The organism is Sorangiineae bacterium MSr12523 (genome assembly GCA_037157775.1).
GTDB classification, from domain to species: domain Bacteria; phylum Myxococcota_A; class Polyangia; order Polyangiales; family Polyangiaceae; genus Pendulispora; species Pendulispora brunnea.
On record CP089982.1, the window covers coordinates 10887633 to 11002975 of the forward strand.

Genomic DNA, 115343 nt, shown 5'->3' on the forward strand with positions numbered 1-115343 from the left:
GGCGAATTGGCCGCTGGCGGAGAAGCCTTTCCCCTCGAGCCAGGAGAGATAGCCCGGACCCGTGGGGCCGGTGCCCGAGAGGTTGCCCGCTTGGATTTGGCCCTGCACCTCGTCGAGGCGCTCGCGCGGAAGGACCTCCTCGACGTGAAACACGTAGGGCCTGGCCGCGATCGCATCGATTTGCGACGGGGCCACCACGAGTTCCACGTTGTGGAAATCGAGCACGCGGCGCGTCTGCACATGGTCGAGGGCGAACGAGGCGAGGTCGGACAATTCGGCCGCCGCGTCGGGGCCGTCGGGGACTTGCACGAGGACGTGCAGTGGCTTCGCCTCGCTCGAGCGGGCGGCCAGTGCGGTGCGCAGCTCGGTGGAGACACGGTACGCGGGGTGGTAGTCGCCGACGTATTGCACGTGCGGGTACTTGCTCTCGAGGTTCGTGAGCTCGGCCGCGGCGGCACCGCGCGCGCGCACGACGTAGGCGTTCTCCGGAACGTAGGAAACGATTTCGAGCCCGTGGTTCGCGAGCTCGTCGCGCCATGCATCGCGCACCGGGCCGACGAATTGCACGAGGTAGAGCCCCGAACGCGGCGCACGCGATTCGGCGCGGGCGCTACGCAACTCGTCGCGGCGTTGTGCCCAGGGCAGGCGGGCTTCCACGTCGTCGGGGCGGCGCGTGTCGAGTTGCCAGCCCTCCAACGTGATCGCGTCCATGTCGTCGCGGACCTCGAGCCCGCGTGCCGCCAAGGCGGCGCGCCCACCCGACGCCTTTTCATCGACGAGCAGCAAATGGAAGGCCCCGTAATCGACGTCCCCCACCACGCCGCCGAGGGCGCGGACCGCCTCGACATTTTGACTTTGTATAACGATTTTCACCACGCCGGGCGACCGCGCCCGGCTCATGGCCGTATCCGGCGCCTGCTGCGGACCGACCTCTCCGTTCGACGTGCCATCGCTGGCGCCGCTCGCGCAAGCAGCGAGCGCCAGGGCCGCGGAGCCGAGCGCCCCAACGATGCGCGTGCGGCGTCCCGCAAAACGTGCCAGGCCGTACCTACCTAACCGTTCCGTCATGTTGCACCCCTCGTTCGTTAAACTTCGTCTAACTTCGAAAGGCGAACTCTACAATTAATGAGCGCACGAGTGTCAAGCCGAGACTTCGGCTGGCACCATTTGCTCGTTTGCGAGATCGATGAAACGAATCAGCGGCGACGGCGGCGACGCACGAGCGCCAGCGCGATCGCGGAGGCGCCGGCGAGCGAAAGCCCCGACGCAGGCGCGCCTGCACCGGTGGAATGGCACGTGCACCCGTCGTCGGATGTCTCGTACTGGTAAATCGGCTTGCCCGGCCCCGCGTCGCGCTTCCCGCCGTCGTAGCCGCTGTCGGGCCCCGCATCGGGAACGCCGTTGCCGACGAGCAAAGTGATTTCGGATTTGCTGAAAGCGAATGACTCACTCTCTTTGAATTCGGCGCGAATGCTGTACTGACTGTTGAGAAGCCTCATCGAATCGATGGACGCGGTTCCGTTGGGGCCAACGGCGACGGTGCCGAGCAGCGTGCTGTTTTGCCAGAACTGGACGTTGCCCTTCACCGCGGCGCCGCCGGCCGATGCGGTGACCTTCGCCGTGAAGGTGACCCACCCGTTCTGTGGTCCCGGGTTCTTCGACGACGTGAGTGTGATGGCGGTGGGCGCCTTGTTGATCTTGTACACGAAGGTGGTGGATGCACTCTCGAAGACCTTGTCCGGGTCCTCGAACGAAATCCGAATCGAGCGCGCCCCTGCCGCAAGCGCCGACGCTTTCACCAACGCGCGTCCCTGCGCATCGAGCGCGCTCGTTCCGAGCAGCGTAGGCGGCGTCGTGGTTGCATCCTCGAAGGTGAGATTGCCCTTCGGAATCGCGCCGCCCGTGACGATGACCACGGCGTCGAAAGAGACTTCGGTCCCGTAGAATATCGGGTCGGGTGGCGAGACGAGGACGGACACGCGCGTCTGCGTGTACTTCACGTGCTGCACGTGCACGGACGACGTGCTCGCGTTGAACGTTGCATTCCCGGCATACACCGCCGTAAAGGAGTAATCGGCCGCCGCGAGCGGACCGACGGTGAAGCTTGCACGACCGTCTGCGTCGAGTTCGACGGTCCCGAGATCCGTCGTTCCCTGCTTGAAGGTGACGTTGCCGGCGGGCTTGCCCGCCCCGGGTGCCACCGGCGCGACGGTCGCCATGAGCGTGAACGACTCCGCGGGTGACGCGGGATCTTTCGACGATGCGAGCGCCGTCGCAGTATCGGCGCGCACGACCTCATGGTTCAGCGATGCATCTTGCGCCGCGTGGTAGTCGTCACCGGCATAGCGCGCGACAATCGCGTGTTGGCCAACCTCGAGCTCCGCGAGCGATGCCGTGGCATTTCCCTTCGAGTCGAGCGTCGCAGTGCCGAACACGTTTCCATCACGGAGGAACTCGATGGTGCCCGTTGCCAGCTGCGGAGTATCCGGCCCGACGTGCGCCGTGAACGTGACCAATTGGCCAAACCGCGACGGGCTCGCATCCGCGGAGAGCGCAATGGTCGAAGCCTGCGGTTCGTAATAGGTGAACGCACCGGCCTTCGTCGTGGTCGTTGCATCGGTGTTGGTCACCGAGACGTCGACCGCATGCGGCGAAGCGCCACCCCCTGAGTACGCTGGCGTCGTCGCACGCAGAGTAAACTCGTCCTCGACGGTCACATCGGTCGCCGCCACGCCGCCAAAAGCCACCTTGGCATCCGCGCGAAATCCGGCCCCGCGAACGACGACCGCGGTGCCTCCGCGCACGGGCCCATAATTGGGCTCCACCTGACGAACGAGCACATCGCCGCAACCGGCCACCTCGAGCCGATACTGCCCTCCGGCACCGTCCGAAGTCTCATTGACGACGACGGTGAAGTCCGAGAGCACGGGCGCATCGAAGGAGAAACTCTGGGTCGCCACGCCTGCACGCACGGCGTTGCGGGTTCCCCCTGCAAACCCTGCCGTGATGTTCGCCGGATCGAACGCGGGTACATACCCCGCCGCCGAGAGCGTCCCGCTCTCCGACGTGAGCGTGAGCGTCACGCGAATGCACGTTTGCTCCGTGCGATTCTTGAACGTGTGCGCCTCGTAGCCAAACGACCCCGGCGTCGTCGCAGGCGTCGCAACCGACGCCCCACACTGCCCCTCCGGGAATCCTTGCGTAATGCGCCCGGTCTGCCGCGGGTCATTCGGAGGATCGATTTCCCCCGTGATGACGGGCCCACACGTCCTCGGTGGCTCCGCCGCCCCCGCCGCATGCACCACGAGCCACAGACCAAACGCCACGAACGCCGCAACGAGCCACCTAAGCATGGATCCACCTCGCTAAATCAATCCGCCCCCATCCCCAAAGAAGCGCAGCACCGCTGCGCCTAGTGCGAGGGTACCATGAAACGGGGCGCCCCTAACCTTGGGAACAAGGAGCTTCGTTGACGCCGGCGTTGCCAGCCGCTAGCGCTGCCTCGGTGCAAGCGGCACTAGCCGGACACGAGCTCCTTCGCATGCTCAATACGCCATGCACAAGGTGCGAGCCAGTGTGTCCTTCGGTGCTGGGGACTGACTCCAGGCCGTAGGCTGAGCGGCATCGCGAGGGAAATTTTTGGAACCACTGCGAGCGTCAATTAATGACCACGTTTCCCGTCGCCGGACACGTTCCCGGATTGAGGACCCTCCAGTTCTTAGGGTCATAGGGAAAGCTTGGATCGAGCGGGGGACTCGATACTTCCGAGGAACATCCCTCCGACGGAGGAGCCGCAGCCCCCGTCCAGGTATTTCCGGTGATCCTAATCGGCACGGAACCGGGACTCGTTGGGATCCTCTCGTCCATGATCCCGACGTTCATGGTCGTGAACGTGTTCCTGCCTAGATCACTGCTCGTTCCGAGATCAACGGAGCGTCCACCTGCCTCCACCAGACGTACGGAGATGAGTGAGCTTTGCAAGATCGAACTGCGAATCTTGACATCCCAATTGCCAAGCACCTCGAGGCCGTAATAGTCATCTTTGAATATACTATCAGCGACCGTGAACGTAGGCACGATGCCGTAGGAGATGCCCTCGAGCGTTACTCCGTAATAGTTATCGTGACTATTGACGTTACGAATCGTCACCGTCGCAGCTGAGATGGGGTCGGAGCCATCGGCACCGCCGACTCGTCGGCCGTTCGACGGATTCGAGTTGACGTCTACGTTGTTTACTTTGAGTCCAGAGACAACGGAGTAGTTCCTCGAGAGGTACCCGCCGATACCTAAGAAGTTCGCGGTATCGGACAGTGCCATGCCTGGGGCATTCGCCCCCGCGAACGTATCACCGGCAACAACGGGAGTTTGGTGGCGCGTCTCTTTTTCATGCGCGCTCTCTCCGCGAAGCGCCGCATTCTCGACTCGGCTATAGATACCGATGCAGAACTTCGAAACGTTCAGCGTCTCCACACGTGCGTTGGGCCCCAGCACGAGACCGACCTTTGCCGCGGGAGCACCGCAATCGCTCTGGCCGCTACCTACGAGTTTCGTTTCGGTGGCACTTTCGCCCTTCAGCGTGACGCCTGCCCGCACGTTCTCCTTCAAATTACGATTCCAAGGATCCGCTGGAACAAAGTTATCGCCGTGCCACGAATCGTAGATTCCGTTCTTGAGCACTACGGTATCTCCCGCCGCAGCGCACAACAAGGCTTGCTTGACCGTACGAAAGGGATTTTCACCCGTGCCGTCACCCTTATCCACTCCGTAGGGCGAAGCGGTAATCGGCGTGATCGTGACCGCAGCGTCCAACGACCCGGTTCCGCGTTTGTTCGTAACACGAACTGGTTGTGCCCCCAGCGGCGATCCATGAGGAACAAGGACGGTAAATGTCAGGTTTTTGGGCGTGGCGGACTGAATGGCGCCCTCAATGTCGCCAACCATAACCCGTGTGGCACCGTCCAAAGAATCGCCCTCGACGTGAATCTCGGCCGCTAGCTTCGTTGGTTCGCCACCACTTCCCTGTCGAATCTGCGCCGCATCGCTATTGGCAACGCTCACCGACGCAATGTATGGCGGCGGCGGTTCGATCACGCCGCCGTCGGGATTGACTCTCACACCTCCGTCCGGAGTCTTGTCCCCGACTGTGTGTCCGGGCGAATCATCCCCGCATGCGGCTATTGTCGTCAACGCGAGAACCAGTAGGACGAAAGGAAGCGCCATTGCCGGATGCAGGAGAGCAAAGCAAGAGAGTCGTTTTGTCATTGGGTCAACCACGTTGAGTTATCCCATTCGCGCTCCAAATGCGTCCACAGCCACGGGAGCTTTGCTTTCATCCGCTTCAGATCCCTTCCAACCGGACCGGGGTGAACGTCGAGGCGGTAGGATCCGCGGGACCGAGAACGCCTCCGATGTTCGAGCCCCAGCACCAGGCGTGGTCATCCCTTGTAATGGCGCACGTGAATGCGAACCCCGCTACAATGTGTGCGACGTTCGATACGCCTAACACCTGTGTTGGAACTGGTGTGCAGCCGTATCGATCAAGCGCTGGATCGTGACCGAGAGCGCCGGAAGCGTTGTTGCCCCAACAGTAAACCATGTCGTCGGTGAGAACTGCGCACGAGTGCTCATAGCCAACGGCAATCTCCCGGGCCGCACTCAATCCCGATACGACGGTCGGCCGGCCATTACATTTCGTACGCTCGCATGGCGGGTCGAGAGCCCAATCATGTCCAAGCTGACCGGCGAGATTGTCTCCCCAGCATGCAACTTTTCGATCGGAGAGAATTGCACACGAGTGCTGAAACTTGCCAACTGCCAAGGATAGAGTACCCGCGAGGACTTGCCTGGGTTGCGGGTGAGAATCGGTATCCCAATGCGGCGGCGGATCGGCCCCTGCTTCCTGGGCCTTGGCCCGCCCAATCTGGGCGTGGTCCGCTGCCCCCCAACACCAAATGCTCCCATCATGCTTGCGTGCACATGAGAAGTTTTTGCCCGATTGGAGACTCGCAACGCCGTCTAGACCAGGAATGGCATTGGGTGAGGCCGTGCGTTCCCCATTGAAAGGGCCGATACGGCCCTTTGAACTAACGCCCCAACATGAAGTGCCCCGGTCGAAGGCCGCACAACTGAACCCGTCGCCGGTCGACACCTGCAGCGCGCCTCGGGTATTGCTGACGACAGACAGCGCGCGGGTGACGTCACCGCCGTCCACTTCGGGAACACGACCGGTCTCTCCATCGCCGTTTTTGCCCCAACATGATATCTCGTTCCCCGCCGTGATGGCGCAGGCATGAGCGACATAGATGCTTGGCAGCGTTGCCCAGGTGCCCGGCAAGATTTTGCCCGGAGGCGGGTGCGTTGTACCGTCCTCCTCCCCTTGCCCAAGCTGGGCATAGTCATTCGTTCCCCAGCACCGGACCGTATCCCCCCGGGTTACGCATAGATTCCCTCCCCCAGCCGAAAGGTGAATCGAGGGCTCTGGCGGATCCGGAAGCGGACCAATCATGCCGCGATCCATCCCGGCATCCTTGGGCGTCTGGGTGGAGTCAGAGTCGCCACAGGAGAGTGTCACTCCAGTGAGAACAGATGCTCCCAAAAGAGCGAGCCCGAGCATGCGAACCGAGCGAGTCCCTCGTCTGAGCGCGGAAGGCTTAGTGGAGTTCGTCTCGAGCATCACGCTTTCTTTGGCTCAAATTCCGACTCCGCTTTGGAAGAATCGACGCATCGGTGATTTTTTGCTGGCGGCCTCTAGGCGGATGCCCGGCCCGCGAGTGTGAGCACCTGTAGCCATCTGCCAATAAAAAAAAAGCGGGAAAGGTCACGAGACCTTTCCCGCTCCGTGTTGTAGGACGGACGTCGGCTACGCGCGACGGCGACGCACGAGCATCAGTGCGAAGCCGAGGCCACCGAGGAGCGCCATCAGGCCAGAGGCCGGGGTGCCCGTGGTGTTGCAGTCGCAACCGCCGCCTTCGGTGCTGGCGTTGCCGCCACCGCCGGAGCCGGAATCGACACCGCTGGCGTCGGGCTTCACGGTGCCGCTGTCGCCCGCGTCCTTGGTCCCGCTGTCGGTGCCTCCGTCAGTACCACCCGTGGTGCCAACGACCTGGTCGATCGAGGCCGACGGGACGCCCGCGTAATTCGTATCACCGGAGTAGACCGCGGTGATCTTGTGCGTGCCTTGCGCGAGGGTCTTCACGTTCTCGAGCTTGGCGACACCTGCCGTGACTGTGATGGGGCTACCGAGATTCTCGTTGCCGTCCTTGAATTGGACGGTACCCGTGAAGGCAGCACCACCCTGCACCGTGGTCGTGATAGTCGCAGTGAAGGCGACGGCTTCACCAACCGCGCTGGGAGACTTCGAGGACACGACGGTGGTCGTGGTCTGCGCCTTCTTGACTTCGAACGGCAGGCTGCCCGAGCCGTTCTCGTAGTCTCTGGAACCAGTCGTGAAGTTCGCAACGATCGTGTGCTGCCCACCGGTCAATTTCTGAGCAGCCAATACGGCTTCACCGGTGGTCGGATTGATGTCGCCGTTTGGACCGACATTTTGACCATCAACGGTGAACTGCACCTTGCCGATAGGAGCCGGCGCGCCAGGGCGCGTTTGCACCTTCGCAGTAAAGGTCACTTCCGTTCCGTAGGTCGCGGTTTCCGGATTGGCCGTGATGTTGATGTCCGGCGCATTGGCCGTCACACGCTGGGTCAACGTCGCGTTGCCTTCGCGGAAGTTGTCGTCACCACTATAGGTCGCAACAATGGTGTGATTACCGATTGCGATGTACGTTCTAGCCTCGGATGAGGCTCGCCCATTGACGACTGGCACCGGGGAACCAATGGGATTGCCATCTTCCGTGAAGGTCACCGTTCCCGTCGTGTTCTGGGCAAACGTTCCACGGATGATGGCCGTATACGTGACCGCGTCACCCAAACCCGACGGGTTCTGAGAGGAACTCAGCGTCACGCTCGTACGGGACTTGTTCACGATGAGGGTCGCCGCTGCGGAATCGGCGCGGTTGTAGAATGGGTCGCCCGCATAGCTCGCCCTGAACTCGTGGGTACCAACGGAGAGGCCCCCGATGACGATGCGTCCCGTCGAATTGGCCGCATCGATCTGCCCGCGGCCGAGAGCCGTCGTCCCTTCGAAGAACTCGATAACCCCCGTCGGTGCATTCGGATTCTTCGCCGGCGAGATGGTCCCGATGAGCGTGGGGCTGGCGCCGTATTCGACGATGGCCGGGGACGGCGTCAGGGTGAGAACCGTGTTCGCCGGATCGTAGTAGGTGAACCCGCCCCGCTTGATCTCGGGGTCTCCGGGTCCAGCCGTCACGGCAACATCGACCGCGTGCGGAGATGCGCCGCCACCCGTGTACGGAGGCGTCGTCACGTGGATCTCGAACTCGCTGATGTACTGGAAATTCGTGCCGGCAACGCCACCGAAGGTGACGGTCGACTCGGGCTTGAACCCGGCGCCCTTGATGACCACCTCGGTGCCGCCTGCCGTGGGGCCGAAGTTCGGGGTAATCTCGCTGATGAGGATCCTGCCGCAGCCTTCCACCGTGAGGTCGTATGCACCGCCGCCGCCGTCGACGAACTCGTTCACGACGATCACGAAGTCCCTCAGTGCGGGGACGTCGACCGAAAAGTTCCTGGAGGTACTTGCAAGGACCTGGTTGCCGGTCGAGCCGATGTAGTTGGCCGTGATGTTCTGCGGGTCGAATGAATCGACGTACGCGGACGCGAACAAGCCTTGCCCCGACTTCGCATTCAGCGTGACACGGATGCAGGCGGGGTTGCTCGCCGTTCGATTCTTGAAGATGTACCGGTCATACCCGTACTGCCCCGCGATGACTCCAGGCGCCGGCACGGTTTGTCCGCACAGCGTGGGGAGGGACACGCCCGCGTTGATACGACCGTTCTCCTTCGGATCGCCCGGCGAATCGATCTGTCCCGAAATCGTCTGCGGACAAGTTAAGGGCGGGTCAGCCTGTGCCCCGGCGGTCCCGGCAACGAGCCAGAGACCGAAACCCACTATTATACCAATTAACCACCTAAGCATGGGTCACACCTCGCTATTGGAAAGAAGGAGTCCTCTGAATACCATGCGGTTGTACGATTCCGTAGTTTTATGCATGCCTCTGGTAGGCGTTTTTTTACGCATAAAACGTCACCTGAAGCGTTTCAAACCAGCTGTTTCACCGCACTTCGGGTAAGGCAGAGTCGGCGGCGGGATGCGCCGTACCTGCCGGCAGATGGGGGCCTTGACTTCGAGCGCACTCTAACTCCTATCGATGGTGCCCAAGCAACACGAGAAGGAGATGCGAGTCATGGCGAATCAAACCACGAAGACACGGAAGCTGGGCAAGTTCGATGTGTCGGCCCTCGGTTTGGGTTGCATGGGAATGAGCGAATTTTATGGCGCCACCGACGAGGTGGAGTCGATTGCCACGATCCATCGCGCGCTCGAGCTCGGCGTGAGCTTGCTCGATACGGCAGATGCGTATGGGCCGCACACGAACGAGGTGCTCGTTGGCCGCGCCATCAAGGATCGACGCGACAAGGTGTTTCTCGCTACGAAGTGCGGCATCGTTCGCGACCCGAACGATCCCAACGTGCGCGGTGTCAATGGCCGGCCGGAGTACATCAAGGCATCGTGCGATGGGAGCCTGAAGCGGCTCGGCGTCGACGTCATCGATCTGTATCAGCTGCACCGGGTCGATCCGAAGGTGCCCATCGAGGAGAGCGTCGGCGCACTGGCCGATCTCGTGAAGGCCGGCAAGGTGCGTGGCATCGGGCTTTCGGAAGCCAATGCGCAGACCCTTCGGCGCGCGCACGAGACTCATCCCATCACGTCGATTCAGAGTGAGTACTCTCTCTGGACGCGCGATCCGGAGGAGGACGAGGTACTTGCAACCTGCAAGGAACTCGGCATCGGCTTCCTCGCGTATAGCCCGCTGGGCCGCGGCTTTTTGACGGGCCAATTCAAGCGCTTCGAGGACCTCGAGCCCGACGACTACCGCCGGCACAATCCGCGGTTCCAGGGCGAGAATTTCCAGAAGAACCTGGACCTCGTCACCCAGATCGAAGGACTCGCCAAGGAGAAGGGGTGCACGGCGTCGCAGCTCGCGCTCGCCTGGGTGCTTTCGCGCGGCGACTTCGTCGTGCCCATTCCGGGGACGAAGCGGCGCAAATACCTGGAGCAAAACGTGGCGGCGCTCGAGGTCACCGTTACGGCGGAGGACGTGAAGGCCATCGATGCCGTGTTTCCGCCGAGCGCGGCTTCGGGCCAGCGCTATGCTCCGCACATGATGGCCATCCTGCGAGGTTGAAACCGTGAGCTCGCCCCAATCCGAACGAAGAAAGAAGGATACGATGACGATGCCCGGCGAGCCCGAATGGACCATCCGCGAGGTGGCCGAGAAAACCGCGGTGACGGTGCACACGCTCCGCTATTACGAGCGCATCGGGCTGCTCGCCGGCGTACCACGCTCGGCGAGCGGTCACCGTCGCTACGGCGAAGCGGAGGTGCGCTGGGTCGTTTTCTTGCGGAAGATCCACCAGACAGGGATGCCCATCCGCCGCATGCTCGAGTACGCACGCCTCCTGCGCCGCGGGGAGTCCACGGTGCGCGAGCGCAGGCTCCTCTTGGAAGCGCATCGCGAAGAGGTCGAGCAGCGCCTCGCGGAGCTTCAGGCGAACCTCGACATCCTCAAGTGCAAAATCGCGATGTACGAGAAGATGGAGCAAGAGGCGGCGAGCGGACCGTCCCCCTTCGAGCTGCGCGCCAAGGCCGCAAACGGGAGCTAGCCCGCCTCGAGGGTGTCGAGAAGCGCCTTGGCCGCGCTGGCGGTGCGATCGCGGGCGGCGTCGTTCAGGGCGGGTTCGACCTCGAGGCGTAGCTCTTCGTCCCGCACTATGAGTGAGCCCACGGCCTTCGCCTGGAAGAAGGCAAAGAGGGCGCGGTACGCATGGTCCACCTCGGGGCCATGCGTCTCCAAGCGGATGGTGGCGATGCCCAATGCGGGCTTGCCCGCGAGGGCGTCGGGTGGAATCAAATCGACCACCGCTTTGAGGGCGCCGGAGTACGTGGCCTTGTAGACCGGCGTCGATAGAACGATGGCCGCGGCCGACTTCACCGCGTCGACGAAGCTTGCGATTTTGGGCGCATGGGTGCGGCCGTGGAAGACGTCCTCGGCGTCGAAGTCGCCGAGGGAGAAGTGGCGCGCGGTGAAGCCCGCGCGCTCGAGCTCCTTGGCGACGGCACCGGCGACGAAACGCGAACGCGAGGCGGACGACGGACTGCCGCCTACGAAGACGATGTCTCGACTCATGAGATTCTCCTTTTGATTCGGGGACGCTACGAGGCCGTGAAGCCGCCGAAGGCGCGCTTGTAGTGCACGAGCGGCTTGCCGTGCGTGACCTTGGCGTAAAGCACCTTGCCGAGAACGATGGTGTGATCACCCGCGGGGTGGCGCTCGTGGCAGCGGCACTCGAGGTGAACGATGGCGCCGTCGATGAGCGGCACACCGGCGACGGGGCCCTCGTTGAGTGGCACGTCGCGGAAGCGGTCGACCTTGCGCTGGGAGAACTGCGCCGCCACCCACGCTTGCTCCTGCGCGAGGATGCTCACGCCGAAGTGCTCGTGCACGAGGAAGCGATCGTGCAAGCTCGCCTGCTTGCCCACGCACACCAGGATGAGCGGAGGTTCGAGCGACACCGAGGTGAACGCCGAGGCGGTGAAGCCGACGGGACCCTCCGGGGCACGCATGGTGACGATGGTCACGCCGCTGGCAAAATGCGCGAGGCTTTCACGAAATGCCGCGGTCGAGATCGTATCACCCATGGGTTCCTCCCCCTTCTGTATAGGGGCATTCGTCCCCCAAATCACGCGTTTACCCCTTCCGGGACGGCGTGAGCCCGAGATGGAGCGCCTGCACATCGGAAAGGATGCGCGCCGCATCGGCGACAGCGAGCGCCGCCGGGGCCCTCATGCGGCGACCGTTTGGCGCGATCCTTCGAGTTCGCGCACCAAAGGCAGAACGCGTTTTCCGAAATACTCGACCTCCTCCAGGTAATGCAAAAAGCCTCCCAGCACGAGGTTCACGCCGAGGCTCTTCAGCGCCACGATGCGCTGGGCCACTTGCTCGGGGGTGCCGACCAAGCCGGTGCGAAATCCGTCGTTGTATTGAACGAGATCCTCGAAATTCGAATTCTGCCACATGCCCTTGCCGTCCGGCGCGGCCTTGCCGGCCTGCTTCACGGCGGCGCCGAAGCCTTCGACGGCGGCTTTGTCGGCCTGGCGAATGATCTCGTGCAAGACGTCGTGGGCCTCGGCTTCGGTATCTCGCGCCAAGATGAAGCCATTGACACCAAATCGCACTTTGCGACCTGCAGCCACCGCGTGAGCACTGACCTCGTCGATTTGCTCTTTCAAACCGGCGAGTGAATTGCCATTCATGAAGTACCAATCGGAAACGCGGCCTGCCATTTTTCGGGCGGCGGTGGAGTTGCCACCTTGGAAAATCTCCGGGTGCGGAGATTGGAGCGGCTTGGGCTTCAGGCTGAAGTCGCGAATGCGATAGAAGTCGCCGGCCAACGAGAAGTGGTCCTCGGTCCAGATGCCGCGCAGGGCACGGATGAATTCCTCCGAGCGGCGGTAGCGCTCATCGTGCTCGAGCCACGATTCGCCGAGGGCGGTGAATTCTCCTTTGAACCAGCCGCTCACCACGTTGACGGCAAAGCGCCCGCTGGACAGGTGGTCCGCCGTGGCGCCGAGCTTCGCGAACACACCGGGGTGCCAGAGGCCCGGGTGAATGGCCGCAATCACCTTGAGGCGCTGCGTGGCGAGGAGGAGCGCCAGGCTGAAACTCGTCGATTCGTGCTGGTACTCCGCACCGTAGCTCGCCATGTAGCGCACTTGGCTGAGCGCATATTCGAATCCATTGTTTTCGGCGAGGACGGCGAGCTTTCGATTGTAATCGTAGCCCCAATCCGTTCTTTGTTCGATTTTGCTCACCACCAGTCCGCCGCTGACATTGGGCACCCAATAGGCAAACTTGATGGCATCGTCCGAAAGGGTCTCGTTGCTCATGGCATGGTCCTCTCTTCGTCGCGGCGCGTGGCGCGCGGCTAGGTACAGGCCATGGCGGTCATCATGATGTTCCCCTCAAGAGTAAAAGGACGGCGCCGGCAGCGCGTCGGTGAGAAACCAGCGTCCGAGATCGCGCCGTTTGTAGTCGACGGGATCGTGCAAGGTGTGGGTGCGGAGGTTTCGCCAAAAGCGGTCCAGGCCGAGGCGCGCGGTGGTGGCGCGTGCGCCGGCCGTGTCGAACATGCGCGTGGTGACCTCGAGGCCGACGCGTGTGGTGGTGACCTTGGCCGAGGCAACGGCGACAGCCACCGCGCCGCGTTCGTCGGCGCTGAGCGCGTCGCCGCGTGCCCAGGCGCGCTCGAACGCGACACCGGCGGCGTCGGTGACATGCCGCGCCGCCTCGAGCTCGACGTAGAGCTCCCCGAAGATGCCCAGGATGTACGGATCGTCGACCGCACGCTCCACGCCGCTGGCGAACCATGCTTTGCCGCGCTCGCGCGTGATCCGGCGGGCAGCTTCGAGGGCGCCCTCGGCGATTCCCAGGTATACGTTGGCGAGCGTGAGCTGCGCGATGAGCGGCCGCAGGGTCGCAAAGGTGCTACCGAGCGGGCCGGGTTGGGCCAGAAGCTCGTGGGGCTGGATGCGCACGTTCTCGAAGAGCACGGAGCCGCTGTCGGTTTGGCGCTGGCCCATGTTGTCCCAGTCATCGCGCGCGACGATGCCCGTGCGGTTCGCAGGGATGGCCCCCACGAGGAGCTTGCGCGTGCTCGCATCGAGGGCGGAAACGACGAGGATGTCCGCGTCGCGGGCCCCGGAGCAAAAGCTCTTCTCGCCGCGCAGAACGAAGTCGTCACCGTCCCGCGACAGCGTGGCGCGGTCATCGAGCGGGTTGAGGGCGTTGCCCCAGAACAAGTGCCGCTCGGCGGTTTCGCGGGCGAGGGATTCGTATTGTGCAGGCGTGCCGAAGAGGCGAACGGTGGCAAGCAACAGGTGCTGAAAGCCGTACACGTGCGCAAGCGCTCCGTCGGCGCGGGCGATGATGCGCACGCTGCGAAGGATGGTGGGCCAATCGGCACCGGCGCCCCCAAGGGAAGCGGGGATGCTCAGGGCGAGAAGACCGGAGGCGCGAAGGGCATCGCGTTCGGACTTGGGCGTGCCACCTTCGCGATCGCGGGCGACGGCGGTGGTCTCGAAGTCGGCAGCGAGGTTCGAGGCAATCGCAAGCGGATCGGCCATTGACGGGCGTCATGTGCATGCGGCGCGCCATTCGGAAATCGTGCAGGATGCGGGCGGGCGCTGCTTCTGGAGCAACAGCCGACGTGCACTCGGGTGTTGCTGGGGAAGCAAAAGCCTCCTTCATCCAGAGGGAAGCAAGACGGCCCGAAAGTTGCGACGTGGGAACGTGCATGGACATTCTTTGGTTCCTTCCCACCCATGGCGATGGGCGATACCTCGGTACGAGCGAGGGGGCACGCGCCGTGGATTTGTCGTATCTGCGACAGATCGCGCAGGCGGCGGATTCGCTCGGGTATTACGGCGTACTGCTGCCCACGGGTCGCTCTTGCCAAGATGCGTGGATCGCGGCGGCGACCATGATTCCCGTCACGGAGCGACTGCGCTTTCTCGTGGCGCTGCGGCCCGGGGTCACGTCGCCGACGACGGCGGCGCGCATGACGTCGACCTTCGATCGGCTCTCGCAGGGGCGGCTTCTTCTCAACGTGGTCACCGGCGGCGATCCCGGTGAGGCCGAGGGGGACGGCATCTTTCTCTCGCACGACGAGCGCTACGCGGCGACGGCGGAGTTTCTCGCCATCTACAAGCGCGTCCTCGCCAGTGAGACCGTGGACTACGAGGGAAAGCACCTGCGGGTGCGCGGCGCGAAGCTTCTCTTTCCGCCGTTGCAGCGCCCGCATCCTCCCCTCTACATCGGAGGCTCTTCGCCGCCGGCGCATGCCATCGCAGCGCGCGACGTCGACGTCTACCTCACCTGGGGCGAGCCACCGGAGGCGGTCGCGGCCAAGGTGGCCGACGTGCGGCGCCGGGCCCAGGAGCTCGGTCGCACGGTGCGGTTCGGGCTGCGCGTGCACATCATCGTGCGCGAGACCGAACGCGCTGCGTGGGACGCGGCCGAGGATCTCATTCGTCATCTGGACGATGCGTCCATCGCGGCGGCGCAGAATGCTTTCGCCAACTTCGAATCGGAGGGGCAGCGCCGCATGTCGGCCCTTCACGGCGGACGACGCGACAAGCTGGAGGTGAGCCCGAATCTATGGGCCGGTGTCGGATTGGTGCGCGGTGGTGCCGGAACGGCCTTGGTCGGCGATCCCGAAACCGTGGCGAGCCGGCTGCGCGCGTACGCGGCGTTGGGCATCGACACGTTCATTCTCTCGGGCTATCCGCACCTCGAGGAGGCGTACCGCGTGGCGGAGCTGCTCTTCCCCCTCTTGCCCGTGTCCACGGCGGCGAAGCGCAACGGCGCCGTCGATCACAATGTCACGGGGCCGTTTGGCGAGATCATCGGCCAGCGCTATGCGCCGAAGCCGCTCGCCGCCACACCGCGTCCCCCACGTGCACCGGACGCGCAATGAACTTCAGGCGGTGGAACGTATCGGCGATGGACTGCTGCGACTCCATCGTCTCGTCGTCGATGCGCACTGCACTTCCACCCACGGTGCCAACCTGGCCCAAAAAGGCGTCCACCACGTCGGCGTGCGCATCGGCAAATGCGCGCCGTCCAATGTAGAATGCACGATTGGGTGCGAGGCCTCGCGCATCGCGCAGCACGCGCGTGGGCATCTCGCGCTGCAGGCTCGTGAGCAGCGGATTCCAGATGGCCCACGCGTCCACCTCACGCCGCACGAATGCGCCATAGGCATCGCCGGGCGGCAAGGTGCGGATGTCCACATCGCTCCAAGAGAGCCCTGCCTCTTCCAACGCGCGCACCACGAAGTACACGACATTGGCCCCACGGCTCATGGCCAGCGCCTTTCCGCGTAGGTCCGCGAGATTTCCCATGGCCGAGCGCTCGTGGACCACGATGGCCTCGCCCTCGGGCGCCGGCGGCTCGGACGCGAGGTACACGACGGGCGCGCGCGCCGCTTGCGCGAACACGGGGGGTGCCTCACCCGCGACACCTAGATCCATCGTCCCATTGGAGAGCGCATCGACGACATGCATCCCGGTCGCGCACTCGATCCACTCCACCTCCGCGCCATGCGCCGCCAGCGCCTCGTCCAGCGCCCGCGTGTTCTTCAGGGACGCGAGCACCCCGAAGTCCTGGAACCCGATGCGCACGCGCAAGCGCCGCGGGGCGCCGCCGAGCAACCCTTGCTGCATCAACCGCGCACGCACGACGTTTCGGCTAATGCCGAGCAGGCGCGCGGTCCCCAGGTGATTGCCCTCGCTCACCGCGTAGGCCGTGCGAAACACCGTGTCCTCGATCTTCCGATACAGATCCGGCTCGGGGTGCTCGAACAGCGCAACCAGCGCCGCCTCCAGACCGGACTGCGCCGGCTCGCGCGCTTCGCCTTTCCCGTGGTTCTCGGCGTGCGCACGCAGCCGTAGATCCTCTTCGGTCACGCGGCCGTCCGTCGCCATCGCCAACGCGCGCTGGACGGCATTTTCGAGCTCGCGGATGTTGCCCGGCCAAGGGTGCGCCCGCAAATGCGCCATCGCCTCCTTGGTGAACTCCACGTGGTCGATACCGAATCGCTTCGCGTACAGCCCGAGGAAGTGGCGCGCCAGCGGCAAAATATCGCCGATTCGCTCGCGCAGCGGCAGAAGCGGCGCGTGCGCGACGTTGAGCCGGTAGTACAGATCCTCGCGAAAGCGCCCTTGGGCGACCGCCGTTTCCAGCTCCGCGTTGGTCGCAGAGATCACGCGCACGTCGATGGGGATGGGCCGCCGTGCGCCGATGCGCACGACCTCGCGCTCCTGCAGCACGCGCAGAAGCTTCACCTGGGCGGAAAGGGGAAGGTCGCCCACTTCGTCGAGGAAAAGCGTGCCGCCGTGGGCCACCTCGAACCAGCCCGGCTTGCTCGAAAGCGCCCCGGTGAACGAGCCCTTTTCATGCCCAAAGAGCTCACTTTCCATCAGCGTGGGCGACAGCGCACCGCAATTGACCGCGACGAAGGGCCCGCGTGCCCGCCCGCTGCCGTCATGCACGTAGCGCGCGACGATCTCTTTGCCGGTGCCCGTCTCGCCCGTCACCAATACGGGGATGTCGCTCGGTGCGATCCGATCGAGCCGCTTCAGCAGCTCCACCGAGCGCACGTCCTCGAACACGAGCGCTCGCGCCCTCGTCGAGGGTGAATCGACACGCGAAAGCTGAAACACGGCCTTCGACCTGGTCGCGCCCACGCCATGGCTCGTACCACTATAACGAACAGTCGTCCAGTATAACGGACACTCGAGATCGCTCAGTCGGGCATGGCGCGGCGCGGGCCGGTGCCGTCGAGAAGGTCCACGGGGCTGCACTTGTCGATGTGCCCGATGAGCCCGCGGTAGATGCCGTACCCCACGAGCTTGCGCAGCCGCGGCGCAAATCCGCGCGCCACCTCCAGCGGGATGCCGAGCTGCTGATTTTCCTGCTGCCGGATGTAGCCCGCGCAGTAGTTCATCGCGATGCCGACCCGCCGGCTCTTCGTGCGGTTCGCACCACCGCCATGCCAGAGGCTCCCGTTGAACACGAGCACGCTGCCGCGCTTCATCTCGGCCGCGATGGAATCGTCGTAGACGGTGCCCAACTCGGGCGAACGGTCCCTTTTGTGCGAGCCCGGAATGACACGGGTGGCGCCGTTCTCCTCCGTGAAATCCGTGAGCGCCCACATCGAGTTGCAAATGATGGGGCTATGCGGCTTGCCCAATGGAATCAGCTGGTCGTCGCAATGAATCGGCTGCGCGCTTTCGTCCGGCCCGATGGCGATGGAGGACAGCGACGAGACGAGGCACCCGCGATCGAGCACGCCCTCGACGATGGGCAGCACGTTTTCGTGCACCGGAATGAGCTCGTACAGCTTTCCGCGCGCGAGCAAATTGTAGATGCGCACCGTGCGAGTGCCCTCGAAGAGGTTCTGCGCCGGCTGGGCATCGAGCTCCCGTTCGAGCCGCTCGAGATCGGCGAGAAGCGCGTCGACCAGGGAGAGGTCGATCGCGTTCTCGACGATCGTGTACCCATCGCGGTCCATGCGGGCGAGGTGTTCCGCGATGTCGTTCATGGTCAATTCTTGAAGAGAATCGGCTGCCCCAACTGCGGATTCAATTTGCACGCCGTGTCATGCGTATGAAGCATCGACAGGGGGTGCACGACAATGCGAAACAGGTTGAACGCCGAGCCAACGTACCCGAGCACGTAAACACCGGTGAGGCCGCCCAAAATACTGAATAGGATGGGCACGGCCACCATGATGACGAGGTACGCGACGAAGATCTTGATGCCGATGGTCTTCAAATCCGGGCGGGGGAGAAACAGATGCCCCAAGCCTGGGAAGAAGAAGGAAACGAGGGCCCCCGGGATCCACGGATTGGTCAATTGGCCGCTCACCATGCCGGCCAATGGATCCTGGGTTTGTTGATTGGGATATCCCTGCTGCGGATAACCTTGTTGCGGATATCCCTGCTGCTGCTGCGGATAGCCTTGTTGTTGCGGATAGCCCTGTTGCTGCTGGGGATAGCCTTGTTGCGGATATCCCTGCTGCTGCGGATAACCTTGTTGCGGGTATCCCTGCTGCTGCTGCGGATAGCCTTGTTGTTGCGGATATCCACCGGGCGCTGGCTGGCCGTACCCCGGTTGTTGCGGGGGCGGTTGACCATAGCCATAGCCTGGTTGCGGCGGCGGCTGACCGTACCCGGCCCCAGGTGCCGGTTGCGGAGCATACGCCTGTTGCGCGGGCTGCGCGGGCGGCTGGCCGTAGCCGGGCGCCCCAGGTGCTGCCTCCGGACCTCCCTGAGGCTGTCCCTGCTGCGGAGGAGCACCGTAGGGGGGCTGTCCTTGGTAAGGAGGAGAGCCGCCACCGCCCTGGTTGTTGAAATTCGCCATTGTCGAGAGCGTACTCTTCTTGGGACCTCGCGCCAATCCGGCGCGATTCGCAGCAATCGAATTCGAGAGCAAGGGCCGGAGTGTTGCCCTCGGGCGCGAACCTTAGGGTTCGAGCATGATTACGATTTCCATGGTGTCGACCACCCCGAACGACGATTCACGCTGGCAAGCCGTGGTGCGGCGCGACCGCACGGCCGACGGTGAATTCTTCTATTCCGTCCGGACCACGGGCATCTACTGCAGGCCTTCGTGCGCCTCCCGCTTGGCACGCCGCGAAAATGTGGCGTTCCATACGACCCGCGCCGAGGCCGAGCGGGCCGGCTTCCGTGCCTGCAAGCGGTGCCGACCGGACGCGGCCGCGCTCGACGCGCGCCGGGCCGAGGCCGTCGCGAAAGCCTGCCGCCTGATCGAAGAGTCCGACGAAATGCCGAGCCTGGACGACCTTGCGGAGGCGGCCGAAATGAGCCGGTTCCACTTTCACCGCGTGTTCAAGCAGGTGACGGGCGTCACGCCGAAGGCTTATGCGGAGGCCCACCGCGCGGAGCGCGTCCAAGACGAGCTCGGTCGTGCGTCGACCGTGACGGAGGCCATCTACGAATCAGGCTTCCAATCGAACGGGCGATTTTACGCCACCTCGTCTCAAATGCTCGGGATGACGCCCACGGCCTTCCGCAAAGGTGGGCACGGCGCGTCCATTCGATTCGCCGTGGGCGAGTGCTGGCTCGGCTCGATCCTGGTGGCGGCCACCGACAAGGGCGTGTGTGCGATCTTGCTCGGCGACAATCCGGACGAGCTGGTGCGCGACATCCAAGACCGCTTTCCCAAAGCCCAACTCGTGGGCGGCGATCCGGCGTTCGAAGAGCTCGTGGCGCGCGTCGTGGGCCTGGTCGAAGCACCGGAGCAAAGCCTCGATCTGCCGCTGGACGTGCGCGGCAGCGCGTTCCAAAAGCGCGTGTGGCAAGCGTTGCGGACCATCCCCGCGGGATCGACGCTCAGCTACTCGGACATTGCGACGCGCATCGGGCAGCCCAAGGCGGTGCGGGCGGTGGCACGTGCCTGCGCCTCGAACAGCCTGGCAGTGGCCATCCCTTGCCACCGCGTGGTGCGGACCGACGGCTCGCTGTCGGGGTACCGCTGGGGGGTCGATCGAAAGCGCGCGCTTCTCCAGCGCGAGGGGGTCCAGCGCGAGGGGGCGCCTTCATGAAGAAGCGCGTCGGCGCGCTGGATTGGGCGAACATCGCGAAGGACTTGGACGCGCACGGGTACGCCACCACCGGCGCGCTCCTGACCGAGAAAGAGTGCGATGCGCTCACGGGCACCTACGCGCACGAGGAGCTGTTTCGGAGCCGGGTCGTCATGGCACGGCATGGGTTCGGCCGGGGCGAGTACCAGTATTTTTCCTATCCGCTCCTGCCCATCCTGGCCGAATTGCGGGCGGCTTTTTATCCCCTGCTCTCGGACATCGCGAACCGCTGGAACGAGGCGATGGGCATCGACGTGCGCTACCCGCGCGAGCACGCGGAGTTCCTCGCGCGGTGCCACGCCAGCGAACAAACGCGGCCCACGCCCCTGATCCTTCGCTACGGCCCCGGGGACTACAATTGCTTGCACCAGGATCTGTACGGCGAACACGTCTTTCCGTTGCAGGTCGCGTTTCTGCTGTCCGAGCCCGGGGCCGATTTCCAGGGCGGGGAGTTCGTCCTTACGGAGCAGCGCCCGCGCATGCAGTCGCGCGCCGAGGTCGTGCCGCTCGCGCGCGGCGAGGGCGTGATCTTTCCCGTGCACCACCGCCCGGTGCAGGGCACCCGCGGCATCTACCGCGTGAACATGCGCCACGGGGTGAGCCGTTTGCGCTCTGGCGAGCGCTACACCGTCGGAATCATCTTTCACGACGCGAAGTAACGATACCGTATCCGCATTTTTCCTCGTAAATTTCTGGCAATTTTATCTCGTTGCACGATTTCGACGATAGGTTATCGTTGTTCGAGATGGTGCTCGCGATCACCCGCAAGGAGAGCAACGAGCTGACGCGCAAGCGCCTCGTCAATGGGGCGATCGATCTCCTGCGGGAGAAGGGCGTGGCGGCGGCTACCACGGGGCGCATCGCCAAGGCGGCGGGCATCAAGCAATCGAGCTTCTACGCGCACTTCGCCGATCGGGACGAGGTGCTCGAGGTGGCTGCGGCCGAGATCGGCGGTCGCGTTCTCGAGAAATTGAAGCGCCAGCACGCGAAGCTCGACCCGGCCGATGTCTCGGGCTCGGTGCGGCGCGCGTTCCGTGCCATGGGCACGGCGTTTCTCTCGGAGCCCGAGCTCACGCGCATCTTCCTTCGCCACCGCTCGGACGACACATCCCCGCTAGGCCGAAGCTTTCGGCGACTGCTCGACCGCGCGCGGGTGGAGCTCAAAGAGAGCTTCCACCTGTACGGGCTCGCGCCTAGGCCGGTGGTGGCGGAGTGCTACGCGGAAATCATCGTGGCATCGACCCTGGGCCTGCTCGAAGCGGTGCTCGATGGTCGCGTCCACGATGCCGATGCCGCGCTCGATGTCCTGGGTGGAGTGACCTTCACAGCGCTGCGTGCGCTGCATGAGAAAGGCTGAACATGGCGGCTGCAACGACACGGAGAAAACCGTCGACCTTCGAGCGCGTCGCGCGCGGCCCTCTGCGGCTGCTCACGCACTTCGGCGGGGCGGAAATCGCGGAGAAGCTCCGCCTGCGCGGGCCCGCGGCGAAAATTCTCTACCACGGCGCCAAGACGAGCATGCGCGCCGCCACCACCGCGGCCAATGCCGTCTCCCAGCTCGGGAAAAAGCCTGCGGCCCGCCTGAAGCCGTCGGCCGGCTCGGCGCTCTTCGACCCGACGCCCACCGAAGAGCAAACCTTGATGCGCGACACCATGCGGCGATTCGCCGACGAAGTGCTGCGCCCGGCCGCGTACGCCGCCGACGAAGCCACGAAGACGCCCGACGCCATCTTCGAACAGGCGCACGCCCTTGGCCTCGCGCAATTGGCCATCCCGGAGGCGCTCGGCGGCATGGCGGAATCGCGCTCGCACGTGGCGGGTGCGCTCATCGCCGAGCAGCTCGCCCGCGGGGATATGGGCCTCGCGTTGGCCATCCTGGCGCCGCTCGCCGTGGTCAACGCCCTCGTCGATTGGGGCACGGCCGAGCAGCAAGAGATCTACCTGACCCCCTTTCTCAAGGGCGAAGCCTTCGTGCCGGCGGCCCTCGCGCTCCTCGAGCCGCGCCCGCTCTTCGATCCGATGCAGCCGCGCACCGGCGCCGTGCGCTCGAATGACGGCGGGTGGGTCCTCCACGGCGAAAAATCGCTGGTGCCGCTCGCGGAAAGCGCCACACTTTTTGCCGTCGTGGCCGACGTGCGCGGCCGCGGACCGCAGGTGTTCCTCGTGGATCGAGCCACACCGGGCCTCACCGTCCAGCGCGATCCGGCGATGGGACTCCGGGCGGCGGGGCTCGGGCGCCTTCGGCTCGACAATGCGCGCGTTCCCTCGAGCGCGCTGCTCGGCGGCGATGGCGGAAGCTTCGACATCGGCGCCTTGGTCGACCGCGCGCGCATCGCCTGGGGGGCGATGGCGGTGGGCACCGGTCAGGCCATCCTCGATTACGTCATCCCGTACTGCAACGACCGGCAGGCCTTCGGCGAGCCCGTGTCGCATCGTCAATCGGTCGCGTTTCTCATTGCCGACATGGCCATCGAACTCGAGGGCATGCGCCTGCTCGTCCACCGCGCCGCGAGTCTCTCCGAGCGCGGTGGAGACGTTGCGCACGCAGCCGCCCTGGCGCGCACGCAGTGTGCGAACAAAGGCATGAAAATCGGCACCGACGGCGTGCAGCTCCTCGGCGGGCACGGCTTCGTCAAGGAACACCCCGTCGAGCGCTGGTACCGCGATCTGCGGGCCATTGCCATCCTCGAAGGCGCACTTTCGGTCTGAGGGAACGCGAACATGAACCTGGAAATCCCGAAAAAACTCCGCCCCATCGTCGAGCAAGCGCGCCTCGTCGCCGAGAACGTCTTCCGCCCCATCTCGCGCAAGTACGACACCGCCGAGCATTCGTACCCCAAGGAGCTCGACATGCTCGCCGCGCTCCTCGACGGCATGAACGAGGGCGGCGGGCGCGCCTCGGCCAGCCATTTGAACCGCGACGACGGCGCACGCGATCCTTCCGCCACCACGAAGAACGGCGGCAACATGATCGGCGTCCTCGGCATGATGGAGCTCTGTTGGGGCGACGTCGGCCTGGCGCTCACCATTCCGAGGCAAGGCCTGGGCAACGCTGCGGTGGCCGCCGTGGGCACGCCGGAGCAAAAGGAGCGCTTCGGCAAGGCGTGGGTGGCCATGGCCATCACCGAACCGAGCGCCGGTTCGGACTCCGCCGCCATCCGCACCACCGCGCGCCTCGACGGCGACGAGTGGGTCCTTTCGGGCGAGAAGATCTTCGTCACGTGCGGCGAGCGCGCCGATGCCGTCGTGGTGTGGGCCACGCTCGATGCGTCCGTGGGCCGGGCGGCCATCAAGTCCTTCTTGGTGCCCAAGGGCACGCCGGGCATGAAGGTCGTGCGGCTCGACAAAAAGCTGGGCATCCGCGCCTCGGACACGGCCACCATCGTGTTCGAGGACTGCCGCATCCCCAAGGAGAACATCCTGGGCAGCCCGGAGATCGACACGAAAAAGTCGTTCGCGGGCGTGATGAAGACGTTCGACAACACGCGCCCCATCGTGGCTGCCATGGCCGTCGGCGTGGCTCGCGCCGCGCTGGATCGCACCAAGGAGATCCTCGGGCGCAGCAACCTGCTCGGACGCGACGCGCGCCCCGGGCCCAACGCCAACGCGGTCGAGACCGAGCTTCACCGCCTCGAAGCGGAACTCGAGGCTGCGCGACTCCTGACGATGAAGGCCGCCTGGATGGCCGACAACGGCATCCCCAACTCGCTCGAGGCCAGCATGGCCAAGGCGAAGGCGGCGCGCGTCGCCAACGAGATCACACTCCGCTGCGTCGAATGGTGCGGCAGCGTGGGCTACGCGGAAGGAGAGCTCTTGGAGAAGTGGGCGCGCGATTCGAAGATTTTGGACATCTTCGAGGGCACGCAGCAGATCCAAATGCTCATCATCGCGCGCCGGCTGCTCGGCAAATCGAGCGCGGAACTTCGATAAGCCGCAGGTGGCGCCTGCTTGAAAAAGTTCACTGCGCCACCTACGACTTGACGCGACATGTCGAAACCCACGTTGCTGTTCGATCTCGATGGGACCCTGGTCGATACGGATCCTCTACATTTTCAGGCCTTTTGCGCGATGTTGGGCGAGTGCGGCGGGCCGGAAATCGATCTCGCGTATTACCAGACCTACGTGATGGGCGGCGGCGTCCGGGAGATTTTTGCCCGGTTGATGCCGAAACACACCTACGCGGAACACGTGGCCTTCGCGGGGCGCAAAGAAGCCATCTTTCGCGAAATGGTGGCCCAGCCCGACGTGGCGGGGCTCGAACCGACGCGCGGACTGCTGCCCTTGCTCGATTGGGCCAAGTCGCAAAAGGTCCGTTGCGGCCTCGTCACGAATGCGCCGCGTGAAAATGCCAACCTGATGCTCGAGGTGCTGGGCATCGCGCGGTACTTCGAGACGGTGGTCATCGCCGAGGAGCTGGCGCACACCAAGCCGCACCCCTTGCCCTACCTCACGGGTTTGAAGGAGCTGGGCGTCTCGGCCGACACGGCGCTGGCCTTCGAAGATTCGCGCTCCGGGGTGCGAGCAGCCACGGCCGCGGGCATCCGCACGGTGGGCATCCGCTCGTCGCTGTCCGACCAGGCGTTGCGCGATGCCGGGGCCGACTACGCCGTGGCCGACTTCGAGGATCCCGTGCTCTGGTCCGAGCTGCGTGCGGCCACCGGCGGCTATCGACAGATCCGCGAAACGTCAGTACAAAACGGCGGATGATCGGTGTCATCGGCGGCAGTGGGCTCTATCGGATGGACGACATCGCCGATGCGCGATGGGAGAACGTAACTTCCCCGTTCGGGGCTCCTTCCGATGCGCTGCTGTTCGGGCGCCTGGCTGGGCACGACGTCGTGTTCTTGCCGCGGCACGGGCGCGGGCACCGCATCCCGCCGACGGACATCAACGTGCGCGCCAACATCGATGTGCTCAAGCGCGCGGGCTGTACGCAGATCCTTTCGCTCACGGCCGTGGGCAGCCTTCGTGAAGAGCTTCCGCCGGGCACGCTCGTCGTGGTGGATCAATTCATCGACCGCACGTTTGCGCGCGTAAAGACCTTCTTTGGGCCAGGCTTCACCGGGCACGTGTCGATGGCGGAGCCGGTTTGCGGACGCATGGGCGACGTGGCGGCGGCGGCGGCGAAGTCGCAGGGCATTCCGGTGAGCCGCGGCGGCACGTACATCGTGATGGAGGGTCCGCAGTTTTCAACGCGGGCCGAGTCGGAGCTGTATCGCTCCTGGGGCTGCTCGGTCATCGGCATGACGGCCATGCCGGAGGCGAAGCTCGCTCGCGAGGCGGAGATGTGTTTCTGCACCGTCGCCATGGTCACCGATTACGACTGCTGGCACACGGCCCACGGTGCGGTGACGGCGCACGCCGTGGCGGAGGTGATGGCCGGCAACGTGACGCACGCGCAGAACCTGCTGCGCAAGGTCGTTCCGGCCCTCGCCGGCGTGGGCACGTGCGATCGCGGCTGCCACACGGCACTCGAGGGCGCGGTGATGACGGCGCCAGAGACGTACGATCCCGAGCTGGTGGGCAAGTTGGACGCGGTCTGCGCGCGCTTTTTCGCGAAGGGGAAAAACTGATGAGCCGTGAGCTTTTCGGGAAGGGGCCCGATGGAGAGGACGTCCATCGGTATGTGCTGTCGAACGATGCGGGCGTGTCGGTCGACGTCATCAGCTACGGAGCCACCATCACGGCGGCGCACGTGCCGGACCGCACGGGCACGAAGCGCAACGTGGTGCTCGGCTTTTCGTCGCTCGCGCCGTACCTCGGGCCGCACCCGGCGCTGGGCGCGGTGATGGGGCGGTTTGCCAACCGCATCGCGGGCGGCACGTTCACGCTGGATGGCACGGTGTACAAGCTGCCGATCAACAACAACGGCAACACGTTGCACGGCGGCAAGCGCGGGTTCGATCGCCACACGTGGCGCGAGGTGGAGTTCGACCCGAAGAACGCGCGCTTGGTCCTCGGGCATACGAGCCCGGACGGCGACGAGGGCTTCCCCGGCACGCTCGACGTGCGCGTGACGTACACGCTCACGGCGAAAAACGAGCTTTGCATCGATTATTTCGCCACGACGGACAAGCCCACGGTGGTCAACCTCACGAACCACGCGTACTTCAATTTGTCCGGCGAGGGCACGGGCGACATTCTGGATCACGAGCTGGTCATCTTCGCCGACAGCTTCGCGCCGGTGCACCGCAACCAGATCCCACTCGGCGAGCTCCAAGACGTGACGGGCACGCCTCTCGACTTCCGGCAGGCAACGCCCATCGGCGCACGCATCCGCCAGGGGCATGAGCAGCTCGTACGCGGCATGGGCTACGACCACTGTTACTTTTTGAAGAAGCCCGCGGGTACGCCCGCCGATCAACCGATCCACGCGGCGCGCGTGCGCAGTCCGAAGACCGGCATCGTGCTCGATACGTACACGACCGAGCCCGGGGTCGAGTTCTTCACCGGCAACGTCTTCGACGCCACCCTCGTCGGCCCAAGCGGTTCGGTCTACCGCCAAACCGATGGGCTCTGCCTCGAGACGCAGCACTTCCCCGACTCCCCGAACCAGCCGGCATTTCCCTCGAGCGTGCTACGGCCCGGCACCCCGTTCAAGAGCCGCACCATCTACCAATTCGGCATCTCGGAGTAACCCGAAGAAGATTCACAGGGAGGCGGGGAGGCGGGGAGTTTTTTTGTTTTCAATGAGCTCAGTGCAGCCATTGAAAACCCCAAAAAAGCGCTCCGCGCCCTCTGTGCCGTAAGTCCTTCCCGCCTTCCCGCCTTCATGTAAATTCTCTTCTTTAGCGCAGCGCGAGGATCGCGTCGGAGACTTGCGCGACGCTGTCGACGCGCGGCACGTCCAGGTACAGGCCGGGGTAGTGCAAGAAGGGGTCGATGAGCGCGGTGCGGATGCCGGCGGCGCGGGCGCCGGCGATGTCGGTGGCGAAGGTGTCGCCGAGGTGCAGCGTGCGGTCCGGGGAGATGCCGAAGGCCTCGGTGGCGAAAGAGAAAATGCGGGGGTCGGGCTTGGCTACGCCGACGACGCTGCTGTCGACGACCCGGTCGAAGCACGCGAGGATGCCTAGCTCCTCGAACAAGGACGCCAGACGACCCTCGGAGTTGCTGATGATGGCCACCTTCACACCGGCGGAGCGAAGGCGCGAAATGGCGGCGGGGAGGCCCTCGGGGACGCGTGAATACAAATTGAAGCGAAGGTGCTCTTCCCAGAGCGCCGCGAGAAGCTCGGGCACGCGCTCGCGAGGGGCGCGGGCACCGAGGGCCATGATGGTGCCCATCACCTTGCCCCACTCGGCGCCGCCGGGTTCGCGTTCGTGCGGCCATGAAAACGCGACGACCTCGCCGGAACCATCGCCGGCGAGGCCTCGCTTGGCCGAACCCTCGGCCTGAATCAGTGCGTCGATCTCGGCGTCCACACCGCGCGACTCCAAGAATCGCGCGATGCGGGCGTGGTCGAGGAAGATGACCGTGTTGCCCGCGTCGAGGCAGAGAAGATCGACGCGCTCGACGAGGGCTCGGTCGATCACGTGATCGAAAGAAGCTTCGACAGCGGCGTGTACTCGAGCTTGTGCGCCTGCGCGACCGGCTCGCACGTCACGTGGCCCTGGTACGTGTTGACGCCCTTGGCCAGCGCCGGATCTTCCCGTACGGCGGCGACGAGGCCCTTGTCGGCGATCTTCACGGCGTACGACGACGTCGTGTTGGTGAGCGCCCACGTGCTCGTCTGCGCCACCGCGCCCGGCATGTTCGCCACGCAGTAGTGAACGACGCCGTGCACTTCGTAGGTCGGGTTGTCGTGCGTCGTCGGACGGCACGTCTCGATGCAACCGCCCTGGTCGACGGCAACGTCGACGACGACGGAGCCCGGCGTCATGCGGCCAATGAGCTGCTCGCTCACGAGCTTCGGCGCCGCCGCACCCGTGACCAGCACAGCGCCAACCACGAGGTCCGCACGCGTGACGGCTTCTTCGATGTTCGTCGGATTCGAGTACAGCGTCTCGATCGCGCCGCCGAACACGTCCTCGAGGTACGCCATCGTGTGGGCGCGAACGTCGAGCACCGTGACCTGCGCGCCCATGCCGATGGCGATGGTCGCCGCATTCTGGCCGACGACGCCGCCGCCGAGGATGACCACGCGGCCGCGACGGGTGCCCGGCACGCCGCCGAGCAGAACGCCCTTGCCGCCGTGCTCCTTCTGGAGACACATCGCACCGACTTGCACGGCCATGCGGCCGGCCACTTCGCTCATCGGGCGGAGCAGCGGCAGCGAACCGTCGGCGAGCTCGATGGTCTCGTAGGCAACGCCCGCGACCTTCGACTTCACCAACTGACGCGTCAGCTCCGGCTCGGGGGCCAGGTGCAAGTAGGTATAAAGAACCAGCCCTTCACGGAAGAAGCCATACTCCGCGGGGAGCGGCTCCTTGACCTTGACGACCATCTCCGCGCCCCACGCGTCCGCCGCCGTCGGGACGATGGTTGCGCCTTGCGCGACATACTCGGAATCCTTGATGCCGCTCCCCTCCCCCGCCCCTTTTTCGATGAGGACTTTGTGACCGTGCGTGGTGAGCATGCGGACACCAGCCGGGGTCATGCCAACTCGATACTCGCGGGTCTTGATCTCTTTCGGGACGCCAACAATCACGGGAAAACTCCTTTTGCCGCGGCCAAGTCTTCTTTTCTTACGGCGGCGCGCGGGACAGTATTCGAAATTCGATGCGTGGGCGAGACGCCAATGCATGAAGCAACGCGTTAGCCGTGCTACTCACGGCAGCGAGCCACGCCACCCCTCCGATCTTTGGCTCGGGAAAACCTCACTCGTGTACTCCCTCGTTCGCCCGCTTCTGTTCACCCTTCCGCCTTCGTGGGCCCACGCTGTTGCCATGGCCGCGCTCGCGCCCGTCGAGCACGTCGCACTGCTTCGCGCTTTGACGCGGGCGATGTTCGCCGTGAACCGCCCCGAGCTCGCGACACGCACGATGGGGCTCGATTTCTCGAACCCCGTGGGCCTCGCGGGGGGCTTCGACAAGAACGCGCGGCGAGCTCGTGCGCTCGCCGCGCTGGGTTTCGGCCACCTGGAGCTTGGAACGGTGACCGCGCACGGGCAGGCACCGAATCCCACGCCAAACCTGTTTCGGCTGCCGCGCGATCGGGCGCTCATCAATCGGCTCGGCTTCCCCAACGAGGGCGCCGATCCGGTTACCGCCCACATCGAGCATGTGCGCTCGGGGATCCCAGTGCCCATCGGCATCTCCATCGGCAAGTCGCGCGTGGTGGCGCTGGATCCCGTGGAAGGTGTCGTTGCGGATTACCTGGCAAGCTTCCGCGCGGCCCGCCCGCGGGCGAATTTCGTGGTGGTCAATGTGTCTTCGCCGAACACCGCCGGGCTTCGCGCGATGCAGGGCCAGGAGCTCGCGCGCACCTTGTTGGGCGCATTGGCGGCGGAAAACAAGGTGGGCGCACGCGTGCCGCTGCTCGTCAAAATCGCGCCCGATCTGAGCGACGACGAGCTGGAAGGGGTTCTCGCCGTCGCGGACGAATGCGAGCTCGACGGCGTGGTCGCCACCAACACGACCATTGCGCGGACGGGCCTTGCCACGGATGCCGCCACCGTCGAGGCCATCGGCGCCGGAGGGCTCAGTGGGCCGCCGGTCCGGGCGCGCGCCCTGGAGATCGTCCGACGTGTTCGCGCGCGCCTCGGGCCCGAGCGCACCGTCATCGGTGTCGGCGGAATCGACTCGACGGAGCACGCGCTGGCGATGATGCGCGCGGGCGCGAACCTCGTGCAGCTCTACACCGGCTTCATCTACCGCGGCCCGGGTGTCGTGCGATCCATCGCACGCGGCCTCGCCGACACGGTCGCACAGGCTGGCGCGAAGTCCCTCGCCGAGCTCACACGGGCGTCGTGGCCCACCGGCGCTTAGCCGCCGTCAGGACTCGGAAGAACGCGCGCCAGGATCGTTTTGACGATTTCCTCTTTGCGGTCGCGCACGAACTCGGGCGATCGCACGTCCACCGACCAAAGCGTGCGCACGAGACGCTCGTCTTGCACCGTGATCCACACCAGGGACAAGGTCGAGATGCACAGATGGCGCGCGTGCACGTCACTCCGCAGGCAGCCCTTCTGGATCAACGTCTCGATCAGCGCGACGACGGCGTCGAACACAGGCTTCGTCTTCTCGTGCATCACTTTGCGGATCAACGCATCGGGCACATCGTCGGGAATTTCCCCGTCGCTCGCCGCCGCGGACGCGTGGCGCATGATGGCGTACACCATGCGGTGCTTCACCGATTGCCACATGAGCAAGTCGACGAAGGCGCGCACCAGCTCGGGGATGCGCGTGTCGTCCAGCGGCTGCGCGAACCTGTGAACGACGTCCCAGCTCTCCAGGCTCATCGCATCGAGGGCGCGCTCGATGACCTCGCGGTACAGGCCGCGCTTGTCGTCGAAGTAATGATGAATCAGCGCCTGCTGCACTTCGGCCGAGCGTGCAATCTGCCCGAGCCTTGCTCCGTCGTATCCTTTTTTCGCAAACTCGATTTCGGCGGCATTCAAAATCCGCTGCCGGGTCTCCGCCGCATTGCGTTCGCGACGCGACGGAGTAGAGCCGGTATCGGCGACGCGGAGCGCCCCTGAGCTTCGACTGTTACGCACTCGGATCCCAACTCTCGTATTCGATCACCCCCAGCTCCTCGAAGCCGCGTCGAACGTACGGTGTGAGGAGGCCGAGCCGTTTGACGTTGGGGACGATCTTGGTGAAGAGCAGCTTGCGGAAGAACTGCATGGCCTCGCTGCGCTCGGACAACTCCTCGCATTCCTTTTGAGGCAAACCCAAACGCTCGTACACCTCCTGGCCGAGAAACCGGTCGCGCAAAAGCCGCGAGCCTTCGATCACGAAGTCTTCGCGATCGCGCAGCTCGTTCGCGGGCATGTCTTGGTACGTGTCCTTGAGCGCGAGCACACCGAAGGCCACGTGCCGCGATTCGTCTTGCATGATCATGTGCGTGATCTGCTTGATGAGCGGCTCGTTGGTCATCTGATGGATGAAGCCAAACGCCCCGAGCGCCACGCCCTCCACCAATATTTGCATACCCAAGTATTTGAAGTCCCACCGCGAATCGGTGAGCAGCGTGTCGAGCAGTTGCTTCAAATACGGGCTGATCGGATAGACGAGCTCGTACTTCTCGCGCAGGTACCGGTCGTACACTTCCACGTGGCGAGCTTCGTCGAAGACTTGGGCGGCGGCGTAGAACTTCGCCTCCGACGTTGGCGCACAGTTGACGATCTGCGATGTCGCCAAGAGCGCGCCTTGTTCGCCGTGGAGGAAGTTCGAAATCATGTAACTAGCCATGTGGCGCCGCAGGTTCGGAATGCCCTTGTCCCGCTCCAGCTTTGCCCAGATGTGCGTGCCATAGAGCGGACTCATGGTATCCGGGAAGTACGGCCCTTCGGGATCAACATTAGTGTCCCAAGGCAGATCCGTACTGCCATTCCACATCAAGTCCTTTGATTTCTCGTAAAGCACTCGCAAATCCAACCGCGAGGTCGCGTAATCCCATGTGTACGACATGGGGAAAGCAACATCGATGCGCTCGATTCCATGAGGGCCTTCTTTCGCCGGCTTGGCGCTGTCTTGCGCGATGCGGGCGTAGGCGGTCGGTGCACGCGAGTCGCTCGGGTTCGGCACGTTGCTCATGGGGTTGCCTCCTCAATTGACTTTTTGATCAATTAGGTACCGGCGTCAAGCTACAGCGGAAAAAGGTGGGATGCACCCGCGACCGGCGGGACGCCCCGGCCCGCCTCCATGCTACAGATGGCGGCCATGCCTGACTTTTTCGAACTCTCCCGGCACCTGACCCCCGAAGAGCGAGCGATCCGCGACACGGTTCGCGCCTTCGTCGACGCGCGCGTGTTGCCGATCATCGGCGAGCACTTCGAGCGCGGCACCTTCCCGACGGAGCTCACCAAGGAGATTGCCGACTTGGGATTGCTTGGTTGCAATCTACAAGGATATGGCTGCGCTGGATTGAGTGACATCGGCTACGGGCTGGTGATGCAAGAGCTCGAGCGCGGAGACTCCGGCGTGCGCAGCTTCGCCAGCGTACAAGGCAGTTTGGTGATGTATCCCATTCATGCCTTTGGCTCGGAAGAGCAAAAAGAGCACTATTTGCCAAAGATGGCCAAAGGCGAAATCATCGGCTGCTTCGGATTGACCGAGCCGGATTTCGGATCGAACCCCGCGGGCATGCGCACCGTGGCCATCGAAGACGGCGACAGCTACGTGCTCAATGGCACGAAGCGCTGGATCACCAACGGCAACGTGGCGCAGGTGGCCCTCGTCTGGGCGAAGGTCGGTGGCGTGAACGGCGAGGTGCACGGCTTCTTGGTCCCGACGGATACGCGCGGCTTCGAAGCGCGCACGATCCACAAGAAAATGAGCCTCCGCGCCAGCGTCACCAGCGAGCTGATTCTCGAGGACGTGCGCGTGAAAAAGGACACCATTCTGCCGGGTGTGCGCGGCATGAAGGGGCCGCTCTCCTGTCTGACCTCCGCGCGCTTCGGCATCGCCTGGGGCGTCATCGGTGCGATGCAGGCCTGTTTCGATTGCGCATTGGACTACGCGAAGCACCGCGTCCAATTCGCGGGCAAGCCGATCGCGTCGCATCAATTGGTGCAGCAGAAGTTCGCCGAGATGCTGACGCTGATCTCGAATTCGCAATTGCAGGCGCTGGAGGCGGGGCGCCTCAAGGCGGAAAAGAAGCTCCGGCCGCAGCACGTGAGCATGATCAAGCGCCACAACGTGCACGCCGCACTGCAAATCGCGCGGACGTGCCGCGATATCCTCGGCGGTAATGGGATTACGCTGGAATATCCGATCATGCGTCACCTTTGCAATTTGGAGACGGTGTTCACCTACGAGGGCACGCACGACGTGCACACGCTCATTCTGGGCCAGGACGTCACGGGCATCGCGGCGTTCGAATAGCGACTTCCTCATTGCCCGTACACGTTCCCGTTCCCGTACACGTTCCCGGATAGCCGAGAAGAAGATCGGGAAGGGGAACGGGAACGTGTACGTGGACGGGAAGAGATCTCTCCTGCACTTGGCGGGGGCATGGGTCATAATTCCGCCATGGAACGCGTCGGCGAAGTCGAGCAGGTTCAGGGTCCGTATACCTGGGACGACCTCCTGAAGCTGGACGAGGACGATCTCCGCGAGCTGATCGATGGCGAGTTCGTGGAGGTCGAAGTACCAGGCGGTCCGCATGAATACGTCGTGCTCAAGCTCGTAACGGCGCTTGAGAACTGGGCAAACGCTACCGAAGCGGGCATCGTCCTTGCGTCGGGATATCCCGTTCGCATCAGCGAACGACGCGGGGTGATGCCGGACGCGCAGTTCTATGCGAGGGACAATCCATCCTTGCGCGACCAGCAGGACAGCCTTTCCCAAGGCCATCCATCCCTCGCCGTCGAAATCAGTTCTCCTTCGAGTCGGAGGATCGATCGCGTCGTCAAGTTTGGCTACTATGCCAGCATTGGCACACCCGAATACTGGATCATCGATCCCGTCGCGCGAACGCTCGATCGATTCCTATTGAGGGACGAACAGTATGCCCCCGTCGATTCACTCGGAGAGAACGCTTTCTTTCGACCGGAAACGCTCCCGGGATTCGAGCTCGCCCTCGAACGCATATGGCCAACCGAGCAGGCCGTGAAGCTCTTCGAGAAGCTCCAAAGAGGCCCTCCCTGACTCTTCAGCCCATGAACGTCGAGTCGAGCGCGCCGACTTTGCGGAGGGCTTCGAACAGAGCGATGCCCACGGCGTTGGCGAGATTGAGCGAGCGGACGGCACCCAAGGTGGGGATGGCCACGACGCGGTCGGGGTGGGCTTCGAGGAGCTCTTCGGGGAGGCCCACGCTTTCGCGGCCGAAGACCAGCGCGTCGCCGGGGGCGAAGTCGGCCTCCAGGTAGCTGCGCGTGGCCACGGCGCTGAAGAGGTGAAGCTTGCCCGGTGCGGGGCCTTCCTTGGCGAAGGCGTGCTGAAAGTGCGAGAAATCCAGGTGCCGGCGCACGTCGACCAGGTGCCAATAGTCGACACCGGCGCGGCGCACGCTGTGTTCGTCGATGCGGAAGCCCAAGGTCCCGACCAGGTGCAGAGGTGAACCGGTGGCGGCGCCGAGGCGGGCGATATTTCCCGTGTTGGGAGGGATCTCTGGCTCCACCAGCACGATATGAAAGGGATTTTGCACGGGGTGCGCTCGAAGGCGCGGCGTTTTGTCGGTCGAAGGGGGCACGGCCCGTGTGCAAATAGCACGGGCCACGCCGTGCTACGCTATGTGGATGCAGAACGCGCTCGCGACGCCCCTGGAAACGGTGCCTCGTGTCCCGCCGGAGGTCGAGCGCTTTCGCGTCGAATACCGCAAGGAGAACGTCGGCCCGCACTACAGCGGATGGTTGCACTTTGCATTCACCAGCATCGGCTCCCTCGCCGTGCTGGGCTTCGCCATTTCACGCGTGCACGATATGGCGCCGCTCGAGTGGCTCACGCTGCCCCTCGCGTTTCTCTTCGCCAACGTCTGCGAATACTTCGGCCACAAGGGCCCGATGCACAGGCCCAAGCCGGGCATGGGCATCCTCTTTCAACGCCACACGCGCGAGCACCATCACTTCTTCACGCACGATGCGATGTCCTACGAGTCCTCGCGCGATTTCAAGATGGTGCTCTTTCCGCCGGTGATGCTCTTCTTCTTCCTCGGGGTCATCGCCACGCCGGTCGCGGGGCTTCTTTTCCTGGTGTCCAGCAGCAACGTGGCCTGGCTCTTCATCGTGGTCGCCATGGGCTATTTTTTGACCTACGAGTGGCTCCACTTCGTCTATCACCTGGACGAACGTTCGCTCGTGGGCCGTTTGCCGATGGTGAAAGTTCTCAGACGACACCACCAGAGACATCACGACAAGGCGCTCATGGGGCGGTGGAATTTCAACATCACATTCCCAATCAGCGATCGGGTGTTCGGCACGTACTACGTTGAACGTCGGGGCGAGTAAGCGCGAACGTCCTGCGCGCGCATGCCGCCTTGCCCATCTACGGGCAAACCGAAAGATCGGGCAGCGAGGGAGCGGGAGCGGGTGGTAGGCTCGCACGCCGACATGAGCAACCCCGTGGCCCCCGAACTGCGCAATCGCAACTGGCTCATCAACCCTCGTTTCCAGCTCAAATACACAGGGATGCTGGTTGGGGTCGTCGCCTTCGTCATGCTGGCCCTCGGCGTCGTCATCGGCAAGACCGCCAACACGGCCGCCGAGTACGCCCAACTCGCGACGACGCAGGCGGAAAAGGCGATGAAGGAGTCGCAGGTCAATTCGCAGCTCACGCGCGAGAGCGTTCTGATGAGCGGCAACGCGGAGCTTCTCAAGGTCGTGGAAGAGGGGCTGTCCGAGACCGATCGTCAGGCGGAAGCCAACCTCCAAGCCGTGCAGAGCAACCGCGCGGCCATCGAAATGCAGCGCAAACTGGTGTTCGCCGTGCTGATTTTCGCGGGGGTGGCCCTCACGGTGGTGCTCACCATCATGGGCGTCTTCATCACCCGGCGCGTGGTTGGGCCCGTGCACAAGATCAAGCGGCTGCTCCGCCGCGTCGGCACCGGGCGCCTCGTCGTGACCGAACGGCTCCGCCGCGGCGACGAGCTCGAGGATCTGTTCGACACCTTCATGCAGATGACCTGGTCGCTCAAAGCCCTGCAAACCGGCCGGATCGCCACTTTGGACGCCACCATGCGCAAGGCGGAAGCGACCGGCGCCTCGCCCGAGGTGCTCGATGGGCTGCGCGTCCTTCGTGCGCAGATGGTGCTCGGTCTCACCAAACGCCTCACGCGGACGTCCATCGTATGAAAGGCGAGGCCCTCATCCGCGAGACGGTCGAGACGGTTTGCGAGCTGTTCGAACGCGGGGATTACAACCCTACCGCCATTATCGACTTGGGTGTGCTGGTCGCAAATGCGGACGGCACCATCGACGACGACGAGGTCGAGGCCCTGCGCCTCATCTTTGGGCGCTTGTTGCGCACCCAGCTCGACGTGGACCTGGTCAGTCCACTTATCGTGGCCAGCCGAGAGGTCATCGATGCTGCAGGGGTAGGCTCGCGCCTCCGCCTCATTGCCGAGATCCTCAAGGACTGCGACGCCGTCGAGGAAGGCGTGATCGTAGCACTTGGAATCGCGTATTCGAGCGAGGGTTTCTCGGCTTCCGAGCGCACCCTGATCGCCTCCCTGGCGCAAGCTTGCAATCTGCCATCCTCGCGCCTGGAGGAACTCATCGAAACTGTTCGCCTTGCGGTAGAGGCTCCGTAAGGCGAAGATTATTGTCATGGCTGACAAGGGGCGCTGGTCGATCGTCAACCCAGCGGGCGAAGAGGTCACGTTCGATTCGCGCGAGGATCTGAAACGAGCGGTTCTCGATGACGAGATCGAACCGCATGCCGAATCGCTTCCACCCGATCCGCCGCCGGGCTTCCCGCAAGCCGAGGAGCGGCCCCCAGTCACGCCGAGCAATCGCCCCACGCCCTTCATGGGCGAAGCCGAGGTGCTCGATGCCGAAGCGCGTGCCTCGGTGAGCAACGGCCGCGCGGCCATGCTGCCCAGCGAAGGCGAGGTCGCGGACGACGCGGAGCCGCCGTCGTCGGCCGGCGAGATGATGGACGAGCCGACGCTCCAGTTTTCACGGCCGCTGTCGGTGCCGCCGATGCCCTCGCGCAAGTCGCCGCCCGAGGATGAAGCCTCGCCGCTGTCGCTCTCGGAGGTCGGCGGCGTCGAAGCGCCTCCGTCGCTGGAGAGCTTCGAGCACGAGGAGAAAAGCGAGGACGACGCGGAGGACGCGCAAGACGCGAAGGCTTCGCAAGACGCGAAGGACGCGAAGGACGCGAAAGACGAAACGGGCGAAAAGGACGCGAAGGTCGAAAAGATCGTCGTGAGCCCGGATGACAGCGTCTCGCTGACGCTGCCGCTCGTTGGCCCTGGCTCTCTGAAAGCCGCCAACGAGGAGAAGGGCAACGACGACGACGACGAGGAAGACGAAAAGACCGCCGAGATGGAGGTGGAAGCGTCGGAGCTCGAGACCGAGGACGGCCCCGAGACGCTCAAGCGCCCCGCGGCCGCGGCGGCGGTCGTGCGCGAGACGACGCCACCGCCGCTTCCCGTGAGCGGGTCCACCGCCGATCGGCGCTCGAGCAAGCCGGCGCTCCCTCCGCTGCCGGCATCGGCAAGGGCTTCCGTGGCGCCTCCGCTCCAGCGCCTCTCGCCGCCGCCGCGCATCTCGCTCAAACCGGAGACGCTCCGGCCGGTGCGCGGGAGCATCTCGCCTCCGTCGTTGCCGCCGCCCGACATCATTCCGGATGCGCCGGCGCCCGCGGCCGCGGCGGCAACGGCGCCCGCAGCCGTGGCCGCGGCGAAGGTCGAGCCCAAGTCGCCATCGCCCATGCGCAAGCCGAGCTGGATCGTGCCCATTGCGCTGGTCGGCATCGGCGTCGCGTTCTGGCTAAGTACGAAGTCGAACCACGTCCCCGCACCTGAAAGCGCGACCAAGGAGCCGAAGGCCGCGGAAACGCAGGCTCCGACCACGGAGAGCCCACCCGGTGCCGCAAGTCCCGTGAACGCCGTGAGCTCGACGGCCATGGTCACGCCGGCCCCGTCGGCCGACGAAGCGCCTCGCGCGATCGAGCCCTCGGAGCCCGCGGCCGCCGTCGCCGCAAGCATCACCCCCGGCGCGAATGCCCCAGGCGCGAGCAGCGCACCGCCCGCGAACCTCGCGCAGGCCCCCACGCCGCCGTCGCCCGCATCTCCCTCGCCCGCGTCTCCCTCGCCCGCCTCGCCATCGGCGGCGACGCCCGAAAAGCCGCATCCCGGCGCGCCCACGCCCGCGGCCAATCCCGCGCCGGCTGGCCCACCCGGGGTCGTGATTGCGGCCAACGATCCGCTCGGCCCGACGTTGCGTCGCGCCGCACAGGTGCAGCGCAACGGCGACTATGCGACCGCGCGGCAGATCTACCAGGCGCTGGTCCAAAAGGAGCCGAAGAACCCCGAGGTTCTCACGGGCCTCGGCGACACGTCCCGCGCGCTCGGCGACAAGGCGGGCGCGCGCAGCTATTACACGCGCGCGCTCGCTGCGAGCTCGTCCTTTCTCCCTGCGCTGCTCGGCCTGGCCGACACGGAGTGGGACCTCGGCGATCGCGCGGCCGCGCAGAAGCACTACGCCGATATCGTAGAACACCATACCAACGCACCCGAAAGAGCACGTCAACGCGCCAAAGCAAGCGTGACGCCTTGAACGTTCCGCGGGCATGATAACCTCATGACCATGCCGACGGCCGCCCGAGATCTGTGGCAACCGATGCTCGAAGGATTCGTCCGACTGCGGAGCAAGTGGCCGCGCCGCGGTTGGAGCTGGGACAATCGTCTCAACTGCGTCACGTCCTCCATCAACGCGGATCTGGAGAACGAAGCGCGCCTGGTCGCACTCGAAGGCCTCCCGTCGGAGTGGACGGCGGCAAGCCTCGCCGGCGCCCCGCCTCGCGTGCGCGATCTGGCCGAGCGCTCCGGTGGTCTTCGCTCCGGCCAGCTTCTCTACTCCGCGGGTCCCGTCGCCGGCGTGCTCGCGTACGGCCTTTGGTGGCCCTGGGGCGATGGCGTCACCATCTCGCTTCGCATCGGTTTGGACATCGGCATCATGGACGAACCGTATCCCCGCTTCCGCGAAGTCTTCGGCGTGGAGCTTTAGTGTCCATCCTTCGGGGGGCCGTCGTTCTCATCACGGGCGCGTCGTCGGGCATCGGCGTCGAGATCGCGCGGCAGGCGGCGGAGCGGGCCAAAGCGCTGGTGCTGGTAGCACGGCGCATCGACCGGCTCGAGCAGCTCAAAGAGGAACTCGTGCGCGAGCACCCGCAACTCCAGGTGCACGTGTGCGGCTGCGATCTGGGCGATCGCGACGCCACGCGCGAGATGCTCTCCTCGGTGGAGCACGCGACCGGCGGCGTGGACGTGCTGATCAACAACGCCGGCTTCGGCGACATCGGCGTCTTCGATCGTGCCGATTGGGACAAGACCGAGCGCATGATCACGCTGAACGTCACGGCCTTGACCTACCTCACGCACCGCCTGGTCCCGCGCATGGTCGAGCGCGCGCGCGGCGGCATCCTCAACGTGAGCTCCGGCTTCGGCCTCGCCTTCATGCCGGGCTTTTCCGTGTACATCGGGACGAAGCACTACGTCACGGGATTCACCGAATCGCTGCGCCTCGATTTGGCCGGCACCGGCGTGACGGTCACCCAAGTGTGCCCCGGCCCGGTCAAAACCGAGTTCAAAGACACGCTGGGAAACTTCACCGGCGCCGACGTGCCGGGCTTCGTCGAGATCAGCGCGGCCGACTGCGCCCGGGCGGCGCTTCGCGGATTCGAGCGCGGGCGGGCCCTGGTCATCCCCGGCTTCGTCATCCGCATGCTCATGCTGCTCAACGCGATCTCTCCGCGCTGGGTGAAACGGCTGCTCTATGCGCCGGCCGCGCGCAAGCTGCGGCAAGTGCAGAAAACCGCAGAGGAAGACCGGCAGAACCAGGAAACGCAGGCCCGGGAAGCGAAAACGTAGCCCAAAGGCGGAAGCATTTGCATCGGTGGGGCTCTCTGTGCGTCCATCGAAGGCAAATGAATCTCGTTTCGCTGAGGTCCTCCTTGGCTGCCTTGGGTGCGCTGCTCGCCGTAGCGGCCGTGCCGGTGGCCGCGGCTCAAACGGCCGAAGGCTTTCTCACCGTATCGTCCACGCCGCCGGCCAAAGTCATCATCGACGACAAAGATTCGGGCCGCAGCACGCCCGTCGAGAACCTGCGCCTTCCCGTGGGCGACCACAAGCTCACGTTGGTCAATGGCAACGTGAAGCGCACGCTGGGCTTCACCATCACCGCGGGGCAGACCACGCGGCTCAAGATCGCGCTTTAGCGCACGCTTACGGTTACTTGACGACGCGGAGGTAGGGCGGAAGCTCCCGCTTCGGACGCGAGGTCGGCGGCGGGCGGGGACCCAGCACTTCGGGCTCCGAGTCGCTCGAGTCGCGCAGCGGATCTCGCCCATCGCCCGCAACGGGCGGTACGGCGGACAAGCGCGGCCCGCCGGCTTGCGGCGATGTTCGCGAGCCACCAGCTCCCGCTTGCGGGGCACCGGCCCATTCTTCGGGCGCAGGCGTGACACGCGGACGCTTGACGACGTTCTTCTTTTTCTTGCCCGCGCTGGTGTCGTCGGACGGCGGCGCAGCCTCCGCGATGCGACGCGGCCCTTTTTTCGGGGCGCCGGCAGCGGCCTTGCCGTTGTCGGGGCTCGCTTCTTTGGGGCCTGGCGCAACCTGCACGGGACGCGTCTGGCGGGAGACTTCCACCGGCACGTCGTCGGGCCACACCATGCCGCGACCATCTTCGCCGACCATGGCGAAAACGCTCGCCCAAGGCACGACGCAGTGGAACGGCGACCGGTTGAAGCTGAGCGTGCAGCTCATGCCGTCCTCGTCGAGGTGCAGATCCGGAATGGGCACGGGCATGTTGAGCCCGATCTGCAACACGAGCTGCGGCTGGCTCTTGAACCAGGGCGGAACGATCACGCTGGTCACGCGTGGATCGAGGTGAACGTGGACGCTCGAGCGTTCCAGCAGCGCGAGCGCGACCTCTTTTTTGGGGGGCAACGGACGGGACATCAGCTTCCGAGGGTTCATGCTACTACGACCTGGGGTCCCGGCGACAGCGGGGTCGGAAGGGGGCGGCTTCACAGCTCTTGGGCATACGATGCGCGCGCGGCAACGAGGCGCGCCAGTCGATCGTATAAAAACGGTGGGAGCATTCGATTGATGGCGCTCAATGCGTTGAGCGGCCACGGAAATGCGATGACGGCGGGCGCCCGTTCGAGCCGCCGAACGATAACATGGGCTGCTTTTTGTGGCGACCACATCCATGGCGTCGGATGACGCCCGCGTGTCACGAGCGGTGTGTCGACGAAACCGGGCTGCACATCGGTTGCAAAAACGCCTGCGGGCGCAAGTTCGATGCGCATCGATTCCACGAAGGTCGAGAGTGCCGCTTTGCTTGCACTATACACAGCTGAATGCGGCATGCCGCGCCGGCCGGCCAGGCTGCTCACGCCAACCAAATGGCCCCGTTGCTGGGCGAGCATGATGGGAACGGCCGCGGCCAGTGTGGCCATGGCACCGCGAACATTGACGTCGAGAACGCGCGCCACATGGGCCCACGGCATCGTACTTATGTGCCCGTAGCTTCCGACGCCGGCATTGGCGATCACCATGTCGAGACTCCCGAGCTCGCGATCAACGCGACGCACCGTCTCGAAGACGGCGTCGGCGTCGGCCACGTCGAGCGGGTGCACGCTGGCCTTCCCGCCGCACGCCGCAATGTCCACGGCGACGCGGGCAAGGTCCTCTTCGTGCCGCGCCGCGATCGCCACGTGCGCGCCACGGCGCGCGTACTCCAGGGCGAGCGCGCGTCCTATTCCGCTGGAGGCTCCCGTGATAAAAACATTGGAAGGCTGCATGAGAGAAACCACATTAGACCACGGCACGGCACGGACGAAGTTTCCATTCATGCGCCCTCCGATGCTGCGACCCCGGCTTCTTCCTGCATTCGAACGAATCTCGCGCTATCGCCTTCGAAAACGCGGCATCCAGAGCCGTTTCGTTCAAACCGACATCGCCAAGCTCCACGTGCTCGACGGCAAAGGCCACGGTTCGCTTCCGCCCATCGTGGTCCTGCACGGCATCACCTCGTCGTCGGCCGCGTTCGGGCCTTTGCTGGCGCTTCTGCAGAAGCACACGCGCCGCATCATCGCGCCCGACGCTCCGGGGCACGGCTTCAGCGAGGTTCCGCGCATCCCACTGCTGCCTGAAAACTTGCTCGACAACATGACGAGCGCGCTGGACCAGCTGCTCGACGAACCGGCCATCGTCGTGGGCAACTCGATGGGCGGGGCCATCGCCTTGCACTACGCGGCCGCGCGGCCCGAGCGGGTGCGAAACTTGGTGCTGCTGTCACCCGCAGGCGCGCTCTGGAGTGAGGAAGATCTGCAGCGGCTTTTGCGCGCTTTCCGCATGGAGTCTCCGCGCGATGCGCGCAGATTCTTGAATACGATTTATCATCGCAAACCGTGGTTTGGTCCGCTCATCGCCGCCGACATCGTACACTCGGCGAAGCGGCCGGCCGTGGGTAGCCTTCTCGATGCAGCCACGCCCAACTCCGGTGCGACGCCGGAGCAGCTCGCAACGCTGAAGATGCCCATTCTGTTTTGGTGGGGCCGCTCGGAGCGGCTGCTTCCCGCGAACGATTTTGCGTATTTCAGTGAGAACCTCCCCAAGCACGCGGTCATCGAGCGGCCCGAGGGCATCGGTCACTGTCCGCACTTCGACGATCCGCGCGCCACGTGCCAGCGCATCGTGGAGTTCGCGCAGTCGAACATGCTCTAGATGTAGAGGTGGATCCGGCGGATGGTGCCATCGCCGCGAACGGCAACGTAGACGTCCGGTCCATCGACGACGACGCCCCGCGGATCGTCCAAGTCGTCGAGCAGCACCTCGACTTCGCCCCCTAAGATGCGCATCCGGCGCAGCGATCCCTTTCCGCCTTCGGTGGCGGAGAAGTAGACATACAGAGGATCCACGGCGAAGGACGCGATGCTCCCTTGCCCCTTGACCACCGAGGTGATCTCCGATGGGGGGATCTCTTTGCAATGTTGGAGCGCGTCGGCGGCTCGCGGCCGGTTTGCCATGAGGACGAATCCGTCGAGGGTGCTCCAAAAGAGTTGAAGCGGCTCGTTCATGCCCGAGGCCAGGTTCGTCACGGGCGCGGTGCTGTGCACGAAGTTGCACGGCGCATGGCCGTCGGCATCGAGGGTCGTCTCGGCAAGGCCGTTGCCATGGCCCCACACCACGTCTTTGCCTTCGCCGGAAAGGAGGATCGGCCCCGCATAGCTCTTCTCCCGCGAGAGGGCGATGATGGGCGCTTGCCGGCCCGTGCGGCGCGCCACCGCGGCGGTGTCGGGTTGCGACCCGTAGTTCGTCCAAACGGCATCGTCCATCGCCGAAATGGCCATGCCCGCGGGGATCGATTGCTCCGTCGCGAGCGCGTGCGACTCCCAGCTCGCTGCACCGGGCCCTCGCGACGCGAGCATTACCTGGCCGGCTCCGCGATTGACCCAGCCGACGATGACCGTCTGGGTGACGGTGAGCCCACGCGGCTCCGTCTGCCCCGATGCGATGATCTCGGGCTCGCCCTGGCATCCTTGGATGGGGCAGCGGCGCACGGCACCTTCGTAATCTCGGCCCGTCGTGAAGTAGAGAAAACCGGCCGCCATGGTCAATTGGTCCGGCTCGGAAAGCCCGACGATGAAGGCGTCGTCAGGCCGGGAGCCGTCCGAAGTCTGATGTGCTGCGTCCGCAGGCGAGGCGCTGCTATCGGCGGGTGGAACGCCAGCATCGGGGGGCGAAGCATGGCCGTCCCCGACTTCAGCGCCAGCCTCGGCGCCGCCCTCCGGGCTCGAAGGGCGCACGCCATCGCCCAAGCCTTCGAGGCCGCATTGCAAGGCGAACAGCCCTGACAAGAAGGCGAGACCGCTCCACGAAGGCGCATGCCGTCGAATCATGAACCTGGACGAATTCATAGCAGCTCTAGACGTCGATTCGTAGAACACGCCGGATCGTGCCGTCGCCTCGGACGGCGACGTAGACATACGATTCGTCCATGGCGACGCCGCGCGGGTCGTCCAGGCCATCGAGCAGAACCCGGATTTGTCCCGAGGAGCGGGTGGCCACTCGAAGCGAGCCCATTCCGTTCTCGTTGGCGCTGAAATAAATGAACGATCCGCTCGACGCCATGGACACGATTTGTCCTTGCACGGAGACCAGCGTCACGATGTCCGATGGGCCTTCGTTGCAGTGTTGGAGCGCGTAGCTCGCGGGGGGACGAAGCGCCGCGAGGAGCCTTCCGTCGAAGGTCGACCAATAGACTTGGGACGGGTCCGTGATCGAATAGAGCAGGCTCTGCACCCCCGCTTCGCTGGTCACGAAGGTGCATGCGGCATTGCCATCGGAGCCATCGCCCTCGATCGTCGTCTCGCTGAGGCCATGGCTGTCGCCCCAGACAACGTCATGGGTTCCTCTGGGCAGAACGATGGGACCGGGTTCGAGCGCCTTCCTCGAGAGCACGATGCTGTTCCCGAGCGTGCGACGGACGACCCCGGGGCTGCCGGTTGCAGCCGCAAAGTTCGACCAAATGGCATCGTCTTTCGCCAAGATGGCCATCCCCGCGGGAGACTCTTGCCCTGCCGCAAGCTGGTTGAACTGCCAGACCGAAGCCCCGGGACTGCGCGTGGCGAGCGTCACCTGGCCGCCAGCGAAATTGACCCACCCAATGGTGCCGTCTTGGGCGACGCCAAGCCCGCGCGGATCCTTCTGGCCCGGCCTGATCAGCTCGGGCTCGCCGGCGCACCCTTGGATCGGGCAGCGCTCCACCGACCCACCCGCACGTGCCGTCGTGAAATAGAGAAAATCCGGCCCGACCGCCACGTGATCCGGCGCAGAAAGCCCAGCGACGATCGCCCTATCGGGCCACGGGCCCGCCTCCGCATGCGACGCAGCACCATCGCCTGCCTCGGGACTCGAAGGACGCACCCCATCGCCCAAGCCTTCCAGGCTGCACTGCAACGCGAACACCCCCGCCCCACAAACGAGAAGAGCGCCCCACAAATGCGCCTGCCATCGGACCATGAACCCGAGCCCCCTCATAGCAGCCCCGGGCCCAAACCGGGTCAATTCCCCTTCATGTCGATGAGGATGTCGTCGTAGCGGATCGTCCATGGGGAGGCGAGGGGTTGGGCGTAGGAGAGGCCGATGCTGAAGGCGGGTTCGATGGGCTGCCAGTTGGGGGCCATGCGAAGGGGGCGCTCGTTCTCGTCGTTGAGTTGGGCGGAGACGTAGAGCTCGGGGACGGTGCGGACGCGAAGGATCAATTTGGACCAGGATGTCGGGGTCTGGGTCTCTCGAAGGCGCCCCAGGAACTCGAGATCGTTGAAGCCGGGGCCGCCGTCGGGCTCGACGTTGTAGCCGTGCTCGTAGGCGTACACTTTGTAGACGCCGTCTTGGCCGCGGACGTGGATCGCGAGATCGCGATCGTTGGGCGCGCGTTCGAAACTTATTTTCATGATGGTGGCGAAAATCGCCTCGTCGCCGCTCGGGTGGCCCGTCGAGGGAATCGGCGCCTGCGCAACTTGGAAATGCACCTCGTAGGTAAGCTCGGTGGGGTGTTGTCGGTATTGATTCACCATCACCGAATAGCTGGTTTTGCCCGCATCGGCCGGCAGCCCGACGGACAGCGAACGCGGAGGGGATACGTATTCCGACGTATCGAAGGCCACCGTCCCCTGCCCTGGTTTCGGATCGGTGAAATAATCCGCAGGCTTTTCGAGCTGGTCGAAGTCGAAGCAATAGGCGGCGTCTTTGTTGGCGCAAAAGCGCGCACCCGCACCGCCATCCGAGATTGTGGCGGCATCCTGCCCGAACTCCCGACTAAAATTGTTTAGCGAACACGCAATTCCACAAGGGATGGCGCTCGCAAGCGAAATCAAGAGAACGGCGCGAAGATGGCGCATAATTCCGAGGATCGCTTTGTTCCAGGAGGCGCCGCAAGACACACCGTGAGGGCTTCGCGCCCCGATTGGTGGGCCGGCCCCCACGATGTTCGCGGGATATCGCGCGATCGCACGAGGTGTCGCGGTGGCACCGACTGTGCTTGAGCGTCGCCACCCGAAACACCAACGAAATATCCCCAAGATGACCGGAGGTCGCGTGGGTTACGAAAAGAGATTTTTACACTTGGCCGCGGCGCTGGCCGTTGCCGCCGTGGGATGCAGTTCGTCATCGGATTCCTCCGACAACGGGTCGACGAAGGATCCGCAGGGCAACCCCGACGGAGGTGGCAGTGGCAATCCCGATCCGGGAAGTGGGTGGCCCGGCGGGACTCCGAACGACGGTGGGACGACCCCGCCGGTCGTCGAGCCAAAGCCCGCGGTGAAGACCTTTGCGGAGTTGGGCGTGACGCCGTTCGATGTGGATCGTGACGACCTCGTCGGGCCGAGTGGGTGGGATGCGCAATATGGAAAATTGCCCGAGCTCGTCCCTGCCGCGGGCACGTCGTTCGTCGACGTGGCGGTGCGCAACACCAACGAGGCGGCGGGCCAGATCGCCGTCGTTCGCGTGGAGCCCGATTCCGCAGGAACATGGCACGTCACGCGCGGCTACAAAGTTCGATCGCTGGGCAATTTGCTGGGGTTCGCGCGCGGTGGCGACGGAAGTTACTATTATGCAACCGGTTCCAAGGATCCGGACGTCACCAAGACCTTCCCCGCGCCAAAGCAACATCGTTCGAATGTTCTGCGTGCGCTTCATTTCGATTCAGAGGGAAAGACTCTGTTCGACGTCGATATCGACATCGCGCGCGAGGCGGCCAACAAGGCGTCGGAGCCCATCGTCACTCCGGGAAGGGCATCGAGCTCCCGGCTGTCGGTCGCGGGCAACATGCTCGCGCTCGTGCATGGCATTTCCACGGAACCCGACGGAAGCGGCACGCGCCATCAAAAGGCCGCGTCGACCTTCTTCGATGCGAGCACGGGTGCCATCCGGGGAACGTCGAGCATCTGGGTGAGCCATTCGTTCGATCAACGGCATTTGGTCGACGGAAACGATATTTACGAATTCCATTTGGGGGATGCGTATCCGCGCGCGGCGTCCATCGCGCGCATTCGTGATTCGAAGTCAGGGGAAACGCAAAAGGCCTATCGTCCAAAGGGCGATACGGGACAGAACAACACGTTTACGCGGCTGGGAAATCTGGTCCGCATCGATGCCGGGCCGGCCAAGGGGAGCTTTCTCGCATTGCTCGCCACCGAGCGCACCACGGACACCAGCGCCCTCGTTTCCGGCTCGCGCGATCTGGCACTCGTGCGCTTGACGCCGGATCTTGCGAAAGGCAGCGATGCGAACATCATCGACCCGAGCTTCGGCGAAGAGTCGGCAGTGAACTCCGGTGGCGAGAACGCGACCAATCGACTTCGGTATTTGACGGATTACCACACGAGCGCACCGGGAAAGACACACGCCGAACGGCCGAAGTTCGTCCCCGTCGGAAATGGGGAATTCATCGTGCTCTACGAAGAATGGGCACTAAGCGGAGACAAGTCCACCTACAATGGCACCTTCGCCATGCGCATCGACGGCGAAGGAACCATCCGTGCCGCGGCCACCAAAGTGTCGCAGCACCACCTCCCGCGCGGCGACGACGCCTTCGCTTACGGTGGCGGTGCAGCATGGATCACCGGTGACAAGACGAAACGCGCGCTCACCGTCCACACGGTGTCGGCCAGCCTCACCGCCGCGGAGCACGTGATTCCCTAAGACGCGACATGGCGCGGTGCGAGCTCCGCGAGGAGGTACTCGCCCGACCATGGGGAACGATTGCCCTTTTCGGCCTCGTGAACGAGTTCGGTCAGCCGCTCGTTCACGGGGGCGCGCTGGCCCACGCTGGAGGCGAGGCGCACCAGCTCTCCATTGATCCAGTCGACCTCCGTCGGGCGGCCCCTGTTCAAGTCTTCCCACATCGACGAGCGCGCGTGCGGATCGATGGCGATCATTTTGTGCGCAAGACGGCGAAAGAGCCAATCCGGTGTGCCGAGCAACCGCGGAATCCAATGCGGGGGCAGCGAGGTCACCTGCGCCGGCCGGATACCCGCCGCACGCAAAATGCGCAGTCCTTCGAGCTGCGCCAGCGCGGCACAGCGACGGTAGGCGCGCTGCGAGAGCTGCTCTTTGAGCGGCAAATCGGATAGCGCATTGATCGCGTTGTTCAAATTGAGCAACAGCTTCGCCCATTGCACCGAGCGCATGGCCGCCTGTTGATGCAACGGCAACCCCGCGCGCTCGAAGAGCCCGACGAACGGCTCGAGCGCGGCATGCTTCTCCACGTCGAGCGAGCCTTGCGAGCCTTGGTGAAAGTGCCCCTTGCCGGAGTTCACCGTATTGAAGAGCACCATGCCCGCAAGCACAGTGTGCGACGGCAAATGCCGGCGCAGCACGTCGGCATTGCCGACGCCGTTTTGAAAGCTGACAATCACGGTCGGCTTTTCCAGCGCGGCATCCAGCACGCGCGCCGCCTCCTCGGTGCCACTCGACTTCACGGTCACCAACACGAGATCTGCCTGCAGAGGACGGGACACGTCCGTGGCAAAACGCACCCCGGCCGCGGGCACCCTCAAGTCGGCGCCAAGGTAGTCCGTGAGGTGCAACCCGTGCTCCTGCAGTTCCCTACCCAGCCGCTCGCGGCCGATGAAACTCACCGAGCCGCCGGCGGCGAGCAACCGCCCCCCCACGTAACAACCGATGCTTCCTGCCCCGAAGATGCAGATTTCCTTCGACATGTCGGACTCGAAGCCTTCCCCGAGAAAGGCCTCGAGTCCAGAGAACTCTTACATCACGGATAGTTGTTCCAGTTGGCCTTGTTGTTGCTGGCGTTGGACGGGCCGCCGGTGTTGTTGATGATGTGGTTGATCGTCCCTTTTCCGCCGAGTGAAACGGTCACCATGTTGTGGAAGCGCACGCCCGACGTGTCCGGTACCTCGAAGGCCCTCTCCGCAACGACGCTTGGATTGCTGTTGAAGAAGCAATAGCTTCCGAGACCCCAGGCTTCGTGCGAGGTGACGGAATTGGCCACTTTGTAAGCGGCATAGCCCCGGGTCGAGCCGTTCATCCACGCGCTCTGGTTGGGCGGATCGTAGGGCATCTCATTTTGGTAGAAGTACGTTCTGCCGCCGTTGCCGTTCCAGATGGTCTGGTATTTCTTGTAGTGCTCGACGAAAAGGCCATACGTCGTCACATTGTTTCCATTGACGATGAGGCCCGTGTCCGCGGTGTTCACGTCCCAGCCGACGCCGTCCGTGTGATCGGCGCGCCAGAGCCAGAGATGATCGGCAATCACGTTGTTGCTGTTGATCACCAGGCTCTGGGTGGCCCGGCCCACCCCGCCGCCGCCGATGCGGACGAACACGTCGTGCAGCGACGTGGGGTTCGCAGCGTGATTGACGCTGTTCGTCGAGGGGCCGACCTGCATGAGCAAGGGCGAGTTGGTCGGGCCGGCGTCGAGGAGCAGACCCGCAATCTTCACGCCGTCCACGTCGGCCACGCTCATGGCCATGATTCCATTGTCCGGAACCAGGGTGGCGATACCCAAACCGAGAACGACGGTGTCGGCGCGGTTGACGCGAATCGTCTCGCTCAAGTGGTAAATGCCCGGGGTGAACAGGACATGCTTGCCCTCGCCCAGCGCGCTGTTGATGGTGGCGGCCGACACGCCCGGCTTCGCGATGTAAAATTGGCTCAGCGGAATGGACGTCCCCGCCGGCGTGCCGCTCCCCCAGGTGATGCCCTGCGAATTGGTGCGCACGCTTGGAACGAATACATTGTAGCCGCCGGACGAATCGATGTAGAGAAACGGCTTTTCGCGAACGACCGGCGTCTGCCCCACGACCGTGAACGGCGGATTGGGGAATTGCCCGGACGGAGCATTGACCACGCCGACGAAGACCATGTTCCAGTTGGAGCCCGACCAGCTGCCCCAGGTGGCATTGCGCGAGAGCCACTGCTGCTGCGAACCGGAGCGCACCTGGCCGTCGATCTTCGAGTCGGCGATGAAGCCTCCGCTGGCCCACCCCCCGTCATCGAGGATGAGATCGCCGCGCACGTGCATGCGGCGGTAGGGCGCGGCCTGGGAAACGGCCCACCGGTCGGCCCCTCCATTGGGGGTCACGGAGAGGTTTTCGGCGGCGCGCCAGAAATTGTGCGTCGCATTCTGGGGCGGGAACCAGTCCGCCTCGACGTGCACCGCACCATTGATGGTCACATTGTCGGGCGAAAGCCCTAGGCCGAGAACCTGCGTGTAGAAGCCGACGTTGACGTCGACATTGTAGGTGCCCGGCTTGAACAGGAGCGCATAGCGATTGCTGCCAAATTGCGCCCTTTCCTGCTGGCCGAAAACCGAATTGAGGCGATTCTGAATCGTCGACGCGGACATCGACGGGTCGAAAATGATCACATTGGAGCCGAGATCCGGCTGTCCCGGTGTGGGGCCTCCGACCTGATTCAGGTTGAAGGCCTGCGCGCCGGAGTTGTTGCACGTGGCTTGCTGCAATTGCACGCTGTCGGCGGTGGAACCTCCGGGCACGGTGAGGCATTTGCCGCTATTCCGATTGACGAAATGGTATGCGCCGCTGGACTCCTGAACGGGCTGCCATTGCTGGTTGTTTCCGTTGCCGTACGTCCACAACTGAATGTTCGCCCCGTCGGCCGTGGAGACGTCGGTCACGTCCCACACTTGCGCGGTGCCATTGGCGTTGCCCACTTGGAAATAGCCGCCGCTCGTGGCCGTAAATTGCCACGTCTGCGCAGTCGTACCGTTGCATGCATATTGCTGCACTGCCGTGCCATTGGCCGTGCCGGCGCTTCGCGCATCGACACACTTGCCATTGTTCACGTTCGTCACCGTATACGACGCGCCATTGGATACGTCCGCACTGGCCGGATGGGAGGCCCCCAATGTCACCGCGGTTGCTGCCATGGTGAGCGATGTCACGCCTACGGTGCGAATTCGCAGGCGACGCCTGGATTTCTCGAGTCCAGCATTCATGAAGGCCTCCTCAGGGTGCAGGGATGCGCGTTCATTAGGAAGATTTCCTAATGAATTAATGATGACGCACAACCTTATTCAAAACCTCGCAAAGATCAACGGCGGGGTGAACAGGATGAGTCGTCTTATCCCACCCCGATTGACGCGAAGCGCAATAGGAGGATTGGGTCCGGGTTGGAGCCGTCCGAATACAAATTTGAAAGCTGGCCGAAAGCCTCAGCGGTAGGGAGCGACGGTGGTCGGCGTACGAATGCCGTCGCAAGGACAACGCCAACCGCGTTTGGAGCGCGATCGACGGCGTTGGACGGCATTTCGCGGTCCGAGATCAGGGCGGGCGGCTCAGGGCGGGCCGCCCGGCTGCGGGCCGCTGTAGCCTTTTCGCGAGGATTTATCGATCCCCACTTCGTATTCGATGTCCGGGCTCACCGTGTTGCCGCTGACGGTGGCATTCGTGGACTTGATGGCCAGGCCGATGGCCTTGGTGGGCGATGCCGCAAACTCGTTGTCGGTGATGGTGGCGTACTGAATGTCCTCCATCATGATGGCTTGCGAGGCTTTCAAGGTTTCGCAGAAATTGTTGCGCAGGGTGAAATGGTGCGAGTGACCTTGGCCATCGCCCTCACCGTCGTTCGGCCCCTCGGCCATGAGGCACATATTGTCGATTTTCTCGCAGCGATTGGCCTCGATCAGAATGTCTTCGCTCGCAGGTGTGTCGCTGGCATACGTCTGCATGCAGTCGGCGTGGCCGTATTTGTTGCTCGTGCCGCGGACGGTGTTGTGCAAAATCTTGATGTTCTTGCCGAAGAAGCGAATGCCGTCACCGTCGCCATTCACGGGGTTGGTGATGGTGTTGTTCTGCAGGGTGATGTTGTCGCCCTCCGCCCAGATGCCCGGGGCCTTGGGCTTCACCATCGTGTAGTTCTGCACGACCACATTGTTTGCCTCGACGGTGATGCCATCGACGTCGGCGCCTTCACCGTTGTAGACGATGGGCTTGTCCGTCGTACCGCCCTTGGTGATCTTCAGCCGCGACCTTTTGGCCTTGGCCAGCAGCTGGCCGCCCTCGCAGACGACATCGCCGGGTTGGGCTTTATCCATGTCTTCCTGCGTGACGGCGTGCACGGTGCATGGGGCGGCGATGGCAGGACCCGCGCCGCGCCCGTCGGCTGGCATTTCCGAAGGCGGACTGCCGGCTTTCAGCTCGCCGACGTCTTCGCCGCCGGCGGGGGGTGCTTCGCCGGCGCAGCCTTGGAGGCACGCGATTCCCATGGCCAGAATGAACGCAGAACTCTGCTTGAGACCTTGCATGATGTCCTCTCCTCACGCGTGAGCGCGTAGCGCGCGGCCACCTCCCTGCGGACGAAATAGGCCATTTCGCCGTCCCGGGGGCTTCGCTTTCGAAGTTTCTTAGCATCGCGATCTGGGATTGCCAATCACGGAACACCGATTTTTCGGCTGTAGAATCGATGCGTCACCTGCAGATGGCTGCGAACATCAGCGATGCTTTCGCGTACCTATTTCGAATTGCGATATCGCATTTGCGCAAGCACGCGCTGAAGCGTGTGCCGGGGACCTGAACGAGAACCGCAAGGACGGTCAAGCCGCGGGCCGGGGCGTGGCGTAGGCTCTTCTCCGTGAAGACAGAAACCCGAACTTTCTACCAAGCGGCGGTGGAGCGAACCGTTCTCCGCATCACGGAAACCCTGGACGAGGCGCTCGATTTGGCCGCGCTCGCGCGGGGGGCGGCGCTCTCATCCTTCCATTTTCACCGCATCTTTCGAGGCATGATGGGTGAAACCCCGCTGGAGATGCACCGCCGCCTGCGGCTCGAGCGTGCCGCGTGGCAACTGCTCGCGCGCGATACCGCCGTGACGACCATCGCGTTCGAGGCTGGCTACGAAACGCACGAGGCGTTCACCCGCGCGTTCCGTGCGGCGTATGGCAGTTCGCCCTCGGCGTTCCGGCAAGGCGCCGCCGAGATCCGATCGGCATGCGAGCGGCCGCAACAAATCGAGCTCGCCGCACGCTCCGGCGTCCACTTCCGTCACGAACCCGCGAAAGAACTCCTCGTTCGATTCCTCATAGGAGAAGTCATCATGAACGTCACCATCGAAGAAATGCCCGAACTCCGCGTTGCCGCCATTCGCCATGTCGGCCCGTACGACCGTATTTCCGAAGCCTTCGCGCGCCTGGGTGGACTCGCCGCGCCGGCGGGGCTCTTTCAGGCACCGGGCCTCAAGATGCTCGCCATCTACCACGACGATCCCGAGACGACGGCGCCCGAGCAGCTTCAGTCCGACGCCGGCATCACCGTCGGCCCCGGGGTGCGTGTGCCCGACGGTGCCGTCGAAGTGAAGATCCCCGCGGGGCGCTACGCGCACGCGACGCACGTCGGCCCCTACACGGAATTGGGCGACTGCTGGTCGCGCTTGATGGGCGGCTGGCTCCCGCAAAGCGGCCACCGCGTGGGCAGCGGGCCCGCGTACGAGGTGTACCGCAACAACCCGACGAACGCGGCCCCGCACGAGCTCACCACCGATCTTTACCTGTCCCTGGCGTGAACGTAACACCTAGGCATTGACCTAAGTGTCGGTCGGCCGCATAGTTAGGTTTATGCCTAACCATCGCGGAACGGCGCTTGGCCGCCGAGCGCCCGGGAAGCCACCGATGTTTCGAGACTTTTGGCGCTGTGTGAACGAGACTTGGCCATGACCCAAACCATCGAGCTCGATCGGGTGTTTCACGCGCTGGCCGATCCGACGCGACGGGCGGTTCTGCAGCGCTTGAGCGGTGGGGGCGCCGCCGTGAGCGAGCTCGCCGCGCCGTTCGACATGGCGCTGCCGTCCTTCTTGCAGCATCTCAAAGTGCTCGAGGGCTGCGGTTTGGTGCGCTCGCAGAAGAGCGGCAGAATCCGGACGTACGAGCTCTCGCCCGGACCCTTGCGGGCCGCCGAAGGCTGGATGGCCGATCAGCGAAAGCTGTGGGAGCGCCGGCTCAATCAGCTCGATCGGTACCTCGAAGATTTGAAGCCCCTGATGGATGCCAAACGAAAGAAGGAAAAGCGATGACGATCGATCCCAAGCTGGATTTGGTTCTGGAGCGACTGGTCGATGTGCCGCCCGACTTGGTGTGGATGGCCTGGACGCAACCGGAACACGTCAAAAAATGGTTCACCCCCGCGCCTTGGACCACGCCCGAGTGTGAAATCGATCTGCGCCCCGGAGGCCTTTTTCGCACGCTGATGCGTTCTCCGGAGGGCGAAAACCATCCGAACTTCGGTTGCTATTTGGAAGTCGTCCCGAATCGAAAGCTGATTTGGACGGACGCCCTCGAAGCGGGTTTCCGCCCATCGCGCCGACCAGCCCACCTGGGATTCCGCTTCACCGCGGCCATCTTGCTCGAGCCGCACGGGGCGGGTACCAAGTACACCGCCCACGTCATGCATAGCGACCCCGAAAGCCGGGACAAACACGAGTCCATGGGCTTCTTCGACGGCTGGGGCACCGCCACGGACCAACTCGTCGCGCACGCCAGAACGTTGCGCAAATAGCGCTCAGAGTGTCTTCAGGTATTCGAGCAGCGCCTTGCGTTCCTGGTCGGTCAACACCTTCGTGTACGCGTGGCCCTGGTTGCCTTTGCCGTAGCCGTGCGTATTGAACACGGCGCGTTGCTCGACCGCCTCCGGGGCCGGGGGGAAATAGTCGGCAAAGGACTTGAACGCGTCCGTGACCAAATCGAACACGGTCGGCACCTTGGTGTACGGGCCCGCGCGGCAGCTCAAATAGCCGGGTCCCGTGATGTCGCTGCACTGCAGCGGGGTATACCTCCAGCCCATTTTGTCGAAGTCGTATGCGGTGAGCGAGGTGTCGAAACCGACTTCGCCCTTGGGGTTGGCCTGCGAGGCGGGCGCCAGCTGCCGCCGCCAGACATCGGGACGATCCGACGGCTTGAGCACGTCCCAAAGCGAGGGCACGCTCCCATTGTGGAAATACGGTGCCGCCGCCCACACGCCGTGAAGGGGCTGCGCCGTGTAGCCGATGATGGGCAGCGGCGAGCAACCGTCGTTGGCCGGGCGAGCCGGCTCGCCGCTGTTGACCACGCCCATGAGCTGATTCTGCAGCGGTGAAAGCTTCTCCGGCGGAATGAAGCCAGGCAACGCATCGGGGTAGAACATCCACAACATGCTGGCCACACTCGCCACTTGATCCTGCGGAATCAACGGGCGCGCCCCGAGGCCATTGAAGAGAGAGGAATCCGCCGAATCGGTGCCCGCAACGGCCTGCGGCGCCACGTACCCCGCATAACCGACTAGCCTTGGATCGGGCAGATACCCTGGTTGGTGCGCAAAGTACGGTGAGTAAACACCGTGGCAGCCTGCGCACGAGCCATTGCCCCCGGCGGGCCGCTCGATGTCGGCGTTGGCGCCGCCGGCCCATAGATTCTTGTTGTGGAAGAGAATGGCGCCTTGCTCGGCCAGCGGCCGGTCGATGCAATACGGATTGTCGGCAGGTCCCGGGCTGCCGTCGGCATTCGAACAATAGCCATGAGGATATTTCGGTGCCTCCACGGTGTTGAGCCAGATATCCAAATCTTGGAAATCTCCCTCGCGGCGCTTGCTCCAGTAGCCGTCGTACTTGTTGGTCGACGATGGAAAATAGTTGCCGCGCGAGCTTCCCGCGCTGCCAAAACCGGTCCACAGGTAGCGCGTTTTGTTGTGGGTCCACCACCAGGCGGGGGTCTGCTGATCGCCTCCGGTCAAGGGCACGGTGGGCATCAGCTTGCCGAGATAAGCCGGTTCGGCGAGCTTGGCGCGCCAATCCAGGGTTCCGAGCTCGCGGAAAAGGAGCACATTCACGATTTCCTGGTCGGCCGCGTTCACACCGCGCGAACGATTGGCCATGTAACCCGGGTTGTCGAGAACGACCTGAATCGAGTTTCGGCCGTACACGCCATTGGCCCGATTGGCATCGTTGTAAAGCAAGCCGAGATCGATGTTCGTCCCGGGAGCGCCCGCGTAAAAGCCAATGGGAAGGCCGCCGGTGATTTCGGGGTGGCCATTCTTTCGAAAATAGTTGCTCGCGTCGCCCGAGACTTCACCGTTGCCGATTTGGCCGAGGTGGCACGCGTAGCACGTGGCCCCGACCACGCCGGTCCAGCGCCCGTTGGCGTCCTTGGTCTGCACGAAGCCGAGCGGCCCTTGCACACTTCCGCCGTTGGTCAGATTGGGATCTTCCCCCGGCAGAGGAAACGGATTCGGATACGGGTTGGGCGGATAGCCATAGCGTGATTGCATCACCGTGCGCAGCAACTCCGTCGCGGCTTGGGGATCCGTCGGAATCGTGTATCCCAGCGTCTTGGCCATGTTCCAAACGCCCTCCACCGGGATCAAATCTCCAGTGATCGCGTTGGAAAAGATGTATTTTCGTCCGCGCTCCACCGCCGCACGCCATTCACCGCACGTCGTCGGTCGCGGCTTCGCCGTGTACATCGGCTCTTTGCCTTGGGCAACGAGGATCGCATTTTGCTTGGCCTGGTTCTCGAGCAGCGTTTCGTTGGCGCAGACTTTGTACGGAGCATTGTAATACACGGCATAATTCGGATTCCCGATGCGGCTGCCCGAGATGAGCTCGCGCGGGTCGAGGGGCAACGGAGCGGTATCGGGTTGGTTCTCGCAAAACTGGGCGGCGTAGTTGCGACCGCCGTTGCTCTCCAGATTGCCGAGCAGCGCGTACGTGGGTGGCGGCGGCGGTGGCTCGCCCCCGAAATCACAATGGGCAGGGTCCGCCCAACAGGCGAGCAGCGTTTTCATGTCTTGATAGGCCACACTGCTTGTCGCCCACGGCGCACCACCAGAATGTGCGTGCTGGCCGGATGCATTTTGCAAAATGAGATTGGACTCCACGCCCTTTCCGAGATTCGTCCATGACGTTTGCAAATTGCGGTAATCGTCGCCCGTTGCGGACGAGAGCCTCATCCTGCGGCCCTCGGGCTTGTCGGCGACGCCGCCTGGCACGTGGCAGGTGCGGCAGTAGCCGAGGTTCGGTTGCACCCGGGCCGCGAAGAACTCTTCGGGGCTGCCGACGGCGGCCACCGAGGTGGACGTCCCTCCGTCATCGTCACCACTGTGGCAGGCGGCGACGACGCCCACCGTCACCACGCCGGCAAAGCACAAGTGTGAAATGCGACGCTGCCTTATGTCTACCATCATCCCACCTCCCTCGAAACCAGTGCGCTTCTCGTCGGTTCCTGCATTCTCCGGCCGGTACGCGGCGCGTCGTGAGGGGGGGCCGTGCCAAAGTACTTGTCATTTCGTGCCAACGGGAAAGATTGGAAATGACGGTTAACAAGTTATGAAGCGGCAAGACCTCACCCGGCCCATCGTGCCCATCGTCTACGGGGTGCTCATCCTCGATCTGGCGCTCGAGCGAGGAGCCACACGCGCGGCGATGCTGTCGGATCTCGAGATCCCCGAGGCCGTGTGGAACACGCCCGATGCGCGACTTTCCCTCGTGCAGCTCGACCGCTTGCTCTTCCGCGCCGTGCGCCTCACCGGCGATGGTGCGCTCGGTTACGAGATCGGTTTTCGCTGCGGGGTCACCATGCACGGGCTCTTTGGCCTTGGGGCCATGAGCCTCGGCACCGTGCGCGAGATCGTGGAATTTGGAATCAAGTTTCTACCGGTGCGCCTTCCCAATGTGAAATTGTCGCTCCTCGAAGGAAGGCCGCAAAGTGCCCTCGAGGTGGCGGAGGCAACATCGCTCGGTGCACTCCGGCGGCAGACCATCGAGATCACCTTGGTGGGCGCCATGCATCTCGCCACGGAGATCCTGGAACGACAGCGCCCGGGTTCGGATGCCCATCTCGAAATGTGGTTCGACTACCCGGAGCCCGAGTATTACGCCGCCTACCGTTCTCGCCTCCCGCCCGCGCACTTCGGCATGGCGGCCAATCGCCTCTTCTTTCCCACGGAGCTGCTGGATCGTCCGCTGCGCGCCTGCAATCCCATCACGGCCGAGATGATGCGCCAGCAGTGCGAACGCGAGCTGGCCTTGCTGGGGCTGGAGGGTGACTTCCCGAGCCGCGTGCGGGCTGCATTGCCCAAGCCGGACGGCGGTTATCATAGCGCGTCGGAGGTGTCGGCCCGCTTGTTCGTCTCCTCCCGCACCTTGAAACGCCGCCTCGCGGAGCACGCCACCAGCTTCCAGCGCGTGCTCGACGAGCTCCGCCAGCACGACAGCACGCGCCTCCTCCAGGATCCGGCGCTGGCCATCGAACATGTGGCCGAGCGCCTGGCTTATGCCGACCCTGCGAACTTCACCCGCGCCTTCCGCAAATGGATGGGCATCACCCCCAGCGAATACCGAACGAGGTTGTCGAGCCGAACGAAGTCGTGAAGGCCTATTTCTTTTCGCAGAAGCCGATATTGCACGCGGGGGCGCCGGACGAGCACTCCGATGGGCCGGCGCAAGCCCGACAATCCTTGGGCGCGCCGCCGCCGACCTTGCTCTCGTAGTAGCAATGGCATTGAAAGTCCGGCTCGATCGATTTGAGCGGGCCCATTTCCGTGTCACGGGTCACCGACATTGCGCAGAGCGGCACGAAGCCGCCGGAAATGGTGGCATCGAGGAGCGCTTGGTTCGGAACGGCGAACGGCAAGAGAAACGCCGCGGCCGCCGCCGTAGGCTGTCCATTTTGCAATTTGGTGTAGAGATGAATGGGCCCCCAGAGCGGGTAATGGCCATCGCGCACGTTCTTCTTGTCGTTGGCCGCGCGCGTGGAATCCGGCAAAAAGCCGGCAAGCTGGCCCCTGGCCTGGAAGTACAGAATGTGCAGGCCCACTTTGACCTTGTCGGCGAGGTCGAGCGACATCGTACCGATGGTCTTCTCCGCAACGTCTGCACTCGCCGTGAGGATCGCGTCGCGCATGCCCGGGCCCGTCTTTTTGTCGACGCCCCACCAGCGTGAGGGCGGCACGTCGATGCCGCGCGATAGGATGTTGTTCGTCCCTGTCGTCGCGCTTCGACTCCACATGTAATTGGGATCGACCCACGGCGTCGAAACGCCACCTTTGCCGCCCATCCCGAACACCATGTGCGCGGCTTCCGCGCTAATGGCACGCTGGGTGGAGGCCGGCGGCGTGGCAAACACCATGGCTTGGATCGGGCCGGTGGAATGCCCAATGTTCGCAAAGGCCCCGGTGCCAGGCACCCACCCCGTGTTTCCGCAGCTCGCCGCGAAGACGTCCGATTCGCCGACATCCGTCGTGTCACCCGAATTGGGCTCCGCACTGTTCGGCGCATAGCCCAAAAGGCACGGTGTCCCGTTGCCCTTCGAATCGTAGTACGACGCGAAGCTTTGCGATCCGTTCGTCGGATTTCGCATGATCGTTTTGGCCGGTGCATCGAAGCCCGCCGAGGCCGCGCCCGCGCAGGAGCTCGTGGGCTGCCACACGATGGTGTAGCCACGTTCGGCCACGAGCGGTGCCATGGCCTGAATGAAGGGCGTGAAGTTCGTCGAGCCCTGCATGTAAATGACCTTCGAGCGCTCGGTGGCGTCGTAGCACTTTGCGGTCGGCGGATTGAGTCCGCCGTCGGTGGGCGGCTCACTGCCCGCGTCGGGCGGGTCGACGAGCGCGGCAGGATCGTATTTGCCGTCGCACAGACCGAGGCGCGCGCAATTGTCGAACTTGGAGAACTCGGCGGTCGTGCATTGATTGTAAAACTCGAGATCGGTCTTGGGCGTCCCGCTGAAACACCCGGGCGGACCGAGGCCTGCATCGCCCTGGGTTGCCACCCGACACACGCTTTCCACACACATGGCAGACTGTGAGAAATGTTTGCAATCGCCGTCGACCGAACATTGCTTGCTGTCGCGATCCAAAAGCGCAGTGCAAGCGCTCGCGGCCAGCAACGAGGCCGTCGCCAGGCCAAAAACGACGATACCGCTACGATGGAGATGCATGAAACCTCGCCTTAGAAAGAGCCGGAGAAGCGGATGCCCGTCGGAGCAACACTGACTTTGGCTTCGTTCTTCGAAGGAAGCGTCAGGGTCCAATAGAGCGATACTCCGGCCGCTATGAGCGTCAACCCACCCAACACGTCCGTGGTCACGGCAAACGTCGTCGCTTTGGATGCTTTGGAATCGATGTCCGATTTGTCCCCAGGATACGCGTCGCGCGCCGACTTGAGATCCGATGCACTCTTGATGGCCAAAAACCCAGTCACCGCGGTCGCTGCGGCGAGGACGCCCGTCGCCGTCCAGCCGAGCAAAACGGGGCCTCCCTGGGATTCACGCGGACTCGTTTCGCCGTTCTTGGCCAGCGCAGGTACAGGCTCTTTGGGGGCCGCCACCGGGGTCTGCTCCAGAGAGTCGAGCCGCACGTCGACGTTGACGCTCTCACCTGCCGCAACGTCCACCCATTGTGTCTTTGGGTGGTATCCCTTCGCCGAGGCCACGAGCTTGCGGCGCCCCACGCTGACGGTCAGCGGTTTGCCAAGGCGCTTGGCCGGAACCTCTTCATCGTCGATCTGCAGCTCGGCACCGGGCGCATTGACGTGAATGTCGAGCCGGCCCACACGCGATTGGAGCGTGGCCACGACTTCGAGCACTTCTCCACGATGCCCCTCGCCCCCTTCGCTGAGGTATTGCTCGAAGGTGGACAGAGCCTGCGCATAGCGTTGAAGCTGAAACTGCGCTTGGGCGATATTGTAGAGAACATTCACATTGGGGGAGAGCTGGTACGCTTGTTTGAATTCGACGAGGGCGGCCCCGTAATCGGCCTCCCCGTAGAGCGTCACCGCGCGCTGAAAATGTGCCCCCGCGGATTTCTTGTCGTCGGCGTGTGCGGGCGTAGCGAGGAACAGAAGCGCCGGCACGAGCAAGGCAGGAAGACCGAGGCGGGTTCGTTTCATTGGTTGCCGTAGGGGTTGTTGGGATCGATGGCCCGCGTAGGCCGCTTTCCACCGGCCGGATTGACGTCCGTGGAGGCAGGCGGAGGGGCGGAGGGAGTCGTGGGCGGTGCAGCGGGGTTCGCGGCCGCGTTGTTCGCAGGCGTGCGCGCACGGACGGGCGGGCGAACGTGGGTGGCGCCCAAAACTTGCCGCTCGAGGGCGAGGTCGAGCGCAATATCGCCATCGCATACCACTTCTTCGAGCCTCGGAACGAAGCCGTCCGCATTGGCACCGATGGTCAGCGATTGGCCCGACGGACACCGCGAGGAGTAGGGTGCCTGCGCGCGGAACCCGTCGATGGTCAGTTTCGCGTTGGGAGGTGTCGTCCGCACGATGAGGGAAAACGTGCTCGGCGGCACCGTCGCGGTGGGCGCGACGGGTGCGACCGGCGGTGACGAGCCACTCGGTGCGACTGCCGATTGCACCTGCACGGGGGCTTCGGGCGTCGCAGATGCGGCCATTTTCGAGCGAAAGACGAAATAACCTGCGCCCGACAAGGCGAGCACGGACAAAGCGCCCGCGACCATGCGGCGCGTCTTGTGACCGGCTCGATCGGGGGCGATGGCATCGACGGCGGGCGATCGCGTGACGGGCCAGCTGATCGATTTGCTCGAGGACGTGAGCGGCGAATTCACCTGCTGCTGGGTGATGACGGCGATGCGATCGCGCTCGCCATTCTTCAAATCTTGCAGCGCACGCTCGAGGATGCGACGCAATCGTTCGCGCTCTTCTTTGAAGGCCTCCGCGAGCGTGGCACCGATTTCGCGAAGAGAATTGACCTTGCCCGCCCTGCTGGCCAGATAGGCCTCGAGGGCCATGTGAAGGGCCTCGGCCGACTCGTACCGCTCGGCGGGGTTCGCCGCCGTGGCCTTGTCGCAAATGTGTGCGAGCTCGTCGGAAATGTCGGGGCAGGCCGATCGGATGCGGGGAACCTCCCAGTTGATCAGACTGTGGAGCACGTCGACTTCCTTGGATCCCTTCCAGAGCGGGCGCCCCGCGACGGCTTCCCAGATCATGGCGCCGGCCGAGAAGACGTCGACCCGCGCATCGTACTCCCGGCCGTGAACGAGCTCGGGCGCGAGGTAGGCTACCTTGCCTTTGAGCACCCCGGTTCTCGTTTCGAGCTGGGTGTCGGCCGCCTTGGCGATGCCGAAATCGAGGACTTTCACCTCACCGGCGTAAGTGATGAATACATTGTGCGGGCTGACATCCCGGTGGATGAGCCCGAGGTTCGCGCCGTCGTAATCCGTGAGGGTGTGCGCATAGTGCAGCCCGCGCAGCATCTCGACGATGACCCTCAAGAGGGCCTCGGGGGAAAGTTTTCCTCTCGCCCGCCGATGGATGGTCGCGAGGGATTGCCCCTGCAGGTACTCCATCGCGATGTACGGGCGGTTCCCTTCCTGGGCGACCTCGATCGTTTGCGCGACGTTGGGATGTTGAAGGCGCGCGGCGAGACGCGCCTCCTCGACGAACATCGAGAGGATCGCAGGATCGTCGACGAATTCGGGTTTCAACTCTTTGATGATGAGAAGCTTGCTGAAACCGCCCGGCCCCTGCACACACGCAAGGTAGACGATCCCCATGCCGCCACGCGCAAGCTCCGCCACCAGTTCGTACCGGCCAATCCGCATTCAAATCCCCGTAGTGCGGAATCCCGGTCGATAGCAGGGATTTTCCAAACCGAACATATCTCCAACGGTGAACATCGTCGTCCCCACCCGCATCGCGCGTATCGAGATCGCACCCGTAGCCCCACGGCGCCAACTAAATCGAACGTATTCATGCGCTGCGCGATTTCAAGGATCTTCGAACTTCGAGAAGCGAGACACCAGGCACGCCATATCTTTCCGGCGCGAAGACATTTTCGTCAGCTCTTGCTGGTCGCTGCCGTTACCACCTTTTGGAGTGAAAAAATCAGTAGGGTGCAGACCATGGACATTGAATCGTATTTATGCGGTCAGCTCTGACAATTAACTGACGGATCCATTCGATGAGCAGGTGGGAATCGGCACTGCACGGAGCGCGATCGTACGGCGGGCGGCTCCAGTACAATCGGTCAGCCCCAATCACGATTGAATATAAAATAAGTAGAGCGCCCGACCTTCGCGGCGCATCGCATCGCGCAATGGGAATCGTGTACATACAGGTGTGCACCGCGCGTCGAGGCGGGCTCGCTTCATGCACTGCACGTCTCGCTCCGCACGGCCGGAGCGCTCGATATGCAACTAGCTGCGCACCGCTTCCACGTCTTCGAACACGAGTCCCTTGCCCCCGAGAAGGGCGATGGGATCGAACGGCCCGCCCAGTTGCGCGCTGGTCGAGCGCGGCACGAACAAGATGCACGGCTCGGGACCCGAGAGGACGCAGGGCACCAAGAAGCCGTAGCGGACCATGTCTTTCAAATTCTGAACGGTCTGGTCGACGGGCACGTGGCTTGGCACGATGCCGACCGCGGTAAGGCCATGTGCGTACTCGCGGACAGCCGATTCGAGGAGCCGTCGCGCCCGTTCCTTCTCGCTCCGAGGCTGGCCATCGGCCGTTTCCATGACGTAATCCAGGGCGGTCACCTTGGAGCCGTACTTACTTTGGCTGACGCCAAAAGAACAGAGCCGTGCCGCCGGCCCCGCACCTTCTCTCGACTACGCGGCCCGGCCCGTGCGCAGGGCCACCGCCCAATCCGGTCGGCCGTTCTTCGAAGCGACCGTGGCCGCAGTTTCCCAGTCGTAGGCCACGCCGATGAGATCCACGGAAATGGTCGGTCCCACGTGGACGATCGCATACCGCGCGTGGGGGCTTCCCGTTTCCATGCAGTGGGGGTGCGGGAGATCGTCGGAATAGGCCGGAAGGCCCACGCTCCCCGGGTTTACGATGACGAGCGACTCGAGCTGGATCAACCGGGGGATATGCGTGTGCCCGCATAGCAAAACGCGCTCGGTGACCCCACGAACGAGCCTCGAAATGCTCTCGCGGTCGCGCAGAGCAACACCTTGTTCCGTCACCCGCTCCAGCAAGTACACTTCGTCGCTCTCGGGCGTTCCGTGACAGAGTCGCACGTCCGCCACAGTCGCATGTGGAGCGAGACTGCGCAGCCATGCGACATCGCCATCCGCGAGCACGCTCCGTGTAAACTTCAGGGAGCCGTGTAGGCTTACATCCGCGTCGCTCTCGTAAATGATGCGGTCTTGGTTGCCTCGAATATGGCGGGTCGGGAGCCCGGCGTCGCGCAACAAGGCGGCCGTGCCACTCGGATCGAGCGGACCGTAAACGGCATCGCCGAGGTTGAGCAGCACATCGGCACCGCGGCGCCGCGCATCCTGCAGAACCGCATCCAGGGCCCACCGATTTCCGTGCACGTCGGAAACGACCGCGTACCGAATCATTCGCGGACAGTAGGCCTCGACGAGCCTCTCGTCCAGAAGGACGAGTTGGTATAGGCTCGCCGCGCGAGGGAGGGGACGATGATCAACGAGGGCCATGCGCAGCATCCCGGCTACGAGCTGGACGACGACTACGCCGTGTTCGACATCGACACGGACGATCTGACAATCGCCGACAGTGACACATTCGGCTTTCTGCACCTGACCGGCATCGCGGATCCCGTTCCGGACGACTTGCCCTAGCGGCACCGCCGTCGTGACGCCGCATGTGCTGCTGCACCTGCTGCCGGCCATCGTGTTGGCGGTGGTAGGGCACCTCGAACAGGCAAACCGAATGCGGGCCGCCCGCAAGTACCGGCCCGCCCGACGTGGACATCGGGAGCCCATGGCCGCCGTATGCCCGGTGTACCGCGAAGATCCGCGTCTCTTTGCTCGGGCCTTGCGCTCGTGGCTCAACAACGATCTCGCCGAGGTGGTCTGCGTCATCCACGAGGACGAGACCGCGTGCATCGAGATCGCGCGCACGTGCGGCGTGCGGGTGATCACCGTCGCGCACCGCGACAAGCGGCAGGCGCTCAAGATCGGCTGGGAGGCGGTCACGGCCAACCTGGTCGCCTTGGTGGACTCCGACACGGTTTGGGCGCGCAACCTCGTGGAGACCGTCAGCGCCCCCTTTGCCGATCCGGCGATTGGAGGCGTGGCGACGCAGTCGTTCGTTCTCGAGCCGATCACATTCTGGGAGCAACTGCGCTGCGGGAAGGGCCCGATTGCCGTGATGGCGGCGCAAACCGTCCGTGGCCGGGCGCTCGGCTGCCTGCCAGGTCGGACGGCGGTCTATCGACGTGATCTGCTGAATCGGATCGGCCCCGACTTCGTGAATCAATATTTCCTTGGCAAACGCTGTGGTCCCGGCGACGACACCCGTCTCTCGGCGCTGACGCTTCGAGCGGGATACCACACCGTTCTCCAGGCCAATGCCCACGTTTGGTCCCGTTTTCCCAATACGTTCGGCGGCATGCTCCGGCAGCGTCTACGCCATCAACGCAACAGCTGGCGGGAGCACCTGACCGCGTTGACGGGCCGATGGCTCTGGCGACATCCGTATTTGGCCCGGTGCGTGGTCACCTCGGTCCTGCTCCGTCTCGGCTTTCTTCTTGCGACGGCCTATTTCGTCTTGCTGGCGGCATGGGGTCATTTCCTGGTACCGGGATTGGTGCTGGTGGCCTGGTGTGGCCGCAGAATCATCCGGACGGCGCATTCCCTGCATCGTGCAGGCCGTCCTCGGAGCCTGACGTTCGGTCTCCTTGCGATCGATATCTTGTCCCACGGGCTCGACGCCTTCGGGCTATTGACCCTTCGCCGCCAAGGTTGGCTCACACGCGAGCACGGAACGTCGAATAATACCGTACGAACGTATCTTGGTTGAATCAGCGATTCGTGCAGCACAGTCTCGGAAAATCGATATTTTGACCGCCGACATGGGCCGCGGATCGTGTTTCGGAGCAATGGTTCGTATTTCGATGTTCACCCTTTTCCTTGGCGCCGGAGGATGCGCGGGGGCGCACGGTGATGGTGCATCCGGGAGCGACAATTCGCTCGAGGTGACCTCGGCCGATCCCGGACCGCTCACCGCGGCCGAGCTCGGGGCCGTGCCCGATCGTCTTCGGCTGCGCGCGACCAACCCAGAGCTCGACGATGCCGCGTTCGAGCTCAAATGGCAGGCCGCCAAAAAGGATGCCTTCTCGTTCTTTCGCTCATTCGATGCCGGCTATCACGCCGACTTGGCCGGCGTGCCGGCATCCCGGGTCCCCGGCGCCGAGACCTTGTGTGTCGGGGATGCGCACCCGGAAAACTTCGGGTTCATGAAGCTCCCCAGCGGAACGCGCTTCGCGATCAACGATTTCGACGACGCAGGGTATTGCCCGGCGGCCTTCGACGCCGCGCGCTTCTTCGCCGCATTGACACTTGCATATGGCAACGAGGCGTTGACCCAACGCGCACTCGAGCGCTACGTCGATTCCTTGAAGGATGCCTCGAAGGCTCGCTCCATCGATTCCGATCTCGAGCCAAGCTGGAAAAAGAAGCGTGAAAAAGGTCTGGCCAAGTACACGAAAGACGGTGCGTTCGTGCTGGGCGATGCCACGGATCTCTCGGCGCCCGATCCGGCCGAGCGCGCGGCCACGTTGTCCGCGATCGCCGCCGATGCACGCCTGGGCAATGTCACGGTGAAAGACATCGCCGATTATGCCCGAACCACGGGCGGTAGCAGCGGCCTCCGGCGCATTTGGGTGCTCGTCGATTCATCGTCCGCGCGCAGCATTCTCGAGCTGAAAGAACTCGCCTCCCCCGGAGTAACGTGGGGACGACACACGCGAACCCTCGAGCCCAGCGTCCGCTTCGAGACCTTGAAGCGCACATTCTGGAAGGACGCCGATCCCGGAGACGTCTTCGACGTGTCCCTGCTGGGAACGCACTTCATGCTCCGCGACCGGCTCTTGCGCGACGCGCCCGATCTCGCCGAGTTGGACTCCGATGACCTCGCCGAGGTGCTGGACGTGGAAGCGAGCCAGCTCGCCCTTCTCCACGCGAGCGCATTCGCCGACGTGAAGAAAGGGCCCCTGCGCACCTGGCTTCTCGGCACCGCGCGGACCCTCGCCACGCGATGGAAAGACGCTTGGAACGCGGCGCGCACCGTGCGGTGAAAAAGTTGTAAAATCTACGGAATGAGGCGCGACCCCGCCGAGCTTTTTGCCGTTCGGAAAAAGAAGCCCATCCCTTTCGAATTCGTTCTCGAGGAGCTGGACAGCCTCGGTCCATGGACACGCCCCATGTTCGGGTGCACGGCCGTCTATGTCGAAGAGAAGATCATGTTCATCCTCCGCGACAAGAAGAAGGATGCCGACAATGGCGTGTGGGTCGCGACCACCAAAGAGCACCACGCCTCGCTGCGCCGCGAGCTCCCCAGCCTTCGCTCCATCAGCGTGCTAGGCCCCGGCGAGACGGGTTGGCAAATGCTGCCCGTCGACAGTGACGATTTCGAAGAAAGCGTCCTTCGCGCCTGCGCGATGGTGCGCAAAGGCGATCCACGAATCGGCAAGGTGCCGGGCGCAAAGAAGAAAAAGAAGAGCCCCGGCCCCGGAAAGGGCCGTAGCCGATAAGGTGACGCGGTCGCATTCGAGCCCGGCCGAGAATCTCGCAAGACCGGGCACCGGGCTCGATGGGCGGTGAAGGAACTTTAGTTGCCCAAATCGCTCAGGAAGCGATTCGTATAGGCCAGCGATGGATTCGAGGTGGAGCTGCACGTCGACGACGTGGAGCCACCGGGGCACGGTGTGTCGCGGTCCAGGGACCAGAAATGGACACCGACGAGACCTTGCGACTTCACGTAGTTGCTGATGGTGTCCACGTCGGCGAGTGATACCACCTCGCTGACCGTGTCGTTCTGTCCGATCATGGGCGTCAGCTCGATCTGGCTCGATGGAATTCCGTAGGTAAATTGCAGATTCTGCACCGCCTGAATGGCCGATTGTCCCATGTTGCACGTGCCGTTTTGGACCACGCACACCGCGGGCGACGTGTTGCCGTAATCCATGACCATCAAGTTGATGGTGTAGCGCGGCAGGCCGGCGGCTTTGATGGACTTCACGACCATGTCGCCCAGCGAATTGAGCCCGCCATGGCTGCCGTCGGACGCCGCCAAGGTGGCGAGTGTGAAGGAGAATCGCAGATTCGGAAACTGAGACTCGGCAAACTTGGTCTGCGCCACGAGGTTGTCGATGTCGCCTTGGGACAGGCCTCCTTCGATATCGTAATCGATGCCCACCAGGTGCGATGACATGTATTGATTGATGAAGTTGGTCATGCCCGACTGGCTGGAGCAGCGGAAGCTGCCGGCCGCCCCGCCGGTGGAGACCACATAGCTCACGCCATTGCTATCGAGCCCCGCGATGTTGGCGCTGGCAAAGGCACTCCGGGTCACCCCCGCCCAATTTTCGCTGCCGCATTCACCGGTGGCGAAGGCCAAGGTGATCCCGCGGAGATTGGATTTTCCGGGTATCAAGCCGTTGCTGCCCACGAGCGGAATGATGGATCCGGTCACCGCGGTTCGCATCGCGCTGGTGTTCCAATCCATGTTGATCGAAATATCCTTGTAGGGGCCAAACAGAATCCCTCCCGGCGGAGGGGGAGGCGGCGGCGGTGGCGGTCCGGAATCGACCCCGCCGCCGCTGTCCGTGCCTGCATCGGTTCCGCCGCCGCCGCTGCAGGTGGCGGCGTTCCACAAGGCGGGCGTGGCCGGTGGCGTCCAATCGGCTTGGCTCGTGTGGGCCTGAATGCACTGATAGGCGCTGCCGTTGTACAAAACGACTTTCCCAACGGAATACGCCACGCCGGCAGCCCAATTGGCGGCATTCGTGCAGTCGACCGTCAACGCTTCCTGCTCACCGCCCGCCTCCGAGCGATCCGCTTGCTCACATCCAAAGGCCATGGACGCGACGAAGGTCGTGCCGAGTAGAACCGAGTATAGACGCGTCATTGCGTGCTCCTTTTTCCTGCGCCTCGAAGGAAACCGGGACGGCCCCCCGCAACAGGATCGCCACGCTCAGAGCAACGAAAGTACCAATTCGAATTCGGCCAATATTTGGGTAAATTTCGCAACTCAATCCACCGCAGCCGACCCGGGCCTGATCGCATGGATCACGATGCCTGATCGACGCGATCAGGGGGCCTCGGCAGAGCAGACTCGTGACGGCAGCATTCCTGAATTCGATGTAAAGAGCGCCGGCGCTGCGAGGGGTGTAATATGGATAGATTTATCGAGTGTCCTGAGACATGTAGCGTCGCAGTGCGGAGAGCCATTTGGCAAAGCCCTCTTGCTCGAAGTGATGTACCCACCGGTCGTGCTCGAGGGGAGCGCAATCGAAGGTAGCCCACCATTCGACGAACGCCAGATTGCCATCGACCACGGGTGTGAGCCGGATGGTCGCCACGTAGTTGCGTATGGGGAAGGGCGACGGTTCGCACAACGCATACGTGTACGAGTGCTCGACATCCGAGTGCGCGAGGAGCCGTTGACGAAGGGTCGTTTCGCCCGCCACGACCCGGCGGACTGCGCCGACTTGGTCGCCGGCCTTGCCCTCTTCGATGATCGTCTCACTCGGAACACCCGCCCACGCATACCGGTCGAAGAGCCGGATGACGGCCCAGACCTCCTCCACGGAATGCCTCAGAACGGTACTGTAATAGGATTTCGCCATGTTCCCTTCTCCTTCGCAGGTCGCGAATCAACAGCGACCATGGAAGATTTGGGCATACGGCTTCGTGAGCGCACTCCGTTTCTTGCGCTCGAATTGGACCGAGCGTCACATGATGGTTCGAACCGAGGGTTTGCGGCTCGGCATGGTCATGAGGACGACTCCCGCGACGATGAAAAGCAGCCCCATGCCGGCGGTGACGCTATTTTTTCGCCAAGGAAGATGGCGCCGATGGCGACGCCGACGGGCACCCTCAGATACGACTGTGACGTGGCGGCCATGGAGCCAAGCGTGCGGATCAACCGAAAATAGAGCAACAAAGCGATTTCGATGTTTGGATTGCTCTTCGTACCCATGGCGGACACTCGATACGCCATTTCGTAACACGGCCGCGCGCGGCGACGTTTCGATGAGCGTCGAAGCGCGCGCGGTCGCGGCGTCACGAAATTCGCCGTTCGAGAACCTACGCCGCGAACGAATTGACCTCGAGACGACGTCGATGTTGATGTGCCGCGACATGAACGAGTCCGCGAGTTGCACACGCCTTGGTCCAAGCGATGTCGAATCTGCAGCAGCGCTCCTCGCGGACGCATTCCATGACAATCCCGTATACGCGATGCTTTGCCCCAATCCGAAGAATCGATCCCAGAGCTTGCGCATTTTCTTTCGCGGCAATCTGGCCATACATGCACATTGCACCTATATCGACCGCGACGCCCGGGGGATTGCCGCCACCCTGACTGTCGTACCGCCCGGTGGCGTGCGGGTGTCTTTGCCCGAAATGCTGAAAAACGGCCTCGCGAGCCTTCTGCTCGCGCAAGGGCCGAGCGTGCTCCGACGCATGCACGTTCTCGATCGGGCATTCAAGGAGGCCGATACCGCCGTAGCGCCCGGGCCTCATTGGTATTTGCACATGATGGCCGTTCGTGGCGATCTGCGAGGACGCGGGCTCGGCTCGAAGTTGGCCAGTGCCTGTTTGCAGAGAATCGTCGATGAAGACGATACACACGACCGCCACTATCCAACGACACTGGCTACCCAGCTCGAAACGAACTGCGTCTTTTACCGGAGGCTCGGCTTCGTCGATGCAGGAGCGCGAATCATGATGGGAGCAGCCGGTGCGCCCTACACGACCTTTCTCATGCACCGTCCTGCGAAAACGAACGCGTGAACGTCCGCCTTCACGCGATGGCTGCGCGAAGCGCGGAAGCGAGTGCCGACATCGAGTCGAATCGGTGATCGCGGGCACGTCGCAGGCACTTCTGCAGCACGGCCTCGACGGGCTGCGACGGATTCGCAAGGTGATTGCGAAGGGGAATGGGTTCTTTCGTCATTGCGTTGGCAAACAGCTCCAGCTCGGAATTGCCGTGGAAAGGCAGGCTGCCGGTGATGAGCTCGTACAATGTCACGCCCATCGACCAGATGTCGGTCCGCGCATCCACATCGGCCGATGCCATCATTTGCTCCGGCGCCATGTATGCCGGGGATCCCATCAGCGATTCGTTGGCCGTGAGGTTCGAGCGGCTACCGATGCCCGGATCTCCTGCGGCGATGCCGAAGTCGATGACTTTGATGACCCTCTCGCCCCCGCCGGATGCGAGGAAGACATTCGACGGCTTCAAATCCCGATGGACGACGCCGAGATCGTGCGCCTCGGCGACTCCTTGGCAGGCGTCTGCGCCCCATGAGAACGCGTCGTGGATGGCGATGCGGCCGCTCGAGCGGAGGATGTTCTCGAGATCCGAGCCTTCCAGCAGCTCGAGGACGAGAAACGGGAGCCCTCCCTCGCGCGACCCCAGGTTTCCGACCTCGAACAGTTTGCCTACGTGCCGGGTGCGCAGGCGCATGAGCACACGCGCCTCGCGCGCAAAGCGTTCGACGACTTGCTCGCTGGCCTTCCACTCGGGGAGCAACACTTTGACCGCAACGCGCTCTCCATCCGGGTCCCGCGCCTCGAAGACCGCGCCCGTGCCGCCTTTCCCCAATAGCTTCGTCACCTGCCAGCGGCGGCCGATGATGGCGCCCGGTGCAACGGGAAAGTCCTCGCCGGACACGTTCGCCCCGGCGCGATCCAAATCGCGTCGCAGGCGGAGCTCACGCGAGATCTGTCGCGCAAGGAGCTCGAGCGAGGAAATCTGCTTTTCACTCAGCTGCATGGGCTTGCGATCGGCAACCGAAAGAGCGCCCACCGACGACCCGGCCTCCACGAGCAGCGGAACTCCGGCATACGACCGAAGATAGGGCTCTCCGGTCACGAGTGGATTGTCGGCAAAGCGCGGATCCGCGTGTGTGTCGGGGACCACGAGCGGGTGATGATGATTGATGCAGTGCCCGCAAAAGGAAAGATCGCGCGGCGTCCCGACCTGCTCCACCCCGACGCGGGCCTTGAACCATTGGTAATCCGAGTCGACGAGCGTAATCAACGCGATCTCGGTGCCACATAGCTGCGCCGCGAGGCGAGCAATGTCGTCGAACGCTTCCTCGGCCGGCGTGTAGATGATCTTGCATGCCTTGAGTAGCGCGAGTCGCTTCGCCTCGTCGTCGGGAATGGGGGGCGTGAGCATGGGAGAAGGATAGCCGAGCGCGATGCGCCGGTTAAGCGGGAGCCAAGCGCGCGCTTGAGTCAGTCGGCGACCGGTTCCAGGGGGGGTGCGCCCAATCCGCAGTGTACTTTGCATTGCGGGGCTTTGGGGCCGGCGTCCAGGGCGTTTCCTCGGATCAGGAGCCATGCGAGCACGCCGGCGAATGAGAAAAGCGCGGCGCACGCGAGCATGGCGGTGCGGAAGCCCGACATGAATGCAGCGTGGTCGGTGTAGTCGTGCGGGAGCCCGGCGAGAAGTGGCAAGGCGGCAACGGCGAGCAGTCCGCCGGTTCGGGCGGTGGCGTTGTTCACGCCACTGGCAATTCCGGCGCGGGATGGATCGGCGCTGGCGAGCACCGTCGCCGTGAGCGGCGCCACGGCAAGGGAGAGCCCGACGCCGAAAAGCAACACGGCCGGTAAGACGTCGGCGAGGTACGAGACGTTCGAACCAATGCGGCTCATGAGAAATACGCCAATGGCGGCGAGAAAGAGACCAGCGGCGAGCGGCGTGCGCGGTCCGACGCGCTTCGCGAGGGCGCCGGCGTGGGTCGAAAGCGTGAGCAGCAGCAGCGTGGCCGGCAGGAGCGCGGAGCCCGCATGCACCGAAGAGAAACCGGCGACAACTTGCAAATCGAGCACGAGAAAAAAGAAGACTCCGCTGATGGCCGCATACATGAAGATGGTCACCACATTGATGGCGGCAAACGTGCGCGGAGCAAAAATGTCGAGCGGGAGCATCGCGTCCGGGTGTTTGCGCTCGACCGCCACGAAGGCGATCAGCGCCACCAAACCGAGCACCGCCGCCAGCGCAGACCACTCGATGAGCGCGTACGTGATGCCGGCGAGTGCGAGCACACCGAGCAAGGCACCGCCACCGTCGAAGGGCCCGCGCGCGCCGTCCGCCTTGCTTTCCGGTACGTGCCGCCACGCAATGGCCATGGCGACGACGGCCAGCGGCGCATTGAGAAAGAAGACCCAGCGCCACCCGATGGTGTCCGCCATCCAGCCGCCGAGGAATGGACCAATCGCGCCCGCGATGCCGCCGAGAGCCGACCATGCGCCAATGGCGCGCGAGCGGTCGTCTTTGACGATGCTGGCCTGAATGAGCGCGAGCGATCCCGGCGTGAGAAGCGCGCCACCGATGCCCTGAAAGACGCGCGCCGCCACGAGCATGGTCACGCTGTGCGCGAGCCCGCAAAGAAGCGACGCCGTAGCGAACCATGCCGTCCCCACCACGAACAGCCTGCGCCGCCCGTAGCGATCGCCGAGCGAGCCTCCGAGCAGGATGAACGCGGCCAACGTGAGCATGTACGAGTTCACGATCCATTGAAGACCGGCCATCGACGCGGAAAGCTCCGCACCGATCCTGGGCAATGTAACGTTGACCACGGTCGCATCGAGCATGGCCATGCCCGACCCGAGCACCGTTGCAAGGAGCACGTAGCGGCCGGTCTTCGAGGAAAGACGAACTTCGACTGCCATGGCGTTCGACAAGGCAGTGTAGATGCCAATCGCCCCGGCGGCCGTCCCGTCGTTCGAGAAATGACGGATGACACCGCCATTTCTCGTGGAGCAGGGGCGCTAGGGATTCCTGTTGCACAGCCGCGTCGTCTGCAGCTCTCCCATTTGCACGACATCGAACCACTTGGGTTCGAGAAGGGCCAGCGAGTGATGATCGATTCCCAAGTCAGCCCATTTGTGGCCGCTGAATTTGTCGTTGGCGAGGGTTAGAGGACTCCGCGTGTCCGATTCGGGGAGGTTCACGTCGTCAGGGCTTTTCGCGCCGCCGTCGGCCAGGAACATTCCGTACGTTTGCAGTGCCTTCGCGAGGGTGCGCGCGGCATCGTTCGGCAGGGTGTCGAGGGGAAAATCCTTGCGCAACCGCAAGCGGACGCCGTAGGGCGGTGCTTCCTCGGGTCCGGACGTAGGCCCCGTGGTGTGCGTGCCCGGGTGTACATAGACATGTTTCCGAATTCGCGCATTGGGCAGGATGAAGCGCAGTGCGTGAGCGATATGGCCGGAGGCGACTTCGTCCGAGGTGGCCAACATGGCCGAGATGGGGAATCCCCCGGCGTCGGCCGACGTACAACCATCGCCGCGAAGATTATTGGGATATTCGCGGGTCAAATCCCAGACGATCGCGCAGCCGCCGTAGAACGTACCATCGAAGCTTCCATCAGGAGCAGGGGTAAACGCGCGGTACATTTCATAGAGCTTCTTGTTCGTTCGATGGAGCACCAATAGATGGCAGTCGCCGTTGCTGGCACATCGATAATCGTCATTTCCTTCGACGGCGCCGCCGACGGGCACCGGAAATGGGACATGCTCGCAATCGGGCGAGTAAAACTCCGCATCGTCCTCGGACCAAAGGGGACTCGCTCGAGGTGTAAAGTCCCTCATGGGGGTCGAAGCATCGGCGTAGAGAAGCTTGAGCGAGAACTCGATCCGCATGGCCCCCGTTCCCCATCCTTTCCCTTGCAGGTAATCGATGATGGTCCGTGAGCTCGAGCTTGGCGGCTCCCCCGAGACGTCTTGCGTCCAAGGCGCGCTCGCTTCGAAAATGCCCGTCGACGCTGGCTCATTCTCATCCGAGTTGCATCCGTACGCGACGCTTCCACAAAGCGTGGCGAGTACGAAATAGGGCGCGACGTGGCCTCGAGCGGTGCGCATGAATCAAACCTAATGTGACCCGGCGTGAGGAACAACGTTCGCATCACCAGGCTGGGCCGCTCACAAGGTTCACGCCGGCTGGCGCGATTGATACGATCTGCATGCCCCTTCCACGCGGGTCGTTGGCGCACCGAGGTCGAATCGGGCCGTCCGACGTCATGGGCCAATCGGGTATTTCGTAGCGCGAACGTTCAATCGCTTCGATGCTCCACGGAGCCATAATCGTGATGGATTACAGGGCACAGCAAGCATCAGGAAGGAGGCGTGTATGGCTCCGTGTCCACGTATCATTGTGGTCGCCGACGATCCTTCACGGCTCGACCGCTTGAGTCGCGGCCTCAGACGAGAAGGGTTTGACATCGCCAGATGTGGAGGTCCGATTGGGCTCACCAGGTTGATTCGCAGCTTCCATCCCGATATTGTCCTCGTCGACATTCGTATTCCTTGTGACAACAGCCGAATTGTCGAGCTGATTCGCAGTGTGGCCGGTCCCAATGCCAAGTGTTTCGTCCTTTCCGATAGCTTCCAATGGGAGGCCGCGGCCCCCCTCGTCGGCGACCACGCGCACGGACGGCTGACCAAGGACCTGTCGATGCATGACATGGCGGCCGCGCTGAAAGCGACCCTCGGTTGCGGGTTACCGCACTCGCAGCCTCAGCGTCTCGTGCGACGTTGACTGAGGCGCGCGATGCGTGTGGCCAATGTTTTCCAGAACACCCGCGCCGCCGCCCCTATGGCTCGCAGCGCCAAGCCGAAAGGCATCGTCCACGCAAATCTGGAGCGGCTAACGCTCGGCGCGGGCATTTCGATCTGGACGACGAGGGGCTGCAGGTCGGGCTCCGTCGTGTCGAGAGTGACGGGCGGCGGGGGCATGAAGATGATGACCGGGTCCCCGTCGATCCGGGCCCCTAGCTCGTGCTCCTGGGGCGCCTTGGGCGGAGTTGGAAAAATACTCTCACCGATGGCGATCCCGCACAGCGCCGGAATCCGGCGAGTCTTCACGTCGTGCGCGCGACGACCGTTTGGCTGCTTGGAAAACTCAGTGCCCGGCGAAACGGACTTGTTGATTCGACGCGGCGGCGGAATTCGCGTCCCCATGGCAGTCGACCTCCGATTGGTTCAATCGAGTGTAGCGCCAGGGAAAACTTGCAAGCTTGTACGTTAGCGCTGCGCCGGCAAGGGTCACGATGGTTCGTGTTTGCGACGGCCATTTATGGACATGAAACGGATTTACATTATCGAGCGGCTTGCCTTCGGATTCTTGAACTCGATTCAACCTAAGTGATTCGCATATTCAACTTCAGCCAACTCACGCATCACGGAACGAAGGCAACCATTGGACGCCACGAGCCATCGCGCCCTCTCGCGCTTGTCGCGCGAGGCGTAACGTAAGTGGTAACTCTCGCAGCTTTGCCTCGATTCGTGCGACAAATGTTCATTTTAAAATAAATACCACACAGCGCTCGTGGCCTGGATGAAGTTGGGTATAAGCCTAGATCTCGAATCGTCCGGTTTCAGTTTTCGGAGAAGCGAGACCGCACTGGGCAGATGCAATTGACATGACGTTTTGAGACCGGTCGACCAGTAGTCGCTGCCAAGAGTGGGTTTCGCACGATCCACGTCGTGGGGTGGAAGCAACAATGGACTTTTCTTCGACTTCGGATGGCCTCTGTCCGTGGTCACCCGTTCAATCGCGCGTCAATGCGTATCTATCCTCGGGTGTCACGCTCATTATCAAACTTGCATCACGTGGAGCCCTGGCCCAGCTGAACGCCATTCGCGTGGTGATCGCGCTCGATGGCACCTTTCGCATCCGACTCGGACGCGGCGCAACTTGGATAAGCGCGACATCGGCCTTCATCCCGGCCAATTTCGCCTGTGCGACCGAGGGGGATGCGCCCGTGGCCAGCGTGGTCATGTCCCCCGTTTGCAGAGATATCCACGGATTTTCGGCCGTCATGGTGGGCGCTCCACGTTTGAACCCGCCGCATCTCGAAGCGCTCCGCCCAACACTCCGACGTGAGCTTTCGGGCCCATTGACGCCCTCCATCGCGAGAGCATGGTCTTCCGAGCTCGCCACCTACACGACGAAAAAGACCGCCGTGCAGCGGCTCGACCCACGCATTGCAAAGGCGATGAGTACGCTTGCGCGAAACGAACGCGCACCCACCATCGCCCAAATGGCAGGCGCGGTACGTCTCTCGCAAAGCCGCTTTTCGCATCTTTTTGCAGCGGAAACCGGCACGACCTACCGGCATTGCTTCCTACTTAGCCGACTGCAGGACGTCGTGAACATGTCATTCATACAACACGGATCCATGACCCAAGCTGCGCATTCGGCAGGCTTCGCCGATCTTGCTCATTGCTCGCGGACGTATCGCCGAATCATAGGCGTCTCCCCCGGGATCCACCTGAAGGATTGGCAACTCCAGGTCGTCGGCGATGGATCACTACGTCCCTTTTGACGAGGCGCCCACGTCACCAACGCGACAAAATGCACAGAGTGCGCCGGGGATTGGCTCATCCTGAAAAGACCAAGTTCGCGGCGAACAAATTTCGCAGCGACCCAATTTAAGATGTCGCTCAAATTCGTATCCTCTGTAGGCGCCCGAAGTCGCTTGCGGGGAGCGCTCGATGTGGCGTTGATGTTCCTTCGGGCAAATCGTTTGATCGAAACGGACACGCCGGGGCGCGTTTGATACGGCGTCATCGAAGTACAACGGAATGATGCAAAAACGCATGCGAAAACGATACGTCGCGAAATCCGTCACCATCTGCATCGCTGAAGGCGTGGGAGGAGCATGGACAGTTATTCGAAGGGAACAACAGTTAGCGTGGAATTGTCCTCAACTCGTCACATCGAAACATGGAATATCACCGCCTCGCAGTCGCACGAGTACGGCGCGAAAATGGTCATTCAAAGAAAGAGCTGCGAAGTTTCCGTCAATGATCTCCGTTGTCGGGCCAATTCCTTCGCCCGGAGGGAATGTTGCGCGAACGTGACTCCACGTGAAGATGATTCCGGCTCGAGAGAACTCAGCGGCGAGGAGCACTTCAGCGTTGAACTGGACGGGCCGGCCGCCACGTTGGTCGTCCACCGAGAGGGTCACTGGTTTCAAGTACCTCACCGACCCATCGTACATTGTCGCTCGCGTCACGCGATTCGCGCACTACTGGCAACGCTTGCCGTGCAGCGTCACGAGCAGCCGGGAATGCCGGTGCAGAGTGAAGACCTGCGACGGATCGCTTGGCCCGGAGAACGAATGAGTCCACATTCGGCGCGGGACCGGTTGAAGCAATCCATCCGCACCCTACGCCGGCTCGGCCTCGAAGGCCTCGTCCTCTGGAGAGACGGCGGCTATTTGCTATCGACGGACGTTGCACTCGAACTCCGTTAGAAACGGTATTTCCCCAGCATCGCACGTCACCCGTCTCCAAGAGACCGTTTTCCGCTGTTCGGTGACTCACATCGAGCAACTATTGTCGTCTCGGCTACGCGCGTCAAGGCAACGACAGACAACTTGAAACATTTTCACTCGGAGGTGATTACCCAATCACCGATTAGTCACCGAGCGATCACCGGCGCGCTCATGTTTTCCGGGCTATTGTCGCAACATGCTGTCTTTTCCTTCACGAGACGGGAACGGCTTCGTGGGATTGAAACCAGACGTCCTCTATCGACTCGAGTTCGGTTTCGCGATCGTTGACGACGGAGAGCGATTGTTCCGTATCCAGCAATTCGCGTTCGAGCGTATCATCGAATGCGTGCGGGCAAGCGAACCTCGGGAGGTCGACGGCGAATGGCTGCGGGTCATCGAGCAACACCCCACCATTTTTGAGCCCTATGCAAATGCCACCGACGCGACGATGTCACTCGAAGAGAAAGAAGTCTGACGATCATGGCTCGCGATTCCGAGGACGAGGCTTGGGTCCGGGCCGCGCTCGAGAAACTGACGGGCTTCGAGCATCAAGTTTTCTTCCAATCCGGAACTGCGGCAATAGAGGTCATCCTGAGGATCGTCACCAGGCCCGGTGCGCGGGTCGCGCTCTCGGCGTTTGGTTGCTGGACCCTGCCGTTTGCCGTCACGAAGCAGCGCCGCCGTCCCGTTTTTCTCGACATCGACGAGTATTGGTCGGCGAGCGTCGACACGGCGGGACCGACGGAAACGTCCATCCTCATCGATCCATGGGGAGCGTGCGCGGACGGGCGATGTGCAGCGAAGACGAGCACGGTCATCGCGGACATGACGCTCGCACCCGGAGCTCGACTCGATGGTCAATTCGTGGCTGGGTGGAGCTCGGCAGGCATTATCAGCCTCGGCAGCGGAAAGCCGCTCTCCGTGGGCGGTGGCGGCGTGGCACTCTTTCATGATCCACTCCTCGCACGCGAGGCGAGGCGGATGTACCGCTTCGGTTTCGAGGACGGACATTGGGCGCGCAGGCTGGAACGATACACCTTCTCGCCTTACCTCTTTCCGGTGCTGGCAAAAAAACTCCGACACCTTCCCTCGAGTGAAGCAGCCTCCGTGAGCGCCCAGCGATCGCGCTCCGTCCTTCGTTCCCTCGGCCTAGGCACGAACGACCTGCGGCCCGGAGGCACTTGGGGTCACGAGAATCTTTTGCCAGTCTTGCTTCCCAGTAGCTTCCCTCTGAGTACGCGCGATGTCGAAGGTGTTGCCGTGGCATCGGGGCTGCGACTCGCGCGACACCCCGTCAGTCCTCCCTACCTCGAGAAGGCATGGCGTCGGCGCGAGACCGCACGCTGTCGACGTGCCGAGGACTATTCCAGGCGCTGCCTCTTCTTTTATCCTTCCGAAATCAGCGCCGACGTCCTTGCCGAATTTTTCGGTAAGGTGCTCGCGCGGCCCGAGCGATTCCGCGCGCCGTTTTTGCTTCCCCGCCCGACCGGCACGCTGCCGGCTGATATCGAACGATTGGCGCGCCACGCGCGCCTCGTCCGTAAGCTGGATGGTAATTACGGACTCCTCGAGGAGGAGCTCAATCTTCTGTGGCCGGTCGATGAGGGCGAGGCTGCCCTCATCCAAACGCAGCAGGTCCGGAGGCGGAGCGCCATGGCTCGAGAAGCTCTTCGAGATTCAGCATTTCAGTGCCAATGACATTGGAAATGACCTATAGCGCGCCGCCGTCAACCGTACGGTGATGAGGTGGTGATTTCGACGCAGGTCGAGTGGCGACTGCCGATATTGCGGTGCTACATCAATGCGGGGAGGCAGCTGACTCACATAGGGTCACCGCTTATCGCCAATCATTTCAACCCGAGAAAAATGTCGCCTTGTACCGAGTCTTGCACCCCGTATTGAGCGCCATCGGGATGTTCAATCGCACTTTTCAAACCCTCGACTCGGAGACCGACGGACGCTCTTGTTGGCTCCTCGTTCTCTCGGGAGCGCTCCTGCTTGCGTGGCTTTACTGGCTGACGCGTGTGCCCGTGACGGTCTTCGAGGCTTCGACGAGTGCGCGTCTCGAGGTCGCAAGCGCCTCGTACGACGTCGATGCACCTGTGGGAGGCCGAGTGGTTTCCGCGGCGAATGTCGTTCTGGGCCGAACCGTCGCGGAGGGTGAAGTGATCCTCGAGGTCGACTCCGAGATGGTCCGTCTCCAGCTCGCCGAAGCGAAGGCCAAGGAAGCGGCCTGTGTTCCTCAGCTCGAGGCTGCGGCCCGCGAGCTCGAAGCCGAAATCCGTGCCCTCGCAACCGAAAACGGGACGGATTTCTGGCAGGTCGAGGAGGCTCGAAATCGCCACCACGAATCCATTGTGGCGGCGACGCTCGCGGCGCGTGAGGCGGACCGAGTGCGCAAGCTATACGCGACCAAGAGCATCTCGGAAGCGGAGTATCAGCGCGGGACGGCAGAGGCCGAGCAGCGCGAGGCCGCCGCACTCGCAATTGCCGCGGAGAGCAAGAAGCTGTCCGGCCGAGCGTCCACCGACAAGAGCGAGCGTGAAAGCCGGATCGCAGTGATCCAGCGCACCCAAGCGACGCTGCGCGGCGAGCTCACGCTCCAGCAAGCGAGGGTGAGAACACTGGAGCACGACCTCGCACAGCGCCAGGTGCGTGCACCTGCTGCGGGAACGATTAGCGCGATTGGACAGACGCGCATCGGAGCCGTACTAAAGGAAGGAGATCGCCTCGTTACCATCCTCGCGGGCGACGGTTTGCGTGTCGTCGCCGAGTATCCGCCGGCCGCCGTCTTTGGTCGCGTGCATGTCGGCCAGAGTGCTCGCATTCGCTTCGACGGGTTTCCGTGGATTGAATACGGCATTCCCTACGCCACCGTCAGCCGTGTTGCCAGAGAGACCCGCGAGGGGCGTGCCCGAGTGGAGCTCGTCGTGGATGAAGCGACGGCACGCCGAATCCCGCTTCAGCATGGCCAGCCGGCGGAGGTCACCATCGCGGTGGACAGCAAGACACCGTGGAGGCTCCTTCTCCAAACCATCGGTAAATCCGTCGCCTCGGACGACGCGGCAAGCCTTCGCGCACGGTAACCATGGGCCCCGTTCGAAGGCGATTCCTTGCGCCGCAGGTCATTCAGACCTCTTCGATCGACTGTGGTCCGGCGTGCCTCACATCCGCATTCGCCGGCTATGGCCTCGATGTGGGCTATGAGTCACTTCGAGACGCTTGTCAAACGGACGTCGATGGCACTTCGATCGATGCGCTCGAACGCGTGGCCAACCATTTGGGCCTCGTCGCCGAGCAGATTTGGGTACCCGTCGACCATCTGACAATCGCCGAAATCGCACCACTGCCTGCGATCATCGTCGCCCAGAAACCAGGCGGCCCCGCGCACTTCTTACTGGCATGGCGTCAACACCTAGGCCTCTTCCAGGTCATGGATCCTGCGATGGGCCGCCGCTGGGTCTCGGGGACGCAACTCGCAAGCATGAATTTTCCCTACGAGATCGACATCGACGGGGAGATTTGGCGCGACTGGGCGAGCACTCCCGAGTTCTCGCACGCCATGCACCTGCGACTCGCGCACGTACGTGGCGACAAGACGCTGCTCGAGGCTGCGAACGCCGACCCATCGCCGATCTCGCTCGCGACCCTTGATGCAGCAACCCGCATGGTCGCCGACCTCGTCGTCGCCGGCGCAGTCCGGCGAGGACACGAAAGTCGAGATCTCCTTGCGTCGCTGTACGCACAGGCGCTCGTCGACCACGCCGCAGGTGCCTCGGGACGGAGCATTCCCGAGCTATTCTTCAGCGCACTTCCGCTACCCGGAGGACAGGTCCGACTGCGCGGAGCGATTGTCCTTCGCTTTCGCGGGCGTCGAGCCGACGGTGCAACCTCGACCTCGCCCGAAGATCCGCTCGTCTCGGAAACCGTGCTGCGCATCAAAAAAGAGCCGAGACGTCGCCCATGGCTCGAGGCGATACGCATTCTCGAGCGTGATGGCCTTTTGACACCGACGATAATTGGCGGCGCGACCCTCGTTTCGGCGTTCATCGCATTTATCGAGATCATCATGCTTCGTGCACTGCTCGACATCGGCGGTCGTCTACAGGGAACGGGCCAGCGACTCGTGAGCATTGCGTTGCTCGTCGGCTTCATGCTCTTCGCAACGACGTTCGAGCTCTGGAGCGCCGTCGCCGTAAGAGCGCTCGGTCGCCGCTTCGAGCTCCGTTTAAGAACCGATTTCCTTTCGAAGATACCGCGGCTCGGCGATGCTTATTTCCGGAGCCGTCCGGCATCGGATATGGCGCATCGAGCGCATTCGTTCTATCCCGTACGAAACGTGCCATGGCTCGCGGCACGTATCCTCCGCTTGCTGACTACGCTCGCGGTGACGCTCGTTGGGCTCTTGTGGCTGGATCCCGCGGGCTGGCATATTGCGCTTGGCACGGCAGCGACTTGCGTCGTCATCCCGTGGATTGGCCAAAGCCTTCTCACGGAAAAGGATCTCAACGTTCGGGTGCAGAACGGCCGGCTAGCACAGTTCAACCTCGATGCGTTGCTCGGCCTCATGCCTATCCGTGCGCACGGAGCCGAACGCGCCGTGCGCTGGGAGCATGCCTCGATTGTCTTCGAGTGGGCTGGGGCCTGCAAAGAGAGATTACGCCTCACTCTAACCATCGAGTCCCTTCAGACGCTCGCCACGACGCTGCTCTCGATCCTCGTGGTCCTCGGATACATGCGGCGCACCGCCGAACCAGGAGCGATACTCCTGCTCGCGTATTGGGTGCTCGGTCTGCCCGCGGTCGGTCAAGAGCTCGCTCTGCTCGTGCGTCAACTTCCCCGGCAGCATAACCTTCTCGGTCGATTGCTCGAACCAATCCTCAGTGAGGACACCGAGTCGTGTGCCGCATCGCCTGATCTCGAGACGATCCATTCGACAGCCCAAGCTCCTCGCATTCGCTTCGACGATGTAAGTGTCGTCATCGGCGGGCGGACCGTCCTTGACGCGATCTCGCTCGACGTGGCCGCGGGCGAACACGTCGCGATTGTAGGTCCGTCCGGTGCCGGAAAATCCACGCTCCTCGGCCTTCTGCTTGGCTTTTGCGGCAACGGAGCGGGAATCCGAATCGACGACCGTCCGCTCGACGTCAAAGAGCTCCGCAAAAGGGTCGTCTGGGTCGACCCGGCGGTGACGCTCTGGAGCCAACCCCTGGTCGACAACGTTCGGTTCGGGACCGAGGATCGCGAAGATCTTCCAATCGCGCCGATTCTTCGTCAAGCCGAGCTCCTCGAGGTACTGGAGAGTATGCCCGATGGCCTCCAGACCAACCTCGGTGAAGCCGGGCGCCTCGTCTCCGGAGGCGAAGGGCAGCGGGTGCGCCTGGCGCGCGGGATGAGCAAGGCGGCGGCGGGGCTGGTCCTCCTCGACGAGCCGTTCCGTGGTCTCGAGCGACCGATGCGTGAGCAACTCGCCAGGCGCGCGAGGAACTGGTGGACCGGGGCGACGCTGCTCTGCGTAACCCATGACATCGCCGAGGCAATGAACTTCGATCGTGTGGTCGTGGTCGACGACGGCCGGATCGTCGAGCAGGGCTCACCGAGCGAGCTCCTCGAGACGAAAGGGGGGCGATTCTACGAACTCCTCGACTCCGAACGCGAGCTTCACGAGAAGCGTTGGAACGACCCGGCATGGCGAAACTTGCACGTCAAGCAGGGCCTCATCGAGGGGCGAGTCGCGGGAAGTGCGGCAAACGAACCATGATGGAGAAGGACAAGCTTCCGATTTGGCCCGTTGCACGGATCGAGGAGGCGCTCTATCGCCTGGGTCGACGGGACGACCTCACGCCGACTTTCGACGCGATCGCAAAGACCATTCTCGAGCCGCGTGATCTTCAGGCGTGGCTCTATGCGGCGGCCTCCCGCGGCGGCCTCGAGGCCGAGCCGCTTTGGGTCGATGGGAATGCGCTCGAGCAGGCCATCCGCACGGCGGGCTCCGTACTTGTCGTCGTATCGTGGGGAGTCCTCGCCGTCGAGCGTGCGCGGGGTAGCCGAGCGACGCTCCTTCATCCAGATGGCGGCACGATGCAACTGCCGCTCGAAACGGTCTGCGCTGCTGTGCGTTCACTATGGGAACGAAAGTACGAACTCGGGTCGCTCGAAGCGGTCGTCGATCGGGCCGGCGTGTCACGAGCACGAAAGGCGAAGGTTCGAGCTTCGCTGCTCGAGTTGCAGCTCGCCTCTCGTAAGATCGAAGTTGGCTGGATGGTTCGCCCCTCGGCAAGCGCTCCGTGGAGCGAGCAGCTTCGTCACGGCAAGCACCTCGGGAGCATCCTCAAGCTCGGCCTCGCCTTCGCGGTCATGAATGGTGCAGCGGTCGGTGCGTGGTACCTGCTCGGCCGCGGCGCGCTCTCTGGTGAGTTCGATTCGGGGTGGCTCGCTGGATGGGGCCTTACGCTCGCAAGCGCCGCAGTGCTACAAATCCTAACACGCTCTTGGGAGGGCGCAGCGTCGGTGGCCATGGGCGCGCTTTTGAAGAAGCGTCTCCTTCTCGGCGCGCTCCGGCTCGATCCATCCTCGTTACGGCACGAAGGTTTGGGCCGCGCGATGGCTCGCGTACTCGAAGCGGAGGCACTCGAGGAGCTCTCCCTCGCGGGAGGCATCCTCGGCATTGCGGGTACGATCGAATTCGTCGTAGCGATGGGCCTCCTTTTCCGAACGAACATCACCGTCTTTGCTACCTTCTTGCTCGTCTCCGCAGTCACAATCTGGATGTGTATTCGCCATTACCACTTCGTCTCGGCCTGGACCGCCGAGCGAATGACCTTGACTCAAAATCTCGTCGAGCACCTCGTGGGGCGTCGAACTCGCGAGGTTCAGGGGAACTCCGTGCGACTCCACGAACTGGAGGACGCCGAGCTCTCGCGCTACGCAAAGGTCTCGCGCGCCATGGATCGTTTCGCAGCGATTGCGAGCGTCATCGTGCCTCGCGGCGCACTCATCGCCGGCATTTGCGCACTCGTGCCCCTCCTCGTCAGCGGGCGCAGCTCCGTCGTGCTTTGGATCGGCATTGGTGGTGTGCTCCTTGCGCAACGCTCACTCACCCGACTCGCGAGTGGCCTCGGCGCCATGTTGGAGGCTGCAGTCGCGTGGAAGCGCGCCTCCGTGCTCGTCGATGCGGCACGCAAACCGGAGGAGGCAGCGAGCGGGCTCGGTCTCGCGGCTTCACTCCGCGCTGCGCCGATGGGAGCCCCCATCCTCGAGGCGCGTCAATTACAGTATCGATTCTCGCCCGAGCGGCAACCCGTACTTCGCGGTGCCTCGCTCACGATCCATTCGGGCGAGCGCCTGCTCGTCAAAGGACCGTCGGGAAGTGGCAAGTCGACGCTCGTCACGGTCCTCGCGGGATTACGGTCGCCGCAGTCCGGCCTCGTGCTGCTCGATGGGCTCGATCGCCATGTGCTCGGTGCCGAGGTCTGGCGAAAGAAGATCGCGACGGCACCGCAACAGCACGAGAACCATATCCTTCAGGGGACGCTCGCTTTCAATCTGCTGCTCGGTCGTGAGTGGCCCGCCACTTCCGACGATCTCGTCGAGGCAGAACGGGTGTGCGAAGAGCTTGGACTCGGAGAGCTCCTCGATCGAATGCCAGGCAGACTCGCGCAAACGGTCGGCTCCACAGGCTGGAGACTCTCACACGGCGAACAGAGTCGCATCTTCATTGCGCGCGCACTACTCCAACGGAGCGAAGTGGTCATTCTCGACGAAAGCCTGGCGGCTCTGGACCCAACGAGCAGTGAGCGCGTGATGGCTTGCGTCCTACGCCGCGCCCGCACATTGCTGCTGGTAGCGCACCCTTAGCGATCCATCGAGGTGGATGGCTCGGGCACGAGGAGCGCTGCTATTGGATCGAATTGCGCGCTTTCGCATCCGTAGTTTCGCGGTAGCAGACGGGCGCCCGAAGAATCCCACTCGAAAAAGATGAATCGCTCCCCGGTTCGAGGCCTCCACGAGAACATCGCATGCTCGTCCCCGAGAATCGCCACGATGCTCTCGGCAATGTGTAGCTTTTCGAAGAATACGCCATCGTAACCATCGTCGCAGTACACGAGATCGCGACCAAGCGAGAGCCAGTTGCGACCTGCGTCTCCCATGGCCTCGGCAAGCTTTACCATGAAGGCTCTCCGACACCCGGCGAGACCGTCACGCAGGCCGTAGATCAGCCCCTCCTCCCAGAGCCCGAAGGGAAGCTCACCGCGGAGTACGTGTCGCGCACCGTCGTGCTTACCGGGATGGAGGAGTGCGGCTCCACATAGCTCCCCGTCACGATTGCGCACCGTCGCAACGACGGCGTCGTCTCGGAGGAGTTCCATGATGGCATCGAGCTCGTGCGCGCGATGGGGCGCGATTCCTTTTCCGTACATGATGCGGACAAAGATTGGAAAATAGACCTCCTCGACGAATCGCTCGATGCCAAAGTTGGCAATCGTCATGAGCTCGATGCGTAGATTGGCCAGCTCCCATTCCGTGAGGGACCGCCGTAATTTCTTGCGATATCTACGGGGATATTGCTCGAGCAAGAACGGTGTTCGCACGAAACATTCGATGGCGACGGGCGCTTCCACGAAACCGGCTCGTCGGAGCCGCACGAGCTCCTCGCGCCGGGCGCTCACATGCACGGACTGCTCTTGAGCGAGGAGAATTGCGGCCTCGAGTTCGGAGCCATCGAGCACCAGAAACTGTACGCTCATCGCACCTCTGCTTGCCGAGCACTCGACCACGCCAGGAGCTCCTCGATCCGACTCGCGCAACCGAGAAGGTGTCCATCGACTGCGCCGATAACACGCGCATGAAGACCGCGGTCGTCAACGTAAAACGAAACGAGCCCTTCGTCGGGCGCGAGGGCGGACGGCTGCCACGAGAACCAGTCCGCTGGCAGGCGCTCCTCCCATGCCAGGCGATCGGCGCGAAGGAGGTCGCGATGCCAATAGCGGGCCGTCCGGGACGCAATCCAAGGAGAGCGCCGCACGCGCACATTCGCAAAGCCGTGCGCCTCGAGCATTTGAAGAGACGCATAAAAGAATGCGTCGGAGAGGTGCGGGTCCTGCGTTGCCGACACCACCATGTCGAGGCCATCCGGGACGAGGTCCTCCGCCGAGTATCGCTCGAAAGGGGTGCGGAGTGTCGGCTGGAAGAGTGCCGCCGCAATCTCGACGCCGCGTACACTCGCGATCGTGAGAAGGACGTCCGAAGTCGCCAGACGGCGCAGTGTTGGCACGTTCATCGAAAAATCTGCATCTGTCGTGCAATACGAGCACCTCACGAACAGCGGAAAATAGACCGCGTCGACAAGCCGCTCGAAGCCGAACGAAGCGATGTCACAAATGGCAAATTCGACACCGCCGCGCCTCCACTCCTCCATACGACAATCGACGGCAGTCGGTACCGGTGCCCCCGTGGCCGTCCACATATCGACGGCAGGCACACCGCGGACGTAACCCGACGGGGCCGGTAAATCGGCGGCGAGCCGGAGATGCACGTGGCGCGTCGCTGCTAGTAAGGCGGCGACGCGAACGCCGTGGGGAGAACCAGGAAGACGCGTGAGGGCAGTGGACACGACGGAGTCAATCCAGCGAGAGCGCGATCGCACGCAGAAGGAAGTTGACGAGGAAGAGTCCCGAGGTGACGTCGAGCTCCGAGACCGGTGCAAACTCCGCAACCTCGAGCACGGGTATGCGGATGCCTGCATTCCGAACGGCCGCAACGACACGCAGGACGTCCGTCGATCGGAGGCCCTCGGGTAACGCGGATCCGACTGCGGGGAGGAGGCTCGGATCGAATACGTCCACATCGACCGTCACCGCCGTCGAGGATACCGAATGCGCACGTAGCGCAGACACAACGTCTTCTGCGCTTGCGCAGAGGCGCCGCTTCGCTGGGGGCTCCCGTCTGTCGGCAGGAACGATCCCCCTCAATCCAAACTGGGCGATCGCTTGAACGGCATCCTCGTCGTCGAGATGGGAGACGACATTCGCACAGTCCGGAAACGCACCGTTCTTCCCCGCCGCGTCCTCGTGCGCATCGACCCACACGATGCCCTCTTGATCGAGCGCCTTCCCGAGAAAGTACGAGATCGAGTGGTCGCCGCCAAGGATGACCAGCAACTTCGTCGACTCACGCAATGTCTCGTAAACGTATGGGAGTGCCGAAAGCTGGCCGATTCCTTCCGCCCTCGAACAAGGAAAGTCGCCGGCGTCCGCCATGCGAACTCCTTGGAGGAGCGTCGTGCGCGTAGTGTAGTCGAACCAACCGAGTGCGCCGCCCGTTCTTCCATTCATGAGCGGAAAGAGCGTGGACGTGCTTCGAAGGAATCCCGGGGCGGCCGCGGGAGAGCGATGCCCGAGCCCGCCCGTGTCGGTCGGAACGCCGACGAAGACGACGTCGTACGCGGTGTCCTGATTCCACCTTGGCGCGCCGAACATCGTTGGCGCCACGTCGATCATTCGGACTTCCGAAGGTTGCGGGAAAATGCCCTTCGACGTCATCCGGCGCTCAACTCTTGCACCCGCAACGCTTCGCCTTCTCGATAGAACGCGAGCCGCTGCCTTCTTGGGGCAGGCTGATATTGCACGACCATCTCGGGAGGTGCTGAACGCGCCCGCAATCGCTCGAGAAGCCCGGCGAAGCCGAGGATGTCGCAATCGAACGAGACGAGCGAGAACCCGTCAGGCAGTCTCTCCGCGAGTTGCAGAGCCTCGCGGTCCTCGCCCGTGTACGGCTCGCCAGGATCACTGAGGCATTGCTCGTACTCGAAGAGCATGGCGAGTTCGCGTCGTCCGGTCGCCTCGATCCAAGCCTTTGCCGCGCGGGCGACCTTCAGCGAAAATGACGCGTCTTCAGGCGGCTGGTCGACGAATGACCGAGTCACTCCCTCGAGGAATGCAGGTCCGTAGAACGCCGTGGCGTAGAAGGTCAGGTGTTGAAATGTTGTACCCAGCGGGGAAGCAATCGCCAACCGATGACGATCCGATAGAAGCTCGAGTTGCGCGCGCTGAGCTTCCTTGATCCAGCCAGGACACCCGCCCAGCGTAAGCGCACGAAGGAGTTCACCATAGCGGGCGTCGTCTGCGTCACGCATGTGCGGCCACCGCCTGAACGCGTTCGGCAACGCGAATGACGTTGCTTCGGAGTACATCGAGGCGAGCACCTTCCACTTCGATGGTGATCGCCTTCACGTTGCGCGCGAACGCTAGGACGCGGTCGAGAACGGTCAGGCCCAGCGGCGGAATATCGACTTCGTGCGCATCTTCCCACAGGGTGCCGCGGCTGGTGTCGGTCATCGTGTAACCCGCGAGATGGACTTCCACGACGTCATCCCAACCGGTGAAGGTATCGAGGTACGAAAGGGGCTCTTTGGCAGAGCACGCGCAATAGCCAATGAAGTGCCCGATGTCGAGGACGAGACCGCAGCCGGTTCGGCGCGCGAGCTTCGCCATGAAGGAGAGCAGGTCCATATCGCCGAGCACACAATAGAAGGGCGGATTTTCGGCAAGGAACGGCCAGCGCGACGCGGAGAGGATGCGGCCGACGATGCGCGTCGCCTCGTCGAGGCTCTTTTCGTCGAGAATGGGCGGAATCATGTGGGCCCCGAGAGCGCCCCCTTTCCACACCCAGATCCCGAGGTCTTCTTGGATCCAGCGCGGCGAAAGCGATTCGCACAAGTCGAGCACGCGGCGAAGACGATCATCGTCGGCCTCGCCGACGAGGTTGATCTCTTCGAGGTGGGCCACACACCCGAGCGAAGCTTTCTCGAGCAATGCACCGAGTGCATCGGGAAGCGGTGCCATCGTACTGACTCCGATATTGAGGAGATCAATCGGAGGAAGATGGCCGGCTTTGCCGTCGAGGATGGCCCGGGCGATGGCGACGGCTTCGGTCGCGCTGGCGCTCATCCCCAAGCCGAGAAATGGGTACTCAGCGACGCTCACGCTGCCACTGCACGCTGACGACATAGCTCCTCCAGATGGTCAAAGTGTCGATCGAAGTTTTCCAGCCACGGCACGGCCTCGATGAGTGACGTGGTGCCCATCAGAGTCCCAGCATCATTCGAGTCGAGTAATGCCTCGAGGACGACACAAGGCAGCTGTCTCAGCGAGACGGCCTCGATGCGTAGGTATTGAGCGACCCTGCGATCACTCGACGCCATTTCCGTCGCGGAAATATCGACCCGAGCGATCATGGCGGACAGACGCTGGATGTACGGGTAGAAATCGCAAACGAAGTATTGGTAGATCTTCTTCGTAGCCGGATTCGTAAAGAGGGTCACCGGTTCTGGGAGGACATCCAAGGAAAATTGGGTCCCTATGAGTTCTTCGTAAAATTTACGCAGAGGCGTCGACGGATACTGGACCAGCGCGGTGAAAAGATGGTGGTGCGGCAAGTAATCTGCGAGCCCGGCGGTACGAATGAACGTGAGACTCTCGCGCAACTGCTCCGGAGTCTCATCAGGGAGGAAGAGAATGAAATCGATGAGTACGTCGAGTTCGAGTCTCTGCAGCATCGCGAGTGCGAAGTAATTGTCTGCGACTTTGACGTGCTTCCCCATCTTGTCCAGCATCGACTGCGAGCCTGACTCGAAGCCGACTTCGACGGCGCGGAGACCTTGCGAGACGAGTTTGCGGAGGGCGGTCTCACCGAGACGCCGGAGGTCGTCCACCCGTGCCGAAAAGCTCCACGTCTGCTCTGGATGTCGCATCTCGAACATTTCGCCAATTGCGATGACCCGCTTCTTGTCGATGAGGAAGTCCGCATCCATGAAGTTGATGTGCTCGATCGAGGGGTCCTCGACCTTAGCTGCGGCGATCCAGTCGCCCAAGCGCTCCGCACTAACCGCCCGCCACTTCGAGTCCGACGCACGGATCGAGCAGAACGTGCAGGAGAATGGGCATCCACGGCTCGTGGTGAACGGGAACGCTTTACGGAAGCGCTTTTCTTTGCGGTCGAATGCGACGAGGTACTGCTCGTAAGGCGAACGCACCTTCGCGATCGGGATTGGGACGGTATCCAGATCCTTGACCGGATCCGTCGTCCCAACCGAAACGATACCGAGTTTGTCTTTGTAGACCACGCCCGCGACACGTGGAGGACGCCCGCCGTCAATGAGTGTCCGAATGATGGCCGAAAGCGGACGTTCCCCCTCACCGCGCACGACGAAATCGAACGCGTCGCGGTGATGCTCCGCGAGATATTGTGGCAATGCCGTTGCGTGCGGACCGCCGATGACCGTCTTCACGCGGTGGTTCCGCGCTTTGATCTGAATTGCCCAGGCTCGGACGATCATGAAGTTCGTGCTGTAGGCGCAGAGACCGACCAAATCGTACGTAGCAATACCGTCAGTGTCGAGGCATGCATAGTCGTCATCTCGGCAATCGGAGTAGTCGAACAGCTCCACTTCTATTCGTTCTCCAAACTCATTTGCAAGATAGCTATGAATGGCCATCAACCCGATAGGACGCATGGAGTCAGTCGACGCAGCGCCGTACGGAGGCGATATGAGCGCAATACGATACACGGTTCAACCTCTTGACTTCGACATGAGTCGAGTTTCATCGAGCAGAGTCAACACGAGGGCCCGGAAACATGGATCGCGCACGAAAGCTCGCGCGTTCGCGCGCAATCCATCGCCCTCACCCTTCCCGTGGGAAGCAGCATCGCCTGCGCTAGGAGCATGGGTGAGGATCATGCTCCGGGCGATTCGTCGGTCAGGTCGGTTTGGGCTGCGTGCGCCCGGCAGCGACAACGACCGGGAGTCGCGCCTGGAGCTCGGAAGAAATGGGGATTCCGAGATCGTTCGTCTCCGCAGTATCTTTGCGCGGCGCTAGCCGTGATGCGAACACCAGTTTGGTCTTCGACTTACCTTCATTATTCTTGACTTCACTCATAATTAGCCTCGTTCACCGCACGCGGGGTTGGTAAGCAACAGTCACTTTGCCGCGCCGGCCAGCATGTCTGCTAGCACCACTATCCGGAGACTCGCCACCCCGTGGCCGTTCAAATCACCGCAACATAACCAAACCGTCACCCGACATCGTTCAAATCACCACGAAGTCACCACACCATCACCCGTCGCGTGCAATTTTCACGTGTATGGTGAGCACACGCGAACCAAATGGTTCGAATTGGCGTCATGGGCAAGCTACCTCCCGGGGCACGCGTGCATTCGAGGCGAGGTTCAAGCAGGGAGTCTTCGGCGACCTCGAAGGCCTGGCTGCTTCCTCGATCGGATGGAGCACGTCGCGGCGTGACGGGGCGGATTCGGTGCATTCGATGCACTGCGTCGTTCGAAACGGCGTGAACGTCTTCGATCTCGTGCCGTATTGCCGCAATGGAGGCGCCGAGAAAGCCCTCGCGGAAGCGCTGTCCCCGAGCGATGACGCGCCGGCGGTTGCGCGCGAAGAGATCATCGTGATGAGCCGCGCAGGTTTTCTCGACGAGGATGTCGGCGATTTCGGTCCTCACACCCAGCTGATTGAGGATCGATATATCTCTCGTGGCACGTTCGCGTGGGAAGATCTCGCGCAGGGCAATCACACGATCGCCCCGGCATTCCTGCGTCGCGCGATCGAAACGAGCGTGCGTCGACTGCGAACGGGCATCGATGTGCTCTTCGTGGCATCGCCAGCAATACAGCTCTCGATCGTCGACCTCCCCACGCTCGAGGACCGTCTCCGCCGCGCCTTCGAAACGCTCGAAGAATGTGTCTCGGAACGTATAATCGGACGTTACGGTGTGGTCAATCCCGCCGGCCTCCAGCTCGCGCGATTGATGGAACTCGCAAGGGAGGTCGGCGGAAACAGCCACCATTTCCGTGCCGTACAATTTCCCCTCAGCTTGCATGCTACGACCCTAGGCGTGCCGCGCGAGCAAGTCGTTCACGGGCACGCGATGAACATACTGGATGCCGCACGCGAACTGGGACTCTGGGTCTGCGTGTCGGGCGCGATCAGGAGGGGCGATGCCGAGTACGACATGGATCCGGAAGTTCGAGGCCGACTCGGCGTGCTCGTGACGGACGCGCAGCTCGCGCTCCAGTGGGCTAGGTCGATGCCAGGTGTCGGGGTGGCGCTCTGCGGAATGAGGCGGCTGGCTCATATCGAGGAGAACTGCGCGGTCGCTGCGGTGCCCCTCGCGGATGCCGAGAGTGTCCTTGCATTCTTGCCAGACGAGGCTGCATCTTGAAATACGCAACCAATCGGGTCGAGCGTACACACGGGCTAACGGCCGACGAGTTCCACGAAAGATTCTTGGATAGGAACTTGCCCATCGTGCTCACGGACCAAGTGCCGCGCTGGCCGGCGAGTAGGCGCTGGTCCATCGACTACCTGATCGAGAAATTCGGCAATCGTCCGGTCGCAGCGAATTTACACGATGACGGTATGCACACGGGGCACCACGTCACTCTCCGGCAAACGACCCTGAAATCGGTCCTCATGCCGATGCCCGACGCGCCTAAACTCCATTCACTCGTCGTTCACGTTCTCAAACTTGCACCCTACCTCATCCCGGATTTCTCGATTCCGACAGTCGTTTCACCCTCGGAGGTACAGTCGTCGGGCTTTTGGATCAAGCCGAAGACGACAACGAGTGGGTTGCATTTCGATCACCAGAACGGTCTGCTCGGTGTCGTGCGTGGGCGCAAACGGATCTTGATGTTCTCGCCCGACCAGGTCGAGCAGATGTATCCGTGCCCAATTCGCGAACTCGAAGACGAGATGAAGCGAAATTGGAGCTCGATCCGCAACGTCTTCAACCCCGACTACGAAAGATTCCCTCGCCTCGCAGAAGCGATCTGCCACGAGGTGATCCTCGATGAGGGTGAGATGCTCTTCATCCCGAAGTTTTGGTGGCACGCCGTCGAGCACGTCGTCGATATGACGATTAGCGTAAATTTCTTTCTTCGGGTCACGGAGAGCGATTCCTTTCCGCTCTTCTATCGAGACCGCGTCTTCATCGAGCGACTTCTCGCGGCCGTTTAGGTCGCAAGGGATGGACCCATGTATGCAATCCGCCGCATCACTTCGTCGCTAGACTTCCGGCTAGAGGGCGCGCCCTCCGTGGAGGCGTCGCTGACCGACCGACTCGAGCGCAAGAGAACCCGTTACGAGTGGTGCTTCGTCCTCACGCGCCGAGATATCGACATCGGGCGAGTCGGATTCCAAGTCGAAGATACGTGTCCAGCAGCGTTCCTCGGCGACTTACCTGCGCGCGAAGCTTTTGCTTTCGGGCTATGGCTACCCTGGGACGCCCCCGACTACGTCGAGGCGGGACGATTCTTGATCAAGGAAGCCATTGACACCATCCGGCACGACATACCTGAGGCCCCCCAGATGGTCGTCAATCGCGAAACAAGCGCTCATCCCGAGAAGCAATGTGCGGTCTTCGAAGCTCTGGGTGCGGCACTATTTCAGGAGAAGCAAGGCTTCACCTGGACGCGCGGCTCGACTTGCCCGCCATCACCGTCGAATCGGCTCGTCTTCGAAACCATCGAGCAGGTCGGCCCTGAACTGTATTGTTCGATCATCGGCCGGGTCGGCGAGGGCACGCTGGATCGCAACGATGCATGGTACCGCGCACGGGCCGGGGAGATGAACTGGGCCAAGGTCTTCATGACCTACTTCGGCTCGGGAGACGAGAAGAGCTGGCTCGTCGCCAGGCAGCCAAATGGTGATCCTGTGGGCATGGTGGCAGTGTCGCCGTTCGATGACACCACCGCGACAATCGTTTTCATCGGCGTCGTCCCCAAGCATCGGGGGAACGGCTACATCGATGATCTCGTACGCGCGGGCACCCTCGCGGCCGATGCGCGGGGGTACGCCTCGATGCTCTCAGACGCGGACGTTCTAAACCGTCCGATGACATCCGCGTTCGAGCGGAACGGGCATCGCGATGACGTACGCCCCTGGCACCGCTGGCATTATCGCCTATGACGCGCACTTCGGAGGCAAGGAGCAGCGTGAATATTACCTCTTTGGTGATGGACCTGGCTCGCGACGTCGAGTACGCATGGCAGCAGGCCGATTACGACAATGTCGAACTCGCAGTGATTGCCGACCGGGCATTGGTCGAGCATGCGCTTCACGAGTCGATTTCGTGGATGGATATCGTTCGATGGGTAAACATCGAACCAAACTTACCGAAGCAACACAACATCGAGGCTACATTCGGACAACCGCCGGTGACATTGTACGAGGGTCGCCGTTTTTACATCGAGGCCCTCTTCTGGCTGGACGGGTCGCCGGCTGTTCACAGCCACTCCTTTGCCGGTGCGTTTCAAGTTTTCGAGGGTACGAGCCTACACTCGGTCTACGAATTCGAAGAGCGACAGAGAGTGAATGCGGATTTTCGCATAGGCGATATGCGCTGTACGAAGGCAGAGTATCTTCATCGCGGCGACGTCCGACGTATTCTTCCTGGAGACGAATTCATTCATTCGACGTTCCACCTCGATGTTCCCTCGGTCAGCCTGGTCGTGAGGACACGCCACTCCACGCCACGCGACTCATCTGGAGACAGACAGTTCACATTCTTTCGACCGGGTATGGCGAGGGCGTCGCATTTCCAAGACGACGCCGTCACGCGTCGCTGCCAGCTATTGAAGATGCTGGGCATGCTCGGGCACGATGATTACGACGCCGAGCTGCTACGGCTGGTCGAAGCGGATGACTTCGAGAGTATGATCCGATATCTGGAGGTCGACCTAGAGCTCCGACGTGATATCGAATCCATCGCCGCGATCCTCTCCCGGGTGGGCACGAAGCATGGAAAAAAAACGCGGTTACTGCTGCACGCAATCCTGAATTCAGCCCGAGAACAAACGATTTGTGGTCTACGCAAGACGGTGCAGGATGCTCGCCTTCGTCGTTTTCTCGCCGTGGCCATGGTCGCGTGGGATAGGAAGTCGGCCCTGGCGTTGTTGGAAGAAGGTTTTCCGAATGAATCTCCCATCGACGTAACCGTCGAATGCGCGATGCGGCTCGCGAAAGATCATCGAGATCTATCGGGTGTCCGTCTCGCATCCGATGACGCGGGAATATTGAGGGAGATATTGAGCGACAACCCTTCGAACGAGCTCATCGATCGGCAGCAGGTGGCAGCCATCCGATCGCGCCTTCTCTTTCCGTCCGTCATGGCCGTCTTCGTGAATCCGTAGCGTTCTCGCTCCGTACGCCGTTCTGGCACGGATGCTTTGCAGTTCGCAATTAGTCTGCTCACGGAGACCGAGAGCAGTAGAGGCCCGTTTTGGGCGTGACGCTCGAGGTGTCGGCCCAAGCTGGGATCGAAGTCGCGTATACGGGTGAGAACGTCTTGGATTCGTCGTTGCACGTTGATGCGTGCGCGTTCGCCAGCGAGAGCTTCTCACTCATGTCGGATGCGTGCGATCGCGTCGGTATCGCGCGAGACTCGGCTTCCTCGAGAGCATCCTCGATCGCCTCGAGCCGGCGTCGACACTCGGTTTTGGGCCTCCGCGTCGAGCCATTTGCCTGCATCGGAATGGATTACGTCCAGCGGTGCGGAGAGGTGTACGAGACGGCAGCGCAAACTCACGACCGGGCTCGCGTAGGAGCGTGGCGACGTAATGAAGTCCGTTACTGTCCCGCAAGTGCACTTCCCGACCTTCATGGTGGAGCGTCCAAAATTCACCAGGGCGTTGCAGAGCGGGTACCAGCTCGGCGCGCAGGTTGTGGGCAGCTAAACGAGAATGTCGAATTTCAGAGCAAGGAACGAAGTGCTCCGCGACGGCTTTGCCGCCATATCACCCCACGACAACGTGGAGGAATGATCATGAGCTATCGAATTTGCGGTTTGCCCGCCGAGCAGTTTGCCCACCTATTTTCTCTCTCGGCCGAGGAGCTTGCTGGGCGCGGCGTCGTTCGAGTGATTGCCGACGGTGGCTCCGGGTATCCGTGCCGTATCAGTCTCACGGACGCGGAGCCCGGGCAGGCCGTGTTGCTGACCCACTACGAGCACCACCCCGTCGATTCGCCGTTCCGGTCGAGTTACGCGATCTATGTTCGCGAAGGGGAGACGATGTATGACGAAATCGACCGAATACCGGAGCAGCTTCGAAAGCGGCTCTTGTCGGTCCGTGCCTTCGATCGACGGAGCATGCTGCTCGACGCGGATGTCATCGATGGCCCCGAGCTCGAGGGGGCCATTGCGCGATTCTTGTCGCAGGCTCGCGTGAGTTATTTGCATGTTCACTACGCCAAACCGGGTTGCTACGCCGCGCGCATCGAGCGGGCGTAATTCGGCACGCAGCGAGCATTTAGATATCCACGACTGCCAATCGGCATGTCGAATTCGCATCGAGGAAGACGGCACCCCATCGGTTGCCGTCTTGGCCGACAGCATTGCCTATTAGCGTGGGTAGATGGTGACCTCGGGTCTGCTTTTGCGTCGAGCTGACGATCGGGCTCGACAAGCTTCGTAGGATCGTCCACGACAAAGTGGCTGTCGCGATATCGCATTTCGATCCCGTTTCGACGCGACCAAAGCACGTCCATTGACCCGAGTCGTCTCAACCTCCGACCCACCAGAGGCTCCCATGGGCACCACTCAGCTCACGCAGGCACACGCCAAATCGCTCGATAACGTCCTCGCCATGATCGACGCCGGCGGTGGCAAGCACACCACGCACCCGGATCACCAGGCGTTCCTCAAACACACCGCTGAACATGGCGGCTTGGCGGAGAGTCGCTACCCCGCGCTGCACGCCGCCATCGCCAAAGCTACCGTGGCAGCAGCACCCGATACTGCAACCAAGGCGGCTCCACACAATTTCAAATCCGCCGAGAACGTGGTCTTCGTTGCGGCCAATCGCGAGACCAACAAGCTCATGGCGCGTGTGGTGCTGACCCGCACCCGGCCGGTGGCGATGATGAAAGTCACGGCCTTCGTGGCGATGAAACAGCAGGGGAGCACGGTGGTGCTCGCCCACGGTCAAGTCGTGCAGTTCGTCGGCCAGACCGTGCAGGTCGATACCGATACGGAAACCGCACTTACGGTCAAAGCCGGCACCAAGGTGACCGTGTTGACATCGTGGGTCGTCAATTACCAGGACGGTACCACCGAAATCAATTCGCATGCGGTCAGTAAGGTCGTGAAGGCGTCGACGGATCCGATCATCAAGGCACCGGTTCAGAACAAGGACCGCACCACGGGCGATCTTACGAACATCGTCATTGGCCTAGCCCGTGGATACAGCGTGGTCGGGCGCAATGCCGATGTCGATTACTGGTTCTGGCAGCACGAGCCGAATGACTTCGACATGCTCGTTCCCCTGCAGGGCTCATTCAAGCTAAAGCAAAAGCCCGCGAGCATTGGCATCAACAATCCCGCACTCGAGTTCGACCTTACGCTCGCGGAGGGCGGCAGCTCGGGCATCAATCAGCAAGATGCACAACAATACGCGAAATACTTCATGCTCGATCCCACGGACAAGACGGGGCGCACGGTCCTCTTCGACATGCACGCGACCGCCGACGACCAAGGCTCCGCGATCAACTTTGGCAAGTGCCCCTGGGTCTCCGAGACACGCTGCTTCTTCACGGCGAAAATCACCTGTGCCTATGACGATATCCTCAGCGGGGCGGAAGAAGTCGTCATTACCAGCTCGGTGTTGCCTGACCAGAACCCGCTCGACGGCATCGCCCATATCAAGCCGCTGACCTACGTCTGGCACTGCTTGGCAAAGGGCACGAAGATATTGCTCGCCGACGGCGCCACCAAGTTGGTCGAGGACATCACCAACGAGGACACGGTGATGAGCGACGGCGGCCCACGCCCTGTGCTGGCAACGCTGGCGCAACCGCACCATGGCCGGGTGCTCGTTCTTGCCTTCAACAACGGCTCGACGTTGACCGTGTCGGCCACGCACCCGATGTGCACTCCATCGGGTGCGGTCCAGGCCAGTTCGCTGAAAGTGGGTGACCGTGTGCGTGCGCACGGCGGCGAACACACGACCTTGACGTCCGTCAAGGAAGAGCGCCTTGCCGGCCACGTGCTGTACAATCTATGGCTCGACCCGACACGCCCGGGCGAGACGACGTTCGTAGCCAATGGCATCCAAGTCGGCGACTATTTGATCCAGGGCCGTCTCCTCCGCGAAGCGGCCGCCGACCCCGCCAAAGTGCGCGCCCGCCTGCACCCATCGATGCACACCGACTACGCCAGCTGGCTCGAAGACCGCTCCCAAAGGAAAGCCCACGCGCGCGGGTAATGCGCGACGAGAATGCCGTGGTGACGGCGGAATCCCGACCCCGTCACCACGGTGGCTGGGCGCCTGGAGTGCACACCATGCAGTAACGAGGTACTGCAGCTCATAACCCCGAGGCCCCGATCGAGTGATATCGTTTGCCATAGAGCCTCCCCGGTCGCATGTCTCACGGACGAGCATAGGCGAGATCGAGCCACGTTCCTCCAGCGCGTCAATCGACCGATGCTGCTCGCACGCTTTGCCAGTGACGCAATGCTCTCTCGGCGTGCCGGCTGGAAGCCGGCGCACCGCCGGCAAGATGCCGGCGCTCCATCGATGCGCACGCGAATCGAGCGTTCCTGTACGCACGCTTTGCCAGCGGCGCAATGCTCTCTCGGCGTGCCGGCTGGAAGCCGGCGCACCGCCGGCAAGATGCCGGCGCTCCATCGATGCGCACGGGAATCGACGGCGATGACCTAGCTTTGGGAAACGAAAAAGGCCCCGCCTAGGGGCCTTTTCGTTGAACAGGGTGGAGGCGCCGGGAATCGACCGTTCCTGCACGGAGGCTTTGCGGAGTGCAGGAACGGCGATGACCTAGCTATGGGAAACGAAAAAGGCCCCGCCTAGGGGCCTTTTCGTTGAACAGGGTGGAGGCGCCGGGAATCGAACCCGGGTCCGAAAATGGCACGCGACACGCTTCTACGTACGTAGCCGACGTTTTAATTTGCTCCAGGAAACGCCCATCGGCAGGCTGCTCTTGGAGCTAGTCACCTGTTTGTTTTCGCCTTGGGCCCGGTAACCCGACACTTGGCTAGCCAGCTTGTTGACGCCCTTCCGAGGGCGCTGGCGGGCCCTTCGGTTGGACGGCTTCTACTGTTTTTTAGGCAGCGAGAGCGAGTGCGTTATCGTTCGCAACTAGACGTTCCGCGGATTTTTACGTGGATCAGCGGGCCACGGTACGCTGCAATGCCGTTGACATCTCCGTCGAAGCCGATCGCCCCCGAAATGAGGTACGTCGAGACCCGGCAAGATAAAGATGCACGCCGCCGCGTCAAGAGCCTCGTTCGCTGGGCGGCGTCCCCGCCATCGCCCGCCATCCGTCAATGCGGCGCGTGCAGGCCGACCACGTTGCCCTCGCTGTCGCTGAAAAGAGCGATGAAGCCGGGATCGCCGATGTTCGTCTTCGGCAGGAGCACGTGACCGCTCGCCCCCTCGATTCGCGCGAGCACCTCGTCCAAAACCCCCGTCGCATTCAAGTACACCAGCGACCCGTTCGGGCTCGGCGCCCGGTGGCGGCTCAGCGAAAGAGCCCCGCCGACCCCTGCCTGGTCTGATGGAAAAATCGCCAGCTCGAGATCCTCGGACCTTTCCCGCTTGAGCTCGATACGGAACACCGCCTCGTAGAACCGGACCGCTCTCTCCAGATCGTTCACCGGGATCTCGAACCAGTTGACTGCGTTTTTCATACTTCGGAGCCTGCGGTGTGCCGCCGACAGCCTTCTGTCAGCTTTTTACCCAGCTCACCCCCGCCCCCGACGTTGCCCAAGCGCACTCGAGTCTTCCCGGCGACCTGCGCTGTGCTCTACGCTTTCTCACCTTGGTTACAGCAGCAGCCCGACGACCCCGAGGTTACGCCGGCACCAATCATGAGACGATTGGGTCAGACATTCTCTCGGTGCTGCGAACTCTGTCCCTACCTGAGCAAGTCTTGGGCGACGACGAAGTGCGGCGCCTGGGCGACGTGAAGCCCGACGGGTGGTACCCCATCGGCTGGCTCCTCGACTTGATGGAAAAGCTCGACGAGCGGGTCGGCTACTACGGCCTCCTGCGCATGGGACGCATGGTCTTCAGCCTCTCGCACGAGGAGCGCGTGCTCGCCTCGGCGTCCTCTGCGCGCGACATCATTTACGGCATCGACGCCATGTACCATCACGCCAACCGCGGGAGCGGCATCGGCGGGTGGAAGGTCCTGCGCTTCGAGGCCGGCTACGCGGAGCTCGAGAAGAACACGCCGCATCATTGCGTCATGGAACAAGGCATTCTCAAAGCAGCATTGGCCGCCGTGGGTGCTCCTTCCCTCGTCTCGCAGCCAACCTGTTTTCGGCAGGGCGCGATGGTCTGCGTTTATACGATTACGTCGGTCATCGTCGACGAGCGCTGGTCCGGAAAAAGCTAAGCCCCGCTTCTGTGTCCCGGCGACCGCGCGGAACGTTCCCCGCGGGACACGAGCGCAGAACCCGCCAAGGCCGAAATACCGATTATCGATCGTGGCGCGGCGGCTGCACTCCACGAGCCCCCGGAGGTCGTCATGCGCTTTCTACGCTCCTTGGGTGCGTTCTTTCGCAAAATCGGAGTCCTGTCGCGCGCCGCGGCATGGGCAACGGTACTTGGTATTCTCGAAACCGTCGGAACCGAACGAGGGCGCCGCGTGCTCGCCGTTGCGGCATTCGTCCTGGGCGCGGGAGGCCTCATGCTCCTGCGGCCCGTGCGCTCGATTCCGCCGGGCGAAATCGGTGTTCGCGCCAACCGGCTCACCGGCGGCGTCTCTACGTTGCGCGAGGGCTGGGCCATCGACATTCCGCTTTTGCACGAATTACGGCTTTTCCCCCTTCGTGACCAGATTTATCGCTCCGAACGAAGCGCCCGCGCGGATGCCGAAGCCCCCTTCCAAACCGTGGAAGGCCTCTCGATTGGCGTCGAGGTCTCCGTGCGCTATGCGCTGGATCCCGCAAAGGTCGTCTCCGTCGCCGAGCGCCCCGCCGACGTTGGACGCGAGCTCGTCGAGCCCACCGTCGACGGCGTGCTGCATCGCACCTTCGCCAAGCACACGGTGCGCGACATCTTTTCCGAAAAGCGCGCCGACATTCAAAAGGAACTCGAGGATCAGCTCAAACCGCAATTGCTTCCCGATGGTATCCTTCTGCGTTCCGTCTTCATCGGGGCCGTGGACCTCCCCAAGGAATACCGCGCGGGACTGGAATCGATGCTCGCCGAGGAGCTCTCGTCCGAGAAAATGCGCTACACGCTGGAGCTCAAAGACAAGCAGGTGCGCGAGGCCGCGCTCGAGGCCGATGCCGACAAGGTGAAACGCGAAAAGGCGGCGGAGGCCGCCGGCCTGGAGGAAATCATCGCGGCCAAGTCGCGCGCCGAGGCGATGAAGCACGTGCTCCCCTTCAAGGAGAAGGAAATCGAGCAAAAGCGGCTCGAGGCGGAGGCCGCGAAGGTGGCCCGCGTGAAGCAGGCCGAGGGCGAGGCGGATGCACGCCGCATCGAGGCTGCGGGCGAGGCGGACTCGCGCCGCAAGCTCGCCGAGGCGGAGGCCTTTCGCATCGATGCCACGGGCAAAGCGCAATCGGCGCAGCTGGAACGCGATTCGGCGCTCATTGCGAAGAATCCGCTCTTGATCCAGAAGACGGTGGCCGACAAGCTCTCCGACAAAGTGCAGGTCATCATTGCACCGCCCCAGAGCGGCTTCTTCGCGGGCGGGCTTCTCGGGCAACCGCCACCTTCGTCGCAGGCGGCCGCCAAGGCCGCGAGCCCCGCCAGCGAAGGAAGGGAATAGCCCCATGCTGCTGCCGGCCCTCGCGCTCACCGTTGCCCTCGTCGTTCAGAACCAGGTGCCCTTGCGTGCGGCCTCGCACGGGACGGCCCCGCGCCAGACCACCCTCGCTTCGGGCGATTGGCTCGAGGTGCGCGGGGAACGGCAAGGCTATCTCCAGGTGTACGATCATCGCCGCGAGCGCGCGGGCTACGTGCATCCCTCGATGGTGCGCAGCTACGCCGTCGACGAAAGCTCCGCCCCGAAGCTCGCCACGCTCGTCGATTTTTTCCGCGACGCCCCCGGGCAGGAGTCGCTCGGAATCGGCTACGTTGCCCTGTACTTGCGCGCGGCGCCGGCGGCCCAAGTCGGTGCCGACACCTTCGACGCACTGGGAACGATGGCCGAGCGGCTCGGTGTGCGCGCCTCGGCGCGCGTCGTCAAAACAGGGGACGCGGTGCTGGCCGCGCAGCTCGAAGCCGCGGAGAGCTACGGCGTGCACTTCGTCCGATTCGAGCGCGAGGGGCAGACACGCGTTTGCTACGACGGCGAAGCCTACCGGCGCGTGCTCGCTCTTGGTGGAAGCGGGCGGGCACGCGTCCGTGCGGCGCTGGGATTGACCGATCCCGAATGTGTGGATCCTTCCCTCGGTGCCAGCGCCGCGTTGACCCTGGCGAAATGGCGCTCGGGCGTTCTCGACACGGTGGATCCGACGAAGCTCGATGCGGGTGTCCCGGCGCACGAGCGCACCCGGCTACGACTGCGGCGCGCGGCGGTGCAAGCGGAGCTCGCGTATTCGGCGGCGCGCACCGGCGATCGCGCGCTTGCGAAGCAGGCCAGCGATGCCGCGAAGCGCGAGTTTCTCACCGCCGATCGCGCCGCCCTGGCCGACGAGGATCTCCTCGCCTACGACGAGGCCGCACTGCGGGTGGCCACGGTGCGCTGGGCCGAAGAGTCGACCCCCGCGGTCAAAGGCGTGAGCGTGGAGCTCGCGGAGGGTGAGCCCGGGCAAACCTGTGTGCGCGTGAAAAAGCCGCCGCAGAAAGAAGCCTTCCAGCATTGCACCTATGGAGTGGTATGGCCCTCGTCGATCCGCGTGTCCCCGCACGAAACGGCCGTCGCCCTGACCGTGCAGCCGCTTCCGGGCTGGAGCGAGTTGCTCGTGATTCATTCGTCTCCGGGCTCGCAGGCCTGGATCGCCGACACCGTCACGCCGGCCACCGTCGATCCCGAGCTGGGGTACGTCGAGCTTGCAGGCTTCTCGGCCGATGGCTCGCGCCTTCTTCTCGTGCGTGAGTCACGCGTGAGCGGGCCTGTCGGCTCGCCGCGAACCACGCCACCGCGCATTCAGAAAACCTTCCAGGTCGTGGCAACGGACAGTCTCCGCATCGAAAAGCAAGCCTCGAGCCTCACCAATTTTTCCACGTTCCAGAAATGGAAGACCGCCGACTGGCAACAGGGCACATTGGCGCTGCGATGATGTGGCGCATCGCACGATGACGACGTAATCTTACACTTCGCGATATTTTCGTGACCCTAACGACGAAAACGACTTTTGCGGGGTGCTTTCATGAAGAGGGGATCAACGTGGCTTATCGGCTTTCTTGCGGCTTCTGCGGCCACGCTTGTGCTCGGTCCGGGCTGCGGTAGCGACAACGAATCGGGTTTTGACGACCGAACCCAAGACGGCGGATTGGGAGACGAGAACCACGGCGGCAGCTTCGGCGAGGGCGGCGTGGGATCGGACGCGCGACCGTGCACGGGATTGTGCCAGCAGCAGGTGCAATGCCCGAACGGGGGCGACACCACCGTGAGCGGCGTCGTCTACGATCCCGCCGGCAAGGTTCCTCTCTACAACGTCGTCGTGTACGTGCCCAACGCGCCCGTGGAGCCGATCCAATCCGGAGCCTCGTGCGACCGATGCGATGGAAAGCTCTACTCGGGCAACCCGCTCACGGGCGTGCAGACCAATGCCAAGGGTGAATTCAAGATTCCCCACATGCCCGTGGGAAAGGACATCCCGCTGGTGATCCAGCTCGGAAAGTGGCGCCGCGAGATCAAGATTCCGCAGGTCTCGGCCTGCACGAACACCGCCCTCGCCGACAAGAATCAAACGCGCCTGCCTCGCACCCGGGCGGAGGGAAACATCCCGCTCATGGCCATCACCACGGGCGGGGCCGACTCCATGGAGTGCCTGCCGCTGCGCATGGGGATCGACATCAGCGAGTTTACCAGCAAGGGAGGCGAGGGCCGCGTCCACCTCTACAAAGGCGAGGACCTGCTCGAGGAAGAGGATCCGGACGAGCGCGCCTATTCCACCTCGGGGTTCCGCGCGGGCTTCGGCGACGGCAAGGCTTTCCCGAAGTCCACCGAGCTATGGAACACGGTGGACCAGCTCAAGAAATACGACATGGTGATCCTTTCGTGCGAGGGCGGCCGAAATCCGAAGAGCAAGCCACCGGCCGCGCGCCAAGCGCTCTACGATTACGAGTCGATGGGCGGGCGCGTGTTCGCCTCGCATTGGCACGAGTACTTCTTCAGCGAAGGTCCCGCCGCCGTCAAGTCGACGGGTGGATGGAATCCCGAGGCGCCGGAGGTGGAAGGCAAGACGCACATGTCCACGATCCGCACCGACTTCCCCAAAGGTGCCGCCTTCGCCGATTGGCTTCAAAACGTGAAGGCCACGACGACGAAAGGGCAACTCGCCATCAAGGACGCGCGCGCGGTCCTCAGCTCGGTCAAGGCGGACCTGGCTACGAAGTGGAGCGAGGTGCCCCACTACCCCGACGCCGCCAAGGCGAGCGATCCCGCGGCAGTCCAGCTCATGTCCTACAACGCCCCAATCGGCGCCAAGGACGATAAAATCTGCGGCCGCGCGGTCTTCACCGACATGCACGTCTCGTCCGGCGCCACGCAAGACATCGCCGGCAAACAGGGCACGCTGTTCCCAGCGGGCTGCCAAGGCTTCAACACCGCGGGCGGCTTCACCAGCGTCGATCTGTCCCCGCAGGAAAAGGCCCTCGAGTTCATGCTCTTCGACCTAGCGTCCTGCGTCTCCAACGACAACGAACCTCCCCCGCCCATCATCGTGCACTGAGCAGAAGCGCGGAGTTATCGCCGCGGAGATGAACGAAACGAAGGCAGCGACATGGTCGAAGGAACGGGTATGAAATCCACTCGCGTTCTTGGTCTCGTGCTGCTGCCAGCTCTAGCGGCGTGTGGCTCCTCTCCGCCTCCGGCAACCGCCCCGAGCTCGAAGGCGGCGCCCCAGATCACGGCCGCGCCGCCTGTCGCCAAGTCCGACGCAAAGGTCGTCCGTCGAAGCGATACGGTGCTCTCCCGCAAGGCGGGCGGCAGCGTCGTCACGTCCCACCCCGATGGGAGCGCGGAATTTTCGTACCAGTACATCAACAATGGGCGCGGGCCCAAGGTCGACGGCCGCTGGAGAACCGCGCCCGATGGCACCCTGGCCTTCTTCGCGGCCAAGGGCACGCATGTGCGAGCTACCCCCATCGACGAATCCTTTTCCATCGACACCACCGGAGGAAAGACGCGCGCCCGATGGAAGAGCGCCGAAGAACAGGGCGAAAAGGAACTCACCGGTCCCGCCTTCTACATCCCGGTCGCTCCCCTGCCCGAGATCACGGAAATCCTCTTTGCCGCCCTGCAGAAACACGGCGGCAAGATTGCGTTGCTGCCCGATGGCGAGGCACGGCTCGAGCGCTTTGGAGAGGCCACGGTGCGCGCGAGCGGTCAAGAAAAGCATCTCGTGGCGTGGGGAATCACCGGTCTCGATCTTCTTCCGCAGTACTTCTGGGCGGAGGACGACGGCAGCTTCTTCGGGTTCGCCGGCACGTGGTGGTGGCACTTTCCCGAGGGCTGGGAGGGCGCAAACGACACGCTGGTCGCGGCGGAAAAGGCCTTCGATGCCAAGCGAGAGCGCGATCAGTTCGCACGCTTCGCGCACCGGGCACCGGCCGAGGGGATGGTGTTCCAGCACGCGAGGGTCCTGGACGTCGCGAAGAAGCGTTGGCTGCCGGATCATTCGGTGACGGTGGTCGGCGGTAAAATCGTGGGGGTTGGACCGTCGAAGGGCGCGAAGGTCCCCAAAGGGGCGGAGGTGGTCGACCTCAGCGGGAAGGCACTCGCCCCGGGCCTGTGGGAAATGCACGCCCATCTGACCCGTGAAGAAGGGATGCTCGACATCGCCGCGGGGGTCACGACCTCGAGAGATCTCGGCAACGATCCCGACTTCGTCGATGAATTGAAGAAGCACTTCGACGAGGGCGCCGCCGTGGGCCCGCACGTGCTGCGTTCAGGCTTCATCGAAGGCCGCGGCGCGGGCGCTGCCGGTTCGAAGATCACGGCCACGACGGAGGAGGAAGCCAAGGCCGCCGTCGATTTCTACGCCAAGCGCGGGTGGGAAGGCATCAAGATCTACAATTCGATCAAGCCCGAACTGGTGCCGATCCTCGCGCGGCTGGCCCACGAAAAGAAGATGCGCGTGAGCGGACACATTCCGGCGTTCATGCGCGCCGAGGAGGCCGTGCGCGCGGGGTACGACGAGATTCAGCACATGAACATGCTGTTTCTGAACTTCTTCGTCGAGAAGGACACGGACACGCGAAGCCTGCTGCGATTCACATTGGTGGCCGACAAAGCGCCTTCGTTCGATATCGCTTCGAAACCGGCCCAAGACTTCATCAAATTGCTGCGCGAGCGAAAGACGGTGGTCGATCCCACGCTCGACGTGTTCGAAAAACAGTTCCTCGCGCGCCAGGGACGAGTTCTGCCCAGCTACAAATCACTCGTCGACCGACTGCCGTTGCAGGTTCAGCGAGGATACCTCACCGGTGGACTGAAGGTTCCGGAAGGCAAAGACGAACATTACGCGCAAGCATTCGGCAAGATGCTTCAGATGCTCAAGGCGCTGCACGACGCCGGCGTCACCATCGTGGCCGGCACCGACGAGGGGGGCGGGCTCCATCTGCACCACGAGCTCGCGCTCTACGTTCAATCCGGCATTCCGACGGGTGACGTCCTTCAATTGGCCACTTTGGGCTCGGCGCGGGTGATGGGGCGCGACAAGACGTCGGGATCCATCGCCGTGGGCAAGGACGCGGATTTCTTCGTGGTCGATGGTGACCCGCTGGAGCACATCGAAGACCTTCGCAAGATCACCACCACCGTGCGCGGAGGCGTCGTGTTCGCCGCGGGCGACCTTCACGAGGCCATGGGTGTGAAACGTTGATTCCCACGCGCAAGATGTGCGCGTCGCAGAAGTGAAAGCCGCGATTTCACTTCTTCAAGGATTTGAGCCGGGCTCGATCAGAAATCGCCGAGAAAATCGAGGGTGGGCTGCTGGCACAACCCTCGCAATCTCTTCCTATGACACCGCGTTGATGGCTCTCCCCCCCCGGGCCTTGCGCGGTGTCTTTCTTTTGTGCGTCCGCGATCAGGCCTTCACCCGTGAAGCGCGCGGCGGATTTCGTCGGGGAGGTGGACGGCGGCGATGCCGAGGACGTCGACCATGAGGCGCAGGCGGGTGCGTTCTTCGTTGGTGATGATGCCGTCGGCGGCAAAGCCGGCGAATTGTTCTTGCAGGAAATGAAGGAGCAGGCCGTCGACTTGGGAGGCGGCGAGACCGCCGGTGGCGACCTCCGTCCATAAGGCGACACGCTCGTCGTCCGTGATGATGCCGTCCTCGAAGATCTGCGAGAGCATGTGCATGAAGCGGGCTTCGATGGGCGAGATGTCGCTCGCGGTCGCATCCATGGTGGGGAACCTTCCTTTGGTCTGAGTCACCCTTCGACCACGGATGATGGCGCGTTGCGCACAAAAAGCCGAGCGCCGATGATTCCCGAGGGTGGACGTCAACCGTGGGCGTGGGAGGGCGGAACCTCGTCGCGGCCCAGCGAAACGAGCTCGCACTCTTCCCAGCGGGAGAGCGCGAATCGGAGGGCGCGCAGATCCGCCCCGTCGGTCGTGAGCACTTCGCGGGCGGCTTCCGCCAGCCGCCGCGCGACGGCTTCTTTTCGATCCGTCATATCCTTCATTTCGGCCCACCCTGCAGCGAAGTTGTCGCTTGCGCACTCAACGCGCGCATCGCCGCATCGAGTTGCGCATCGCGGCCTGCCGCGTAGCGGATATCGAATGGAACCTCGACGTCGGGCGCGACGCCGCGTCCTTCCAGGACCTCACCGTCGACCTGCACCGAGGCTGTGGCCAGGTAGAGCAGCGCCCCATCGGGCATGCAGTGCGCGCTTCCTGCCACCATGGCGCCCGCCGTCCGCTCGCCCACGAGCTTTGCCAGCGCGTGCTTCTTGATGCCATAGGCCATCGTTTCTTTGCCGCTGCGGCTTCCCCCGTTGATGAGAACGACCGCGGGCACGCGGATTTTCGCGTCGACACGAAATTCCTGCCCCTCGCGGTTGCGCGAGACGAGAACCGGCACGTCCTTGTGAAAGATATCCATGTAGTCCGGCGCGGCCCCGCCCCACCCATCGCGGATATCCAAGATGTAACCCGACGGCTTCTCCTTATTGAGCCTCGCAATGGCCGATTCGAGCTCCTGCTGCATCGTGTCGCCCGTCCAGGACCACACGTGCACGTACGCCAGGCGCGCGCCGTTGCCCTCCACGATGCGTGCACTCGCGCGCATCGCCTCTTGAAGCGACTTCGCCGGCTGCGACGTCCGCGGCACGACGCGCACCTTGGCCAGTGCACCGCCCCGCGTGCGCCGGTACGTGAGCTCCACGGTTTGGTCCTGCCGCCGTGCAAACGCCGCCACCGGCTCGAACGGCTTCGCGTCGGCCTCCACGACTTCATCGCCGAGCAGAAGCCCTGCCTTCGCGGCAGGCCCGCCCTCGAAGACGCCGCCCACGAACCAGCGCCCCTCGATGCGTTTCCAGGCGACGCCGATGTCCTGCCATGCGATGGGCAACGACGGCAGCCGCTTTTCCTTCTCCGGGCATTGCGCGGGAACCTCTGCGAAAATCTCCTCGAAGATCGAGGCGAGCTCCCAGTACTTCGGCTCCGTGCGCGGCAAGTACTCGGTGTGCGACGTGTGCAGACCCGCAAGGAGATCCTGCAGCACGGAAACCCGCTCCTCCGGCGTGCGCACCTTGCCCAGTTTGGAGCGCGCCGCGGCCACCAGCTTGGGCCACTGCACCTTCTCGAGGACGGCCTCCGAGTAGAACTTCTTTCGAACGAGCGCGTCCATCTCGTCGAGCGTTGGGTCGGAGACCACCGCCGGCCCGCCGAGCGCCGGCCCGCCCCCCGGACTCGGCGCTCCACACGTCGTCAGCGCGAGCGCGAACGCAGCCACCCACGTCGTCTTCATGCGCTGATTTACATCACGAAACTCTAGAATTCGTGAATACCGCCCGGCACCTTGTTGCGACCTTCCTGCACGCGGCGGTTCCACGTGTCGCCCTTCAGGGCCGAGGCCGACGTTTGCTCCATGGTGATGCACTCCGGCACGGGGCAGACCAAGGCGCACAGGTTGCAGCCGACGCACTCCGGCTCGTCGACCCAGGGAACGCGAGTGCCCGCGACCGCGCCGATGACCTGCGGCTGCGGCGCCTTCGCCATCACGTGCGGGGCGTGGGCGTGCGGCGGGCGCTTTCGATCTTCGGTCCCCGTGAAGATGCACTGGTGCGCGCCGTCGTGGCATGCCGAGACGCAGAGCTGGCAGCCGATGCACTTGTTCGAATCGATCCGCGCCACGAGTTGGTAGCCGAGGTCGAGCTCTCCCCACTCGCGGAATTGGCGCACGGCGCGACCGCGAAGGTCGTTCACGCTCTTCATGCCGCGCTCGTCGAGGTAGTTGCTCAGGCCATCGATCATGTCTTCGACGATGCGGAAGCCGTAGTGCATCACCGCCGTGCAGACTTGCACGCTGGTGCAGCCGAGGGCGATGAACTCCGCGGCGTCGCGCCAGTTGGAGATGCCACCGATGCCGCTCAAGGGAATGCCGATGCGCGGATCGCGCGCCAGCGAGGCCACCATGTGCAGCGCAATCGGCTTCACCGCGGGGCCGCAATAGCCGCCGTTGGTCGAGTCCATGCCGACGCGCGGCTCGGGCACCATGCGATCCAGATCGACCGAGATGATGCTCTTGAACGTGTTGACCAGCGACAGACCGTCGGCGCCTCCGCGCACGCCCGCGCGCCCCGGTTCGAGGATGTCGCCCACGTTCGGCGTGAGCTTCACCAGCACGGGCGTCTTGGCGAACTCCTTCGCCCACGAGGTGATCTCCTCGAGCAACCGCGGCTCCTGCCCGACGGACGAGCCCATGCCGCGTTCGCACATGCCGTGCGGACAACCGAAGTTCAGCTCGAGGCCGTCCGCGCCCGCGTCCTCGCAGCGGCGGATGAGAACGCGCCAGTCGTCGCGCGTCTCCGTCATCACCGAGACGACGACGGCGTGCTTCGGGTAGCGCTTTTTGACCTCGCGCACCTCGCGCAGGTTGTCCTCGAGCGGGCGATCCGAGATGAGCTCGATGTTGGTGAAGCCCATCACTTTTTGCCCGCCGTAATCGAGCGCGCCGAAGCGGCTGGACACGTTCACGATGGGATCTCCCAGTGTCTTCCAGACCGCGCCGCCCCACCCTGCATCGAAGGCGCGCATGATCTGTTCGCCGCTGTTCGCCGGCGGTGCCGACGCAAGCCAGAACGGGTTCGGGCTCTTGATGCCCGCGAAGTCGATGCTCAAATCAGCCATGGCTTGCTACGAGCTCCACAATTGGTCGAGGTAGCGCGCGGTGTTTCGACCGTCGGCCACCGCATTGACGACTTCTTTGCCGCCGTTGATGCAGTCGCCGCCGCTGAACACCTTCGCATGGCCGGTGGCCCCGTTCGTCGGGTCGGCCACGATGCACCCTTTGGCATCGAGCGCGACGCCGGGGAACTCCGAGGCAATGGCGTGCATTTTCGACTGCCCAATGGCCAACGCGACCATGTCGCAGGCAAGCACGGTTTCCGCGGACCCATTCGCGGCAAGCCGCACTTTCAATCCGGTGAGCCGCCCCGACGCATCGCGCTCGAACGCGACCGGCGTCGCATTCGTGACGAGGCGCACGCCTTCCTTGCGCGCCCCCTCGAGCTCGTGCGCGTAGCCGCTCATCGAGGCGACGTCGCGCCGGTACACCATGGAAACCTCGGCCGCGCCGAGCAATGCGCACTCACGCGCCACGTCCAACGCGGTGTTTCCGCCGCCGATGACCAACACGCGCCCAAGCTTCGTCGCGCCGACGGCGGCGAGCTTCATCGCCTCGATCCATGCGGTAGCGCCGAACACACCCGGCCCGTCCTCGCCCGGAATGCGCAGCTTGGTGTCCTCCCCCAGGCCGACGCCGATGTAGACCGCATCGAAGTCTTTCAGCAGATCCTCACCGCGGACGTCTTTGCCGACTTCCACGCCGGTGCGCACCTCGACCCCCAGCTGCTCGAGCCATTCGACCTCGTGCAGCGAGTCCTCCGCGTGAAGCTTGTACGGCGCGATGCCCGTCGTATTGAGCCCGCCCGCGAACGCGCGCTTTTCGAAGATCACCGCCTGGTGCCCTTCCAACGCGAGGTACCCTGCGCAGGAAAGCGACGCGGGCCCCGCGCCAATGAGCGCCACCTTGCGCCCCGAACGAGGCTTCGGCGAGAACAGCGGCGGCTTCCCTACGGCCGTGGCCATCTCCGTCGCATAACGCTGCAAACGGCCAATGGCGATCGGCTCGCGGTGCCATGCATTGTATACGCATGAGCCAACGCACAACACTTCCACCGGGCATACGCGCGAGCACGAATATCCAAGCAGGTTTTGCTCGAATATCGTCTTGGCGCTTCCCCGGACGTTGTCGCTCGCGATCTTCTTGATGAAGGTCGGGATGTCGATCTCGGTGGGACACGCTTTGATGCATGGCGCATCTTGGCAATAGAGACACCGGTCCGCTTCAGCTTTGGCCTCGGCGGGCGTCAGCGTGGGCTTTTTGTCGAGCAATTCGAGCTCGACTCGGTTCTTGGGAAGCTTGGGAACCCTCGCCCCCTCTTTCGCCGGACCCCCATTCGAATTTTCCACGGCGGCGACGGTGGAATGATTCACTTCTTCGAAAACGGAATTCACGTATTTCTACTCCGTCCAAAAGAGAGACTCTCTCACCGTCGCAACGAATCGGTCAAGCCGCTGTCGTCAAAGGTTCTTTCGACAGTCGGGCGGATCGGCCAGGCCTTGGTTCGCAGCACTCAGGTACTGCTTTTTCAAGAATGTCTTGTCGCCCACGGGCACGGTGGCGGGTATGTCCTCGGACGTCGGGTCGTCGGGATTCCTCTTTTCGATGGCCCCCTCGGGGAACCAGCACATTTTCAAGAGCTCGTCCTCGGAGATGACTTCGCCGTCCCCGACAGGCTCGCGCTGGGCACCGGAGATGTTGTAAGGACCGCGAAGCGGCGCCTCCGGGTCTTTTGCAAAGTCGGACATCATGTTGGCAATTTCGAGCCGAATGTTCGTGTCCGTCAGGTTCTGATCCGAAGGCGTGAATCCCACCGGGCTCTGGGTCTTGTCCGCCGCCATGCCGCGGTGCACGTAGCTCGGGGTCCACGTCTTGCGGTGAATCTGGTCCAGTTGGTCGATGTAGATCGGTGCCCAATTGAGCCAGGCCACGCCGAGACACGAGTCTTTGTATTTCTCGCAGGAGGCGGGGTTGTTGGTCTCGATGGACCACACGTCCTTGTTCTGCTCGCGCCTTTGCTTCACCACATCGTACGGTCGCTCGTTGTCGATGTTGCCGATCACGACGTCGGCGCCGGCGTCGAGGGCTTGCTCGGTCAACAAGATCTCACGGTACTTCGGTGGATTGATGCTCGGGTCGAACCAGAAACCGACCCAGCGAATGTCGACTTTGATGTTGGGGTTGGCCCTGCGCGCGCCGCGAATGAATCCATTGGCACGCACCACACCCTGCGGGGAGACGTATCCGCCAATCCAGGCAATGCGGTTCGTCTTGGACTTCTTCGCCGCGACGTAGCCTGCGATGTACCACGATTGTTGCAGCTTGACCCAATACGACCCCAGGTTGGGCGGGGACACGGTTCGATTGTAAAGCTGCAAAAATGTCACTCCGGGGAACTCTTGGGCCAACTTCCCCATGGGGGCGGTGCCACCCTGCGACGTCTGCAAGATGACATTGGCCCCCTTCGCGATCATTTCGCGCGCGGTCCGGTTGACGTCATCGTCGGTGATGACGTTCAGCGCGAAGTCCGTCGTCAGGTAGGGAAGTGCATCCTGCGCGGCTTTGCGTCCCTGGTCTTGCATGTAGCTCCAACCCTGATCCTCCAAAACGCCGACGTACATGAAACCGGCGTGGAGTGGGGAGGCGCAATAACCCGTTTTCTGGACGCACTTCGTGGGCGAGGGACAATCCGCGTCGCCCGTGCATTTCGCGGTGCAGAGATTTTGCTCGCACACGCCGGCGTGGCAGTCGCCGTTCGAGGTGCAGGTACTCCCAAACCCCTTTCCTTCGATTTCTTTCTCGACGACGAGCGAGCACCCTCCGGCATTCAGCATGGTGCTGCCGAGAAGGATCACGAGGCCCGCCCTCGCAACGTGCCAACCTACCCTCATTGTCCGGTACCCCTTCCTTTGGATAAGCCAACCAAAGATGAGGCAATTGTTCCACGGACCCCTTCAGGTGTCATCACTGCTGTGGCGTCCCCACCCCTCGGTCCGGCCTTCGAAGATCGATGTGAAATTACCACCCCAACCGCCTGGGCTTGGACATAAGCTCACCCCCGCATGAAGGACTTGAGTCAAATGACGCACGTTCCGATGGGGACGATGCCGAACCGGCGAGAAAGGAGCACGCGTATGCTCATCTCCGTCGGTGTGGTGATAGCTCTCGCCGCATTTTGGGAGGCGGCAAAGGCTCTGTTCGATATCCCCGTCCACAAGCTGCCCCACATTCATCAGATCTTCGCCGAGTTCTTTCGCGAGAGCGGGGATGGGCAGTGGATGCTCAGCATCATGCTGGAGAACGCGGGGGTGACCGCGGGGGAGGCGGCCATTGGCTTCGTGCTCGGCGGGGTGGCGGGATTCGGCTTGGCCCTGGCCTTTGCGCGCTCGTCGCTCGTCGAGCGGGGGCTACTTCCCTACGTCATCGCCTCGCAAACGGTCCCCATCTTGGCCATCGC

The 115343-nt window shown here is 63.3% G+C and carries 100 protein-coding genes and 1 other RNA gene (2 of these 101 cut by a window edge); 51 read left to right on the forward strand and 50 right to left on the reverse strand.

Features of this window, described 5'->3' with window-relative positions:
* The 4 genes from LZC95_42920 to LZC95_42935 form a co-directional block, all read right to left on the reverse strand.
* Nucleotides 1-1068 carry the beginning of a S8 family serine peptidase gene (locus LZC95_42920; protein WXA93194.1) on the reverse strand. The gene continues 2172 nt to the left of window position 1, outside the view, so only the first 1068 of its 3240 coding nucleotides appear in the window; its start codon is at nucleotides 1066-1068; its stop codon lies beyond the left edge, outside the window.
* A gap of 128 nt (nucleotides 1069-1196) precedes the next feature.
* A complete protein-coding gene (locus tag LZC95_42925; GenBank protein WXA93195.1) occupies nucleotides 1197-3353 on the reverse strand; it encodes an Ig-like domain repeat protein in 2157 nt (718 codons plus the stop codon).
* A gap of 304 nt (nucleotides 3354-3657) precedes the next feature.
* Nucleotides 3658-5262 (reverse strand): DUF1565 domain-containing protein, encoded by a 1605-nt coding sequence (locus LZC95_42930; GenBank protein WXA93196.1) that lies wholly within the window; start codon nucleotides 5260-5262, stop codon nucleotides 3658-3660.
* Nucleotides 5263-6859: 1597 nt separating this feature from the next.
* Nucleotides 6860-9055, reverse strand: coding sequence for an Ig-like domain repeat protein (locus LZC95_42935; GenBank protein WXA93197.1), 2196 nt, complete (start codon nucleotides 9053-9055; stop codon nucleotides 6860-6862).
* 268 nt (nucleotides 9056-9323) lie between these two features.
* Between LZC95_42935 and LZC95_42940 the strand changes: the two genes are divergently transcribed.
* Together LZC95_42940 and LZC95_42945 are read left to right on the forward strand one after the other, a co-directional pair.
* Entirely contained in the window at nucleotides 9324-10325 is a 1002-nt protein-coding gene (locus LZC95_42940) for an aldo/keto reductase (protein WXA93198.1), read from the forward strand.
* Nucleotides 10326-10368: 43 nt separating this feature from the next.
* A complete protein-coding gene (locus tag LZC95_42945) occupies nucleotides 10369-10803 on the forward strand; it encodes a MerR family transcriptional regulator (protein WXA93199.1) in 435 nt (144 codons plus the stop codon).
* Here the strand turns inward: LZC95_42945 and LZC95_42950 are convergent.
* The 4 genes from LZC95_42950 to LZC95_42965 form a co-directional block, all read right to left on the reverse strand.
* Nucleotides 10800-11327 carry an NAD(P)H-dependent oxidoreductase gene (locus tag LZC95_42950; protein WXA93200.1) on the reverse strand — a complete coding sequence of 176 codons (528 nt, stop codon included), beginning with the start codon at nucleotides 11325-11327 and terminating at the stop codon, nucleotides 10800-10802. The genes LZC95_42945 and LZC95_42950 overlap by 4 nt on opposite strands.
* A gap of 26 nt (nucleotides 11328-11353) precedes the next feature.
* The gene (locus LZC95_42955) at nucleotides 11354-11839 is read right to left on the reverse strand and encodes a flavin reductase family protein (GenBank protein WXA93201.1); all 486 of its coding nucleotides are present in this window, start codon (nucleotides 11837-11839) and stop codon (nucleotides 11354-11356) included.
* A 144-nt stretch (nucleotides 11840-11983) separates the two neighbouring features.
* Nucleotides 11984-13087, reverse strand: coding sequence for a dimethyl sulfone monooxygenase SfnG (gene sfnG / locus LZC95_42960; protein WXA93202.1), 1104 nt, complete (start codon nucleotides 13085-13087; stop codon nucleotides 11984-11986).
* 75 nt (nucleotides 13088-13162) lie between these two features.
* Nucleotides 13163-14323 (reverse strand): acyl-CoA dehydrogenase family protein, encoded by a 1161-nt coding sequence (locus LZC95_42965; GenBank protein ID WXA93203.1) that lies wholly within the window; start codon nucleotides 14321-14323, stop codon nucleotides 13163-13165.
* A gap of 170 nt (nucleotides 14324-14493) precedes the next feature.
* Between LZC95_42965 and ssuD the strand changes: the two genes are divergently transcribed.
* Nucleotides 14494-15675: an FMNH2-dependent alkanesulfonate monooxygenase gene (gene ssuD / locus LZC95_42970; protein WXA93204.1), complete on the forward strand. Its 1182-nt coding sequence runs from the start codon at nucleotides 14494-14496 to the stop codon at nucleotides 15673-15675.
* Here ssuD and LZC95_42975 read toward each other — a convergent pair.
* Genes LZC95_42975 through LZC95_42985 form a run of 3 tightly spaced genes read right to left on the reverse strand, consistent with a single transcriptional unit; the run spans nucleotide 15602 to nucleotide 19124 of the window.
* Nucleotides 15602-17446, reverse strand: coding sequence for a sigma 54-interacting transcriptional regulator (locus LZC95_42975; GenBank protein WXA93205.1), 1845 nt, complete (start codon nucleotides 17444-17446; stop codon nucleotides 15602-15604). The genes ssuD and LZC95_42975 overlap by 74 nt on opposite strands.
* Before the next feature lie 59 nt (nucleotides 17447-17505).
* Nucleotides 17506-18303: a phytanoyl-CoA dioxygenase family protein gene (locus LZC95_42980; protein ID WXA93206.1), complete on the reverse strand. Its 798-nt coding sequence runs from the start codon at nucleotides 18301-18303 to the stop codon at nucleotides 17506-17508.
* A gap of 2 nt (nucleotides 18304-18305) precedes the next feature.
* Nucleotides 18306-19124 (reverse strand): hypothetical protein, encoded by an 819-nt coding sequence (locus LZC95_42985; protein WXA93207.1) that lies wholly within the window; start codon nucleotides 19122-19124, stop codon nucleotides 18306-18308.
* Between the two features lie 115 nt (nucleotides 19125-19239).
* Between LZC95_42985 and ada the strand changes: the two genes are divergently transcribed.
* The 8 genes from ada (at nucleotide 19240) to LZC95_43025 (ending at nucleotide 27004) form a co-directional block, all read left to right on the forward strand.
* Nucleotides 19240-20328: a bifunctional DNA-binding transcriptional regulator/O6-methylguanine-DNA methyltransferase Ada gene (ada, locus tag LZC95_42990; protein WXA93208.1), complete on the forward strand. Its 1089-nt coding sequence runs from the start codon at nucleotides 19240-19242 to the stop codon at nucleotides 20326-20328.
* Nucleotides 20325-21026 (forward strand): 2OG-Fe(II) oxygenase, encoded by a 702-nt coding sequence (locus tag LZC95_42995; protein WXA93209.1) that lies wholly within the window; start codon nucleotides 20325-20327, stop codon nucleotides 21024-21026. Before ada ends, LZC95_42995 begins: the two co-directional genes overlap by 4 nt.
* Before the next feature lie 86 nt (nucleotides 21027-21112).
* Nucleotides 21113-21724 carry a TetR/AcrR family transcriptional regulator gene (locus LZC95_43000; GenBank protein ID WXB00267.1) on the forward strand — a complete coding sequence of 204 codons (612 nt, stop codon included), beginning with the start codon at nucleotides 21113-21115 and terminating at the stop codon, nucleotides 21722-21724.
* Nucleotides 21725-21726: 2 nt separating this feature from the next.
* The gene (locus LZC95_43005) at nucleotides 21727-23076 is read left to right on the forward strand and encodes an acyl-CoA dehydrogenase family protein (protein ID WXA93210.1); all 1350 of its coding nucleotides are present in this window, start codon (nucleotides 21727-21729) and stop codon (nucleotides 23074-23076) included.
* Nucleotides 23077-23088: 12 nt separating this feature from the next.
* Nucleotides 23089-24297, forward strand: coding sequence for an acyl-CoA dehydrogenase family protein (locus LZC95_43010; protein WXA93211.1), 1209 nt, complete (start codon nucleotides 23089-23091; stop codon nucleotides 24295-24297).
* 57 nt (nucleotides 24298-24354) lie between these two features.
* Nucleotides 24355-25074: an HAD-IA family hydrolase gene (locus LZC95_43015; GenBank protein ID WXA93212.1), complete on the forward strand. Its 720-nt coding sequence runs from the start codon at nucleotides 24355-24357 to the stop codon at nucleotides 25072-25074.
* Complete coding sequence (locus tag LZC95_43020) at nucleotides 25071-25940, forward strand: S-methyl-5'-thioadenosine phosphorylase (GenBank protein ID WXA93213.1); 870 nt, start codon at nucleotides 25071-25073, stop codon at nucleotides 25938-25940. The genes LZC95_43015 and LZC95_43020 overlap by 4 nt, the downstream gene beginning before the upstream one ends.
* Nucleotides 25940-27004 (forward strand): galactose mutarotase, encoded by a 1065-nt coding sequence (locus LZC95_43025; protein ID WXA93214.1) that lies wholly within the window; start codon nucleotides 25940-25942, stop codon nucleotides 27002-27004. Before LZC95_43020 ends, LZC95_43025 begins: the two co-directional genes overlap by 1 nt.
* Before the next feature lie 151 nt (nucleotides 27005-27155).
* On the opposite strand, the gene LZC95_43030 is transcribed toward LZC95_43025, so the two are convergent.
* Nucleotides 27156-27899 (reverse strand): HAD-IA family hydrolase, encoded by a 744-nt coding sequence (locus LZC95_43030; GenBank protein ID WXA93215.1) that lies wholly within the window; start codon nucleotides 27897-27899, stop codon nucleotides 27156-27158.
* Nucleotides 27896-29014 carry an alanine dehydrogenase gene (gene ald / locus LZC95_43035; protein WXA93216.1) on the reverse strand — a complete coding sequence of 373 codons (1119 nt, stop codon included), beginning with the start codon at nucleotides 29012-29014 and terminating at the stop codon, nucleotides 27896-27898. Before ald ends, LZC95_43030 begins: the two co-directional genes overlap by 4 nt.
* A gap of 94 nt (nucleotides 29015-29108) precedes the next feature.
* Between ald and LZC95_43040 the strand changes: the two genes are divergently transcribed.
* Nucleotides 29109-30293, forward strand: coding sequence for a quinone-dependent dihydroorotate dehydrogenase (locus tag LZC95_43040; protein ID WXA93217.1), 1185 nt, complete (start codon nucleotides 29109-29111; stop codon nucleotides 30291-30293).
* On the opposite strand, the gene LZC95_43045 is transcribed toward LZC95_43040, so the two are convergent.
* Nucleotides 30290-31024, reverse strand: coding sequence for a TetR/AcrR family transcriptional regulator (locus LZC95_43045; protein ID WXA93218.1), 735 nt, complete (start codon nucleotides 31022-31024; stop codon nucleotides 30290-30292). The genes LZC95_43040 and LZC95_43045 overlap by 4 nt on opposite strands.
* Complete coding sequence (locus LZC95_43050; protein WXA93219.1) at nucleotides 31017-32066, reverse strand: ferritin-like domain-containing protein; 1050 nt, start codon at nucleotides 32064-32066, stop codon at nucleotides 31017-31019. The genes LZC95_43045 and LZC95_43050 overlap by 8 nt, the downstream gene beginning before the upstream one ends.
* A 126-nt stretch (nucleotides 32067-32192) precedes the next feature.
* Between LZC95_43050 and LZC95_43055 the strand changes: the two genes are divergently transcribed.
* Nucleotides 32193-33356: an acyl-CoA dehydrogenase family protein gene (locus tag LZC95_43055; protein WXA93220.1), complete on the forward strand. Its 1164-nt coding sequence runs from the start codon at nucleotides 32193-32195 to the stop codon at nucleotides 33354-33356.
* Between the two features lie 147 nt (nucleotides 33357-33503).
* Complete coding sequence (locus tag LZC95_43060) at nucleotides 33504-34121, forward strand: Uma2 family endonuclease (GenBank protein WXA93221.1); 618 nt, start codon at nucleotides 33504-33506, stop codon at nucleotides 34119-34121.
* A gap of 4 nt (nucleotides 34122-34125) precedes the next feature.
* Here LZC95_43060 and LZC95_43065 read toward each other — a convergent pair whose 3' ends face one another.
* On the reverse strand, nucleotides 34126-34665 hold the full coding sequence (locus LZC95_43065) for a tRNA (cytidine(34)-2'-O)-methyltransferase (protein WXA93222.1): 540 nt from the start codon (nucleotides 34663-34665) through the stop codon (nucleotides 34126-34128).
* Between the two features lie 46 nt (nucleotides 34666-34711).
* Here LZC95_43065 and LZC95_43070 point away from each other — a divergent pair, with 46 nt between their 5' ends.
* The 7 genes from LZC95_43070 (at nucleotide 34712) to LZC95_43100 (ending at nucleotide 40352) form a co-directional block, all read left to right on the forward strand.
* Nucleotides 34712-35419 carry a sterol desaturase family protein gene (locus LZC95_43070; GenBank protein WXA93223.1) on the forward strand — a complete coding sequence of 236 codons (708 nt, stop codon included), beginning with the start codon at nucleotides 34712-34714 and terminating at the stop codon, nucleotides 35417-35419.
* A 102-nt stretch (nucleotides 35420-35521) separates the two neighbouring features.
* Nucleotides 35522-36262 (forward strand): HAMP domain-containing protein, encoded by a 741-nt coding sequence (locus tag LZC95_43075; GenBank protein ID WXA93224.1) that lies wholly within the window; start codon nucleotides 35522-35524, stop codon nucleotides 36260-36262.
* The gene (locus LZC95_43080; GenBank protein ID WXA93225.1) at nucleotides 36259-36720 is read left to right on the forward strand and encodes a TerB family tellurite resistance protein; all 462 of its coding nucleotides are present in this window, start codon (nucleotides 36259-36261) and stop codon (nucleotides 36718-36720) included. The genes LZC95_43075 and LZC95_43080 overlap by 4 nt, the downstream gene beginning before the upstream one ends.
* 16 nt (nucleotides 36721-36736) lie before the next feature.
* On the forward strand, nucleotides 36737-38692 hold the full coding sequence (locus tag LZC95_43085) for a hypothetical protein (GenBank protein WXA93226.1): 1956 nt from the start codon (nucleotides 36737-36739) through the stop codon (nucleotides 38690-38692).
* Between the two features lie 24 nt (nucleotides 38693-38716).
* Complete coding sequence (locus tag LZC95_43090) at nucleotides 38717-39142, forward strand: hypothetical protein (protein WXA93227.1); 426 nt, start codon at nucleotides 38717-38719, stop codon at nucleotides 39140-39142.
* A complete protein-coding gene (locus tag LZC95_43095) occupies nucleotides 39142-40005 on the forward strand; it encodes an SDR family oxidoreductase (GenBank protein WXA93228.1) in 864 nt (287 codons plus the stop codon). The genes LZC95_43090 and LZC95_43095 overlap by 1 nt, the downstream gene beginning before the upstream one ends.
* Nucleotides 40006-40088: 83 nt before the next feature.
* Entirely contained in the window at nucleotides 40089-40352 is a 264-nt protein-coding gene (locus tag LZC95_43100) for a PEGA domain-containing protein (GenBank protein ID WXA93229.1), read from the forward strand.
* Between the two features lie 13 nt (nucleotides 40353-40365).
* Here LZC95_43100 and LZC95_43105 read toward each other — a convergent pair whose 3' ends face one another.
* Both LZC95_43105 and LZC95_43110 read right to left on the reverse strand, forming a co-directional pair.
* Nucleotides 40366-41115: a ClpXP protease specificity-enhancing factor SspB gene (locus LZC95_43105; GenBank protein WXA93230.1), complete on the reverse strand. Its 750-nt coding sequence runs from the start codon at nucleotides 41113-41115 to the stop codon at nucleotides 40366-40368.
* A gap of 50 nt (nucleotides 41116-41165) precedes the next feature.
* Complete coding sequence (locus LZC95_43110; GenBank protein ID WXA93231.1) at nucleotides 41166-41945, reverse strand: SDR family NAD(P)-dependent oxidoreductase; 780 nt, start codon at nucleotides 41943-41945, stop codon at nucleotides 41166-41168.
* Nucleotides 41946-42006: 61 nt separating this feature from the next.
* Here LZC95_43110 and LZC95_43115 point away from each other — a divergent pair, with 61 nt between their 5' ends.
* On the forward strand, nucleotides 42007-42870 hold the full coding sequence (locus LZC95_43115) for an alpha/beta hydrolase (GenBank protein WXA93232.1): 864 nt from the start codon (nucleotides 42007-42009) through the stop codon (nucleotides 42868-42870).
* Here the strand turns inward: LZC95_43115 and LZC95_43120 are convergent.
* The 3 genes from LZC95_43120 to LZC95_43130 are packed head-to-tail and all read right to left on the reverse strand — an operon-like array spanning nucleotide 42867 to nucleotide 46049.
* Nucleotides 42867-44045, reverse strand: coding sequence for a hypothetical protein (locus tag LZC95_43120; protein ID WXA93233.1), 1179 nt, complete (start codon nucleotides 44043-44045; stop codon nucleotides 42867-42869). The two genes, LZC95_43115 and LZC95_43120, sit on opposite strands and share 4 nt — an antisense overlap.
* Before the next feature lie 25 nt (nucleotides 44046-44070).
* Complete coding sequence (locus LZC95_43125) at nucleotides 44071-45168, reverse strand: hypothetical protein (GenBank protein WXA93234.1); 1098 nt, start codon at nucleotides 45166-45168, stop codon at nucleotides 44071-44073.
* Nucleotides 45169-45209: 41 nt separating this feature from the next.
* On the reverse strand, nucleotides 45210-46049 hold the full coding sequence (locus LZC95_43130) for a hypothetical protein (protein WXA93235.1): 840 nt from the start codon (nucleotides 46047-46049) through the stop codon (nucleotides 45210-45212).
* 181 nt (nucleotides 46050-46230) lie between these two features.
* Here LZC95_43130 and LZC95_43135 point away from each other — a divergent pair, with 181 nt between their 5' ends.
* Nucleotides 46231-47850, forward strand: a complete 1620-nt coding sequence (locus tag LZC95_43135; protein WXA93236.1) for a hypothetical protein — start codon at nucleotides 46231-46233, stop codon at nucleotides 47848-47850.
* On the opposite strand, the gene LZC95_43140 is transcribed toward LZC95_43135, so the two are convergent.
* The 3 genes from LZC95_43140 to LZC95_43150 form a co-directional block, all read right to left on the reverse strand.
* Nucleotides 47847-48869 carry a 2-dehydropantoate 2-reductase gene (locus LZC95_43140; GenBank protein ID WXA93237.1) on the reverse strand — a complete coding sequence of 341 codons (1023 nt, stop codon included), beginning with the start codon at nucleotides 48867-48869 and terminating at the stop codon, nucleotides 47847-47849. The two genes, LZC95_43135 and LZC95_43140, sit on opposite strands and share 4 nt — an antisense overlap.
* Before the next feature lie 53 nt (nucleotides 48870-48922).
* The gene (locus tag LZC95_43145) at nucleotides 48923-51130 is read right to left on the reverse strand and encodes an RICIN domain-containing protein (protein ID WXA93238.1); all 2208 of its coding nucleotides are present in this window, start codon (nucleotides 51128-51130) and stop codon (nucleotides 48923-48925) included.
* 339 nt (nucleotides 51131-51469) lie between these two features.
* A complete protein-coding gene (locus LZC95_43150; GenBank protein WXA93239.1) occupies nucleotides 51470-52438 on the reverse strand; it encodes a right-handed parallel beta-helix repeat-containing protein in 969 nt (322 codons plus the stop codon).
* Nucleotides 52439-52764: 326 nt separating this feature from the next.
* Here LZC95_43150 and LZC95_43155 point away from each other — a divergent pair, with 326 nt between their 5' ends.
* From LZC95_43155 to LZC95_43165, 3 genes are all read left to right on the forward strand, one after another.
* Nucleotides 52765-53691 (forward strand): AraC family transcriptional regulator, encoded by a 927-nt coding sequence (locus tag LZC95_43155; GenBank protein ID WXA93240.1) that lies wholly within the window; start codon nucleotides 52765-52767, stop codon nucleotides 53689-53691.
* Between the two features lie 147 nt (nucleotides 53692-53838).
* Entirely contained in the window at nucleotides 53839-54198 is a 360-nt protein-coding gene (locus LZC95_43160; protein WXA93241.1) for a metalloregulator ArsR/SmtB family transcription factor, read from the forward strand.
* Complete coding sequence (locus tag LZC95_43165; protein WXA93242.1) at nucleotides 54195-54680, forward strand: SRPBCC family protein; 486 nt, start codon at nucleotides 54195-54197, stop codon at nucleotides 54678-54680. Before LZC95_43160 ends, LZC95_43165 begins: the two co-directional genes overlap by 4 nt.
* A 3-nt stretch (nucleotides 54681-54683) precedes the next feature.
* Here LZC95_43165 and LZC95_43170 read toward each other — a convergent pair whose 3' ends face one another.
* On the reverse strand, nucleotides 54684-57338 hold the full coding sequence (locus LZC95_43170; protein WXB00363.1) for a hypothetical protein: 2655 nt from the start codon (nucleotides 57336-57338) through the stop codon (nucleotides 54684-54686).
* A 142-nt stretch (nucleotides 57339-57480) separates the two neighbouring features.
* On the opposite strand from LZC95_43170, the gene LZC95_43175 reads away from it, so the two are divergent.
* Nucleotides 57481-58524 carry an AraC family transcriptional regulator gene (locus tag LZC95_43175; protein WXA93243.1) on the forward strand — a complete coding sequence of 348 codons (1044 nt, stop codon included), beginning with the start codon at nucleotides 57481-57483 and terminating at the stop codon, nucleotides 58522-58524.
* Nucleotides 58525-58528: 4 nt separating this feature from the next.
* Here the strand turns inward: LZC95_43175 and LZC95_43180 are convergent, their stop codons facing one another.
* From LZC95_43180 to LZC95_43200, 5 genes are all read right to left on the reverse strand, one after another.
* On the reverse strand, nucleotides 58529-60091 hold the full coding sequence (locus LZC95_43180) for a hypothetical protein (protein WXA93244.1): 1563 nt from the start codon (nucleotides 60089-60091) through the stop codon (nucleotides 58529-58531).
* Nucleotides 60092-60102: 11 nt separating this feature from the next.
* Complete coding sequence (locus LZC95_43185) at nucleotides 60103-61041, reverse strand: CDC27 family protein (GenBank protein ID WXA93245.1); 939 nt, start codon at nucleotides 61039-61041, stop codon at nucleotides 60103-60105.
* Nucleotides 61038-62711, reverse strand: a complete 1674-nt coding sequence (locus LZC95_43190; protein ID WXA93246.1) for a protein kinase — start codon at nucleotides 62709-62711, stop codon at nucleotides 61038-61040. Before LZC95_43190 ends, LZC95_43185 begins: the two co-directional genes overlap by 4 nt.
* Nucleotides 62712-63305: 594 nt before the next feature.
* On the reverse strand, nucleotides 63306-63647 hold the full coding sequence (locus LZC95_43195; protein ID WXA93247.1) for a hypothetical protein: 342 nt from the start codon (nucleotides 63645-63647) through the stop codon (nucleotides 63306-63308).
* Nucleotides 63648-63719: 72 nt separating this feature from the next.
* Nucleotides 63720-64460, reverse strand: a complete 741-nt coding sequence (locus tag LZC95_43200; protein WXA93248.1) for a metallophosphatase family protein — start codon at nucleotides 64458-64460, stop codon at nucleotides 63720-63722.
* 78 nt (nucleotides 64461-64538) lie between these two features.
* Here LZC95_43200 and LZC95_43205 point away from each other — a divergent pair, with 78 nt between their 5' ends.
* The 4 genes from LZC95_43205 to LZC95_43220 all read left to right on the forward strand — a co-directional run bounded on the left by LZC95_43205 (nucleotide 64539) and on the right by LZC95_43220 (nucleotide 67615).
* Nucleotides 64539-64700 carry a hypothetical protein gene (locus LZC95_43205; GenBank protein ID WXA93249.1) on the forward strand — a complete coding sequence of 54 codons (162 nt, stop codon included), beginning with the start codon at nucleotides 64539-64541 and terminating at the stop codon, nucleotides 64698-64700.
* Between the two features lie 13 nt (nucleotides 64701-64713).
* Nucleotides 64714-65883: a glycosyltransferase gene (locus LZC95_43210; GenBank protein WXA93250.1), complete on the forward strand. Its 1170-nt coding sequence runs from the start codon at nucleotides 64714-64716 to the stop codon at nucleotides 65881-65883.
* A gap of 94 nt (nucleotides 65884-65977) precedes the next feature.
* Nucleotides 65978-67159 carry a DUF2252 domain-containing protein gene (locus tag LZC95_43215; protein WXA93251.1) on the forward strand — a complete coding sequence of 394 codons (1182 nt, stop codon included), beginning with the start codon at nucleotides 65978-65980 and terminating at the stop codon, nucleotides 67157-67159.
* A gap of 21 nt (nucleotides 67160-67180) precedes the next feature.
* Nucleotides 67181-67615 (forward strand): hypothetical protein, encoded by a 435-nt coding sequence (locus tag LZC95_43220; GenBank protein WXA93252.1) that lies wholly within the window; start codon nucleotides 67181-67183, stop codon nucleotides 67613-67615.
* A gap of 77 nt (nucleotides 67616-67692) precedes the next feature.
* Here the strand turns inward: LZC95_43220 and LZC95_43225 are convergent, their stop codons facing one another.
* The 3 genes from LZC95_43225 to LZC95_43235 all read right to left on the reverse strand — a co-directional run bounded on the left by LZC95_43225 (nucleotide 67693) and on the right by LZC95_43235 (nucleotide 70228).
* Nucleotides 67693-68991, reverse strand: a complete 1299-nt coding sequence (locus LZC95_43225; protein WXA93253.1) for a glycosyl hydrolase — start codon at nucleotides 68989-68991, stop codon at nucleotides 67693-67695.
* A 277-nt stretch (nucleotides 68992-69268) separates the two neighbouring features.
* Nucleotides 69269-69712 (reverse strand): SRPBCC family protein, encoded by a 444-nt coding sequence (locus tag LZC95_43230; GenBank protein ID WXA93254.1) that lies wholly within the window; start codon nucleotides 69710-69712, stop codon nucleotides 69269-69271.
* Between the two features lie 105 nt (nucleotides 69713-69817).
* A complete protein-coding gene (locus LZC95_43235) occupies nucleotides 69818-70228 on the reverse strand; it encodes a hypothetical protein (protein WXA93255.1) in 411 nt (136 codons plus the stop codon).
* A 133-nt stretch (nucleotides 70229-70361) separates the two neighbouring features.
* Here LZC95_43235 and LZC95_43240 point away from each other — a divergent pair, with 133 nt between their 5' ends.
* Nucleotides 70362-70880 (forward strand): GNAT family N-acetyltransferase, encoded by a 519-nt coding sequence (locus LZC95_43240; protein WXA93256.1) that lies wholly within the window; start codon nucleotides 70362-70364, stop codon nucleotides 70878-70880.
* Nucleotides 70881-70890: 10 nt separating this feature from the next.
* Here the strand turns inward: LZC95_43240 and LZC95_43245 are convergent, their stop codons facing one another.
* From LZC95_43245 to LZC95_43255, 3 genes are all read right to left on the reverse strand, one after another.
* Nucleotides 70891-72273 carry a protein kinase gene (locus LZC95_43245; protein ID WXA93257.1) on the reverse strand — a complete coding sequence of 461 codons (1383 nt, stop codon included), beginning with the start codon at nucleotides 72271-72273 and terminating at the stop codon, nucleotides 70891-70893.
* 59 nt (nucleotides 72274-72332) lie between these two features.
* A complete protein-coding gene (locus LZC95_43250; GenBank protein ID WXA93258.1) occupies nucleotides 72333-73772 on the reverse strand; it encodes an MFS transporter in 1440 nt (479 codons plus the stop codon).
* Between the two features lie 99 nt (nucleotides 73773-73871).
* Entirely contained in the window at nucleotides 73872-74960 is a 1089-nt protein-coding gene (locus tag LZC95_43255; protein WXA93259.1) for a hypothetical protein, read from the reverse strand.
* 292 nt (nucleotides 74961-75252) lie between these two features.
* Between LZC95_43255 and LZC95_43260 the strand changes: the two genes are divergently transcribed.
* The 7 genes from LZC95_43260 to LZC95_43290 all read left to right on the forward strand — a co-directional run bounded on the left by LZC95_43260 (nucleotide 75253) and on the right by LZC95_43290 (nucleotide 86236).
* Nucleotides 75253-75636 (forward strand): hypothetical protein, encoded by a 384-nt coding sequence (locus LZC95_43260; protein WXA93260.1) that lies wholly within the window; start codon nucleotides 75253-75255, stop codon nucleotides 75634-75636.
* Nucleotides 75637-76996: 1360 nt separating this feature from the next.
* Nucleotides 76997-77425 carry an AraC family transcriptional regulator gene (locus LZC95_43265; protein WXA93261.1) on the forward strand — a complete coding sequence of 143 codons (429 nt, stop codon included), beginning with the start codon at nucleotides 76997-76999 and terminating at the stop codon, nucleotides 77423-77425.
* A gap of 1255 nt (nucleotides 77426-78680) precedes the next feature.
* Nucleotides 78681-78854 (forward strand): hypothetical protein, encoded by a 174-nt coding sequence (locus LZC95_43270; protein ID WXA93262.1) that lies wholly within the window; start codon nucleotides 78681-78683, stop codon nucleotides 78852-78854.
* A 5-nt stretch (nucleotides 78855-78859) separates the two neighbouring features.
* Nucleotides 78860-80077, forward strand: a complete 1218-nt coding sequence (locus LZC95_43275; protein WXA93263.1) for a DegT/DnrJ/EryC1/StrS family aminotransferase — start codon at nucleotides 78860-78862, stop codon at nucleotides 80075-80077.
* A 176-nt stretch (nucleotides 80078-80253) separates the two neighbouring features.
* Entirely contained in the window at nucleotides 80254-81465 is a 1212-nt protein-coding gene (locus tag LZC95_43280) for an HlyD family secretion protein (GenBank protein ID WXA93264.1), read from the forward strand.
* A gap of 2 nt (nucleotides 81466-81467) precedes the next feature.
* The gene (locus LZC95_43285) at nucleotides 81468-84140 is read left to right on the forward strand and encodes an ATP-binding cassette domain-containing protein (GenBank protein ID WXA93265.1); all 2673 of its coding nucleotides are present in this window, start codon (nucleotides 81468-81470) and stop codon (nucleotides 84138-84140) included.
* Nucleotides 84137-86236: an ABC transporter ATP-binding protein/permease gene (locus LZC95_43290; GenBank protein ID WXA93266.1), complete on the forward strand. Its 2100-nt coding sequence runs from the start codon at nucleotides 84137-84139 to the stop codon at nucleotides 86234-86236. Before LZC95_43285 ends, LZC95_43290 begins: the two co-directional genes overlap by 4 nt.
* Here LZC95_43290 and LZC95_43295 read toward each other — a convergent pair.
* The 6 genes from LZC95_43295 to LZC95_43320 are packed head-to-tail and all read right to left on the reverse strand — an operon-like array spanning nucleotide 86233 to nucleotide 91946.
* Nucleotides 86233-87126: a hypothetical protein gene (locus LZC95_43295; GenBank protein ID WXA93267.1), complete on the reverse strand. Its 894-nt coding sequence runs from the start codon at nucleotides 87124-87126 to the stop codon at nucleotides 86233-86235. The two genes, LZC95_43290 and LZC95_43295, sit on opposite strands and share 4 nt — an antisense overlap.
* On the reverse strand, nucleotides 87123-87992 hold the full coding sequence (locus LZC95_43300) for a hypothetical protein (GenBank protein ID WXA93268.1): 870 nt from the start codon (nucleotides 87990-87992) through the stop codon (nucleotides 87123-87125). The genes LZC95_43295 and LZC95_43300 overlap by 4 nt, the downstream gene beginning before the upstream one ends.
* 7 nt (nucleotides 87993-87999) lie before the next feature.
* Complete coding sequence (locus LZC95_43305; GenBank protein ID WXA93269.1) at nucleotides 88000-88878, reverse strand: arginase family protein; 879 nt, start codon at nucleotides 88876-88878, stop codon at nucleotides 88000-88002.
* A gap of 38 nt (nucleotides 88879-88916) precedes the next feature.
* Nucleotides 88917-89513, reverse strand: coding sequence for a hypothetical protein (locus LZC95_43310; GenBank protein ID WXA93270.1), 597 nt, complete (start codon nucleotides 89511-89513; stop codon nucleotides 88917-88919).
* A complete protein-coding gene (locus LZC95_43315; GenBank protein WXA93271.1) occupies nucleotides 89506-90327 on the reverse strand; it encodes a DUF692 family protein in 822 nt (273 codons plus the stop codon). The genes LZC95_43310 and LZC95_43315 overlap by 8 nt, the downstream gene beginning before the upstream one ends.
* A 32-nt stretch (nucleotides 90328-90359) precedes the next feature.
* Nucleotides 90360-91946 (reverse strand): B12-binding domain-containing radical SAM protein, encoded by a 1587-nt coding sequence (locus LZC95_43320; protein ID WXA93272.1) that lies wholly within the window; start codon nucleotides 91944-91946, stop codon nucleotides 90360-90362.
* A 755-nt stretch (nucleotides 91947-92701) separates the two neighbouring features.
* Here LZC95_43320 and LZC95_43325 point away from each other — a divergent pair.
* The 6 genes from LZC95_43325 to LZC95_43350 all read left to right on the forward strand — a co-directional run bounded on the left by LZC95_43325 (nucleotide 92702) and on the right by LZC95_43350 (nucleotide 99653).
* Nucleotides 92702-93613: an aldo/keto reductase gene (locus LZC95_43325; protein ID WXA93273.1), complete on the forward strand. Its 912-nt coding sequence runs from the start codon at nucleotides 92702-92704 to the stop codon at nucleotides 93611-93613.
* Nucleotides 93610-94410: a cupin-like domain-containing protein gene (locus LZC95_43330; GenBank protein ID WXA93274.1), complete on the forward strand. Its 801-nt coding sequence runs from the start codon at nucleotides 93610-93612 to the stop codon at nucleotides 94408-94410. Before LZC95_43325 ends, LZC95_43330 begins: the two co-directional genes overlap by 4 nt.
* 78 nt (nucleotides 94411-94488) lie before the next feature.
* A complete protein-coding gene (locus tag LZC95_43335; protein WXA93275.1) occupies nucleotides 94489-95361 on the forward strand; it encodes a GNAT family N-acetyltransferase in 873 nt (290 codons plus the stop codon).
* Nucleotides 95358-96584: a hypothetical protein gene (locus tag LZC95_43340; GenBank protein WXA93276.1), complete on the forward strand. Its 1227-nt coding sequence runs from the start codon at nucleotides 95358-95360 to the stop codon at nucleotides 96582-96584. The genes LZC95_43335 and LZC95_43340 overlap by 4 nt, the downstream gene beginning before the upstream one ends.
* A 632-nt stretch (nucleotides 96585-97216) precedes the next feature.
* Nucleotides 97217-97681, forward strand: a complete 465-nt coding sequence (locus tag LZC95_43345; protein WXA93277.1) for a DUF1203 domain-containing protein — start codon at nucleotides 97217-97219, stop codon at nucleotides 97679-97681.
* Nucleotides 97682-97979: 298 nt separating this feature from the next.
* Nucleotides 97980-99653 carry a Hint domain-containing protein gene (locus LZC95_43350; protein ID WXA93278.1) on the forward strand — a complete coding sequence of 558 codons (1674 nt, stop codon included), beginning with the start codon at nucleotides 97980-97982 and terminating at the stop codon, nucleotides 99651-99653.
* 621 nt (nucleotides 99654-100274) lie between these two features.
* Here the strand turns inward: LZC95_43350 and ssrA are convergent.
* Nucleotides 100275-100631, reverse strand: a transfer-messenger RNA (tmRNA) gene (ssrA, locus tag LZC95_43355).
* Between the two features lie 98 nt (nucleotides 100632-100729).
* Nucleotides 100730-101095, reverse strand: coding sequence for a VOC family protein (locus LZC95_43360; GenBank protein WXA93279.1), 366 nt, complete (start codon nucleotides 101093-101095; stop codon nucleotides 100730-100732).
* A gap of 242 nt (nucleotides 101096-101337) precedes the next feature.
* Here LZC95_43360 and LZC95_43365 point away from each other — a divergent pair, with 242 nt between their 5' ends.
* The 5 genes from LZC95_43365 to LZC95_43385 all read left to right on the forward strand — a co-directional run bounded on the left by LZC95_43365 (nucleotide 101338) and on the right by LZC95_43385 (nucleotide 108418).
* On the forward strand, nucleotides 101338-101805 hold the full coding sequence (locus LZC95_43365) for a hypothetical protein (protein WXA93280.1): 468 nt from the start codon (nucleotides 101338-101340) through the stop codon (nucleotides 101803-101805).
* 132 nt (nucleotides 101806-101937) lie between these two features.
* Entirely contained in the window at nucleotides 101938-103191 is a 1254-nt protein-coding gene (locus LZC95_43370; GenBank protein ID WXA93281.1) for a prohibitin family protein, read from the forward strand.
* 4 nt (nucleotides 103192-103195) lie between these two features.
* On the forward strand, nucleotides 103196-104647 hold the full coding sequence (locus LZC95_43375) for a hypothetical protein (GenBank protein ID WXA93282.1): 1452 nt from the start codon (nucleotides 103196-103198) through the stop codon (nucleotides 104645-104647).
* A 90-nt stretch (nucleotides 104648-104737) separates the two neighbouring features.
* Nucleotides 104738-106264 (forward strand): carboxypeptidase-like regulatory domain-containing protein, encoded by a 1527-nt coding sequence (locus LZC95_43380; GenBank protein WXA93283.1) that lies wholly within the window; start codon nucleotides 104738-104740, stop codon nucleotides 106262-106264.
* 69 nt (nucleotides 106265-106333) lie between these two features.
* Nucleotides 106334-108418: an amidohydrolase family protein gene (locus LZC95_43385; protein ID WXA93284.1), complete on the forward strand. Its 2085-nt coding sequence runs from the start codon at nucleotides 106334-106336 to the stop codon at nucleotides 108416-108418.
* A gap of 212 nt (nucleotides 108419-108630) precedes the next feature.
* On the opposite strand, the gene LZC95_43390 is transcribed toward LZC95_43385, so the two are convergent.
* The 6 genes from LZC95_43390 to LZC95_43415 form a co-directional block, all read right to left on the reverse strand.
* Nucleotides 108631-108942 carry a hypothetical protein gene (locus LZC95_43390; protein ID WXA93285.1) on the reverse strand — a complete coding sequence of 104 codons (312 nt, stop codon included), beginning with the start codon at nucleotides 108940-108942 and terminating at the stop codon, nucleotides 108631-108633.
* Nucleotides 108943-109040: 98 nt separating this feature from the next.
* The gene (locus LZC95_43395) at nucleotides 109041-109223 is read right to left on the reverse strand and encodes a hypothetical protein (GenBank protein ID WXA93286.1); all 183 of its coding nucleotides are present in this window, start codon (nucleotides 109221-109223) and stop codon (nucleotides 109041-109043) included.
* Complete coding sequence (locus LZC95_43400; GenBank protein ID WXA93287.1) at nucleotides 109220-110509, reverse strand: S41 family peptidase; 1290 nt, start codon at nucleotides 110507-110509, stop codon at nucleotides 109220-109222. Before LZC95_43400 ends, LZC95_43395 begins: the two co-directional genes overlap by 4 nt.
* Nucleotides 110510-110532: 23 nt before the next feature.
* A complete protein-coding gene (gene preA, locus LZC95_43405) occupies nucleotides 110533-111891 on the reverse strand; it encodes an NAD-dependent dihydropyrimidine dehydrogenase subunit PreA (protein WXA93288.1) in 1359 nt (452 codons plus the stop codon).
* A 6-nt stretch (nucleotides 111892-111897) separates the two neighbouring features.
* Nucleotides 111898-113280, reverse strand: coding sequence for an FAD-dependent oxidoreductase (locus LZC95_43410; protein ID WXA93289.1), 1383 nt, complete (start codon nucleotides 113278-113280; stop codon nucleotides 111898-111900).
* A 66-nt stretch (nucleotides 113281-113346) separates the two neighbouring features.
* The gene (locus LZC95_43415; protein WXA93290.1) at nucleotides 113347-114777 is read right to left on the reverse strand and encodes a BMP family ABC transporter substrate-binding protein; all 1431 of its coding nucleotides are present in this window, start codon (nucleotides 114775-114777) and stop codon (nucleotides 113347-113349) included.
* 243 nt (nucleotides 114778-115020) lie between these two features.
* Between LZC95_43415 and LZC95_43420 the strand changes: the two genes are divergently transcribed.
* A protein-coding gene (locus LZC95_43420) for an ABC transporter permease (protein WXA93291.1) crosses the window boundary here: on the forward strand, nucleotides 115021-115343 show its start. 472 nt of this gene lie beyond the right edge of the window; 323 of the gene's 795 nt are visible here — the first part of the coding sequence; the start codon lies at nucleotides 115021-115023; its stop codon lies off the right edge, out of view.

Bases quoted from the DNA above. Each gene is read 5' to 3' on its own strand.
- LZC95_43085 (WXA93226.1), top strand. From the start codon at position 36,737: ATGGCTGACAAGGGGCGCTGGTCGATCGTCAACCCAGCGGGCGAAGAG.
- LZC95_43010 (WXA93211.1), top strand. From the start codon at position 23,089: ATGAACCTGGAAATCCCGAAAAAACTCCGCCCCATCGTCGAGCAAGCG.
- LZC95_43180 (WXA93244.1), bottom strand. From the start codon at position 60,091: ATGCATCTCCATCGTAGCGGTATCGTCGTTTTTGGCCTGGCGACGGCC.
- LZC95_43350 (WXA93278.1), top strand. From the start codon at position 97,980: ATGGGCACCACTCAGCTCACGCAGGCACACGCCAAATCGCTCGATAAC.
- LZC95_43315 (WXA93271.1), bottom strand. From the start codon at position 90,327: ATGAGCGCCAGCGCGACCGAAGCCGTCGCCATCGCCCGGGCCATCCTC.
- LZC95_43385 (WXA93284.1), top strand. From the start codon at position 106,334: ATGAAATCCACTCGCGTTCTTGGTCTCGTGCTGCTGCCAGCTCTAGCG.
- LZC95_43415 (WXA93290.1), bottom strand. From the start codon at position 114,777: ATGAGGGTAGGTTGGCACGTTGCGAGGGCGGGCCTCGTGATCCTTCTC.
- LZC95_43185 (WXA93245.1), bottom strand. From the start codon at position 61,041: ATGAAACGAACCCGCCTCGGTCTTCCTGCCTTGCTCGTGCCGGCGCTT.
- LZC95_42980 (WXA93206.1), bottom strand. From the start codon at position 18,303: ATGAACGACATCGCGGAACACCTCGCCCGCATGGACCGCGATGGGTAC.
- LZC95_43125 (WXA93234.1), bottom strand. From the start codon at position 45,168: ATGGTCCGATGGCAGGCGCATTTGTGGGGCGCTCTTCTCGTTTGTGGG.
- LZC95_43040 (WXA93217.1), top strand. From the start codon at position 29,109: ATGAAGCAACGCGTTAGCCGTGCTACTCACGGCAGCGAGCCACGCCAC.
- LZC95_43375 (WXA93282.1), top strand. From the start codon at position 103,196: ATGCTGCTGCCGGCCCTCGCGCTCACCGTTGCCCTCGTCGTTCAGAAC.
- LZC95_43110 (WXA93231.1), bottom strand. From the start codon at position 41,945: ATGCAGCCTTCCAATGTTTTTATCACGGGAGCCTCCAGCGGAATAGGA.
- LZC95_43150 (WXA93239.1), bottom strand. From the start codon at position 52,438: ATGCAAGGTCTCAAGCAGAGTTCTGCGTTCATTCTGGCCATGGGAATC.
- LZC95_43395 (WXA93286.1), bottom strand. From the start codon at position 109,223: ATGAAGGATATGACGGATCGAAAAGAAGCCGTCGCGCGGCGGCTGGCG.
- LZC95_43205 (WXA93249.1), top strand. From the start codon at position 64,539: ATGATCAACGAGGGCCATGCGCAGCATCCCGGCTACGAGCTGGACGAC.
- LZC95_43400 (WXA93287.1), bottom strand. From the start codon at position 110,509: ATGAAGACGACGTGGGTGGCTGCGTTCGCGCTCGCGCTGACGACGTGT.
- LZC95_43360 (WXA93279.1), bottom strand. From the start codon at position 101,095: ATGAAAAACGCAGTCAACTGGTTCGAGATCCCGGTGAACGATCTGGAG.
- LZC95_42995 (WXA93209.1), top strand. From the start codon at position 20,325: ATGAAGAAGCGCGTCGGCGCGCTGGATTGGGCGAACATCGCGAAGGAC.
- ada (WXA93208.1), top strand. From the start codon at position 19,240: ATGATTACGATTTCCATGGTGTCGACCACCCCGAACGACGATTCACGC.
- LZC95_43005 (WXA93210.1), top strand. From the start codon at position 21,727: ATGGCGGCTGCAACGACACGGAGAAAACCGTCGACCTTCGAGCGCGTC.
- LZC95_43140 (WXA93237.1), bottom strand. From the start codon at position 48,869: ATGTCGAAGGAAATCTGCATCTTCGGGGCAGGAAGCATCGGTTGTTAC.
- LZC95_43390 (WXA93285.1), bottom strand. From the start codon at position 108,942: ATGGATGCGACCGCGAGCGACATCTCGCCCATCGAAGCCCGCTTCATG.
- LZC95_42940 (WXA93198.1), top strand. From the start codon at position 9,324: ATGGCGAATCAAACCACGAAGACACGGAAGCTGGGCAAGTTCGATGTG.
- LZC95_43285 (WXA93265.1), top strand. From the start codon at position 81,468: ATGGGCCCCGTTCGAAGGCGATTCCTTGCGCCGCAGGTCATTCAGACC.
- LZC95_43245 (WXA93257.1), bottom strand. From the start codon at position 72,273: ATGCTCACGCCCCCCATTCCCGACGACGAGGCGAAGCGACTCGCGCTA.
- LZC95_43220 (WXA93252.1), top strand. From the start codon at position 67,181: ATGAGGCGCGACCCCGCCGAGCTTTTTGCCGTTCGGAAAAAGAAGCCC.
- LZC95_43025 (WXA93214.1), top strand. From the start codon at position 25,940: ATGAGCCGTGAGCTTTTCGGGAAGGGGCCCGATGGAGAGGACGTCCAT.
- LZC95_43145 (WXA93238.1), bottom strand. From the start codon at position 51,130: ATGAATGCTGGACTCGAGAAATCCAGGCGTCGCCTGCGAATTCGCACC.
- LZC95_42935 (WXA93197.1), bottom strand. From the start codon at position 9,055: ATGCTTAGGTGGTTAATTGGTATAATAGTGGGTTTCGGTCTCTGGCTC.
- LZC95_43075 (WXA93224.1), top strand. From the start codon at position 35,522: ATGAGCAACCCCGTGGCCCCCGAACTGCGCAATCGCAACTGGCTCATC.
- LZC95_43160 (WXA93241.1), top strand. From the start codon at position 53,839: ATGACCCAAACCATCGAGCTCGATCGGGTGTTTCACGCGCTGGCCGAT.
- LZC95_43310 (WXA93270.1), bottom strand. From the start codon at position 89,513: ATGCGTGACGCAGACGACGCCCGCTATGGTGAACTCCTTCGTGCGCTT.
- LZC95_43060 (WXA93221.1), top strand. From the start codon at position 33,504: ATGGAACGCGTCGGCGAAGTCGAGCAGGTTCAGGGTCCGTATACCTGG.
- LZC95_43055 (WXA93220.1), top strand. From the start codon at position 32,193: ATGCCTGACTTTTTCGAACTCTCCCGGCACCTGACCCCCGAAGAGCGA.
- LZC95_43275 (WXA93263.1), top strand. From the start codon at position 78,860: ATGGCTCGCGATTCCGAGGACGAGGCTTGGGTCCGGGCCGCGCTCGAG.
- LZC95_43345 (WXA93277.1), top strand. From the start codon at position 97,217: ATGAGCTATCGAATTTGCGGTTTGCCCGCCGAGCAGTTTGCCCACCTA.
- LZC95_43135 (WXA93236.1), top strand. From the start codon at position 46,231: ATGACCGGAGGTCGCGTGGGTTACGAAAAGAGATTTTTACACTTGGCC.
- LZC95_43170 (WXB00363.1), bottom strand. From the start codon at position 57,338: ATGATGGTAGACATAAGGCAGCGTCGCATTTCACACTTGTGCTTTGCC.
- LZC95_42965 (WXA93203.1), bottom strand. From the start codon at position 14,323: ATGGCCGATCCGCTTGCGATTGCCTCGAACCTCGCTGCCGACTTCGAG.
- LZC95_43080 (WXA93225.1), top strand. From the start codon at position 36,259: ATGAAAGGCGAGGCCCTCATCCGCGAGACGGTCGAGACGGTTTGCGAG.
- sfnG (WXA93202.1), bottom strand. From the start codon at position 13,087: ATGAGCAACGAGACCCTTTCGGACGATGCCATCAAGTTTGCCTATTGG.
- LZC95_43250 (WXA93258.1), bottom strand. From the start codon at position 73,772: ATGGCAGTCGAAGTTCGTCTTTCCTCGAAGACCGGCCGCTACGTGCTC.
- LZC95_43105 (WXA93230.1), bottom strand. From the start codon at position 41,115: ATGAACCCTCGGAAGCTGATGTCCCGTCCGTTGCCCCCCAAAAAAGAG.
- LZC95_43295 (WXA93267.1), bottom strand. From the start codon at position 87,126: ATGAGCGTACAGTTTCTGGTGCTCGATGGCTCCGAACTCGAGGCCGCA.
- LZC95_43050 (WXA93219.1), bottom strand. From the start codon at position 32,066: ATGAGCAACGTGCCGAACCCGAGCGACTCGCGTGCACCGACCGCCTAC.
- LZC95_42955 (WXA93201.1), bottom strand. From the start codon at position 11,839: ATGGGTGATACGATCTCGACCGCGGCATTTCGTGAAAGCCTCGCGCAT.
- LZC95_43215 (WXA93251.1), top strand. From the start codon at position 65,978: ATGTTCACCCTTTTCCTTGGCGCCGGAGGATGCGCGGGGGCGCACGGT.
- LZC95_42930 (WXA93196.1), bottom strand. From the start codon at position 5,262: ATGACAAAACGACTCTCTTGCTTTGCTCTCCTGCATCCGGCAATGGCG.
- LZC95_43070 (WXA93223.1), top strand. From the start codon at position 34,712: ATGCAGAACGCGCTCGCGACGCCCCTGGAAACGGTGCCTCGTGTCCCG.
- LZC95_42950 (WXA93200.1), bottom strand. From the start codon at position 11,327: ATGAGTCGAGACATCGTCTTCGTAGGCGGCAGTCCGTCGTCCGCCTCG.
- LZC95_43255 (WXA93259.1), bottom strand. From the start codon at position 74,960: ATGCGCACCGCTCGAGGCCACGTCGCGCCCTATTTCGTACTCGCCACG.
- LZC95_43340 (WXA93276.1), top strand. From the start codon at position 95,358: ATGACGCGCACTTCGGAGGCAAGGAGCAGCGTGAATATTACCTCTTTG.
- LZC95_43235 (WXA93255.1), bottom strand. From the start codon at position 70,228: ATGTCGCGGCACATCAACATCGACGTCGTCTCGAGGTCAATTCGTTCG.
- LZC95_43370 (WXA93281.1), top strand. From the start codon at position 101,938: ATGCGCTTTCTACGCTCCTTGGGTGCGTTCTTTCGCAAAATCGGAGTC.
- ssuD (WXA93204.1), top strand. From the start codon at position 14,494: ATGGACATTCTTTGGTTCCTTCCCACCCATGGCGATGGGCGATACCTC.
- LZC95_43225 (WXA93253.1), bottom strand. From the start codon at position 68,991: ATGACGCGTCTATACTCGGTTCTACTCGGCACGACCTTCGTCGCGTCC.
- LZC95_43000 (WXB00267.1), top strand. From the start codon at position 21,113: ATGGTGCTCGCGATCACCCGCAAGGAGAGCAACGAGCTGACGCGCAAG.
- LZC95_43290 (WXA93266.1), top strand. From the start codon at position 84,137: ATGATGGAGAAGGACAAGCTTCCGATTTGGCCCGTTGCACGGATCGAG.
- LZC95_43165 (WXA93242.1), top strand. From the start codon at position 54,195: ATGACGATCGATCCCAAGCTGGATTTGGTTCTGGAGCGACTGGTCGAT.
- LZC95_43200 (WXA93248.1), bottom strand. From the start codon at position 64,460: ATGATTCGGTACGCGGTCGTTTCCGACGTGCACGGAAATCGGTGGGCC.
- LZC95_42925 (WXA93195.1), bottom strand. From the start codon at position 3,353: ATGCTTAGGTGGCTCGTTGCGGCGTTCGTGGCGTTTGGTCTGTGGCTC.
- LZC95_43090 (WXA93227.1), top strand. From the start codon at position 38,717: ATGACCATGCCGACGGCCGCCCGAGATCTGTGGCAACCGATGCTCGAA.
- LZC95_42985 (WXA93207.1), bottom strand. From the start codon at position 19,124: ATGGCGAATTTCAACAACCAGGGCGGTGGCGGCTCTCCTCCTTACCAA.
- LZC95_42945 (WXA93199.1), top strand. From the start codon at position 10,369: ATGACGATGCCCGGCGAGCCCGAATGGACCATCCGCGAGGTGGCCGAG.
- LZC95_43020 (WXA93213.1), top strand. From the start codon at position 25,071: ATGATCGGTGTCATCGGCGGCAGTGGGCTCTATCGGATGGACGACATC.
- preA (WXA93288.1), bottom strand. From the start codon at position 111,891: ATGGCTGATTTGAGCATCGACTTCGCGGGCATCAAGAGCCCGAACCCG.
- LZC95_43015 (WXA93212.1), top strand. From the start codon at position 24,355: ATGTCGAAACCCACGTTGCTGTTCGATCTCGATGGGACCCTGGTCGAT.
- LZC95_43305 (WXA93269.1), bottom strand. From the start codon at position 88,878: ATGATCGACGTGGCGCCAACGATGTTCGGCGCGCCAAGGTGGAATCAG.
- LZC95_43190 (WXA93246.1), bottom strand. From the start codon at position 62,711: ATGCGGATTGGCCGGTACGAACTGGTGGCGGAGCTTGCGCGTGGCGGC.
- LZC95_43175 (WXA93243.1), top strand. From the start codon at position 57,481: ATGAAGCGGCAAGACCTCACCCGGCCCATCGTGCCCATCGTCTACGGG.
- LZC95_43120 (WXA93233.1), bottom strand. From the start codon at position 44,045: ATGATTCGACGGCATGCGCCTTCGTGGAGCGGTCTCGCCTTCTTGTCA.
- LZC95_43230 (WXA93254.1), bottom strand. From the start codon at position 69,712: ATGGCGAAATCCTATTACAGTACCGTTCTGAGGCATTCCGTGGAGGAG.
- LZC95_43115 (WXA93232.1), top strand. From the start codon at position 42,007: ATGCTGCGACCCCGGCTTCTTCCTGCATTCGAACGAATCTCGCGCTAT.
- LZC95_43380 (WXA93283.1), top strand. From the start codon at position 104,738: ATGAAGAGGGGATCAACGTGGCTTATCGGCTTTCTTGCGGCTTCTGCG.
- LZC95_43130 (WXA93235.1), bottom strand. From the start codon at position 46,049: ATGCGCCATCTTCGCGCCGTTCTCTTGATTTCGCTTGCGAGCGCCATC.
- LZC95_43325 (WXA93273.1), top strand. From the start codon at position 92,702: ATGCACTGCGTCGTTCGAAACGGCGTGAACGTCTTCGATCTCGTGCCG.